Consider the following 115,343-nt stretch of genomic DNA (forward strand, 5'->3'; position numbering starts at 1 on the left):
GTGCACGCGTGAGGATTTCACTGACCTCTTGTCCCCCAATGAGTGGTTGGGGGGAAGGCGCAGGAGGAGGAGTTGTACAGCCCACGGGGAGGGACAACACTGCAGCGAGTCCTGCAAAGGCAATCGATATGTAGGGTAGCTGCCACTGAACCATGTGTGTCGATGAGAACGAAGATCATCCCTGTTGAAAGGACATCCTACTCAGCAGCGGGGAGTGAGTTCAAGAACTATGTCGCGGCAGAGACCGGTACGGCCAGAAACAAACCGTAATGGACCAACCTGCTCAGAACGTGCCGGCCCAACCACAGGCAAAGAGGAGAGCTTGTGAGGCGAGTGGAGGGATGGAACCTGTCAAGAATTAGGAGGGCTCATCCTCAAGTGGCGGCTCTTCGACCTTCGGCTTCCAGTTCCGTGCGAGAAATTGGGCATTGGCAATTTGAGTCGGCGTCATAGCACGAGCAAGACGATCGCGCCACTTGGCTCCATCTTCATGCCCATTCGCCGCTGCCAGGTTGTACCACTGATAGGCTTGAACCAGGTCCTTTGGAACGCCGCGGGCTTTCTCATAATAGGTTGCAATAAGAAACATTGCCGCCCCGTGCCTTTGGTCGGCGGCCAAGCGACACCATCGGAGGGCTTCTTGATAGTCTTGAGGTAGGCCACGGCCAAGATCCGACAAAACACAGAGTCGGTAGAAAGCTTCAGCGTGTCGTTGCATCGCGGCCATACGATACCACCGAACAGCTTCTCTATGGTCCTGTGGTGAAGCCCGTTCGTACTGCAGACCAAGGTTGTATTGTTCCTCAGCACTCCCTTGCTCTGCCGCGTGGCGTAACTCGTCGATCCTTGTCACGGTGTCTCGTACATCCACATAAGGAGAGGTGGGTGGATCAATGCATCCTGGCAAAGTCCAAAGGATTGTCATGAAAAGTGCAACTAGGGCTCGCCCATAAGCCATCATGAGGATGTCTCCTTTTCCAACTCCACGAGCCGAGAGGCTATCGTGGTGTGAAGCCCACCGACCACGGGGCATACTCTAGCATAGTTCATGTGTCAGATGGTCAACCTGAAGTGATGATCGACACACTATCTTTCTGATAGATGAGGGCCTATTGCTTTTGAGGGAGAGAAGCGATATCAGTGGCAACACGAAGGAGGTGAAAACCTGCCTGTTGTGGCGAGGAAGCGATGGTCAAGCGAGATGCTTCTGGTAGGGCTGTGGGCTCTCCTATTTGCCGAGCCAGCTCTCGCTCAGTATGAATTGTCACCATCATCACTTGAAGCGGGCGTGCTTTTAGTTGCGAGCCCGTCATTGGATGACCCCAACTTCCATCACAGTGTTTTACTCATCATTGAACATGGGAGAGGCGGCACGGTCGGGCTCATTCTGAATCGACCTACGGATGTCCTTCTCTCTGACGTGCTCCAGGATCTCCCCATCCTGAAGAGGACACCCCATCGCTTGTTTGCTGGAGGGCCGGTCGGGCGAACGCAAATGGTGTTGCTCTTCCGGCTTGATGGACCCTATCCTGACACGCGGTTGATCGTTGGTGAGATGTATGTGGGCACTTCCAGCGTTCTGGAACGCATCATCACTCAGCCCAAGACCACCGAAACGTTCCGAGCCTTTGCCGGCTTCGCAGGATGGGCTCCTGGGCAACTTGAACAGGAGATGCGAGAAGGAGCATGGGGTGTCCTGCCGAAGCAGTCGTTTGATATCTTCGACCAAGATCCAGCCACGCTTTGGCCGGATAGCATCGCTCGTCTCGAGGTGCCTCGGACCATTTCCAATTGGCGATAGGCGATCGGCTCTTCTCTCAAAGCCTCATCATCCGGACAGGATCGAGTCATACGTGAGGTGGTCTGCGGAATCAGGGAGCGCACGAGCCATCGCAATCCGCTCTGAACTGATCTGACAGTATCTTGTATTGCGAAAGGCGTGGCCTAGGCGAGATGCGCGTGCGGCGCGTAGAAGGGCCCTCGCATCTTGAAACCCCAACAAATAGCGTTCGAATAATTCGGATGAACGAAGCCGATACTTATTGACGTGATCCCGATGGAGGACCGCATCTCGGAGGCCATCTTCCTCGGCGAGCCAGGCTTCTAGTTCAGCGGTGGTACGCGCGTTTGCCCGTTGCCGTCGGCACCAGACAATACGGGATGTGACAGCGTGAGCCGTGGTGTCCACAGCGTCCTCCATGACAGATTGAGCGAGTGGCACAATCAACGTTCGCAAGCTGAGTGCCAGAACGTGGTCCTATCGACTCCCACATACATGATGATTCAAAGTATGTGTATTTGCGAGTGGTTCGAGGTGCGATGGGATCCGTCACCCTATTGTTCCACGCCATCGGCGAGTCCCACTTTCGAACATATCTGGTGATGTCTGTATGGTTTCGAATGCAGCGGAAGCGATGCGGTCTCACGGAGGATCGTGAACGCCTATGGAGGCAAGCGCGTTGGCTGCGGCGAGCGTGCTGTGAGGAAACTAAACGAATGAGTTCTTGGTGGGTGATGATGCTAGTGAGATACCACACCCTCACGTCAGCGAGCCTACGAGTTTCTTTTAGCTACTCTGCATTGACAGTGGCGGCAGTGAACAGTAGCCTCACTGTATGGACGATTCAGGGATAAAGCGGTTCTTAAAGATGATCGACTGCTTGGGCCTTGTTTCGAAAGGTCGCTTTTGGTTCAAGAATGGTCTGTTGACCTTGTCGCTCGTGGGTGTCCTGTCTGGTTTCGCTGTTGGTGCGCATGCAGCGGAAGCGGACCATAGCGGAGAACCTGGACGAGTGCTTCATCAGCCTTCAGAATCCGGTCATCCGATTCCCGGTCTTTTGTTCCGAGTGTTCGTCGACCGTGGAGCAGAAGGGGCTGCTGGCGGAGTTCTTGGTGAGGCTGAGGCAAACGAGGCTCTTCAGACAGTGCGCAATACCTTTTCCTACTTGAATCGACAGCGGCAGCACCATCCGCGGTTCGACGAGGCGGTGAGCAAAGACATGCTGGAACGGGTCATCGTGCAACCAGTCGTGCGCAATCATGAAGGAAAGATCTTTCTTTTCCTTGTTGTGCGGACGGTGGACGCTGGGAGGGTTCGGCTCCTGATCAGTGCCTCGGTGATGAAAGAGAACGGGTATCTTGGACAGGTTGACCGGTTTGCACCGATTCTGGCGCGAGAGTTTCAATGGGTAGTCAGCAAGGCAGAGACGGGCTACAAATCCAAGTTGGTCTCGGTACAACGAGATCTCCAACATGCCGAAATCACAGCCGACAAGGACATTCGATCTCTCTCCGGCAAGGAGCGGGTCAGGTTGCTTCAACAACTGTTCAGGACCTACCTTCGGACGGTCGACGATTTTCGAAGTTTGGAGGGGCAGTCCTACTACGAGGTCGGCAGTACCAATGTAGTTGCCCCGAGCCAGCCGGATTCCACCACAAAGTTGTACGATATGCGGGTTCGAGAAGCGTTGCAGAAAATCGTCAGAGAACCGATCTTTCTGGAACGCACCCCACGTGCCGTGACAAGTCTCCTGAATGGAGCCATCTGGAATGTCACGTTTGTGAATATCGAGCAGCGCGACTGGGCGACCAGAACCAGAGTATTACCGGAAGAGAAGGCGGTGACGGTCGGACAGCCTGGAACGTTGATCCAGCCATCGGCGATTCTGATCAATCTCCATCGTATCTCGAGTTCGGATGATCCTTTTTACGCTGAGACAAGGCAACTGCCGATGGGTGCGTTATCTCCCGACCAGCTGGCACTGGTCATTGCGAAAGAAATCCAGCACAACATTGTCGAGAAGTCACAGACCGGTCACGTCGCACAAGATGCCCTCTCGGCCTCGCAATAGATTGGTGCGTTCTCTGCTACGTCCTCTTAAATGGAAATCCAGTGCACTGAGCCTGTCATGCTGCCACGGCCTAACCACATGACTCGAAGAATTTCGTAATATCGTCAGTGACAGGCACGCGTCGTGGATTGAGCCACGACAGTGCTCCGATAAGGTCTGTGTGATCGACACGGGAGTAAATGCGTGACCGTACGCAACCTCCCCGTTGCTTGATGCGTTGCTCCAGCTTCTCGATATTGGTGTATTTCACCACAGTATCCCTGTCACCGTAGAGCAGCAGCATGGACGGCTGTGTGCCGTCGATGAACGTCGTGACCTGCATGTTCGGATAATTCTGTGGCGGGCCGAACATGTCCTCCAGATCCGCCTCGTCTGGAGTAAAGGCATAGGGGCCGGCGAGTCCGGCGAAGTCATGAATGACGATCGACCGGTCTTTCCCCTCTTCAGCCAGATAGTGAGGATCGGCGGTCACCAATGCGCCGATATGCGCTCCGGCTGAATGGCCCACCACATGGATGCGCGCGGGATTACCGTGTGACTCGGCAATGTGATCATGGACCCAGGTGAGCGCTTTGGCGGCGTCTTTCACGAACTCCGGGAACCGCACTCGGGGATACTTTCTGTAGTCGGGAATAACAACCAGAAAACCTCGGTCCGCGAAGGTTGATCCAATAAACCGATAGTCTTCCCTGGCGCCATGTGTCCAACGCCCACCGTAAAAAAAGACCACCACCTCAAACGGTTTCTTCGTATGATCAGCTGGAATGTATAGATCGAGTTTCTGTGCAGGATCGAACCCATACACCTGAGCCTTCACGACGACCGTTGTGTCGAAGTGCGTGGGAAGATTGGCGGCTACGAAGGCCGCTTGTGTGCAGGCAGACGAAGCCAGAAATAGGCCGGGGAGCAAGATCTGGAAACGCGAGGTTCTCGGGCTATTCATTGGAAATGTCGTCTTGCCGTGGGTCTCACCATCAGCAGCAAACCATCTATAGCATAGGGCCCATGGGAAACGTATTCCGGACCTCCTCTGTTATTACGTGTATGCGCCATGTCCTGACCGGCTTCTATTTAAGACTCGATGCGCTTGACAGGGGTAGAGTGGCTCAGTAAGATAGCGAAACCTTTAATGCTCATCCAGTGAGGTGGGCAAGGAGCCAACGATGGATGATAGTCCGGCTTTGACCGGTTTCAGCGTAACCTTCTCACTGCAGCTTGGTGAGGAGGTTTTTTTATGCCTAGAAGCTGAGCGGAATCGTGTATCGCGGTCGTTATTGATATGACTTCTCCAACGAACCAACCGCCCGAGCGGAAAGATGAAAAGGTGATCATGGATGCGGGAGATATCTCCCGTGCCATGGTGCGCATCGCGCACGAAATATTGGAGCGAAACAAGGGTGTGAAGGATCTGACGTTGGTCGGCATACGGACGGGAGGCGTGCATCTGGCGCATCGGCTCGTCAAACGGATCCAAAGTATCGAGGGTGTGCAAGTGCCGATCGGTGAACTGGATATCACACTCTATCGGGATGATCTGGCATTACGGAAAGATCAACCGATCCTGAGGAAAACCTCCGTCCCGTTCGATATGACGAATAAAGTGGTCGTGCTCGTAGACGATGTGTTGTTCACCGGCAGAACGATTCGAGCAGCTCTGGACGGCCTCATGGACCTGGGACGACCAGAAGAAATTCAACTCGCGGTGCTGGTCGATCGCGGACATCGTCAGCTGCCGATCAAGGCCAATTATATTGGCAAAAATCTACCGACCTCTCGGGACGAGCAGATTCGGGTGCTCTTGGAAGAGAGTGGGGAGGATGATCGGGTGGTCATCTTAAAGGGGTGAGGCGGAGGGTCGTATGAGCCTCAAGCGCAAAGATCTGTTGAGTCTTGCTTCTTTGTCTGCGGATGAAATCACGCTCATCCTGGAAACAGCCGATTCGTTCAAGGAGGTGACAGGGCGAGAAATTAAGAAGGTTCCGGCGCTGCGAGGCAAGACGGTCGTGAATCTGTTCTTTGAGCCGAGCACGAGAACCCGCACCTCCTTTGAGTTGGCGGCCAAGCGACTGAGTGCAGACGTGATCAACTTTGCACCCTCCTCCAGCAGCGTCGTGAAGGGGGAGACGCTGCTTGATACGGCTCGGAACATCGAAGCCATGCAAGCCGATATCATTGTGTTGCGGCACTCATCCGCCGGTGCGGCTGAAACACTCGCTCAGGGGGTCAAGTCATCTGTCATCAATGCCGGCGATGGATGGCACGAGCATCCGACCCAGGCCCTGCTCGACCTGTATACCATTCGGCAACGAGGGATGAATTTCCAGGGACTGCGCGTGGCGATCATCGGCGATGTGTCGCATAGCCGCGTCGCTCGTTCGAATATTTACGCGCTCATCAAGCTTGGTGCTGAGGTGCGCTTGGTCGGGCCACCGACGATGATGCCGTGCGGTGTGGAGAAGCTCGGACCAAAGGTGTATCACCACATGGACGAAGGCCTGCGCGATGTGAACGTCATCATGATGCTTCGGCTGCAACTGGAACGTCAAGGACGTGCGCTGTTCCCGACCATTCGTGAATATTCACGGCTGTATGGATTGACGGCGGAGCGGGTGCGGCTTGCGGATGCCGGTGTGATCGTGATGCATCCAGGGCCGATCAATCGAGGAGTCGAAATCGCGCCGGATGTGGCCGATAGCCTATCCTCAGTGATTCTCGACCAAGTTGCGAATGGGGTCGCCGTGCGGATGGGTGTGCTATATCTGATGTCCGGAGCCAACTCGTAGATCATGGACGTGTGTCAGAGAGGAGTGTTCGGTGTCAATTCTCATTAAAGATGGATATGTCATTGACCCAGGCCGATTCATCGGAACGGCTGATGTGCTGATCGAGGACGGGAAGATCTCGGCGGTAGGCCCAAATCTTTCCGCGCCTGGTGGGGGTCGCGTGATCTCCGCACATGGGAAGCTGGTGATGCCAGGGTTTGTTGATGTGCATGTCCACTTTCGTGAACCAGGATTTGAGTATAAAGAAACAATTCAGAGTGGCAGCGCCGCAGCGGTCGCTGGAGGCTTTGCGACGGTCTGTTGCATGCCGAACACGAGTCCGATCAATGACAATCAAGCGGTCACCGAGTTCATCCTCGAGCGGTCTCGATTGGCTGGTCTGGCGAACGTGTTGCCGATCGGCGCCATTACCAAAGGATCGGAAGGTAAGGAGTTGGCGGAGATTGGTGACTTGCGACGGTCCGGTTGTGTGGCGATTTCAGACGACGGGAAACCGGTGATGAACAGTTTGGTCATGCGGCGGGCGATGGAGTATGCGTTGGCGTTTGACCTCACGGTCGTCGATCATTGCGAGGATCTGCATCTGGCCGAAGGCGGCTGCATGAATGAAGGATTGATTTCGACCGAGCTGGGGTTGCCCGGCATTCCGGCCGCTGCCGAGGATGTCATGGTTGCGCGCAATCTGTCGCTCTCGGAGCTCACCGGAGCCCGGCTCCATCTGGCCCATATCAGTACGGCAGGGTCGGTTCGGATGGTCCGTGAGGCGAAAAGCCGAGGGATTCTTGTCACGGCCGAAGCTTGTCCGCATCACTTCACGCTCACGGAAGAGTTGGTGCGTGGATACAATACGCACGCCAAGATGAACCCTCCGTTGCGCACGTGGGACGATGTTCACGCGATCAAGGAAGGATTGCGAGACGGGACGATCGATGTGATCGCCACCGACCACGCGCCTCATGCGACGCAGGAGAAGCAACAAGACTTTACTGAAGCTCCGTTTGGAATCGTGGGCCTCGAAACGGCGCTCCCGTTGACATTGGGATTGGTGGAAGAAGGCGTGCTGTCACTGGAGCAAGCCGTGCACAAACTGACGTCTGCACCGGCAGCGGCGTTTGGACTCACCAAAGGGACCCTGGCCGTCGGTGCAGATGCCGATGTGGTGGTCGTGGATCAACATGAACAATGGGAAGTGGATCCGGCGAAGTTTCGGTCCAAGAGCCGGAATACTCCGTTTGCCGGTTGGAAGGTCAAAGGACGCGTGAACGTCACCATCGTCGGCGGCCGGGTCGTGTTTGAGACCGCTGTCACGGAGCAGTAGTACCGTGCGACCGGTGCCCCGTTGGGGGAAGATCGGTTGTGTGACGCTTGAGTGGGTGGCTCTTGCGGTATGGGTCGGAGGAATGATCGTACTCAGCGGGGCGGTCATTCCGGCCGTGTTCAACACATTCGGTGGGCAAGATTCCGGAGGAATGTTCTTGACCAAGGCGTTCGAGGGGTACCAACGGTTTGTCATGGGTGCCGGTGCGATTCTTGGTGCCGCCGCGTGGTTTCGCTGGTGGAGCAGGGATCCGGGGATAGCAGTCGGACGTACCGAAATGGTTGTGCTTCTTGTCATGGTCATGATCGCGGGGCTCATTATCATGCTCTTGCATCCCTATGCTGCGGAGCTTCAGGCACTGGCATTCGCAACGAGGGATGAAGCGGCGAAAAAGGCGGCATTGGAACGTTTCTTTCGTGTCCTGATGCCCATCAGGTCGCTGTATATGGTCAATCTCATCTTGGGTTTGATTCTGATTGGGATCAAGGCGAAACAGTCGATTGTTCAGGGTGGACGAGAACAGTGAAAAAGGCGTTGTTAGCACTGGCGGATGGGACGGTATTTGAAGGCCGTGCCCTAGGCTACGAAGGGGAAACAGTCGGCGAAGTGGTCTTCAATACGGCGATGACCGGCTATCAGGAGGTTTTGACTGATCCGTCATACAAGGGGCAGATCATCACGATGACGTGTCCCCATATCGGCAATTACGGTGCGACGCCGGAAGATATGGAATCGTGCAGGTTGTGGGCTGAGGGGTTCGTGGTGTTGGAGGCCAGTCGCCTCGTCAGCAACTGGCGAAGCACGTACACGATTCAGGAGATGCTAGTGGAGGCCAAGCTCGTGGCGATCGAAGGAATCGACACGAGAGCCTTGACGAGACATGTGCGTGAGCATGGGTCGCAACAGGGCATCATTACACATGTCGATTTGGATCACGCGAGAGCTGTTGGTCGAGCCAAGCAGGCGCCCGGCATTATCGGTCGAGACTTGGTGAGGGAGGTGACCTGCGCTCGTTCCTATGAATGGACGACAGGCTCAGGCGAGTGGCGTCCAGCAACGGCAACCGAGGGCGCGGTTGATGAAAGGCGTACTCGTTGGCACGTGGTGGCCTATGATTTTGGGATCAAACACAATATATTGAGACGATTGGTGGATGTCGGTTGCCACGTGACGGTTGTGCCTGCTGCGACGTCTGCCGCAGAGGTCGCGGCGCTACGGCCGGACGGAGTGTTTCTTTCCAACGGCCCCGGTGATCCGGAAGGCGTGCCCTATGCCGTGAAGGCAGTAGAGGGCCTGATCGGGCGTTTCCCCATATTCGGCATTTGTCTCGGTCATCAGATTCTCTGCTTAGCCTTCGGTCTCAAGACCTACAAGTTGAAATTCGGCCATCATGGCGCCAACCATCCCGTGATGGATCTCCGAACGAGAAAAGTGGACATCACATCGCAGAATCATAATTTCGCCGTGCAGGGGACGGGGTCCCTTACGGACGTGCCGAAGGCTCCTTCGGTGGTTGAGACGCGCTATGGGAAGCTCGCGCTCACGCATCTCAGCTTGAATGATTATTCGATCGAGGGCATGGTGTGTATGGACCATCCGGTCTTTTCGGTGCAGTACCATCCGGAGGCAGCACCGGGGCCTCACGACGCCTCCTACTTATTCGAAGAATTCATCCGACTTATGGAGAAACAACATGCGTAATTGTCTCGTCATGGCTGTGATCGGACTCTTCGTGTCTGGCTGCACCTTCAACTTTCCGCTCTTTCCAGGCCCAGGACCGCTGCAAGAGGCGCAGGTCGATGGGAAGGGAAAAGCCAAGGTGTTGCTGATCGAGATCTCCGGAGTCATCAGCTCTCAGGAGAAAGAGGGATTCCGTCCGGCGCCCAGTATGATTGCCAGCATAAAGGAGCAGCTGTCTCGGGCCGCAAAGGATGAGCACGTCAAGGCCATCGTCCTCCGTATCAATACACCTGGTGGAACGGTCACGGCCTCGGACATTATTCATCATGAACTCAAGACCTTCAAGGCGACGCGGAAGATCCCTATCATCGCCTCCATCATGGATATCGGGACATCAGGGGGATACTATATTGCCGCGGCTGCCGACACCGTCCTGGCCCATCCCTCATCCGTTACCGGCAGCATCGGCGTCATCATGCTTACGGTGAATGCCACAGGGTTATTGGAAAAGATCGGAGTGGAGGCGACCGCGGTGACCTCAGGACCCCGCAAGGATATGGGCTCACCGTTTCGAACCATGACAGCGGAGGAACGAGCCATCTTCCAAGGACTCATCGATTCGTTCTATCACCGGTTCTTGACCATCGTGCAGGAAGGCCGGTCCAACCTGCAGATGGAGCAGATCAAACGATTGGCCGACGGGCGAATCTACACAGGCGAACAGGCCAAAGCAGCAGGATTGGTCGATGAGATCGGGTATCTTGAGGACGCGGTTGAATTGGCTAAGCAGAAGGCGGGGATCACCGAAGCCCGTGTTGTGACCTACCAGCGCCCCGGAGAATATTCCAACAATGTCTATTCCAGGCTCCTGGCCCCTGGTGCCCTGGCAGGCTTGGCGGAGCTTGATCTGAGTTCGTTTGTGAGAGGGGGGACGCCACAGTTCATGTATCTGTGGGTGCCGTAGCTGAGGAGCGGCGTCGATCGTCACGAATGGTAATATAATGATACTGATCAGGTATGATCGAGCAGATCAACATGGCGCAGGGGAAAGACCAAGAGATCAGCACAGTATTCTCGACACCCATCGGCCGGCGAACCCTGTTGCAGCGAGCGGTTCGTGGGGGGATGGGGTTATACGGTCTCGCTGGTATGGCGGCCGTCGGAGGGCTGCTGTCCACGCTGACGGGGTGCGTGCGTGCACCCGGTACGGCTCGGGAGCAATTTATCTATATCTCCGAGGAGAAAGAAATGGCGATGGGCATCGCCGATTTTCGGTCTTTGCTGCGTAAGGCGCCCATCAGCGACGACCTTGCGTTGAATGAAATGGTCAATCGCGTCGGGCGGCGCATTGCGGCGGTCGCGAACAAACCTGAATATCAATGGGAATTTGCCATCATCAAAGACGACCGCACCATCAATGCGTTTGCGTTGCCTGGAGGGAAGGTGGGGATTTTTACCGGAATCTTGAAGATGACAAAGAATGAGGACGGCTTGGCGACTGTCATCGGACATGAGGTGGCGCATGCGCTTCAGCGCCACGGAGCCGAGCGGTATAGTCGGAGCATTCTCGAAATGATCGGACAAGTCGGTGCGCTGGCGGCCGGTGCTGCTGTCGGGCGTCCGGATGCCGCGATGGCGGCGATGAGCGCGTACGGAGTAGGAGTGTCCTTGCCGTTCGGCCGAAAACAAGAGTCCGAAGCGGACTACATCGGGCTCAAGCTGATGGCGCAGGCCGGCTATGATCCGCGAGAGGCAGTCCCGTTTTGGGAGCGCATGAGTGGCTGCCCTCGACAAATGATCGACAAAGTCTGTTTTCGGTCGCAGCATAATATCCCAGAGTTTCTTTCAACTCATCCTTCCGATATCGCGCGCATCAACCAAATCGAAGCGTGGATCCCTGAAGCCTTGCAGTATTACCATGCCGCACAGGGAGGTGAAGGGCCTGCGCCAACTCCCTATCAACCGCTGATTGGGCCACTGCTTCCAACCAGTTAAGCCGACTATCACGACACGATGCCAAAACGCACAGACATTCAGTCAATTCTCATGATCGGGTCTGGTCCCATCGTCATCGGGCAAGCCTGTGAGTTCGATTATTCCGGAACTCAAGCCTGCAAGGCACTCAAGGCGGAAGGCTATCGGGTGATCCTCATCAACAGCAATCCCGCGACGATCATGACGGATCCGGAGATGGCGGATCGGACCTATGTGGAGCCCATCACCGTCGAAGTGGTTGAACGCGTGATTGCTCGTGAACGCCCTGATGTCTTGCTTCCGACCATGGGCGGGCAGACCGCGCTGAACACCACGATGGGGCTTGTGAAGCACGGCGTCCTTGAGAAATACGGCGTGACGCTGATCGGCGCATCGGCGGAAGCCATTCATAAAGCAGAAGATCGCGAAGCGTTCAAACAGGCGATGGAACGAATCGGTCTCCGTGTACCGAAGAGCGGCACGGCACACAGTCGGCAGGAAGCCGTGGCCGTTCTGGAAATAGTCGGATTTCCCGCGATCATTCGACCGTCGTTTACGATGGGGGGGACGGGGGGGAACATTGCGTATAACCGAGAGGAATTTGAGAAACTGACCGATTGGGCACTGGCGATGAGCCCGGTCAGCCAAGTGTTGATCGAGGAATCAGTCATCGGATGGAAAGAGTACGAGCTCGAGGTGATGCGGGATCGGAACGATAATGTCGTCATCGTGTGCCCCATCGAAAATTTTGACCCGATGGGCGTGCACACCGGTGACAGTATCACCGTTGCACCGGCCATGACGTTGACCGACAAGGAGTATCAGCGAATGCGGGATGCGGCGCTTCGCGTCATCCGCGAGATCGGCGTCGATACGGGTGGATCGAATATTCAATTCGGCGTCAACCCGACAAACGGTGAGATGGTCGTCATCGAGATGAACCCTCGGGTGTCCCGAAGTTCGGCGCTCGCCTCAAAGGCGACCGGATTTCCGATCGCAAAAATCGCTGCCAAGCTCGCCGTCGGATACACATTGGATGAAATCACCAATGACATTACCGGTGTGACAAAGGCTTCGTTCGAACCGACGATCGACTATGTGGTGGTGAAAATTCCTCGGTTCGCGTTCCAGAAGTTCAAAGGATCTGATCCGACCTTGACCACGCAAATGAAGTCGGTCGGCGAAGTGATGGCGATCGGACGCACGTTCAAAGAATCGCTGCAGAAGGCCATCCGCTCCTTGGAGTTGGAACTGAACGGTTTGGTATCTAGGTTTGGGCTTGACCGAGGCGTACCGGCCGACTTCGATCGACAGCAGGCTGCCGACAAACTTGATCGTATGCTGCGCAACCCGCTTCCGGAACGGCTGTGGTACCTGGCTGATGCCATGCGACTGGGATTGACGGACAAGGAGTTGTGTGAGACGACCATGGTCGATCCGTGGTTCCTGGCGCAGGTGAGGCAGTTGATCGATTGTGAACGTACTCTTGTCGGCCATGCTGCCGATCCGGGGGCGGTGTTGAACGGTGAACTGCTCTGGGATGCGAAAGAACTTGGATTCTCGGATGATCGGATTGCGTCCTTGCTTGGGTGTGATGCGGCCGTCGTCGCGGGAGCGCGCAGGCAACATCCGACCCGAGGGGTCACCTATAAGCGAGTGGATACCTGCGCCGCAGAGTTTGAGGCGCAGACTCCGTACCTCTACTCCACCTATGGACGAGAGTGCGAAGCCAGGCCGTCTGACCGGAAGAAAGTTGTGATTCTCGGCGGAGGTCCGAATCGCATCGGGCAGGGGATCGAGTTCGACTACTGTTGTGTCCATGCCGCCATGGCGCTACGAGAAGACGGGATCGATACGATCATGGTGAATTGCAACCCTGAAACCGTGAGCACCGATTACGACACGTCGGATCGACTCTATTTTGAACCACTCACGCAAGAAGATGTCCTCAACCTGATTGATCGCGAGCAACCGATCGGGGTGGTCCTACAATTCGGTGGTCAGACGCCATTGAAACTTGCGCTTCCGTTATCGAAGGCCGGTGTGAAGATTCTTGGGACAAGTCCGGATGCGATTGATTTGGCGGAAGATCGTGAACGGTTCCGTGAACTGCTGACGAAATTAGGATTACGGCAGGCGGAAAGCGGAATGGCTCGATCAATCGAAGAATCCGTACAGATTGCTGGGAAGATCAGCTATCCGGTGATGGTCCGGCCGTCCTACGTGTTGGGTGGGCGTTCGATGCAGATCGTCTATGACGAAGCCGGCCTATTGGAGTATATGCAGTCGGCGGTGAAAGCCTCGCCGAATCATCCGGTATTGATCGACAAGTATCTGGCCGACGCGATTGAAGTCGATGCGGATGCGATTTCAGACGGAGAAACCGTCGTGGTTGCCGGCATTATGGAGCATATCGAGGAGGCGGGTGTGCATTCAGGAGACTCTGCCTGCTCGCTTCCTCCCTACACATTGGACGTGGATATTATCAATGAGATCGAGCGTCAAATGCGCATATTGGCGTTAGAACTCGGAGTGATCGGTCTGATGAATGCACAGTTTGCCGTGAAAGGCCGGACGATTTATGTGCTTGAGGTGAATCCTCGAGGGTCTCGCACTGTGCCGTTCGTCAGCAAGGCGATCGGCATGCCGCTCGCAAAGTTGGCCATGAAAGTCATGATGGGAAAGACCCTCAAGGAACTCGACTGCACCAGCGCTCCCGTTCCTGGACACTTCTCGGTGAAGGAAGCCGTCTTTCCCTTCAATAAATTCCCCGGCGTTGATGTGCTATTGGGGCCGGAGATGAAGTCGACCGGCGAAGTCATGGGGATTGACGGGGATTTTGGATGGGCGTTCGCCAAATCGCAAGCGGGGGCAGGCGCAGGGCTTCCGACAGGCGGGACCGCGTTTATCAGCGTGAAAGAATCCGATCGCCCCGCGGCGCTTGCGGTCGGTCAGGTGTTGAGCAGGTTAGGGATGCGCATTCAGGGAACGAGCGGAACGGCCGGATTCTTGCGCGAGCACGGGCTGTCCGCGGAGGTCGTCAACAAGGTGACCGAAGGGAGACCTCACATCGTGGACCACATTAAGAATGGCTCGGTGGCGCTCGTGGTCAATACCGTGCGAACGGCCTCGGCTCATGCTGATTCATTGTCGATCAGGCGGGAGGCCTTGCATCGGGGGATTCCCTATTTCACCACCATGCGAGGCGCCCATGCGGCGGCCATGGGAATCGAGGCCATCCTGAAAAAACCCCTATCGATTCGGTCTTTGCAGGAGTATCATCCGTCCTAACCTATCCAGGAGTCTGGAATATGCCCACACCGATTACCAAGAAAGGGTATGAGGCCCTCAAAGCGGAGTTGAGTCGGCTACGGAAAACCGAGCGGCCGAAAGTGATTGAGGCAATCGCGGAGGCCAGGGCCCATGGCGACCTCAGTGAGAATGCCGAGTATGATGCGGCCAAAGAGCGACAAGGATTCATCGAGTCGCGGATCTCGGAGCTTGAGACGAAACTGGCGGAAGCCCGTGTGGTCGAGATCACGGGACGCACGAGCGATACCGTCGTGTTTGGTGCGACGGTGTCGGTCGTTGAGCAAGAGACGCAGGCTCAGAAACAATATATGCTGGTCGGTCAGGATGAAGCCGATATGAAGTTCAACAAGATTTCGGTGCAGTCTCCTGTCGGGCGGGCCCTCATCGGGAAGCGTGTCGGAGACTTTGTCGAAGTCAAGACTCCCGTGAAAATGGTCGAATACGAGGTCGTGGAGATCAAGTTCGAGGAATGCTGACGTGCCGGCGTCACGCCCGCTCATTGCCCTTCTAACAGATTTTGGCGAGCGTGACTGGTTCGTCGCGAGCATGAAGGGTGTGATCCTCACACTCAGCCCCAGCGCCAGAATCGTCGATATCTCCCACCAAATTCCTTCTCATCACATCGATGAAGCGAGTTACGTGCTCGGCGCGTGTTATCGCCATTTTCCACAAGGGACCATCTATGTCTGTGTGGTCGATCCCGGAGTCGGCAGCGCCAGGCGCGCGATTCTTGCCACCACATCGCGCTATTGGTTTTTAGCGCCGGATAACGGTCTGCTCAGTCATGTGCTCGAACAGGAACAGGACGTGAAGATCCGGCAGATTGAAGAGGAACGCTATCGGCTGCCGTCCGAAGGGACGACATTTGACGGACGCGATCTATTCGCCCCAGTCGCCGCCTTGCTGGCCAATGGAGAACCGCCGTCATTTTTTGGACCAGTGATCAACGATCCCATGAAGAGCTTGGTCTGGGCCCCGCAGCAACAAGGGCAAATTGTGGTCGGACGAATTGAATATATCGACCGATTCGGAAACCTGATCTCGAATGTCACGGCAAAGCAGGTTCGGGAATTTCAAGCGACCATCGGACTGGCCAAGATCGAGATTCAAATCGGAACACATATCGTGACTAAGGTGGTGGGGAGCTACAGCCAAGGTGATAGGCAGATTCCTGCGGCCCTGATCAATAGTAGCGGGTTCTTGGAAATCTTCCTTCAGGAAGAGAACGCGGCTTGCTGCCTCCAAGTCGATGTGGGAACGGAGTTGCGACTCTGTTGAAGGCATTACTTCATCGCCTTGTCGATGTGATCGCAGACATGACTGGAAAATGGAATTGAACAGGTAAACGCCGGCGACACGGCGTTCAAGACATGCATGGAGCGATCGTTGCCCTCCAAGACGAAATCCATTTCAAGCTTCCTCTTTGTGATGTCGAGAAGCTGAGCCCTGATTCCTGGCCTTCCCCATGTTTGGTAGTTCCGCTCGTCCACTCCTTCCGCGAGGACCGATGCCAGTGAGACCATTCTGCTCCGAGAGTATTTGGCGATTTCCTCTATCGCCAAACGTCTGAAGTCGAATCCTGCTCCTGTGAGGAGGCCGAGCCCACGACTTGCGACTTCAACCAACTCACCGACATTGAAATTGCTCATTCCCTCATAGTTTTCCCGCCAGAGAGCCGGAATGGCCGTCGGGCCGATCTTCGCCTTCCCGTCTGCTGTGATCGTGAAGTGAACGCCAAGAAACGGATTCCTGAGATCCGGAACGGGATAGATGTTGGTGCGAATTGCGCCGGGTGGCTCATCGGAGTAAAGGTAGAGGCCTTTGAACGGCAGAATCCGATATTTTTCCGAGAATCCAAAGTCCATGGCAATCTTATCCGCGTAGAGGCCTGCGGCGTTCACAACATAGCCTGCTTCAATGGTGTCATGGTTTGTGCGGACTGCGCTGTTCAGGCGCCCTCGATAGGCGGTACCGCACTGAATGGTGACGCCTTCTCGGGTTGCATCCTGTTGCATGGCCTCGATGACGTGAAGGGGTTTCACCGTTGAGGTGCGAGGTGAGAACAATGCCCGTTGGTACGTTTTGACCCGAGGTTCAATGGACTTGGCCTCTCGGTCTGTCATGGCCTGCAGTTCGATACCATTGATCTGACCTCGTCGCAGTAGTTCATCGAGCGCCGGTAAATCGGTGGCATCCTTGGCCACGACGAGTTTGCCGCATTTATTCAGGGGAATGCGTTTCTCCTCGCAGTAGGCTGTGAGCCGTTCGCTGCCGAGCCGCGTAAACTTCGCCTTCAGGCTGTCCGGCGAATAATAGAAGCCCGCGTGGAGCACTCCGCTGTTTCGGCCACTCGCATGGGCGCCGCAGGAGGGCTCCTTTTCGATCAACAACACGCGTGCGTCGCTACGGCGTCGGCGCAGCTCTCGAGCGATGCTCAAGCCGATGACTCCACCGCCGATGACGAGGAAATCGCAGGTTTGCATAGAATAGGTCTGTCCGTAAGGAATGCGATTGAGAGTTAGTCGATCTGCAGAGTCTCTATGGATTCCTTGAGGATTTCCATCATTTTCTTCAGCTCGTCGACGGTTGTCGAGAGCGGTGGCATAAGCACAAGCACGTTCCCGATCGGTCTGAGAATCAGCCCCTTGGACCGGGCGATCGTTGCCACGCGATGACCAGCTTTGACCCGAAACGGATAAGGTTCTTTCGTCGTCCGGTCGCAGACCAATTCGATACCAGCCATGAATCCGGCTTGACGGATATCTCCGACATGCGGCAGGTCTTGGAAAGGCCGGAGCAGTCGCGCCAATAGCTTGATCTTGGGTTGTAACCGTACCAACGTCTTCTCATTTTGGAAGACCTCGAGATTGGCGAGCGCCAAGGCGCAGCCGAGCGGATTGCCGGTGAAGCTGTGGCCGTGGAAGAAGGTCTTGAACTCGTCGTATCTCCCTAGAAAGCCCTGGTAGATTTCATCAGTCGCCAAGGTAGCTGCCAGCGGCATATAGCCACCCGTGAGTCCTTTGCTGATGGCCATGAGGTCCGGCGTAACCTGTTCGTGCTGGCAGGCAAACATTTTGCCTGTTCTTCCGAACCCGGTTGCGACTTCATCGGCAATCAAGAGCACGTCGAATTGTGTGCAGAGGTCTCGGATTCGCTTGAGATATCCTGCTGGGTGACGAATCGTACCCGCGGCTGCTTGCATCATTGGCTCGATGATGAAACCGGCGAGGTCACGATGACGCGCTTTTAGAATCTGTTCGATCGGGTCGATGCAGGCCATCTTGCACGTCGGGTAGGTGAGGTGGAGCGGACAGCGGTAACAATGTGGCGGTTCCGCTTCAAGGGTGGGAAAGAGCAGCGGTTTGAAGCGAGAATGGAAGAGGTCGATGTTGCCGACGCTGACGGCCCCGATCGTATCTCCATGATAGGCGAGTTTCAGGTGGAGAAATGTGTTCTTTGGCCCCGCTTCAGGATGTCGCTGCTGCCAGTACTGGACAGCCATCTTCAATGCGATTTCGACCGCCGTCGAGCCGTTGTCGGAATAGAAGACACGGGTGAGTCCCTTCGGAGCAATTCGAATCAGCTCTCGCGCCAGTTCGATGGCTGGTGGGTTGGAAAGACCTAGGAAGGTTGAGTGGGCGATTTTGTCGAGTTGCGTCTTGAGTGCACGATCAAGAACCGGATGTCGATGCCCGTGCAGATTCACCCAGATGGACGAGGTGCCGTCGAGATACTTCTTCCCTTCCGTATCAATCAGGTAGGAACCCTTTCCACGCTCAATAATGAGTGGCTCATCCTGCTCCCACTCCTGCATCTGGGTAAACGGATGCCAGAGGTATCGATGGTCCCAGTTGATCAGCTGACGCGTTGAGGGTGGTCGTGCCATGATGCTTCAATCTTGATCATGCAGCACCATACCATGCGGTTCTCCATCGCGAATCGAGGCAGCGCTCCTACACGTCGGCAGAGTGAAGATCGCGTGACGAGACAATCAGTCTGGTGCGGGGCGTGATTATAAGGGTGGGTGATGTCTTTGACAACCTCCAAAGCAGTTACTATAATGAACCGATTTTTTACTCATGGACTAGGATTTGCAAAGCCTTATACGCAACTTTTCCATAATCGCTCATATCGATCACGGCAAATCAACCCTCGCTGACCGGTTCCTAGAAGCTACTGGCGCAGTCACTGCACGAGAGGCGAAAGAGCAGATCCTCGATGCCATGGACCTCGAGCGGGAACGTGGCATTACGATCAAAGCCCACGCAGTGGCCATCAAGTACCGGGCAGAGGATGGAAAGACGTATGCCTTGCATTTGATCGATACGCCGGGGCATGTCGATTTCACGTATGAAGTCTCACGGAGCCTCGCGGCTTGCGAGGGGGCACTGTTGCTCGTTGATGCGACGCAGGGCGTGCAGGCGCAGACCATTGCCAATGTGAATTTGGCGATGGCCAATAACCTCACGATTATTCCCGTGATCAATAAGATTGATTTGGCCAGTGCGGATGTCGAAAGCACCAAACATTCGATCTCCGAGGTGCTCCAACTCGAAGCCGACGAGGCGCTCCCCATCAGTGCGAAGGAAGGGAAAGGGGTGCCGGCAGTCTTGGAAGCGATCATCGCCCGGGTTCCTCCTCCTTCCGGTGATCCGCAAGCTCCGCTCAAAGCGCTTATTTTCGATTCTTGGTTTGATAATTATCAAGGTGTGATTGTCCTCGCGCGGCTGGTAGATGGATCGATCAGGCCCGGCATGAAGATCAAAGTCATGTCCAACAACCGGACGTTTGAAGTTATGGAAGTCGGCCAGTTCACCCCCAAACGGACCAAGAAGGCCGAATTGCTGACCGGTGAAGTCGGCTACCTGTGCGCCAATATGCGGGAAGTGGCCGATGTCAAGATCGGTGATACCCTGACGGATACCGTCACACCGACCGCTGCGCCGTTTCCGGGGTACAAAGACGTCAAACCGTTGGTCTTTTGCGGTCTGTATTCCACGGACACCGCGAAGTACGAGGACCTTCGGGATGCCTTGGTCAAACTTCGATTGAACGATTCGTCGTTTGCATACGAGCCTGAAACCTCCCTTGCCCTGGGATTTGGGTTCCGCTGTGGGTTCCTGGGCTTGTTGCATATGGAGATCATTCAGGAGCGGTTGGAGCGAGAGTATGGGTTGACTCTGATTACCACCGCTCCGACCGTGGTGTACCATGTCACCACTACCAAGGGTGAGGTGTTGCAGATCGACAACCCGGCGGAATTGCCCCCTCCTAACAATATCACCACGTTCGAAGAGCCGTTCATTTTGGCGACGGTCATTACGCCCGAGCGATACATGGGGGCCATCCTGCAGCTGTGCCAGGAACGGAGAGGCATTCAGCGAAGCCTCCAGTTTCTTGATCCCACCCGAGTGATGATCAGTTACGAACTGCCGTTAAACGAAGTGATTCTTGATTTTTACGACAAGCTGAAATCCAGAACGCAGGGCTATGCCTCGCTCGATTATGAATTGCTCGGATACCGCGAATCCGATTTAGTGAAGATCGATATCTTGCTCAACGGCGAGGCGGTGGATGCGCTGTCGTTCATCACGCATCATGAGCGTGCGTACCATCGCGGTCGTCAAATGGCGGAAAAGATGAAAGAGCTGATTCCGCGGCAAATGTTCGAAATCGCGATTCAGGCGGCCATCGGTAACAAGATCATTGCGCGCGAGACCATCGGCGCGATGAAGAAGAACGTCACGGCCAAATGCTACGGCGGTGATATCACGCGGAAACGCAAATTGCTGGAAAAGCAAAAAGAAGGGAAGAAACGGATGAAAGCGGTCGGCAGCGTGGAAGTTCCCCAAGAAGCGTTCTTAGCGATTTTAAAGGTCGGAGACGAATGAGCCTTGATCAGAACCCTAGAAATGCAGATAAATTGTCAGGTTCTCCACGTGTCGGGGATCCCGCCTCAATTTCCGGGGCTAAGGTGACGGAGAACGCGGACCAATCAGGACGGAAGTCCATCGTTCGGGAGTATGCCGAAGCGATCATCGTAGCCATGTTGCTCGCCTTCGCCATCCGCGTCTTTGTGGTGCAAGCGTTCAAGATTCCGTCGGGTTCGATGATTCCCACGCTGCAGATCGGAGATCACATATTGGTCAGCAAACTGTCCTACGGTCTCCAGTGGCCGACGGATTGCAAAATGCTCATGAGCTTTCCCCCGGTGAATTGCTACACCTCCACCACCGTGGTCACATTCGGCAAGCCGCAGCGTGGCGACATCGTCGTATTTCGTTTTCCGGAAGACGAAGAAAAGGACTTCATCAAGCGGATCGTGGGACTGCCTGGAGACACGATCCAGCTTCGGAACAAGGTCGTGCTCGTGAACGGCCAACCGCTCGACGATAAAGCCTTTACCCAACGAATCGACCCAGGAATTATCGAGAGTACCATCAACCCGCGTGATAATTTTGGACCAGTGATGGTCCCTGAAGGATCGTATTTTGTCATGGGAGACAATCGCGACCAGAGTCTGGACAGCCGGTTCTGGGGCTATGTGCGAGAAGAAAAGATCCGCGGCAAGGCATTTCGGATCTATTGGTCCTGGAATGGTCAAGGGAATTGGACGGAGTGGGTTCGATGGGAACGATTCGGCAAAGCCATCCAGTAAAAAACGACACCGGCGCTTCGCGTCCGCATGGAGGTTCGAGTGAGGGGAGCGAGGCTCCCTCACCGAAGGCACTCCGCCTGCATCTGCAACGATTTCCCAAGGCGTCGGTCCTGGTTATCGGCGACCTGATCCTCGATCATTACGTCATGGGGAGGGTGAGCCGGATTTCTCCGGAAGCACCGGTCCCTGTGGTCCACGTCGAATCCGAATCACTCCGACTCGGCGGGGCCGCCAACGTCTACAGCAATATCCTGGCGTTGGGTGGGAAGGCTCATCTGTGTGGTGTGATCGGGGCCGACCCAAGTGGAAAGCAATTGGTCGCGGAATTGGGGCACACCCGGGGATTGCTTGGTGGAATTGTGGTCGATCGGGAGCGACCGACCACGAGAAAAAGTCGAGTCATCGCGCATAACCAGCAGATCGTCCGGTATGACATCGAAGGTCGTAGCGAGTTGAAGGCGGTCCTGAGACAGAAGATTCTTCGGTATGTGGAATCGAGGATGCGGGAATTGTCCTGCATCGTCGTATCTGACTATGCCAAAGGCGTCGTCTCCTCGGTCTTAATGTCAGAAATCACGAGGCTTGCCGCGCTACGAAGGGTTCCGGTCATCGTGGATCCCAAGGTTGAGCATTTCAACTTCTATAAAGGTGTCACCGTCATCACGCCGAACCATCTGGAGGCCACGCAGGCATCGGGGATGCATGGAGACGACAACCAAACGATCAACGAAGCGGGAGCCATGATCCGTCAGCGATTGGGGTGTCAGTCGGTTCTGATCACGCGCGGTGAAAAAGGCATGAGTCTGTACGGCGGTGATGGCGCGTCCTGGCATCTGCCGACCAAGGCCAGGCAGGTCTACGACGTCACTGGTGCCGGAGATACCGTCATCGGAACGCTTGCGTTGGCCCTTGGGGCTGGTGCCGATATCAAAACCGGGGCGATCATGGCCAACTATGCGGCCGGCATCGTGGTGGGGATGGTCGGTACGGCGACCGTTTTGCCGAAACAATTATCCGAGGCCTTTGGGGATGAATAAGTCTTCACGATCGGTCACGGTTGTGATTCCTGCGCGGTATGGTTCCTCACGATTTCCAGGGAAGCCGCTTGTCGAACTGAACGGCAAACCGATGATTCAGCATGTCTATGAACGGGCGGTGGCTTGCCGTGCGGCGTCAGACGTGTTGGTGGCGACCGATGATGAGCGGATCAAACAGGCGGTCGAACGGTTTGGCGGTCGAGCGATGCTCGTCACGGGCGAGTACCGGACCGGGACAGACCGGGTCGCTGCGGTGGCTCGCATGTTTACCGGCGACTGCTTTGTCGATTTACAGGGCGACGAAATTCCGCTGAATCCAGAGTTGCTGACCGATCTTATCGAGCCGTTTTGTGAAAGCGGCGCGAGTATGGGGACGCTCAAACGGGTGATGGATCCGACGGAAGATCTGCTCCATCCTGCTGTGGTCAAAGTAGTGACCGATACCAAAGGCGATGCCCTGTATTTTTCACGAGCTCCAATCCCATTCGTCCGAGATGATCCGAGCAGGCAGGTAGTCGGAGGACTTCATTATATTCATCTGGGGCTGTACATCTATACGAAAGAGACCCTGCTTCGATTGGCAGCGTTGCCGACGAGCCGCTTGGAGGATGCTGAAAAGCTGGAACAGCTCCGTGCGTTGGACCATGGGATTCGCATCCGCGTATGGGAAACGAAGCATGCCTCGTTGCGGGTCGATCAACCTGAAGATGTCCCCGGCGTCGAGGAGCAACTGCGGGAGTTTGAGGCAGTCAAGCGTGAATTGCAGAACAGCAAGGTGTTTTTTAAGTAAGTCGCACAGATCCAGTTCGGATCGGATCGAGCTGATGGCCATCAACGAGGGCAATCATGAGTAAATTCATTTTTGTGACCGGGGGTGTGGTCTCGTCACTCGGGAAAGGCCTGGCCTCGGCCTCCATCGGAAACCTGCTGGAGAGCCGGGGGTTGAAGATCACCTTCCTGAAACTGGATCCGTACATTAACGTCGATCCCGGGACGATGAATCCCTATCAACATGGGGAAGTCTATGTCACGGACGATGGCGCTGAGACGGATCTGGACCTCGGGCATTACGAACGGTTCACGAGCTTGTCGTTGACCAAGGAGAGCAATTACACGACCGGTCGGATTTATCACTCCGTGATCACGAAGGAGCGGCGCGGTGATTATCTTGGGGGAACGGTGCAAGTCGTGCCGCATGTGACGGATGAGATCAAGCAGACGATCATGCGTATCTCGAAGGGGATCGACGTCACGATCGTCGAAATCGGCGGCACGGTCGGTGATATTGAAAGCTTACCGTTTCTCGAAGCCATCCGGCAGATGCCGTACGATGTGGGCCGCGACAACGTGTTGTATGTCCATCTGACCTTAGTGCCATACATCGGAACGGCAGGTGAGCTAAAAACGAAGCCGACACAACATTCGGTCAATAAGTTGCGTGAGATTGGGATTCAACCCAATATTCTGCTGTGTCGAACCGACCGCTACATTCCACCGGAACTCAAGGGCAAAATCGCCATGTTCTGTAACGTGGACAAGGATGCCGTCATTACTGCGAAAGACGTCGAGACCATCTACGAGGTGCCGATCGTGTTTCGAAAGGAGGGATTGGACGAATTGATCGTCCGTCAGCTCCATATGGAAACCGGCCAGCCTAATCTTCGCGAGTGGGATGCGATGGTTCAGAAGATCAAGCGGCCCAAGCATGAAATCTCCGTAGCCTTGGTGGGGAAATATGTGGGGCTGAAGGAATGCTACAAGAGCTTGGGAGAAGCCCTGGTCCATGGCGGAATCGACCATGAAACGAAGGTTCATATCAGTTGGATCGAATCAGAAGACATCGAACGCCAAGGGACCGAACGTATCTTGCGCGAGGCGGACGGCATCCTGATTCCGGGCGGGTTCGGGAACAGAGGAATCGAGGGAAAGGTCACCACGATCACGTATGCGCGGGAACGTCAGGTGCCGTTTCTCGGTCTGTGTTTGGGCATGCAATGCGCCGCAATCGAGTTTGCGCGGAATGTGGCCGGGTTGGCCGACGCCAACAGCGCCGAGTTCGACGAGCGATCGCCACATCCCGTCATTCATCTCATGCCCGATCAACATGCCGTGAGTGATAAAGGCGGGACCATGCGCCTCGGTTCGTATCTCTGTAAACTGGGGGAGGGGACGCTGGCGCAGAAGATGTACGGAGTGGGTGAAGTCCGTGAGCGCCATCGTCATCGGTATGAGTTCAACAACGCCTATCGTGAACAACTGACCGCCAAGGGACTGGTCCTGAGCGGGCTGTCTCCGGATGGTCGCCTTGTCGAGATCATCGAGTTGAAGAATCATCCCTGGTTTTTGGGCACCCAGTTCCATCCGGAGTATCGTTCCCGTCCGCACCACCCACATCCGCTCTTCAGCGGGTTTGTGGGAGCGGCGTTGCGACGAAAGCTTGGGCATTAGGGCGAGATGCTGAAACCGACCTCCAACTGCGTTCTCGGCTTATCAAAATCCTCAACGTACCCCAGAGGGTACGCCTCCGGTTTTGATTCGCCTGCGGCCTTGTTGGAATGCCGGTGTGATCATCCCGCGTGAAGAACGGCGAAACGTTATGGCGCACGAAGTTCAAATCGGTTCTTTCCGAGTCGGCCAAGGGCAACCTCCGTTTCTCATTGCCGGACCGTGCGTGATTGAGAGCGAACAGATCGTCATGGAGACGGCCGGCCGGATCTCCGAGATTGCCAAGGCCTTGGGAATGCCGTACATTTTTAAATCGTCCTTCGATAAGGCCAATCGAACCTCCATCACATCATTTCGCGGCCCTGGTCTTGAGAAGGGGCTTGCGGTCCTCACGAAAGTCAAAGACCAGTTGCGCGTGCCCATCCTGACGGATGTGCATACGGAAGAACAGGCGACGGAAGCCGGGAAGATAGTGGACGTGTTGCAAATTCCGGCATTCCTCTGCCGGCAGACGGATCTGCTGATCGCGGCCGCCAAGACGGGCGCCGTCGTGAACGTCAAGAAAGGCCAATTTCTCTCGCCTCGTGAAATGGGCAATGCCGTGAAGAAGATCGAGGAGTGCGGAAGTCGTCGAATTGTCCTCACTGAACGCGGCTCGTCATTCGGCTACAACAACCTCGTCGTCGACATGCGGTCCTTCCCTATCATGCGGGGGTTCGGCTATCCTGTGGTCTTTGATGCGACCCATAGCGTGCAGTTGCCGGGTGGGGGAGGCACCACCTCAAGCGGCCAACGTGAATTTGTGGAGCCGTTGGCCTGTGCTGCGGCCGGAGCCGGTGTCGACGGATTTTTCATGGAAGTCCATCCGAGTCCTGACGAAGCCTTGTCAGATGGACCCAATATGGTTCCGTTGCATCAATTAAAACCGTTATTAGAGCGGGTTCTGCGAGTATGGAACGCGACAAACCAGCGAAGCTGACACAGACTGTTCGACCCTCGAAGGCAGAGAAAGGCCAAGGCAGTCTTGCCGAGGGACGGCGCGTGCTCGAAATCGAAGCGCGTGCGGTCGAAGCCTTAATCGAGCGACTGGACGATCGGTTCGTCAAGGCGGTGGATGTGCTGGTTCGCTGTAAAGGGAAGGTAGTCGTGTCAGGAATGGGCAAGTCCGGTCTTATCGGGCAAAAGATCGCCGCGACGCTGGCGAGCACCGGGACCTCCTCATTCTTTCTGCATCCGGCCGAGGGTGTGCACGGAGATCTCGGCATGTTGGCGCGTCGAGATGTGTTGGTGACGATCTCCAACAGCGGGGAGACCCAAGAGTTGCTGCAGTTGCTTCCGTTCGTGAAGCGATTGGGCATTCCCGTGATTTCGTTTACGGGACGGACGACCTCTACCCTAGCCAAAAACTCCGATGTCGTCCTCGATGTCTCGATTGCGGAAGAAGCCTGTCCGATGGGATTGGCTCCGACCGCCAGTACGACCGCCACCCTGGCGTTAGGCGATGCCCTCGCTGTCGCGTTATTACAGAAGCGGGAATTCAAAGAAGAAGATTTTGCCAGATTCCATCCCGGCGGTACGTTAGGGCGCCGGTTGCTTGTCAAAGTGAAAGACGTCATGCATGCCGAACCAGACATCCCCAAGGTCCAGGCCTCAGTCGGCGGGATGGCGGCCATGCTGGAAATGACGGCCAAAAAGCTCGGCATGACGACCGTCGTGGATCAGGATGAGTTGTTGGTCGGGGTCATTACCGATGGAGACTTGCGGCGGTTTCTCCAACGTGGGACGGATTTGGTCAACACGACGGCCGGAGAGTTGGCCACGACTACCCCCAAGACCGTCGGGCCTGATGAACTGGCCGCAAAAGCAGTCGAAATGATGGAACGGTTTTCAATTACGACGTTGGTGGTGACGGAGAATGGGCGGACCATCCGTGGCGTGATTCATCTGCATGACCTCTTGAAAAATGGGATTGTTTAGGGGAAGAATCGAACGATGAACCGTGTATTGGAAGCATGGCGAGACATCGGGGCGGACTCGATCAATGTCCCCAATGTGTTGACGCTTGCCCGGATTCTTTTGATTCCGGTCTTCATCATTCTCTTCGTCAACCCCACACCAGACCAATCGCTGGCGGCCGCGGCCATCTTTGCCGTGGCGGCGGTCACGGATATGTTGGACGGCTATATTGCCCGGCGAACAGGCCAGGTGACGAAACTTGGTAAGTTGCTCGATCCTCTCGCGGATAAACTCCTGGTCCTGTCCGCATTGATCCTCCTCATGAACGTGGAGCGAGTCAGCGCGCTGGTGGTGTTGCTGATCGTCGGGCGAGAACTGGCGGTCACGGGCATGCGCGCCATTGCGGCAGGGGAGGGTATGATTATTCCTGCGGAGACGACCGGCAAGTACAAGATGGCGTTGCAAGTGGTCGCGATCATCCTGCTCATCCTGGAAGGGACTGGGTTGGCCGCTCTCGGCAACATGCATTTGGCGGGGAGCTTCACCCTATACCTCTCGCTGGTGTTTGGCTATGTTTCCGGTGGGCAATATGTGTGGAGCTTTTGGAAGCAGGTCGTCGCGAAGGGGCTGTAGCCAGGATGTTGAAACGAGACCTCAGCTTCGTTCTCGCATCGTTCAGACCCTCAACATACCCCGGCGGCAGAGAGCTGCTGTGGCTGCTCGGGGTGGGGTGGGTGAGAAAGCCTATGCCTCGGCCCTTCACTCGCTGCGGCCTCGCCGGATGTCTCGTGTGAACATCCTGTAGCCCATTGGATTGGATTGCTTCATCAACTCGAGAAGCCGGATCTGACATGGGTGTGCAATGGCAGGCTCTCCTGCGAGCACCATTCTTCGTTATCGGTGCCAGTTTCTTCTTCCTCGTCACAGCCTGTACGGAAAACACAACGCCGCCGCCACTCGAAGCGTTTGCTTACCCAACTGAGGGGAGACAGTGTCTGGCAGGATCTCGGACTGGAGCAGCCGGTGCGACCGATGGAACAGTTTCAACCGGCGGTATGAAGTATATGGTTCGCACACCGTCCAACTATGACGCGACCTTTGCCCATCCCTTGCTGATGGTCTACCCTCCGGCTGGACACAGTCGGTGGGAGTCCGAGCGCTTCGTCGGACTCACAACTGCAGCAACTGGTATGGGGTTTCTCGTGGTCTACCCTGACCACAAGCAGCTGAACATTCCCGCTATTGAACAGCTTGGAACCATTCCTTCGGAGGTAGCGAAGGAGTGGTGCATCGATGAACAACGTGTGTTTGTCACTGGTCACTCGGATGGCGGCACGGCCTCAATGGCGATGGCCGTGCTTGAGAAGACGAAGAAGATTCCGACAGCCATCGCCCCGAGTGCAGCCGGATGGACCGGCAAGGATCTCGAGGAATTTCAATGCCGAGATCCCCTGCCGGTCATGATCATGCACAGTAAGAACGACAAACTCTTTCCTGGTTGGGGTGCCGAAACAGCAGCCTGGTGGGCGGGCTGTAATCAGTGTGATGTGACGAAGACGACACCACTGGAGGGCGACTGTCGCGCGTATCAAGGCTGTGCTTCAGGCGGGGCGACGCTCTATTGTGAAGGAACCGGCAGCCATCATGACTGGCCAAATCTGAATCGTATGATGCTCGACTTCTTTGTGCATCCGGAAAAGTTCCAATGACGTTCAGGCTCAAGCTTGTGGTAGGTAATGCGGCAATACACGGCAGTGAGACCTGCAAATAAACTATGGAGCATCTCGGACTGATCATTGGCCTTGTGGTGGGTGGATATCTGTTAGGCGCGGTCCCCTTCGGGGTGGTCATCTCAAGGGCGATGGGCCTGCCGGATCCCCGCACGGTCGGGAGCAAGAACGTCGGGTTTACGAACGTGCTGCGTGTCTCGGGCAAGACGCCCGGCATTCTCACCTTGATCGGGGATATGGGCAAGGGATGGGTGATGGGCTTCGCGGCGACGCAGCTGCTGCAAGACGAATGGGCGATTCTGGCCGTTACGCTCGCTCCATTTCTGGGCCACCTCTTTTCGCCGTTTCTTGGATTCAAAGGAGGCAAGGGGGTCGCAACCGCGCTCGGTTCTGTCCTTGGAGTGGCACCGCTGATAGGCCTATTGCTCCTGCTGGCCTGGATCGGAGCGGTGGCACTCTGGCGCTACTCGTCGGGGGGAGCACTGACCGCGTTCGGATTGTTTCCCGTTATCGCTGCGCTGCTTCACCCAAGCGCGGCTTTCGTCTCGTTTGCTGTAATGGTGACAGGTCTTATTGTGATCAAGCATAAGGGAAATATTGAGAGGCTGTGGGAAGGGACGGAGAGTAAGATGGGACAAGGTCGGCCCGGTTGATCCAAGTGCTCGCGGAACCCCCACGTCTGCCCATCGTATTCCACTGGAGGAGAACGACGTGGTCGTTCCATGCGCGCAATTTTGGATTCAACCAGACCGCCCTTGGGAGAGGGTTAGAGAGAAATTCGAGGATAAGCTTATGTGGTAACTGGCAGCCAGGCCGTCCTTCTTGCTCGCCGAACGCGTGCCCTCAGAAGGGCCTCGTTCGATGCGCGCAGTGAACGACAACCTGACTGCTCCCCGTTCTTTGTTGTGAGGGGGCGGACACCAAGAAAATGCACGCGCGCAGGTTTGGCTTCAACCAGACCAAAGTCCACATCGCTATCCTAAGGCCTTTCTAAAATCACAGTCCATGAATGGAATATTCCTGTATGACCATAGCGTCCTTCTGAGTGAGATCAGCGGTTGCACGAAGTGCAAGGAATCCACTGATATTAGGATAGCCTGGCAACTTGCTCGGAACCTATAGGAGTAGTGTATGGGACGAACGACGACAACTCGCTTTGATGTCGCCGAACATCTTCGAACACCGGAAGAAATGGCCGCCTACCTAGAGGCGTGTTTCGAGGAGGCTCAGGGCGACGCGGCGTTTATCGCCAAGGCATTAGGCGATATCGCACGGGCCAAAGGGATGGCTCAGGTTGCACGAGATGCCGGTCTTTCTCGTGAAAGTTTGTATAAGACGCTGTCGGGCGAGCGGAGTCCTGGGTTCGATACCATTCTTAAAGTGGTAGGTGCGCTGGGCCTGACGCTTCATGCCCAAGTCCCCCAGAAACAAGCTTCACGCCGATCGGGTGCTCGTTCCCGCGTACGCGCGCCCAAGCGCCGCGCTGCGTGAACCATCCAGGGTGTAACAGCAGGAAACAATTCGAGTCAGCGTGCAATTTTCGAAAAGCCAGATCACGTGGTATGGGCGCCCGCGAACACAATGACACTCTGACCCTAATTTCTTTTTTCACCCGTTGCACTTGGAACTTGAAACCACCCTGTAAAACAATTTCACGGGCTCTTGTTTATGGCGACGCTTGATATCTGCCACTTGCCACCTGTAGCAAGCGGGCCAGAGGCCTTTAGAACGCGACTGCCGTTCCAGTTTTCGCCAGCAAATTCAATGGCGACTGTAACTACGCGGTAGTCCGCCGAACGTCCGTATCTCGAGACAAACTGCTGAGAAGCAAATATGTTGACCGTACTCGCCGCCGGGATCTGTCTTCGGGAGATGAGTCTGTTCGACCCGTCAAGCTGCTCATACTTCCCGTCAGCCTTGCCATCCAACGCTATCCTCTTGTCGCCAAACATCGCGGGCACATCGTACTGAAGGTCAATGTTGATTAGTTCAATCTTGAATTTCGACCAGAGGTTGAACTCAACCTTTACGAAGAAGTTCTCGGTCTCCAAGCCGCTAACATCATCTGCGCGCTTGTAGATATTCTTGCCTTGAGCCTCAACCGGAGTAATTGTAAACGCATCGCCAACATCCGGTTCACCAGTCTTACCATGCGCAAACACCGAAATGATTAACTGCAGTACTATCAGAGTAATCACCGTAACCTTGGCCCACATTGGATATGCGGTCATAAATTCCATCATGATGTCCTTCAAACTAGGCATCGGTTTGGAGGTAGATCCCAGCCGTTTAACTATTGAGTATACTGACCGTCAAAGTACACGGAGCTACTGAAGACTGGCGTGTGATTCTTGCGCGCGTTCAATTACTTGTCAACGCTTTCTATGGGGCCGCATCGAAGTATCTTACGGGAAAATATCGGGCGACGATGCTGATTTGTGCGGGGTAGCCAAACTGGGCGAGGAGCCGTTCGCAGTCTTTCCAGCTGTGGCCGAATGCGCGTTCATTGTCGACTCCGACCCAGCCACAACATCTCGAATGGTCTGTGATGGTGGGATCGAATTCGCTGCCATCGTGTGATGACCGTCATCATCGCTATGTCATCTGGTAGCAAAGGTTAGACGGCAATGGGAGTCAGAGCGAACACACGACCGTACCGCGCAGCTGTCGCGGTGTCTCCATTTTTTAACGCTTCACGCACATCATCGAGCTTGTAGGCGTCTTCGACCGATAGGTAGGGGGACCACTCGTCATCGGTTACTAACAGTTCAACGTCGACTTCGGCCAGATAGCGTCCCTGGTGAATAAGTTTCGTTCGCCGGTGTTTCTTCATGTATGCCTGCTCATGAATCCGTCCTGCCATCGGTCGGGGACTGGCCGATAACCGGTGATGAGAGGAGTGTGAGAAAAACAGGTCCAAAATATAATTTTGAGAAGCACTCATCCGAATAGGGCGTTCGCGAATATAGTAGCACTCTGGTCCTCTTTTCTTCGAACGGAAAATTTATAGACTCGCGTCAATGGTCTCGTCGGTTGAGTACGATTGAAGTATTCCTGCGGTCATGTCCGCATGGAAGTCGTGCAGGCGAAGCAGGGTGTCAACGGTATCTCTCACGATATTGAAGGCCCATCGAAACAACCGGTGTGACTGTAGCTGGCTGAGCCAAATGTAATCGACATCATTCCCTGTGCTTTGGAGTAAGCCAGCTTCTCTTAACGAGACAAGATATTCCGGTGTATTATTCTTTTCCTCAGGTCCTGGCCTGTGCGCGGGATGAAGGATTTCGTGCCTGACTTGGATCAACAGGTCAAGCTTTTGTCTGAGCTTGTCAGGGAATGTTGGATAACACTTAGCAATTACGGAAACGTCATTCCCGGATTTAGCCAGTTCCACCAGCGTAGTTTTGTCGAAGTGGGAATTAGCCCACATTCCAGCATTGAGTTCAATTAGTAGACAGTGCAAGGCGCTGAATAGAATTGGAATACCTGCCAGTGTGTAAATAGAGCAGTTGCCGTCAGCATTCTTGGCGTATTCAGCAGATGTCTGGAATAGTAGTTTAGCAAGATGACTGAAATCCTGAGACGAAGTACCACTCACACCAGGGTAATGGTTAGCGACCCTAGACTGCCTGCTGTCGCGACCAGGATTGAGAGTTGCCATGGATCGAGATCGGCCAAGATGATTAACTGCTGAATATGCTTACCAGTATGGTAAGTCCAGGTGAATTGAAATCTGACGAGAGATTCTTGCGCGGAATCAATATCTTGTCAACGATCTTCGTGGTGGTTTGTTCACGTTGAGTAAGTGAAGAGGTAGATGTTGGTGCTCGGCGTAGAATCGTTTGTCAGATTTCGGTGATTGGAACCTGGCGGTAAACCTTGGCAAGTTCAGCCGAAGAATGCTTGATGACCTTTGTGAGCAACGAATGCCAACGCTGTAATTCATCTGGTGTGACAAAGCGGAGGTCGCCAACAGAAAGCCCCTGCCTTGTGCGTTTTGCGCAAATAAATCTCATCACACTCCCACCGATTATGTAGACCGATATTTCGTACCAGGGTCATTTCAGACAGCTCAGCCGTGTCGGACTCTGAAAGAAGAAGCTCTATGCCTGTTGAATCTTGGATAATGCACAGTTGATCTGCCATTGGGAGAAAGTCGGCGCGTGCTAGATTAGACTCTTTGTCCTTGCTTAGTGGAGGTAGGTTCAGATGGCTTCTAGAAAATCGGATAAAGGCTGCAAGCCGACGAACGTACCAGTCCCAATGAGAGTTCATAGCGATGAGGGCGGCTTGGTACACTGATCCCTCAAACACTATCTTGTACTTCTGAAGGATATTCCAACCTTGATTAAGCGTTGTTGATTCCAGACCACTACCCCTCATCATGTTTTCGACTTCATTCAACCCCCCAGAGCGTCGGACTTGCTGACCTGCGGCCATGTCTGCAAAGGCTGCGTAGAAGAGCGTCCCCTGCAGGAACTCAAGTGTCTGATAGCTGATCTGGAATGGAAATGGGTGAGCATTACACGGTTCCATACTTGTTATCGATGGTAGTGGGATGCGAGTCATGGCCCTTTAGAAGTCGGTAGGAAATCATGGTCAGAGTGCCATTTCGAGAGAGCCGCTCACGTCATTTTGGCGTTCACGAACACCATTCTGACCTCAATTTTCCGAGCATCCTGTGGTGGCCCATTCCACCGAGAGAAGTCACACGACGGCTCATTGGCTCGGTGATCAAGCCGGTTCGGTTGAGTTGCCTGCGGATTGGGTTGCATACTCATGTTCACTATTCTCACCGAGCGCCATCGGTTCATTGGCCCAGTCTTGGCGGATCTTTTCAGCTGCCCTTTTGATTCTATCAACTAAGGGCTCAACGCGATTGGACTCGTGGGGTTCGCCTTTCCCCATTGGCTCAATGCCAAGCTGATTGAATTTCGAAAGTACCGGTGCCATGGCAGTCTCGGGGGCGCGGAAGAAGACGCTGCCGCGGATGCGGACGAAGACCCAGCCAAGCCGTTCAAGAATCGCCTGCCGTTCGAGGTCACGCTGAAGCTGCTCCGGTGTGTGCCACTTCTCGCCGTCGCATTCCACTGCAAGGCGTCGTCTTGTTCCTTCCACAACGAGTGCAATTCGGAACGCACCGACCGGCCACTGTGGCTGCACTTGGTACCCGGCTGCGAGCAGTCGTTGGAGTACCTCGGTTTCAAACACTGAATCAGTCTGCTTGCCGTAATCCTCCTTCGCTCGAAGAATGGCTTGCGGATCGCGTGCATGCTGGATGAGTCGGCGGCGGAGATCGCCGTCTTTAAGATGAGTGTCCGGGTCGAGTGAATGCACGACCCAAAGTTGATTGCGCGCACGACTCACCGCGACGTTGTAGCGTTTCTTGTAGAGGTCCTTCGGTCCGGCGTCACGACAAGACAGTTGGCCGTGGTCCGGCGGTCCATCGACCATTGAGAGGAAGACGACATCTCGTTCGTCGCCCTGAAACTGTGCGGCATTTCCGCAGAGTAAGCGATGCTTTTCAAGCACATCCGGTGGCAACCGCTGCCGAAGCACATTCTCAATCAGTAGCGCCTGCTCATCACCGACCAGCGAAATGATGCCGAAGCTCGTCGGACGCCTGGATTCGTTCCGGGCATAGGCCGGATCATTCAGGCATGCGCAAACTAACGACGCAATCTCCTCGGCCTCGACCCGGTTGATCTTGCCTTGGCCGTCACGGAAACCTTGCACGTGATGCGCCACGAGAGCGGGGCGGAGGCTCGCCGACAGCGGCTCACGCAGCGGACGAATCGCGTGACTGTAGGAAAGCTGATTGCAGAACTCGATGATCTCAGGCACGCAGCGGAAATGCTCGCGTAGGGCGATCACGCTGCCGAAGGCAGTTTCTGCGAGGTCATAAATAGATGTCTGTCCGTCGTACAGGTGACTATTCGGGATACCTTGGAGGTCGGTGGCAATGAGCCGTTGCACCTCATCCAGCCGCTGACCCACGGCATCGGGCGTGACCTGCTCTTTGTCGCCCACCACGACGTGCTCGTGTCCGAGATAGAGTGCCGCGAGCGCGGTCACATCGCTCTGGCTGGCTTCATCGATGATCACCACGTCGAACTTCGTAGTGCGCGGATCAAAGCTCTCATACACGCGATTCAACGGCATGATCCACACCGGGACTGCGCGGCGTGCTGAAACGAGAAGTTCTCGTACCCGGCGCATTAATTCCGGCACGCGCTTTCCGGTTCCCTTGCCGACTTTATGAATCGTCTGCACAAAGCCCATCAAGGCCTGCTGCGTGTGTAATGCGGTGCGATCACGCTGTGCCGCCCATGTCTCGTACTCGATAATCCTTCCGGCGACGTGCCGTAACTCCTCTTCCATTCGGTCGAGCCGTCCTTGAAGATCCGTCATCGAAACGGCCGCGCGCCGTTCCAACTCTTGAAGCCACTGCCGCCATCGCCAGGCTGCCTCCGCATTGCCCGCCGGTTGCGAATGGTCGTGTGGCATGTGGCGTTTGGCGACGGCCTGTGCCCATGCAGGCGCGGTTGGTTCCAACTTTGCCAGGAGAGTCAGACGGTTGTCGTAAACGTTGCGGAGACCTTCGAGCCGGGCGATCTCCATCGAGAGGCCCTCGTAGTTGTCGACGTCCCAGGCGTCCTGGGCTTGGAGCAGTCGTGATGCAACAGCACTCTCTGGGAACCCTGTGAGATAGGTCCGTTGCGCCTGTAAGGCTGCCGATAACTCTGCTTGCCGGAGCAGCGCGGCCTGCGCCTCGACAATCTCCGCCAACCCATGGGACCCAGCACGTTGTACGCGCGCCAACTCACCATGATCGCCTGGTACAGGGGGATGGGCAGCCAGCCACGTGTCCCAATGAAAGCCCGCCGTGCGCAGTTCTTCAATCAGTGGCTCCCAGACCGCTCCACGCCATTCAAGACGCCTGCGTATTTCTGCCGCGTATCCTTGAGCCGCGCGTTCCGGTGAACGTCCGAGGCTTTCAACCGCCGGCCCCTCGAGGCTTTCCACGGCCCGGCGCCAGCGGGCGGCAAAACGGTTCCGGCTCTTCTCCAACTGCGCCCTCGCATGCAAGGCACGAAACTCATCCAGAGTGCGTGGCTCACGACCTTCTACGCGGCAGGATTCGATGAGCAGATGCCAGGCCCGACGAGTGAGTTTCGTCTTCAAACCGAATGATCCGCCTCCTTCCAGGAAGGCCACCATGTCGCCGAGCATCGATGCTGCTTCATCCAGCGAGCGATCTGGTGGGAGCTCGGGTCCATGCGCCATCATGAGGCGGTGAGCCGTTCCAGATTCATGTGCCAACGTCTCCACAACTGCCAGGAGGTCTTGCCAGGCTTCTTGTAATTCCCCACCAGTCCAACCGGCGAACAGGACTTCGCGTAGCCAGGTCTGTTCTTCGGCCAGTATCGCCGCCGCCTGCCGCACGCGCTGATGAAGGTCCTGAAGCTGGGTCGTAGTGTAATTGGCTACAGCGTGACCGTTCCACAGGTCGGGCCGGTGCGCTTGCGCGCGGACATCTGCGCTCGCTCGCTCCGTCGCGAGGAGGCGGAAATCAGCCGGTCTCACGAGCTCCGCCAGCGCCGGTTGAGGCACCGAAAGTTGTGCCTCGTCTTCCGGCGCAAGGGTGTCTTGTGAAGCGTACAGGCGCCGAACCTCGGCGTCCGTGAGCGGACACACCATCCCAGGTTGAAGCGGTCCTGGAATCCACCCATCTCGTTCGGTATCTGCCTTCACCCGCCGCGCGACATCGATAGGGTTGAACCCTTCGCCACCGTGCACAATCTCTTCGATTTCACTGAACCGGGCATCCCGGAGTTGCCGACGCAACGTATCTTTATCGTGGAGCAACGTTCGCCGTTTGTCGCGGAGCAACCCGGCTTCGCGTCGCAAGCTTGCCGCATCGGAACGTGAGAGCCGGTCGGCAATATCCTGTGCCGCTGTCGAAAGCTGTGCCTGACTTTCCGCGTCGCTTTCAAGAACACTGAGGGCCAATGGTTGGAGCGCCTCGTCGACCTGCCGCCGCAACACCCGCAACGCCTTCGTCGTGTGGGCGGTCACCAACACGGATTTTCCCTGCGAGAGGAGGTAGCCCAGCAGATTCGCAATGGTGTGCGTTTTACCCGTGCCTGGTGGGCCTTGCACGAGTACGGACTTCGCCGTCGTCAATCTCGCTGCAATGTCGTACTGTTCTGCGTTTGCCGGTTTGCTAAACAGGATATCCGGCTCCGGTTCATCCGGGACCTCTGGCCCCTCGCCATCACCGTGTATGGGAATTTCGGATGTGGCCGTGGTCTCCACGCCCACGATACGCGAGAGTCCCTCGGGGGGTTCCGTGTCCTTGTTGTCCAAATCCTCCAGGATGTAGTCGAGGGTGGTGCTCAGCCCAGCCGTCCGTGGACGGAGGTACAAGAGTGGTTCGCGCCACATGCTCGGCTGTGTGGGTACCGAGCCACGCATCTTGCTGTCGAGGAACTCACCGTCATGGAACAGCCCCTGCACAAGTCGACGGTAGAAGCTTTCTGTGCTCGCGCCGCCGAGCGGTTCCACCGGCTGCTCTTCCAACTCTTTGTCGAAATGAGCAATCAGCCGGCCTTCAATGCTCGGTACGAGTCGAAGCAGGGCGCGGTGCAACTCTACTTTTTCCGTCCCGGTGTTGAAGCGAAATTCTGGTAACAGCGGGTCGAATTCCAGATGGATTCGCTGCATGAGCACCGGATGGTGGATACTGTGTTCCGCAACGCTGAGCATCCCATCCGCAAGGACAAGGTCTACCTGGTCGCCTTCGCGCTGTATCATGGTCCACAGTGCATGAATGCGGTCGAATAGATGACGTGCCGCAATCGCCGGCCGCTCTGCCTCAGCCCACTTCGTCCGTACGAGACGCCACGCGTTCAAGGCTTCGAGGCGTTCCGGGTCATCGGTCAGGGCAACGGTGCTGGGCTGTTTGTCCTTGGGTCGAACATGACGGAACTCCACGACCTGGACCTCTCCCTCTACTGACTGCCATCCAGGCTTGAGCCAGCCCTCTAAAGGTGAAGGTGGCCCTGGGCAGGGCGTCAATCGAGCTCGTTGGATCCGAATGAGTGCTTCCAATTCGACGTCTGCCGTGTCATTGGTCTCATCTTCTGTGCGGTCGCCGCGTCGGACCCACACACAGGGATGCAGGGGCCAGCTATCGATACGCATGACATCCGACCCGGACAAATCGCGGACCACGGGATTGCGAAGTTCGTTCAGACCCTTCAGGAACTTGAACGTCTGAATCAATCGTTCTTTGGCGGTCCTGGCAGCAGTCATCTACGTCGTCTCAATTTCAAGATCTGGGTGATACGTGTCGCCACGGAGTACTCTGATTCGTAGAGTTCTCATCCTTGGCTGGGTAGTGATTCTTACGTGTGCGGCAGCACTTGTCAACGCTCTCTAAAGCACCGCGTCGGCTTGTTACACCGACGGTTATAACTGTGCGGGGTAGGTGAGGAGCTTTTTGCAGTCTCTTAAGGTGAGGGTGTGTGGGGCGAAGTAGGCGACTGGACACGACCTGATTAAGAATTGCAATAGGCTGGTTGAAGCTCTATCCCTCACAGGTCCGATGGTCGCCTCAACGTGATGCGAGGTTAAAAGTGCACATTCAGACCAAAGGTCACCATATGCCCATTGTCCTCAAATCGCTTATCGCGCAGGGATGCATCCTTCGACTCGATTTTCTCAAGCCAGATATGTCGATAGGTTCCATCGAGCGAGACATATTCGGTGAGAAAGAGCTGGAGTCCTCCTCCCGCGTGTGCGCCGAACCGATGTTGTGTCTTGTCGAAGTCGCCGGGACCCTCGACGTTCGTGAAGTACCACCCGGCCCCGCCTAGAATAAAGGGAGAAAGTCGTTTCATGCCAAATGGATAGAGCAATACTGAGCCTTGCACCGGAAAGGTTCGGACCTTGGTAGAGTTGATTTCTGTTCTACGATAGTCGACCGAACCTTCAACGGCAAGAAAGTGGAATGGATGAATGCGGACCTGACCGCCGCCAAACCAGTTCTCGTCTCCGTTTTTCGGATCGAAATAGGTCGCACGACCACCAATAGAGAAGAGCCCAATATTCATGTCATCGAAGAGCCCTTCCGCTGCAGCTGGTTTGGCACTTCCTTCATAGAGCATTCCCCCCAGAGCGACGGTTAGAGCCACCAAGACGACCGGTCGTTTCAGCACGCGCATGATCACGTCTCACCTCCCTGTAAGATTCCAGAACTCTGTACAGCTCTAGTCTTTAGACGTGGGTGGCTGGTCTGTGTAAACGCGGAGTGAGAAAAATATTTCGGAAGGTGGGGAGGCTGCTTAGCCCGGTGTTTCAGGTGATCAGGAAGAACATTACGTAGCGACGATGCTGACGTGTGCTGAGTAACCGAGTTGTGCGAGGAGTTGCTCTCAGTTGTCCTAAGAGAGGCCAAACGTTCTGCCGTGAGGACTAGGCCAAGTTGTTCTCATGAAGAGGGCTAGTCCTATGGAATGAATTAACGCACGGCAGGGCTAAGCAGTACGCGAAGTTTTTCTCCGTGTCCGGGTTGAGCGTCGCGTTATGCGTGCTGTCTTTTCAGTTAACACGAGTAACCCAGCCAATGCTTCATTGACTGCCTTTGAGTTGGGAAACGCCTTGGCAATGGCCGGCTCTAACAGGACGACCGAAGACCCTGCAGCTACTGCCGAGTAAAATTTCCCTCTTTCAAGTTTTGTAAAGTCCGAGCGCTTGTACTCCGAACGTGTGTCGTCTTTATCCTTCTTCATATAATTTCCTTTCATTGCGTGTCATGCGGCGGGCGTTGATGATTCGAATGGCGTCTGGTCGATAGGTGTGTGAGACAACGAGTAGCCGACTTAATCGGGACATTCCAAAGGTAATATACCGCAGCTCGCCGATGGAGTGATCCGGGTCAGGGCCTGAAAGAGCCAGTCGGTCCAGAAATACCGAAGCCGCTTCGTCGAACGAGATTCCGTGCTTACGAAGATTGATTTCGGCTTTGCGCGGATCCCACTCAAACTTCATGGCCAAATATAGCCCCTTGTGCCATGCAGAACGACCTGTTGCTCAGCCGAGAGTCCGCAGCGGAAAATCAACTAGTACAGCAGAATTGCTCATGAAGAAGGCGACTAGGTCCCGATCCATGCTTTGCGTCTCTCAGACAAGATGCGGCGGTAGTAGGGCATGACGTCCGCTTCTTCATAGACCATACGCAGAATGAGTTCGGCGTAGCGTGTTCGATCGTGACACAGTACTTTGCGTCCCCTAGTCAGGATCTGCCGGAGCAATGGGTTGTGAGCCCGATCAAGATCTATGAGATCCACCGGGCGACCGACGGCTAAGGCAAGGTCTTCAATGACGGCGATATGCGTCTGAGGAGTAAGTGGGGTCGTAGTTGCAACCGCGATATCCAGATCACTATCGTTGCGAGCGCGATCCTTAGCTGTCGATCCGAACAAAATAGCCAATACTACCGACGGATGACGAGTCATCACTTCCGTGATCGTCCGATCAAGTTCACGAGGTGTGTGGAGAGATTCCCGCTGTTGCATGCTTTTGAGTATCATGAATGCCTGGAAGCTGCAAGGCGATGTGGGAACAACGGTCATAGGGTCGACCATCGAATTGACTCTCTTGTACCCCCTTCATATAATGCGACCCGTTCGTCGTTTTCCTTATCCGACCTGCACGTATGCGATCGTTCTTCAAGGGACATGCAGTCGAAAAACTCGCCGGTTTGCGAGCTGGACTGCGCCATGCGTTTGCCGTTCAACCGGCGTTTCAATCTCTGACCATTGAAGATGTCCAACTACTCGAACGAATTGCCGAGACGATCGTCAAGCGTGGGATGGCGACTCCGGCCACGATGTTTTTGGAATCGATGGGGCCGATGAATTTTCTGGGCAGTCAGGCTCTCCATTTCTTGACGCCGATCATCGATTGCGCGTGTAACGTCAAAGAAGTCGAACAGGTGGCGCGGTTACTTGAACGCCGGGACACCATCACTCGGCTGATCACCCTCATTGATGCCAAGTCTGCTCCAAAGGGAGCAACGGCTCAATGACTCGACGCTGTAAAGCGTATCTCGTAAAGTGTGGTTCGTTCTATCCATCTTGCGCGTCACGCTTCACGAACGACAAGCGACGCGGTCCTAGTTCGGTTGGTTGCCGATGATTTCTCAGGAGCCGGCTAAGACCGATCGTCCGCTCAATGTCATCGTCGCCACCGACTGCGGCAGCACGACCACCAAAGCCATCCTCATTGAAAAAATCGGAGATACCTACCGGCAAACGTACCGAGGCGAGGCGCCGACGACGGTCGAAGCGCCGTTCGAGGACGTGACACGTGGTGTGTTGAACGCCATCGCGGAGATCGAGGAACTTTCAGGGCGCAAGATTTTGGAGGGTGACCAGATCATCACTCCCTGTCGTGACGACAAGACGGGGGTGGACATCTACGTCTCTACCAGCAGTGCCGGGGGGGGGTTGCAGATGATGGTGACCGGTGTGGTGCAGAACATGACGGGTGAAAGCGCGCAGCGCGCGGCGCTGGGGGCTGGGGCGATCGTCATCGATGTGTTGGCGGCCAACGATGGCCGCTTGCCGCACGAAAAGATCGAGCGCATCCGCTCCATGAGGCCGGACATGATCCTGATGTCGGGAGGAACCGATGGGGGGGCGGTGACGCATGTCGTGGAGATGGCCGAATATGTGGCGGCGGCTGAGCCTCGGCCACGGTTCGGTGTGACGTACAAGTTGCCCTTGATCTATGCAGGGAATAAGGACGTGCAACCACAGGTCAAGAAAATCCTCGAAGACAAGTCGGCGCTGGTGGTGACGGACAATATCCGGCCGGTCTTGGAACGAGAGAACCTGGCTCCGGCACGCAACAAGATTCATGACCTGTTCCTCGAACACGTCATGCAACAAGCTCCCGGCTACAAAAAGCTGATCGAGATGGCCGGGGCCCCGATCATGCCGACGCCCGCTGCCGTCGGTCTCATTATGGAGACGATTGCCAAACGAGAGCATCTGAATCTGATCGGTGTGGATATCGGTGGGGCGACGACGGACGTGTTTTCCGTCTTTGATGGCGTATTCCACCGCACGGTCAGCGCCAATCTCGGCATGTCCTACAGCGTGTCGAATGTGCTGGCGGAGGCAGGGCTCGCCAATATCATGCGCTGGGTGCCCTTTACGATCGATGAGCAGACGCTGCGTAACCGCATTAAAAACAAGATGATCCGTCCGACCACGATTCCGCAAACACTCGACGAACTGCAGATCGAACAGGCGATTGCAAGGGAAGCCTTGCGGCTGGCTCTGATTCACCATAAGTCGCTGGCGACAGGGCTGAAGGGTGTGCAGCAGGAGCGGACGATTTCAGATGTCTTCGAGCAACAGACGTCCGGCCAATCGCTGATCGAGATGTTGAAGCTGGATTTGATCGTCGGGAGCGGGGGCATCCTTTCGCATGCGCCACGCCGTACCCAATCGATGCTGATGATGGTCGATGCCTATGAACCGACCGGTTGCACCAGATTGTCCGTGGATAGCATCTTTATGATGCCGCACCTCGGCGTCTTGTCCACCATCAATGAGAAGGCGGCAACCGACGTATTCGTCAGCGACTGCATGGTCTATCTTGGGACCTGTGTCGCGCCGATCGGACAGGGGAAGGACGGAACGGTCTGTGCGGACTACGAAATAGTCTGGCCGGACGGCCAGGCCACGAAGGAACAACTGACGTTCGGAGAGCTGCGGCTCTATCCATTCGATTCCGAGCAACCCGCCACGATCAAAGTCCAGCCTGCCAAGGGATTCAATATGGGGGCAGGAGTCGGCGTGGCCGTGACGAAAGAGGTTTACGGAGGGGTCGTCGGGTTGTTACTCGATGGCCGTGGGCGACCGCTCAAACTTCCCGCTGAGCAACAGGCTCGCGTCGCGGCTCTGACGAAATGGTTCACAGCAGTTGATCTCTATCCAAATGGAAGCTAATGGCGGATTGGGCTATCAGCTATAGGCCCTCAGCTATGTGCTCTTAGGAAATGGCGCATTCCTACACTCCAGGCTTGACCGTTACCGACCATACGGTCATCCATCGCCGCCGCATGTTGCCGCTACCGGGAAACGTACTGGTGAAGGTAGGCGATGCGGTCCGTTCTGATCATGTCGTGGCGAGGGCAGCATTGCCGGGAAAAGTCTTTCCAGTCAATCTGGCTAATCAGCTCAGCGTCGCACCGGGAGAAATCAAGGAGTACCTGACGAAGAAGGAAGGCGAGCAGGTCGAAAAGGACGAGATCCTGGCCGAGAATAAGCCGCTGATCACATGGTTCAAGACGGAGATTCCTTCGCCGGTTGCGGGGACGATCGAATCGGTCTCGACCGTGACGGGACAGGTCCTGTTGCGCGAGCCTCCTCGTGTGCTCGATCTGCTGGCCTACGTAGATGGTGTCATCGTGGACACCATTCCACAGCAGGGGGTCGTGGTCGAAACGACCTGCAGTTTGGTGCAAGGCATCTTCGGGATCGGTGGAGAAACGTCGGGTGAGATTGTGATGGCGGTGAAGGCGCCTGATGAGCCGTTGATACCGAGCCACCTCACTGCTGCCATGAAGGGCAAGGTGGTCGTTGGCGGTTCATTTCTTTCCGCCGACGCGATGCAGCAGGCCAAGACGGTCGGAGTAGCCGGCTTGGTGGTCGGAGGGATTCACGATGAAGATCTGCGCGCGTTGCTGGGGTATGACCTGGGTGTTGCCATCACGGGAACGGAGCAGGTGGGCTTCACGTTGATCTTGACGGAGGGGTTCGGGACGATTCCGATGGCGACGAAGACATTCAATCTCCTCGCGACGTACGCCGGTCGGCAGGCCTCGATCTCTGGGGCAACGCAGATTAGGGCCGGTGTGATTCGTCCTGAAATCATCGTTCCCCAGGCAAGCACAGGGGCCAAGGGCGCGGCGCGATCCCAACATGAAGGCATCAGGCTTGGTGATCCGGTTCGGATCATCCGCGATCCCATGTTCGGACGTATCGGCGAGGTGTCGGCCCTTCCGCCGGAACTGGTCAAGATTCCCACCGAGAGTGAGGTGCGAGTGTTGGAAGTAACACTGTCGGACGGAAACCGAGTCGTTGTTCCCAGGACGAATATCGAGGTGATCGAAGGGGCGTGAAGCGTGAAGCGTGAAACGTATCTCGTGGAAAGTGATGCCGGCCGTTTCCTCTGGCCCCTGGTGGCCGTGGTCTTCTGTGCGTCCGGTGCGCTACCGTCTTACGCCGCGGTTGAGACCGAGATCGGTCCTCCTCAAGAGGTCAGAGTCTTCGATACGCCGAATGACGGAGGGGGGAGCCTGACTGTACAGTGGACTCCCGCGTCGTGGGATCGTGCGGATGTCCGGTATCGGGTCTTAGTCGGTGATGCCTCCTCGACAGATCCCTCGACCTTCACGGTCATGGCGGAGTTTCCAGCTCACACTAAATATGTCAAAGACACGGAAACGGCCTGGTGGACAAGGGAGGTCGACAAGTCCTGGCATCATGTCCTGGTCAGGAGCACAAAAGACGTTGAGCTCAAAGATGGGAGGTCGTATGCCGTAGTTGTGGCGACGGTCTCCAACGACCAGCAGATCATTAGCCCGGTCATCGTTGCCGTTCCATCGCCGAATTGGTTCAACTGGAACCAACTGAATAACCTATTCATCGCGGTCTCGTTCGGGGGGCTGATCTTCTACACAATCAGTCATGCAAAGCGGAACGAAATCTTTTTGCGCCGCATCCCCGGACTTGACGCGGTGGATGAAGCGATCGGCCGTGCCACCGAATTGGGGAAACCAATCCTGTATTTGACCGGCGCGCATGACTTACATGATCCCTCGACGATAGCCGCCGCGGTTATTTTGGGAAAAGTCGCGAAACGGGCGGCGCTCTATGAAACGGAATTGATGGTACCTCATCGCGAACCGATCACGATGGCAGTCTGTCAGGAAATTACGAAGCAAGCGTATTTGGAAGCGGGGAAGCCTGATCTCTTTAAGGAAGACGCAAACTTTTTTATCACGTCGGATCAGTTCAGTTATGCTGCGGCGGTAGACGGTCTGATGCTGAGGAAAAAGCCGGCCGCAAACTTCTTCATGGGCCATTACTTTGCCGAGTCGCTCTTGCTCACCGAAACAGGCGCGAGCACCGGGGCGATTCAAATCGCCGGCACGGATGCGGACCACCAACTGCCGTTCTTCGTGACGACCTGCGATTACACGTTGATCGGCGAGGAGCTCTATGCGGCCAGCGCATACCTTTCGAGGGAGCCGGTTCAGATCGGGACGCTCCGCGGGCAGGATATCGGGAAGGCCGTGATCCTCACGGCCATTGCTGTAGGAACGGGATTGGCCACGTTCGGGGCCGTGACGGGTGCAGAATGGCCGCAGATTATTTTAGACTTTCTCAGTGACGTGAAATGATTGTTCTTCGACGACAACTCCCCCTGTTGATCACGCTGGTCGCGGGTCTTCTCTTTGCCGCCCAGTACTATGTGCCGCATCCGGCATCCGAACAGATGCTGACCTCGGCGACCAAGTGGCTGCAGATCATCGGCGGGTTTGCACTGGTCCTGGGGGTGACCAGTTTGTTCCACCAACATGCCGTCAAGATTCGGCGCCAAGAAGCCGGGTGGGGCTATAGCCTCGTACTCTATGCCGGGATGCTTGGCACGATTGCCGTCGGGCTGTGGGCCAATGGGAAGGAAAGCATCGAAGGGGCCATGACATCGTTCGGCTGGGTCTACAACTACATGATGGTCCCCTTGCAAGGGACGATGTTTGCCATCCTGGCGTTCTTCATCGCGTCCGCTGCCTATCGTTCCTTCAGGGCGAGAAGTCGTGAAGCCGCAGTCCTGTTGGTGGCGGCCGTCATCGTCATGATGGGGCGAGTACCGCTCGGTGAGTATCTGGTTCCTCTGAGCGGCGATGTGGCTTCCTGGATTTTGAATGTGCTCAACGCGTCGGTACGCCGCGCTATTTTGATCGGCGTGAGTCTCGGCGCAATCGCCCTGTCGTTCAAGATCATTTTCGGTGTGGAGCGCTCGTATCTGGGTGGGGGAAAGGAATAACGTGAAGCGTCGTTCGTCTCCCATGAGTTCCACGTTTCACGTTCAAAGTTTCACGTTGTGCAAAACCTCAAACCTCAAACCTGAAACCTTTGGTCGATACGCTTCACGCTTCACGAGGAACGGTTCATGACTCTATCGGAGCGCATGCTCAAGATCGACAGGCGGATCATTTTCCTCGTGATCGGTCTCTGTACGCTTCTGCCGTTACTCTATCCGGTCGGCTTGCCGATCAAGATTTCGTCGGAGGTCCGTGGTGTGTACGATCATATCGAGTCGTTGCCGGAGCGGTCGGTCTTTCTCTTGTCGATCGATTTCGATCCGGCGTCCAAGCCTGAACTGTATCCGCAAGCGATTGCGCTCCTGCGCCATGCGTTCCGGAAGAATCTTCGTGTGGTCACCATGACACTGTGGGTGTCAGGTACGGGTATGGCGGATCAGATTGTGACGCAAGTTGCGAAGGAAATGGGGAAGGAATACGGCACTGACTATGCCTTTCTTGGATGGAGCCCGGGCGGCCAAGCCGTGATCATCAACATGGGGCAGGATCTCTACTCGGCGTTTCCGAGTGACTACGGAGGAAGGCCGACGAAGGAGTTGCCGGTGCTCGATGGAGTCCGCAACCTGAAAGATGTTGGGTACATGGTTGACTTAGGCGCCGGACGTCCGGGAGTGGAGGAGTGGTACGTCTTTGGGAAGGACAAGTATAAATTCGAGCTGGGCGGCGGCTGCACGGGCGTTATGGCGCCGGGATTGTATCCGCTCCTGCGAAGCGGGCAGATCAATGGCTTGATCGGCGGGCTCCGGGGCGCGGCAGAATACGAGAGCCTGATCGGTCAGAACGGCCAGGCGGTGGCCGGCATGGATGCACAGTCGGCGACGCATCTCGCGATCATCGTGCTGGTGATCATCTGTAACGTGTTTTATCTCTCACTCAGGCGGGCTGCTCGAGCACAGGGCCAGGTTGGGTGAGGTGTAAGGAACGGCATGGACGCGACGGTATTCGGGGCTTGGGTGGCGACGGGGCTGACCCTGTTGATCTTCTCATTCCTGTACAAAGACAATCCGTTATTCAAGCTGGCGGAACATCTCTATGTCGGTGTCTCGGTCGGCTACACGATCGTCAAAGCCTACGATACCGTCCTCGTCCACCTGGTCGTTAAGCCGATCGTGGAACAGGGGGAGATCAGCCTCCTCATTCCTGTGGCTATTGGAATGCTCATGCTGACCAGGTATGTGCCGAAGGCGGCCTGGATGTCGCGCTATGCCTTCGCCTTGATCGTCGGAATGGGGGCGGGGTTGGCGATTCCTCGAACCATTTCCTCCTTCATCCTGAAGCAGGTCGAGGATACCATTCGACCACTCCTGTCGCTCGCAGGGTCGGACGGCGTCACCTTTTCGATGAATCTCCTCAATCCCGCCAGCAATCTGAACGCGATCATCATCCTGCTTGGGGTGAGTTCTGTCCTCTTTTACTTTTTCTTTTCAATCGAGCATACCGGGGCGGGCAAGGCGGTGGCCAGAACCGGCATCATGTTCCTGATGATTTCGTTCGGCGCGGCCTTCGGCTACACGGTCATGGCTCGCATGTCGCTCTTAATTGGACGGTTAACTGACTTGATTGACTACTCGGATGCTTCCTACGGTCGTCCGACGATCTGGTTGCTGATGGTTGTCGTGGGCGCGCTCTTCCTGCTGTCACGAAAAAGCCAAGAACATCCGCCTGACCGTCATTAGCCGGTTGCAGCTGCTGTCGTCCGTCTCATAAAATAGCCTCCGCTATGACGTCCGAAATCGTGAAAGATTCTACTCAGTATCCGGTCCTGCGAAATCTGCAATTTTCTCCTATTAAGCAGGGGGAAGATCAACTGGTCGTGCTCTGGGACCCCAGCCGCTTGAGCAAAGAGAAGTTGGTCCTCCCGCTCAACTTTTCTTCATCGTGCAACATTTCGATGGAGACCATTCCATCCAGGACATCGGTGCACTGTATCTGAAACGGTTCGGTGAATTTCTGATGCCGAGCAAAGTGGAGCAGCTGGTGGCCGATTTGGACGAGAAGCTGTTTCTGGAAGGCGCTCGAACCGAACGGGCGCGGCAACAGGCACGACTCGCGTATCGACAGCAAGCGATCCGGCCGGCGGCATGTGCCGGGCGGAGCTACGAGGCAGATGGCCCGAAGTTAAAGAAGCAAGTCGATGGATTCTTTTCGTCGGGTGAAGGGCCTGACTTTAAGCCGTCTGAGAATCGTGGAAAGGTGATCAAAGGACTCGTTACGCCGACCTATGAGCCGAAGCAAGCAGGGCCGGTCTACGCCTGGGCCTATAAGGAACTGCAAGAATGTGAACAGCCGGATGTCTATGTGATCATCGGGACCGCTCATGCGGGGCTGGAGCATCTCTTTGCGGTGACCGACAAGGATTTTGAGACGCCGTTGGGAGTCGTCAAGGCCGACCGAACGATCGTGGATCATGTGAAGGGAAGTGTGCCGGAATATTTTGAAGAAGATATCGCCCACCAATCAGAACATGCCATCGAGTTTCAGCTCCCATTTCTGCAAACCACCGTCGGCAAACCATTCACGCTTGTTCCGGTCTTGTCGTCTTTCTCCGCGATGAGCCTGAATGATCCAACCGTTCGAGCTTCTGTGGATCGATTTCTCACAGCCCTTCGAGACGCCATGAGTGTTTCCACCCAACGTGTGGGCATCATTGCGGCCGGGGAGTTGGCGCACCTCGGCATGCGGTACGGCGACAGTGCGCCACCGACCGATTTTTCGTTTCACCGCTCCATGCAGCGAGATCTCGAGATGCTCAAGCACGTGGAAGAACTGCAGCCGGAAGCGTTCGCTCAATATATTCAAAAGGAACAGGACCAGCGTCGCATCTCCGGCTTCTCGCCTATCTATAGCCTGCTGCGACTCATCCAAGCGGAAAAAGGGCAAGTGCTCCGCTACGACCGCGGCATCACCGACCAATATAACTCTACCGTCACCTACGCCGGCATGGCGTTTTTTTAATCCTGCGGGAGATATAGCTCGTCAAGGCGGGAGAAATTTGAGGCGCAGTTGTGTGCCCCATGAACCTACGACAGCGTTTCCAGTAGCTCGATGTCTTTCTTAAGTAGATGGTTGACAAGTTCAGCCACTGGTTTGCCAGTCCGCTTGGCTAGACGCTCAAGTCGTTTTCGCGTCGTGCCATCGACGTAGATAGGCAAATTTAACTCGCCCCCCTTCTTGAAAAATTTTCCTCGAACAGCTTTGGAGAAATCGTACTCGGGTTTCATGTTATCCTTTCCGATATTGCTTCATCTCAGTCTTCGTTGCCTTGCGAGCAGAGATGAGCCTGATCGTGGCGCTGTCGTCGGCTGTTTCCTGAAACGTATGGCAAGCGACCAATAAAACTTCTGTGGCATCCATTCCCATCGTGATCCAGCGCTCTTCATATTCACTGTGGCCTTCGTCAAAGTGCGAAAGGGCGGCTGCATCCTTGAAGATCATGGCTGCTTGTTCGAAGGGGATACCGTGCTTGCGAAGATTCTGTGTGGCTTTTGCAGGGTCCCATTCGAAGTGATACTGAAACGGCCTAGCCACACGCGCATTATTTCATATCGAATGCGCGAGGCCAAGTAAAGAATACCTACAGCGAAGTGCTTCGGACCAGAGGCTCGGGGAGGCGGCTGTGCTTCAGAGCTCTGGCTCACGGGTAGACCGGCTCGCTCACACATCCTTCGGTCACGGGATGAGTTGGCGTCGGGAACGACATGAATGGAGGTTTCTCCCTGTGTCCATGACAACAGGGAAAATCCAAACCCTCCTGTATCCAAAACGGTTCAGCACAGAATCGTTTAGGATACAGAATCGTTTTAGATACAGGTCTCATTCAAACCTCCTACGGATGTATCGCTTTGATACAGTCCGATTGAGACCAAAAACAAACCCTGTGCGAGCGACAAGAAGAAAGTTCAATGAAGTAGTAGGCTTAGAACGATAACCAGAAAATGTTTTGATCGCTGAGGGATCATCATCGATGTGACAAGCATTCCACCGTAGCGGAATGCTTCTTGCGTGACACTGATGAGCATTGACGAAGCCGACCGACAAGGGTAGGTTTGCAATCCATTAGGAACGCATTAGAGAAGAATCTCGAGCATGTCTCCAGTGGATAATCACGGGTCGTAATGCAGGACCAGAGAATCCGCATAGCAATCCTCCATAGCTATCAGCTGCTTCGAGAGAGCTTACATGGCTGCCTCGAGCACGTGCCGTCATTCGCGATCGCACAGACGGCGTCCAGGCTGGAAGAACTTGAAGAAGTCCTCGGTTCGGACCGATCGGATCTGCTCATCGTGGAGTTTGGTCTTTTGCGTCAAGGGGGAGTATATCGCGAGCAGATTTGCGCTCTGTCGTCAGAAGTGAAGAGACTGGTTATTGACGTACCGGACAATGAGGACGACATCCTCTCTTGCATTGAGACGGGCGGGGCTTCCGGGTATCTGGTGACCAACGCATCGGTCGAGGGCTTGGTGAACAATATCAAAGCGATTGTGCGCGGAGAAACGCTGTGCTCGGCAAGAATCGCGCACCTTTCCTTTGGACGCATGTCACAGCTCGCGTGCCGGAGAGACGAGGATCCGAGGAACAATGGAACGCGCCTCACCCGCCGTGAAGCGGAGATCGTACGGTTGATAGAAGATCGTTTGAGTAATAAGGAAATTGCCACTCGGCTCAAGATTGAAGTCTCGACGGTCAAAAACCACGTCCACAACATCCTCGACAAACTGCACTTGCCCAGTCGCCATGCAGCGGTGAACCAGCTCAAAGAGCAGGGTTTCACAGCGCCTCGATCCTGACCCTCCCTTCCGTCGCACGACTGCACCAACGTTCACCTCAACTGTGCGGAATGTTCTGCTTCAGGTCACGTCGTCACGGCTTGTCCGGGCCAACAAAGATCTAGTTTTTATAGATCCATTGTGTTGGTGTCTCTAGATCCACAGATCTATGGGCAACTCATCACGGTTCGTCTAGGGTGTGCCCGGTACGATAGGTCACAGCGGTGCTGTGAGGTACGCTGGTGAACACGATTCGAGTGCTCTTCGCGAATTATCCCCTAATGATCCCTAACACCATTCGACAGCTGGTAGCGGAACAGGAGGATATGGAGCTGGTCGGTGAGTGCCGAGGGGCGATGAAGATTCTTCAAGAGACCAGTCGTGCGACATCCGACCACCACTCGGCTCATGTCGTCGATCGGAATCTTCGCGCAAATCGCCTAGCGCAGGGCGCACTCCGAGATCGAGTCGCCCAGGATCGGCTGCCCAGGTTCTTCAGCAGCTCCACCGCGCGCATCTTCGAAGGGAAAGACGTGGGGTAGGCAGCTGTGACATGGCCATGTGCCTGCTCGGGGTTTTCGGTTGCATGTGCGTAATACCTCTTTTCGCGCAATTCGGTATCAAAACATTTTGACGGGTACTACCGGAAAAGTCCTAAGAAGGAGCAAGCATGAAATCCAACACCCCAACCTACAAACCGGTGAGTCCCTTCCTGGAGTCGCAGACTTATGCCCCCTTGGAAGAGGGGGAGGAGGCGATTGACACCGAATCCGCAGCACCCTCCGATTACGGATTGCAGACCCCCTTCGTCTCCGACTACCAAGTTCTCGAAGGGACGGAGGAGCCAGTCGATTCCCGCCAAGCCCAACTGACGGCCTTAATGTCGGAGCTGTACAACGAAGAGTTCGACGAAGAGATGTACCAACTCGCTGCAGAAGCTGCGGATCACTATCGGGGCCGAGTTCCAACCAGTGATAACGGGAACAGCGGGTTTGCGGAGAAGCAAGTCCTGCAGGAATTGGAGAGTCATTTCGCGCCCGTCCAAGAAGACCTGGAAATTATCCTGGAAAACATGATCGCCGAGATCGACGAGGTCGACCTGGAAAATATGCCTGACGAACAGAAGGATCTGTGGGTGGAATCCTTCTTTTCCGAGGAAGGGGAGATCGAGGGAGAAGGACCGGAAATAGAGGAAGGTTTCAGAAGTCGGGCGAAACGACGACGGAAACGCCGCAAGGAAAAGAGGAAGAGGCGCTGGAAGGGTATTAAGAACAAGATCAAGAAGGTCGTGCGAAAGGTCGGGAAACGGATCCTCAAGCCGGCGCTCAAGTTTGCTTTGAGGAAGCTGGCCAAGCTTGCCAAGCCCCTGCTGACGAAGGTCCTGCAAATTAAGTCCATCAAAAAGCATATCCCGACCCGGTATCTCCCTCTCATTGACATGCTGCGCAAGAGACTGATTAAGAAAGAGCATGCGGACGACGAGCCTTTACGGGAATGGCTTTCGGCCGGCATGGCACCCTTACAAAACGAACTGGATTTCCACCTGGCCTCCGCCTTGCTAGGGGAGCATTCTGCTTCCGCCATTGAAGAAGAAGTGCCGGAGGTCGACTCAATGCCCGAAGCGGAGGCGCCATCATGGGCCTTGGATGAGGCGCGCGAGGAGTTCGTCGAACAGCTGCTTTCTCTGAAGGAGCACGAGGATCCGACCCCCCACATCGAGCAGTTCGTCGTCGCGGTTTTGCAAACGATCCGCTTCATTGCCAAGCCGATTATCGAGGCTGTCGGCCGGGACAAGGTGATCAAGTATCTAGCCAAGTATGTCGCCAAGCTTACCGGGAGATTCATCAAGAAGAAAGATCTCAATGGCCTCGTTGCTACGGCACTTGTGGACGTCGGATTGCGGCTCATGAAACTGGAGGTTGAGCCCGAAGACGAGAGGGAGGCGGCAGCCGAAGCTGTGGCGGGCATGGTCGAAGATACGGTGCGGAACAGCCTGGAATTGCCTGCTTCGGTCTTTGAGCATGAAGAATTGCTGGAGGTCGAGGTGGTGGCCGCCTTCGAGAAGGCGGCCGCCGATAACCTGCCTCCTCTCCTATCTGAAGAAGCCTACCGGCGAAGGCCCCATCTGCGGCCGTCAGGGAACACGAAGAACGCCTGGCTACGCCTGCCTCTGCGCAAGCGACGGCACCGGCGTCGTGCCCGGCGTCGCTACAAGAAGGCCATTCGATCCATACGGCGCAGAATCAGCGCCCAGGCGGCCAGGGAAGTCATGTCCTTCGGCGAGGTCTCCCTGGAGTCCTTCCTAAATGAGCAAATGGGTATCGAAATCGGCAGCGGGGTGGAAGCGGAGATCCATCTCTACGAAGCCCTTCCGGGCACGGAGCTGTTCGACATCGCCAACCAAGAGAATTACGTACCCGGGCTGCGTGGCGGATATGGCTTCAACTATGCCCTACTGCACCCCTTAACCACCCAGGCGGCCGGACTTCTTCTGGGGGAGCCGGCCCTGGGCAGAAACGTCCCGGCCCCGTACCTGAGCGATCGCCATCGCATCTTGCCCGGCCAGCGTTTCTACTACCTGGAACTCCCTGGCACCCAGCCCCAAACCGTTCTGGAAGAAGGGTTCCTAGGGCTCCGACGGCCTTCAGGGACCAACTTGACCCTCGATTTCGTCACAGGGAAAATCGAAATCGATCTTTTTCTAGGCGAAAAGGCGGCTCAGGACATTGCCGTGAGACTCAAAGCGGCGCGAACGAGTCCCGGCGCCTGGGCCATGGCCGGCAGCCTCTTGTCCGAAGGCCTCAGGCGGAACTTCTCGCCGGTGGGGCAACACGGAATCCGCATCGCGCATCCAGCGGTCATGCCGGGGGCCGGCTCCGGCTCTGCGTGGAGACGGGTTCCCCCGTACCTTACCGAACTGCTGGCATCCCGCCTGAAGGACTGGGTCCTGGGCGTCTTGTCTCAGGGGTTGAGGAACCAGGAGGAGCGGTTCGTTTCGGCGACGGAACATCTGGAAGACGGTGTGACGATCCATATCACGCTGCTTGGGGTTCCGGGCCTGGCAGAAGTCCGGCAGATCCTGGGGAATACTCCCGGTCGCATACCGGCTGATATCTTCGAGGGAACACCCGATTCCACACGCTTGCAGATTCAACCGGGATACCGCCATGGTTAACCTGGAAATGGAGGTCCGCACCCAGTTGGGCCGACAGATCGAGCACTGGGCGGCCGCCAGTGGCAGGCTCGGAGAGCTGAATCTATTCGCCGCCACTGACGCCTTGGCTGGCTTGGAGAACTATTTAAATCTGAGGTTATGTGAATCCTTGCAGGGCTCCGTTTCAAATTTACAGGGTGAAATCGGGCAATTGCGCCATCTGTGGCGGCTGGCGGACACGAAACAAGCCTTGGAAAAGTTACAACAGCTAATCGTGCGAATGCGTTTTCAATACCAGCGGGTGGAGACGCTGCTCGATTTCTACCTCGACGCCATCAACACGCGGGCCAACCCCCAGATAGTCGCCCTCCTGAGGGCCTGCGACCGGATGGCTTTCCACAGTATGCGGGCCCTCTTGAGCCCCTTGAATAGACCAACGCCCGCAGTTTTGACCTATATCGACAAGGGCCTCGGCGCCTCCATCTTGAAGGCGGGCCTTCGCCTCTGGGATAGACGTACGATAAATCCCGCCGCAGCCATCAAGCTGGCCCGCCACAATCTCTACCGGCCTACGGCTCTCGTTCACGAGGCGGGACACCAGGTTGCCCATATCCTGGGATGGAACGGGGAACTCGCCGAGACTCTGTCCCGTGAACTGCCGGAGCCGATCGCGCCGACCTGGGCCAGCTGGGCTTCGGAGATCACTGCCGATACGTTTGCCTTCGCCCATACGGGCTACGCGGCGGTGGCCGGCCTGCACGACGTGGTGGCGGAAAGCCCGCGCTCGGTCTTCCGATTCCTAGATGGCGATCCCCATCCCATCAGCTATATCCGGGTCCTCCTCGGAGTCGAGATGTGTCGGCAGTGGTACGGCCGGGGTCCCTGGGATGGAATGGAGAAAGCCTGGCGGTTTCGCTACCCCTTGTCGGAGGCCGCTTCCGGGGTCAGGTCCTTGATGCGCGAGTCCCTTCAGGCCCTGCCCAAGGTGGCGACGCTCTGCCTGCGCAAACCGCTGCGGGCTTTCGGATCCCGGTCGCTTGTCCATTTCATCGACCCCGGCAGGGTGTCCCCACAATCGCTTCTGGATATGGAGGAAAAGCTAGGGAAGAGCCTTTATCTCTCCTCCCATTGGCGGGAGACCGAGTCCCTGCGGATTCTGGCCTTGACCGGTTACCGCATTGCCGTGGAGCCCACGCGGGCCGTCGCCCTGGTCCGGCAGCAAGCGGACTGGATGCGGTGGGCTGGGACAGGAATCGAAACTGAAACTGAAACCGAAACCGTCAGCGTTTAACTGCCATCCTTACACGAAAGGGGCGCAGATATGAGCATGGAGTCAACGTCAGAATCTGAAGGAAGACGGAGAACCGCTTCGGGACGCGAGCGGAGAAGCTCAGAGGATGCGAGTGCCACAACTGCGGAGGAGGCTGCCTCAGGGACGAATCAAGAGAACCGGCAATCCAAGATCGAGAAACGGCTGCGGACCTTGGTGGAAGGACCCCAGCCGTTGTGGCCGCTTCCTGCTCCGGACAGCAAGCAGGTTACGACTCTTCCGACTGAATGAAACAGTACCGTGGCATCAGAGACTAGAGGAGTGATCTATCATGTTCAATAGAATCGTTGTTGATGAAACAGGACAAATCAATTCCGAACGTGTGCGCGCCTTGTTCCAGGCCCATCCCGTCCAGATAAACATCCTCTTGGAATTGGGCTGGAGCGTCCGGCAGCATGCTAACGGCAACGTGGTACTGGGCCAACCCGACCGCCGGAGCGACCTGCGCGCCTTGCCTGACTGCCTGTTAGATGGGCTGCTGTGCTCCTTCACGCAGCAAGGAAGCGGTGGCACGCCGGAACCCTTCATCCGCGCGACCTGGCCCAATGTCCAGCTCTGGCCGCACTGGATCTATGCCTTCCTGATCGAAAACACGAGGATCTACGAAATCTTCCGCAAGGTCATCCAGGGGTTTTCCTATGGCGAGACACTTGGCGCGCCTCAGCCCGAGACCCAGCATTGGTTGCGCATCACGGAGGAGCTGTTCTATCGCATGCCGGCTCCCTTCCTCATATCCACGGTGGACAGTAATATCCGTCCGGACCAGGGCGCCACGCGCAGAAACGGGTATTGGCGCATGTTCGGCATGGAGCTCAACCACCCAACGGAGAAAGACCAGGTCTATCCGCTCCACAAGCCAGACGCTGCCAATACAGAGTTCGTCAATGTTTTTGAAAATCTGCTCCACCATATCTACATTGGGATCATCAATGTCAGCACCACCAGTGGTCCCAATCCCACCGATGACTCCAGCATCTTCAACTTCGCCAACCAGCTCCGCGACATGCTGCTCATGCGGAGACAGTATGGCCGCCTCTCGCGTGAGGAGTACTGGTTTGTCTGCATGATGTCCTGGTTTCATCTGACGCTGGAGCAAGACAACCCGGTCGTCCGAGATCTGCGCGCGGAGGGCCCCAGCCCAGAACAGCGCCTGTTCAACATTGCCAAGCGGGTCGGATGCCCGGCGCACAGCAAGTCGGAGCAGTTCTTCCGCATGGCCCCCCTGCTGTCTCAACTGCTCAACGTCATTGAATCGGACGGTGTTGGTCGGGCCTCCGACGCCCGGATACTGTACGACGCCGCCGCGCCTGGCAGCCTGCGCAATCTCAATTTCCAAATCATCGCCGATTGGGAGCAGTCTTCAGGCCACAACATCCGTAAACGCGATTACAGCAACGTGAAGTGAGAGGGACTTTGGCGCATGATTCCATATCCATACGCGTTCCGGAGCGAGAGTGGAATAGATTCCCATTTTCTCGAATGTGAGCAAGGGGAGCGGAGCGACCTCGACGGGAGGAGTGTTCCCATTTCCCAGTCTGCAGACCTTCTTCTCTCGTCGCGGAAAGGGGCGGCGCACTTTGGTACAAAGAGGACGGACGAGTCACGGCGTTCGAACGCAGCCTATCGGCCTCAGTACGGGTAGTGCCTATGCCGGCACACAGCGTGTGATCTTCGCCCGACACATCTTTTAAAAAATATATCGGATGATGGACTTGATGGTTCTCAATCACAGGACTACTTGATTAGGGGAGTGCTATGAAAAACCCTCGAAACTATCCAGATGCAATAGAATCAGAAGAGTCAGAAACGCCATTTTTGGATGACGAGTTCGAGAGGGAGCTGGAACCTGTCCGTGTTTCTGAACAACGGATCGAAAGTCCATTCTTGCAAGCAGAGTTGATGGCAGAATCACGGAATGATGAAGATGAAGCTGTAGTTGCGTGGGAAGACCCAAATGAGGAAGACAAAGAACAATTCTATGAGGGGGAATTTGCCGAAGAAGCTGAAGAAGATATTAGAGAGGAGATGATTGTAGCGCCAGAAAACGAGGAATTAGGCGTGATCTCCTGGGAGCAGAAACTTGAGGGCGAGTTGATCAACGAAACTCCGAGTATCGTCGGACCGGAAAAATTTAGTGAATTTGTGGCTCCTCCACCAGTGTCATCGGCGAAATCTATTAAATTATCCCCAGCAGCAAATCACCTTTATCGCATCCAAAAAGGCGATAGTCTGCTAGGAATTGCTGGGACCGCCTATAAGAAGAAAGCGGGGTCTGTGCGTATACAACGTGCACAGCTCATCAATCGCCACCCGTTCAATTGGCGTTACCACACACCAGCAACAAAGAGTTTCACTAAAGAATATTTTCCAGAAGGTGTTATCTCTTTTTCTCCACGAGTGAGTTGTGTTGATACGGACTTCAATATCCCTTGGTGGGAATTCCCCCCCAAAGGAAAGTGCTATTCGCTGGTGGGTATTCCTCCAGAAACGGATGTTTGGTTAATGCCACCCCCCGAAGTGGTCCAACCTATTGGACTCAAGTGTTGGGCGGCCGCTATTCTATCCTGGTCAAAAGTGACGCCGGGTGCAAAGAAATATACGTCGCTGAATGATGTCATAGATACGTTTCGCAAACTGGAAGTAAAATTCATTTATAGTGGTGGACGCACCGAACTACGATCGCTTGTAAACAAGAGCGATGCACTTGCGCGATGGCCGAAAGAAAGCATGGTCCTTGAATTGTCTTCAGGGAAGCGCGTGACCGTTCCGGCTGCGCAGCTAACATTTGAGTCACTCGCAACTGAGCTTGGCGCAAAATTGATTGTGAAAGATGTCAAGTTGACCTTGGCCGATTTGCGCGACGTCCTTCAGGAGAGCAGGGGGCCTGTCATTGTCTTAAAATTTAACGAGGGATTGGGCCATGGAACTGTGATATTCGGTGTGTCAATTTCCGATGGTTTTATCGGGGAAATGGATCCTTTTACGAGACTAGAGAAACCAACTGGTCCTGCTTTCGGATCCTTGAAGACCCGTTGGTTGCCGACTCTTGATGGCTTCAAGACTGATAGCCGTGGTCGGGCTTGGACTGAATTTGCATTTTTATTCAAGAAAAAGATCAAGGGCACCCGACTCTCGCGTGAAATTGATCCCGAAGTTGAAAACTCTCGGGGTGAAACAGAGATTTGGAACGATGAAGATGAAGTCAAGCCTGAGGTTGCAACGGAAGTCCTGACCGCCTTTGATGACAAGGGTGGAGTTGCTGAAGATGCTGAAGATGCTGAGGAAGGATTAGCAGAACCCGGGACCGAGGAGGCCCTGGAGTCGGAAGTATTAGATAAAGTAAGTGAAGAAGCCGAAGAACTAATAACTTCTGGGAAGCTTTTGGATAGACTAGATGAGAAAAGCTTGAAGGAAGAATATGATGACGAAGCTGTACAGCATGAGATACAAATTTCGAGTCAACCCAAAGCTGGAATGTTCTATCGGATCAAGAAAGGAGAAAATCTCCTAGAAGTTGCTGGAAAAGCTTACCAAGTTGGCGCAGGGCAAAAAAGGCTTTCATTTGCAAAATATATCAATGGACATCCGTTCAACCATCGATATTACGTACAAGGTGGGAAGAGTTTTACAAAAGAACATTTTCCTGAAGGGGTCATCTCCTTTCGTCCAACATTTAACTGTGACGCCGCCAACTTATTCGCAACTAAAGCTACCCTCACGGGAAAATGTTTTGCCGTAATCTGGATACCCAATTATAGCGATAACTATCATTCTTTTTGGGTAAAAGTCTAAAGAACAAAGTACTGGAGCCCGAAGTCGAGCAGGAAGATTTTGTAAGAAATAAAAGAAGATTAATAGACAAACGTCAAAATGTTCTGGAAATTCCTTGGCGGTGGAACTGTGCCCTGCTCATGGATTTTAAAGATCCAGATACTCAGGAGGTGATGCCTTTCCAAGGATCCGGGTTCCTTATAAGTCCTAATCATATTTTAACGGCGGCACACAATCTCTTTGCTATTGTATCTACAAAAGAAAGAGGCCCCACACCGTTGCAAGTATCTTCCATATCTGTATTTCCTGGCGTCAATAGAAAGGAGTTTTCTTTGGCAAACATGAGATAGCAGATGCTTCTAGAAATGTTGCGTTCACTATGAGCTGGAAGGCAGGAGTTAAAGCCTATCTAAGGCAACCCCTACCGCCTGCACGGAGAGCACACGTTACTGATATCGGGGTAGATAAGGAGACAGCCAGATCCGATTATGGACTCATTAAACTTAATCAGAACATTGGTGATTTAAAATTTAAAGAACTCGACAATAGTCCTTTGGGTTATTGGGGCAGTAATGAAAAATCTCAGATACAAACATTCAATCCAAAAATCAATCCAAAAAGCCCAAGAAAACAGCCTATAAATATCGCTGGATATGATACTTATGATTTTCATGGGCCTGACAAAGTGGATGACATCGGATTTCTCCAGCATCTAGCCCAAACAACAATCGATACGATCGATACCGATGATAAAACAGAGAGGTCGTTAATCATGTATTCACACCACCTGGCAGAAAAAGGAATGAGTGGTGGTCCTATCTGGATTCATGATTGGCCACCAACGCAGAGGAGCCCAGGACCGCTACAACTAGTAGGAATTAGTGGACACCATGGCTTCGGTTTATTACTTACATCGAACGTTCTCAAAGATATCGAGCAGTTTAAACTTCGATTGGGTTAGCTTTACAAGAACAATGATTTTGCCAGAATTATGTTTGCGAAAGAGACGTGAGCTAGCCTGGGTTTGACGGTCCCCTCAACAGGTGTAGTCTTAATCAGCAATCCGTACAACGCTGAAAATAAAAAGATTAAGGCGTGTAAGCTCCCCTGTCAACGAGACACTGGCAATGGAGAACTTTCAGCGTTCAGCTGAGCCCGATACGTGGCCGGCGGTAAGCCTGCCAAGGCATCATGGGGCCGCACTTCGTTATAGGTCAGTAACCAGTCCGCACTGATCTCCCGCACTTGATCCAGCGACTCAAACACATAGGCATTCAACACTTCGGTACGATACGTCCGATTGAACCGTTCGATGAAACCGTTCTGCGCGGGTTTGCCTGGCTGGATGTAACGCAACTCGATGCCTCGGTCCGCACACCAGGCGACGAACCGATCGGCGACCAGTTCGGGGCCATAGTATAAGCGGAATCTGTAGTGCTCCCCTGAAATCAAGCCACCTGGGTTACTTGTCGCGCCCGATATTGGACGGGGCTTCGATAGCCCAAGGCCTGATGCGGGCGCTCCTGGTTGTACCACTGCATCCAATCTCGAATGACGCGTGAGCGGAAATTGGGGGTCAGATCTTGTTCTGTGCATCGATAGGTTCCGGAGGAGTGTAGGGCGGAGTGAATGCTTTGCTCGGCAATCGGTTTCGAACACCAAGTGGCGGGAACACTTCCTGAACGGGTGATGATCGCGCCAGACGGCAGCCCGCTATGAGCGAGTAGTCGCCGCCATGCATGAACGTACCGCGCTCTTGCGCCGTGACCTCCCACCAATTGGAAGCAGCCGTCCTGGGCGAATTCGCGCAAGAGGGACGCCTTGCCTGAAGCAGTTGATTGCGAATAAAACTCTGGGAGCAGATCCTGTTTTGTGCATCGCGGAATGGTGAATGGGGCACAAGGTTGAAAAGTATTCGTTGGAGCCCGGATGCAAGGTAAGAGGCTGCGCGCCTGCGCCATGGTGAATTGAGTGCGCGCGCCATCTGCTCCCCGCGCCTTACTTTCATCGCCCCGGTCTCCCCCCCAGCAGGGGCTGCTGGGACCGAAGGGGAAGGAGGAGCAGGAGAAGGTGGTAGCGTTCAGCTGTGTGCGTGCATCCGTTAGAGCAATGCGCTAAATGCTTCAACCGTTAGACCGGCTTGGCGAATGATGCTGCGTAACGTACCTCTTGCCAGCTCAGTGTGATGAGGAACAGTGAGTCGTCGGTGCGGAGGATTGGATTGTCGTAAGATAATGTGACTTCCGGTTTGGTGATCTACTCGATAGCCAATCTTCTTCAGTGCACGAACCGCGGCTTGGCCTGATAGGACAGGCAATTTGCTCACAGGGCGATGTCCACGGTTTCTTCCCAAATGGATGGGGGGATTGGCTCATTGTGAATTCGTAAGCTTTCGAGGTAGCCCGCCATGGCATCCTTGATATTGGTCAACGCCTCGTCTCGTGTGCTTCCTTGACTCATACACCCGGGAAGGGATGGACATTCGGCTATATAGACCCCATCTTCATCTTGTTCAAAAACGACGCGGTATCGCATTGGCAAGTCCTCCAGGCAATATGCGTGATTGTAATACAAAGCAGAAGAAACTGACAGCGCAGAAGATAAAGGGGTCCGCAGTCTTTAGTTGGTGGTCAAGAAGAAAGTGAAGCGGTCATGAGCGCGCTGTGCTCTCCTGGGAAATTGGTGATTCGGGTGAACAACATGATTCCCTCCGAACCAGGTAACGCGCGGAGCCTTACACAGTAGGCCATGCGTTTTCATGGCTAGACGGCTATCTCTAATTGAAGGCGCTGATAGGGCACTGACAGGCTCACGGCATCTCGTAACCGAGGTCCTGCCTTTGCCTCAACGAGTCCAAGATCGTGTAGGACTGTGACATCGGCACGCACGTTCTTAAAATCCCTGTACACGAGTTTGGCGAGTTCGGCCAACGGCCGTGGCCGGCGCGTCCGAATCACATGAAGAAGGGATACTCGAGGCTCCGTGAGGACCTGCCGCATGGCCTCAACACTGATGAAATACACGCCGGTTCGTTTGATGATCTTTCGGCCTGGTTCGACTCGGCTGAGTGTGCCCGTACTGTTCGAGTGGAGGTGTGACATCGAATCAGGGTGCAAGCAAAGGGGTCGCCCATTTCGAAGGCCCGGTCAAGAGGGCAGCACACATCGCGCCCCCTCTCGTTTCTGCAGTGGGGCTATGCGAGACCGTCACATCGCCCATCGCCTCCAGACACAGGACCCCGTCGCATCCCGGTTGTCCTCGTCAATCGTGTCGGCTCGTACCTGAGCCGCACCAGTCACCCATCAGGATCAAGGCGGAGGAGCGAGCCCCATGGGGATCCGCTCCGGCCCCTGGCACCTCGTGCCCCAGACAACCGTCGGTGCCCGGCCGTGTCCACCGTCGATACGCACAGGACGTCTGGCTACCAGCGGGCTGGTGCCAACCCCATCATGGCTCACCGCCGAGGCGTCTCAGTCCCCACGCCCGTGGCGATGGGGAGAACGGGGTGAAGACTGCGGCTAATCGGGAGTGCGGGGTCATGCCCCAACCCCTTTGCGAGCTCCCAGCCTCACCCCAAATCATCTGCGTCTACCCGAAGGCGCGGTGCAGGTCGAACGGCACCTGCTCGCGCAACATGTGATAACAGGCGCGTGCGAGTTTATGCGCCACGGCTTTCAGCGCCACCAGGGGATGCGTCCGTGCCTGCTTGGGTTGATAGTAGGTCCGAATCACCGTCTCATAGCGAATGGCGAAGTGGGCCGCTTTAATGAAAGCCCAGCTCAAATACTTGTTCCCGTTTTTCGTGTTCCCAGCCCCTTTGCGTTTGCCGTTGCTCAGATGTTCGCTGCCGACACACCGGCAATAGGAGGCGAAGTACCCGACGGTCGCAAACCGCTGCATGTCGCCGGCTTCCAAAAGAATGGTGCCCGCTAAGATGGGCCCGATGCCAGGGATGGTCTGCAGCAGCGCATACCCGGCCTGGCTCCGCCCCGTCTCCCGGACCTGGTCTTCGATCGTGCGAACTTCGTGTTCTAAACACCGCAGCACCGTCAGCGAACTCTCAACCGTCTGGACCTGTTCGGGAAATGGCACGAGGGTCTGAATGTGTTCCGAGGTGAGGGCCCGGAGTCGCGGCAAAGAGAGGCGGTTCCCGGTGAGTCGCGTGAGCAGACTTTGCAGACTCAGGACGACCATCGTCTTGTGTTGTACCAACTGACTGCGCTTGCGCAACAAGTCCCGAACGGCGCGTTCCGCTTTCGGATAAATGTAGCCCGTGGGAAGTAACCTCAGGCGGAGCAGATGCGCCAACCACCGCGCATCATGCTGATCGTCGGCATGCTTGAGGCCACTGTACTGGGGGAGTGCCGGCGTATGAGCGAGGTGCACGCGGTAGCCCGCGTCCATGAGTCCATCGACGAGCCAATACCAATTATAGGTGGATTCAACAACCACGCCCTGCACCGTGGCCTGATACGGTGTCAAGGCCGTGAGGATCACGGCAAGGTCATTGCGGAGGCGTTTCTGATACAGTATCCGATCCGCGTCATCAATGATTACCACCACACTGTTGGTGGCATGAAGATCGATCCCGACATAACACATCATCGCAACCTCCTCGGTTAAGGTGGATGAGAGCCGCCGCGTCACACGCGACGACTCTATACTCCACAAGAGGAGACTTCGAGATGGTTATCGGGAGTCTTTGTTTGATCGTCAAGACGAACACGAAGAGGTCGGTGGGAGCGCCGGAGAGCCTGTCCTCCGGGGGGCATCAGCAGTACGAGCGTTTCTCAATAGGTATGGCCACGTCCTATTTCCGGAGTGCTGTGTGATGACGGTTGGCTCAACAGCGTGAGGATAATTTCCCGTATCAGGAGTGATGCGGGATGCTGGGGAGCCAGATGACGCAGTTTGTGAGATCTGTCGTTGCGTAGTGGGTAATGAATCGGTGAAGCCGACGGATGAGTTCAGGAATGGCGAGTTCTTTGGAAAGAATAATGCCAGCGTGGGAGCGCCCGGTTTCATGCCATTGTGTGGCGAGCTGGAGGAAGTCTTTATGGTTGAACGTGAGGATTGCCCGTCCGTGGCGTGCGGCAAAGACCAATTGGGCTTCATCAGAACAGCCCAAGTTCCCAGTGTCCCGTGTCGTGACGCAGTCAATCCCACGTGCGTGAAGCAACGAAGCCATGGTCAGGTGGATGTGTTTGACCTCGGTTGTCAATAGTGGACGCCATGAATGACAGCCTCACACCGCCGGTTGTTGACGGGCCCACTGCTGGGCAAACGCCACTGGCGAGCGATTCCCGAGGCGTGAGTGCCGCCGCTGTCGGTTATAGAAGATCTCGATGTACTCCGCGATCTCGCGCCGTGCTTGCTCACGGGTCTCGTAGCGCCGGTGATGCACCAGTTCGTTCTTCAGCGTGCCCCAAAACTTTCCATCGGAGCATTATCGTAGCAGTTGCCTCGCCGACTCATGGACGCGGTCATCCCACATTGGCGGACCTGATCTTGATAGGCCTGGGCACAATACGGTGAGCCACGATCGGAGTGGTGGATCAGTCCCGGGTGTGGGCGCTTTGCCCATACCGCCGCGCCCAGCGCCTGGCTCACCAACGCCGTCGTCATCCGAGCCCCATCGCATGTCCGACGACCTCGCAGGTGAACAAATCCTTGATGCCCGCGAGATACAGCCAGCCTTCCGCGGTCGGCACGTACGTGATGTCGGTCACCCAGGTCTCGTTCGGTCGTGTGGCGGCAACGGTCTGCGCCAATACGTTGTCCGCGACCGGCCGCGCATGCGTCGAATCCGTGGTCGTCGTGAACCGGCGGACCTGGGTACAGCGCAGGCCCAGTTTCTTCCGCAGTCGCTTGATGCGGCCGATCCCAGCGGGGAACCCGTCGGCATGCAATTCGGCTTGAAGCCGTTCCGGGCCGTACGTCTGACGGGTGCGCACATGGGCGGCTTGGATCGCCACTTCCAGCCGCGCATTCTCCTGATCGCGTTTCGACGGCCGCCGATACTGCCAGGCATAGTAGCCGCTTCGAGACACTCCAGCACCCGGCACAACAGACTCAGCGGATAGTGGGCACGCAGCGTCCTCATCAGCGCGTACCGGGCAGCTGCGCTTTCGCAAAGTACGCGGTGGCTTTTTTAAGATGTCGCGCTCCATCCGTGCTTCCGCAAGATCACGTTTGAGCCGGGACAGCTCGTGCCTAGCCCGTCACGGGCCGTCGGCTCGCGCCCACTGTCGCAAGCTGGCCGTGCCGAGCTCGCCCGACCCAGTTCTTGAGCGTTTTGCCCGACATGCTCAGGCGCCTGGCTGCCTCCGGAATCGTCACCTGCTGTTCCAGGACTAGCCGCACGGCCTGCTCTCGGAACTCCTTCGTATACTGCTGCCGCGGTATCTGTTCCATCTCACACCTCCAGACCTCTGATTGTAGGTTGAAGGCGTCCACTTTTTCGAGCCTAGCTCATTTCATCCAGATAGATTTTCATGCAACAAGGCTCATGAGGAAAGACGGGGAGTGGGATTATGACCGCAAATCAGCTTCCGGGGCTGACAGATGCTCGACAATGTCCTGATCGAGGACGGCACGATTGTCGTAGTAATAGGACAGGGCATCATAAATCGATGCGAGACTGAGGTGAGGATAGTGCGTGAGTAGCTCTTCCGGAGTCTGCCCGTGATGCAACGCGTAGATCGCAATGGTTCGCACGGTGATGCGCGTTCCTTCAATACACGGACTGCCACCACAGATGTTTGGGTCGCTTGTGATATGAGGGTGGGCCACTGTAGGCATGTGCTCAGTGTACTCCATGCGAATTTACCTCCGCAAGCTTGAGTTGCAATTCTACGAGCACCACGCCACGTCCAGCTGAATATGTGCAGATCAAAGAGGTTGGGAATACTCACATGAGCCGGGAATCTCTGTGTGATCGTCAAGAGGAAATCGAAGAGGACGATGGGAACCCGTCTTCCGGGGGCTCGTCAACATGGTTCATCGCTTCATGTGATAGTTACATCTGTACGAGGAGCATGTCTGAACACCTGTTTTTAAAGCCGCGCCACCTGCCACGACGCTTCACGCTTCACCATCGCATTGAGAATCGCGAGCAGCTTCCGCATGCACGTGCGCCAACGCCAGCACCTTCGCCTTCCCCGCCTACACAAGCGCCGAGAGAAACAGGGAGGAGGTAGACTTGCAGTCTCGACAATTTGTGGAAGACCTGCTCGAACGAATAGAGACATGTTTGAGCAACATGAACGGTGGAGCCGTGCCCTTCTTTCGGAGGCGTTATGTGAGCCAGTCTTCCAAAGAAAGGTCGGAGATGTGCTGAAAATGACGGGTATTATGTGTCACGAGCGTCGCCCCATGGTGTTTCGCAATGGCGGCAATCAAGGCGTCTTTTTCTCCGGTCGGTCGGCCCATGCGCAGTAACTCTGCGCAGAGGGTTCCGTAGACTCTGGCGGCCTCCCTGTCAAACGGTATGATGTCGATGCCTGCTGCGAATTCGGCCAATACTTCCAGATTGTGCGTGACGCGTTGAGAACGGAACGCCCCACAGTAGAGTTCTCCCAGCACGACGGTGCTCATTGCCAAATCGTCGGCAAGGGCTCGTATCCGATCTTGAACAGTCACGACACCTTTCAGCGCCGCCACACACACGTTGGTATCGAGATGATAGCGCACAGGTTAGGAAAGGGAGATGCGGGTTTCGTGCCGATCACGATCGATCTGATCGAAGGCTTGATCCAGTTGTGGGTCATCGCGCCATCCGCCAAAGGCGTGTTCCAGGTGCTTCAGCCGATCGACGCGGATCTGGATCTCGATCTCTGTCCCGTCTGGAAGAAGAACGGGCTCCTCAAGTTCGATCGTGGTACCGTGAATTTTTCCTTTTATGGTCTTTATCATCGCACCAGCCTCTTGTCGAGTATCATACCCTATTTTTAGTGGCTTGGCAAAGACCGAGAGCCCAAGAGCGAGAGCCAGGACGAAAACAGCTGCAGGGACCATTGTGTGAGGGAAGGTGACCTGGTTCTGACGTGTGCTTCTTCGGAGAGGGTAAGGTCAGAATATGCCAATAATTCAAGCTCTGAAATGACGGAGAGACAGTAGGTGTCATCTGGGAGAGGTTGGGCTCGGCGTCCGCCGAGGAGATAGAGGACCGCATTGGTATCAAGGACGAAGCGGGCCGGAGTTACGTCCATTCGTCTCGCAACTGCCGTTGATGCGCAACGGGATCTTTGCTCACGTGTATGGCGCCTGCGCGTGCGCAGTCTGCTGCCCTCAGTCCCGTGCGGCTGGTTCTGCAGCGCACGTTCGATCTCAAGCCATTCGTGATAGGGGATGACGACGCTCACGGGTCGACCATGGTCATCGGTCATCACCTGTTAATGCATTGAAGACATCGGCAACTCCTGAGGCATGCCACTATTGGCTAAGTGTAAGTGAGGAAAGTCGTATCGGGCAAGGAAACACTGATGGCAGAACGCTGGGGAGGTCTAAAGGACAGGCTACGTAAATTTGGCTGGGCGTCCACGGGGGTGAGGGGTGGACTGGACCACGCGAGAAATTCGGGGTCAAATACCCGCTGCGTTAAGAATTGAGGTGATTGTCACCCGACTCTTCCGGAGCGCCTTGCGAATGATGTCAGTGCCTATGCGGTCAACCTTGAGATGGCGAAGGTCTGGTTGTTTCATGATAGAGCCTCCGAAACTTTCTCCATCCGGTGGAACCTCCCAGCCTCTCACGACTAACTCGTCTATGTTCGGTCGTCGATGCCATCGCTAGGGTGGGGTTTAGCCGTGGCGATAGCCGTCTAGTGGCATCAGTATCAGGCTGCGAACACCATGCGGTTTCGAAAAGATCTAGAGGTGCACCCTCCATTGGTACGCGCGGGACAGTAGAACTCCCAGCCGGTTTGCTTTTTCCCAATCGCCTTTCCTAAGATCTCACGAGATTGTCCGCTTGTTTGAGGTTCGACCGAGGAGAACTCAATGCTGTGTCATACTATGCCTTCCAGTAAGCCTCGCATCAACCAGCGCACTCTTTTACGTGTGCTGACTCTGGTTGCGCTTGTGAGTGTGCTGTTCCTTAGCGTTGAGCTTGAGGCGGCACCAGCCGGCAAGACCGAGGTGTTACCCGTCCAGAAAGCCGCACCCGCAGCGGTGGTCATCGAAACGACGGGGAGTGAAGCGGAGCTGCGGCGGCAGATGCGTGAGAAGACCGGGGTCACGGAACTCCATGCTGGGACGATGCGGTTCTCAGAGGCACCAACCGGGAGCTTTGGGTTCATCGCACCGCCGGCTCTTGGGTTGGTATTGGTGACCCAGAGCCCGGATCTCGCGTTGGAGCGCGTCGCGAGCGTACCGAATGCCTATGAGATCCATAAACTTGCCGATGGGAGTGGATTGTTGGTAGGGTTTATTGAAAAGAATATGGCTTCGCAGATTGCTCCCAAAGATCGGCCCAAGACGCTCCGTCTTTTCCTCCATTCCAGTTCTTCGGACGAGGCGCCGCTCATTGTAGCGGTTCCCTTGGAGAAGCTCATGGCGGATCAGATGCCGCGACGGCGTGATTCAGGTAAACGTGACGGTCCGGTCGTGCTCGAAATGGATCTCCAGAGCACCATGGCCCGTAAGGGCCCAATCAGCCAATGAGCTCGAACCTGAGAAGCGGAGAGGTGATGACATCAAAACAGAAGTGCTGAACAGCCATGGGCTGTGTCGAACGGGCTCTGGCTGACGTGATCATGATGCAGGAAAATGCTGGGCCGATATTGACAACGCAGATCGACTGCAGTACCGTGGCAGCGCTTCAATCAATTGAATACAAATGTAATCGGTTTTTGACAGTCACTGAGATCAGCTAATCCGTGAGAATGACCATCGGCAGCACATTGTAAGTGTCGGTTTTCAATACAAGACAAGGAGGCCGGTCCATGTTTTCACATTCCTACCCTGTGTGCGCCCGTCTACTTGGGCTCACCGCCTGTGTGACTCTCTTTGGGAGTTCACTCATATTCGCAGAAACCCCATCAACGTCTGTGGCAATGAACCATCAGTTGCCGGCTTGGGCGGAGCAGCTCAAGGGGCAGACGATCGTCGAGGACGCTATGTCCGGAAAGGCCGATCGTTCCGCGATGGTCGAGCAGCAACACCAGCGCATCATGGACCAGATGTCCAAGGATCCGCAGGTACAGGCGGTGAATACCGGGATGTACAACACCTCGGCCATGATGCACCAGTATGGAGCTGGAGGACAGGATCTGTTGCTCATGTCCGATCCTCGCGTGGAACCGGTGGCTGCGACGGGGGGAGGCCGTTGTCCCGCAACTGCGCCGGTGAAACAGTACAATGTCTCCGCGATCAACGTCGAGATCACGCTCAACCAGTGGCTCGATTTCTATCCCGGTTATATGTACGCGTTGGATGAGGATATCGATAAGGTCAGAGCTGAAGAAACCAAGAACCGTGAGGCGCGGGATAAAGAGGGGTTTGATCCAGGAGCCGTTATCCCTGGTGTGCAAGCGCAGTGGATTCAGCCGCTCACGATTCGCGCGAATCAGGGCGATTGTCTCAAGGTGAAGCTGACCAACAAGTTGGAGGGTGACGAAGACGTCAGCCTGCATATCCATGGTTCATCGATGGTGGTGAGCAAGACCGGCGCAGCGGCCACCACAACCAATTCCGATGCCATTGCGTCGAAGGATAAGTCTGTAGAATTGGAATGGTATATCCATCCGAATACGCAGGAGGGGGTGCGGCAATTCCATACGTACAGCAACGATCGTGAGCTGACCGTGATGGGGATGTTCGGGTCCTTCGTCGTGGAACCTCGTGGGTCCACGTACTGGGAAGCGCTCGGCAGTGGGGACGCCACTCCGGCGACCAGCGGCTGGCAGGTCATGATCAAGAATGGCACCGGACCTGACTTCCGTGAGTTCGTGTTGTATTACCATGAGGTCGGCGATGAAGCGTTCCGTCCGCTCAACAAGAAGGGCGATTTCTTGCCCCAACGCGACCCCTTGACGGATACCTACCGTCCAGGCGGCCGCGCGATCAATTACCGAAGCGAGCCGTTCGGCATCAACAACATGCATTTGCAGCACGAATACTTCGGGTTTGAAGATGAGTCGATGGGCTATAGCTCCTATACCTTCGGCGATGCGGCTCCGACCATCCCTCGTTCCTATATTGGGGACCCGGCAAAATTCCGTCTCGTCCATGGCGGGTCGGAAGTGTTCCACAGCCACCACCCGCATGGAGGGTCGATTCGCTGGCCGCGGAGTCCCCGGGCCATCGATGACATGAACCTCTGGGCTGCAGCGGTCAATGGTCCGGTGAAGTATCCTGTGATTCGTCACAAGACGGATCGTGTCGACGTCGAAGTCATCGGCCCGTCAGAGGCCTTGGACCTGGAAACCGAGTGCGGTTCCGGTCTCTGCCAACAGCTGGCCGGCGATTTCCTCTTCCATTGCCACGTGGCGCATCATTATGTGTCCGGCATGTGGGGTTACTGGCGCGTGTACAACACGATCCAGCAGGGTGAGATGCGCAATGACGTGATGCCGGATCTGCGAGAACTTCCGGATCGGAAAGGTCGCATTAAGGCGCCGATCTCATCAGACAAGCTGGTCGGCCAAACGGTGGATTGGTTCGGAACGCAGTTTAAGATCATTGAGAAGGGCAAGAGCAATTGGAAAGGGAACCCTGCCACGATTACGATTAAGGACTGGGTTGCGATGCAGCTTCCCCCGCCCGGAAAGCCTGGGCATAAGGATGATGAGAAGGGCCAGATTCTTTCTTATGACGCGACCGTGTTGGATTGGGTGTGGGACGGGAGTCGCGCCATGAGTGAGAAGGAAAGTGATGTCAAGAATCCTAAGTACACGTCCACCCATCCTGGGAAGCGGCATCCGATCATGTTCGAGCCGCTGACGGGCAAGGTGGCTTGGCCGCATCTCACCCCGCACTTTGGGAAGCGTGTCATGTTCTCGCCGAATCACGTCGGAGCGCCTTGGTTGGAGATGGTCCGGCGCGACGACAATGGAGAGGAGAGCCTCGATCAAGCCAAGCCTGGAGAACAGGGCAATTGGAGTCTCTGTCCTGAGAATGCCGGGCGGAAGAACTTCAACGTCCATTTCATCAGGGTGCCGATTAAGATTGCCAAGGCTCAAGGGAAGGAGCCTGCGGTGGTCGATCCGAACGGCTTGATTTACGTGTTGCACGAAGAGGAAGCAGCCATTCGCGCCAACGATGACCTCAAGTATCCGTTGGTCGTGCGGGGCAACATTTACGACTGTGTGGATTGGACCTTAACCAGTGAGTGGGACGACGACGACTACACCAATTTCCAGGCGTCGAAGATCAACACGCACTGGCATTTCCTGCAGTTCGATAACCAGGCATCGGATGGGGTGATCACCGGGTTCTCCTATGAACAGTCGGTTCGTCCCTTCACCATGCTGGAGAAGAAGAATCAAAAGGGACTTCCCGTCCCGATGAACACGGTCTTGACCTCTGCGGTGAAGAAGGGGTCCAAGACCATTTCAGTGAAGAACGCCAAGCAGTATCACGTTGGAACCTTGATCATGGTTGGTGCCGATAACGTGAAAGGGAACGAGATTTCACGTATTCAGGCGATCAAGGGCAATCAAATCACGTTATCAAAGGGCCTAAAGCACGATCACCCGGCGAAGGACATTGTGACGGTCGAGTTTGTCCGTCAACGGTTCTGGGTGGATGCGGACGTGGGGACGGTGTTTTGGCACGATCACGCGTTCGGTGCGACGACTTGGCCACATGGTGGGTTCGGGACGTTTATCGCCGAACCAGTGGGGTCGACGTATCATGATCCGACGACCGGGAAGCAGATTCGAAGCGGTCCCATCGCGGATATTCACACCAACGAACCGGTGGGCCATGGTGTCAACAACAGCTTCCGTGAGCTGATGGTTCAAGTGCATGATACGGTGCCACACGGTCAATATCGTGACGGCCGGGAATCCGCCTGGACAACCGATCGAAGTGGCCTTGGAGGCAGGGAAGACCGTCTCATTCGTCATGCCTGAAAAAATTTACATGACTCCGATGCCGTTCTTGAACGGTGGAACACATACGACCGGAAGCGGGCTGAACTTCCGGGCCGGACCGATCGCACAACGGTTGGCGACAAATCCGGATGTGTCTCAGATTTTCAACAGTCAAATCCATGGTGATCCCTATACGCCGCTGTTGAGAGCGTATACGGGCGATACGATGGTGTTCAGACTGTTGCATACGCTGATGAACGAAACGATGACGTGGACCTTGTCCGGCCATTCGTTCTGGACAGAGCGGTATGCACCCGATGCGAACCGCAAGAACTCAATTCACGTCGGGATTGCAGAACGGTATGACTTGGTTGTACCGGAGGCCGGTGGCCCACGCCATCAAGCGGGCGATTTCATCCACTTTAACGGCCGCTCCTCGAAGTTGTCTGAAGGTGGATGGGGCATCGTTCGGGTCTATGACAAGGAGCAAAAGGATCTCAAGAAACTCCCGGCTGGATTCTCAAACAAAGGTGAGATTCCAGAGGCCTTGCCGGTATGTCCTACCGATGCTCCGGTGAAGAGCTTCAACGTCGTTGCGATGGACTACCCGTCGATGACCTTCAATCCAAAGGCACCGGAAGCCATCGAGGTCGATTTTGAACGGAAGATACAGCTTGCCAACCCGGACGCAAAAATTTATGCGCTTGAGGACGATGTGGCGAAGGTATCTGGAAACACTCAACCAATGCCACTGACGCTTCGGGTGAACATCGGAGACTGCGTCAAGGTGAATCTGAAGAATAAGATGAAGGACAGTAAGGCTTCCTTCTCCGCGATCGGACTCGCATTCGATCCAAAAGATTCTATGGGGGCCAATATCGGGAAAAACCCAGGCGATCAAACGATCGCTCCAGGCGGTGAACGGGTCTACACGTACTACGCAGATCCATTCAACGGTGAGACGACCTCGCTCGTCTGGGATTGGGGCAATGTGATGACGAACCCACGGAACGGCTTGTTCGGCGCGATCGTGGTCGGTCCGAAGGGATCCAAGTACCGAGATCCCAAGACCGGTGTTGATCTGTCGAATAAGAATGCCTGGGCGGCCGACGTCATCGTGGACCGATCCATTCCTGGAAATGAGATGCGTCCGAACTATCGCGATGTGGCCTTATTCTTCCAGGATGAAGACAACATTATCGGCACGAGCTTCATGCCCTATGTGCAGAATGTCGCGGGCTTAACCGGGATCAATTACCGGTCCGAGCCGTACTTGTACCGTGAAGAATCAGGTTGTTCGCTGGGGAAAATGTTCCAGCCTGTAAGGCGGACAAGCCGGAAGATCCGATGACACCGATCATCGAATCACATGCCGGTGATCCGGTGCGCATCCATGTGATCGGCGTCAACAACGAACAGAACGGTATGTTCGGCGTTGAAAAACATGAATGGCCGATCGAGCCATTTATGCGGGGCGCGGATCAGATCAGTGTCGTGGAATTCTCCGGCTCCGAAACGCTTGATGCCTTCATCCCTTCAGCTGGAGGTCCATACCGGTTGCCTGGCGACTATGTGTATAGCAACCAGCGGTTGCCGTACTCCCAGTCTGGGCAGTGGGGATACCTGAGGGTCTTGCCGGCTGGGGATAAGAGACTTCAGCCTTTGGGCGCTGGTGGAGTAGGTTCGAAGCATGCGGATGCAGATGAACAAGCTCAAGCAGTTCCAACGGCGATGAAGTAAACGCCTCGGGCTTCTGAGGGAAGAGGATAGGGGAGCCATGCTGAGTGCATGGCTCCCCTTTTTTGTCTGTAGGGGAAACCTGCAATCGGAAGTGGAACTCGATATAATTAAAGACAGGGTGATCGAATAAACTGCATGAGGGATGAGACGAAGAAGGAAATTGAGCTGATAGTCTATCGGACGGTCTGTGGCGAAGATGCATCAGAGGAGAGGGGCATGAACGGTAAGGGCTAGGGAGTGATTTTGGTTGCGGAGTTCTGGCACTATCCCTGGGGATCCGACAGGCGCATTCGTATGACGTCATGGAGGTTGCGCATGGGGGGACGATAGAAGGTACGGTTACACTCGACGGAGCGGTGCCGGAACCGAAAGCGTTCAATCTCATTACCTTTCCTGATCCCGCGTACTGTGGGCGTATCTCGAACGGACGGGGCTGGCGTCTGCTGCATGACTTTGTCGTCGGCCATCAAGGCGGATTGAAGGATGCCGTTGTGCTCTTGGAAGGGGTTGAAGCAGGAAAGCCGTTTGAGGTGTCGGTTCCGTTGATCGAGGCTCGCGACTGCATGTTCCAGCCGTTTATGACGGTTGTCCGGAACGGGCATGCGGTGGAAGTGATCAACATGGATCCCGTCATGCACGATATTCAAGGCTATGAGGCCTCGCTGGAAGCGGGAGCTCGGGTGTTGTTCAACACTCCTCTGGTCATGAACCATCAGCATCGGCGTGGGGATCTCCATGCGTTGCACAACCATGCCCCAGGGAAATCGTTGGTTGGGCCCATTTATCTGAATAAAGGTCGGCGCACCTTCTACATGCAGTGCGGGTTTCACGCGTACATGGAAAGTTGGGCCATGGCCGTGAACAATCCGTACTATGCGTTGACTGATGCTGAGGGAAAATTCAAGATCGACCAGATTCCCCGGTACCTATCAATTGGTCGTATGGCATCCTCAGACCGGACCCGGGAAAACTAAGTCGATTGTGGTGCAGTCGGATGGAACACTTGTCGAGCAACTGACATTGCCGGCTCCACGAGGGAATCGAACCGCCTATACAATCCTCGATAATCCTCGATTTGGTCTCGAATCGTTAGGGTATTCGGTCGATATTCAGCCATTGCTCGAACATCAGCGTTGATGACCGATGCATCTATCTCTTGCGAGGATGAGCGACAGGTCGAGTATGATTGCGGTGCTGGGGGTCGTCGCGCTGAGTACGACCATCTCCATCGCCGAAGGTAACGATACGGTCCCGGCCGAGGCTGAATTTTCAGGGACACTCGTCAAGCGGGTTGACGGCAAGCAATATCAGGCGCAAGTCTTCGGAAAGGGTGATCGGCTGAGATTGGAGTATAAGTACGCCATTCGAACCGAGCTAGGCTTCACGGCGATTGAAATCATCAGGCCTGATGTCGGTGAGCGGTGGTTCGTCCTTCCCCAACAGAAGCAGCTCCTGGTTCTGCCGATCACGGATGAGACGCTGTCGATGCGTGCGGAACTAGCTGGAGAGACAAGCAGGCTGCCGTTGGTGATGCAGCAGCGGCGGGTCGGGCTGCGCTGTTGTTCGATGTACAGGTGGAACGGGAAGGTTCTCGCGAACGATTTTATGAATGGGTCGATGTAGAGACCGGGGTGGTCCTCAAGCTGGTCAGTCAGAACCGCGAGTGGTCCTTCGAGTATGAGCGAATTCGCATGTCACCTCAATCCAATCGATATTTTGAAGAGCCTCGGGATATAGAAAACGCCGTGGCGGGACCACTCAAAGGCGTGAGGAGTAGAGAAGTGATGAACCGATTTCTTCGACGGGCTGCATGCCTGTGCTGTGGGCTGGTCTGGTTTATCTCTCCCATGCCTGACCCGGCATGGAGCGGGATGAAGCCGATCTTCAGTCGATTCACACCTTTGTATGACAACATGGAATTCCAAAAAGCACTTGAAGAGCTGAACACACTCACGAATGAGGAGGCCGATACAGCCGATGTGCGTCGGCTGAAGGTTCGCACATTGCTGAGGCTTGGCAAACCCAAGGATGCGTTGACTGAATACGACCGGCTCATTCAGCTGTCGAAACAAGATGAAACGCCTGCGCTGCGGAGGTCGCACTTGGATTCGTCGTCGTTCTCACCTGAGATATGCGAGAGCAGATGCGAGGGGCTGCCTTTACGGCCCTGAAGGAATGGCAGAGTCCCGACGCCGTTCCATTCTTCGAGGATGGGCTCAGTGACGGGTCCGGTCTTGTCCGAGCCCTGGCCGCCGAGGGGCTTGCCAAACTCGATGCTGGGCGAAGGTCTCCAAAATTTAGGCAGGCCTTGGAGGACCAAGCCGTGTTGGTAAAGGAAGCGGTGCTCAAGGATTTACAAAATCCAGCGATACCTCGGTCGTGTCGCTGGTTGAGCCGGTGCTCAAGGACCCTGAGGTGCGTGTGCGGGTGGCGGCCGCCGAGGTCCTTTGCCATCTGAAACGTTCGAACGGCTGTGACTTGCTCTTGCGCTATGCCCGAGCGCCCAATCCTGATGAACGAACTTCTGCTATTCGTGCACTGGTGGAACGTCAGCCGAAGCAGGTGGTCTCGATTCTCAAAGAGGCAAGCGAGCACAAACAACCATCGGTACGTGGTGCCGCCGCAACCGGATTTGGACGTGTTCCATCGGCAGAAGCACTCACCGCGTTGACGCGTCTATTGAGAGATCCCTCTCCCCGGTGCGAATTGCCGCTGCCGTCAGTTTGGGACAATTGAAGGTTTGAATGCCGGTCCTCCGTTGACCCAGGCGCTCGGCGATCGTGACCACGCTGTGAGAGCTTTTGTGATCGGAGCTCTGTTGGAACAGGATGAACGGTATGAGGTGGTAGCCGATGCTGTTTCTGGGCTTGATCAATATGAAGAGCTGGCGCTTCATGCCGCGGTCGCAAGAGCGTTGGGCCATGCCGGAGGATAATCGGGCACCGGCGCGATCGGCCTTGATGCTGCTGATTCAAGACACGGTATCTCGCGTGAGAATTGCTGCGGTCAAGTCGATGACGAAGGTTGAGGGCTCGCGTGCGATTCAATACCCAGCGGGGTCTCCGCGATGAAGATGATGCGGTTCGGGCCACGGCGGGTGGCGCACTTCTCAGTGTGCTTGCCCGTGAATAACTAGATGCACACGAGTGTTTGGCTGCTGTGTTGTATACAGAGCGAGTAGACCCAGCGTTCCGTTCCATGACGATGGGACGGTGCAGTCATGGGCAATCTCGGGGAAGGAGTATGCGTCGATGCTGGTACGATCGTTGATTGTGTCATATGTCGTGTTCGGGGTCTCGGTGGCGTTCGCAGACGGAGGTGGGGCTCAGGGGGCAGGTCAGTTGCCGGTCGGTAAAGACGGCGCACCAATGATTGTCGTACCGGCCGGTTCGTTCCCAATGGGAGTTCCCTCCGGTGATCGAGACGGGGGACGGGATGAATACCCGCGCCACGAAGTGTTTATCGATACCTTTGCCATCGATAAATTTGGTGACGAACGGTCGGTATCTGGACTTCGTGAAGACGACCGGGCAGCGCGTGCCGCAGAATCCTACGAATCCCACGCGAAATTTGTGGCAAGGTGACAGCATCACGGAGTCGCTTGCCGATCGGCCTGTGATTAACGTCGATTGGTTCGATGCAGATGCGTACTGCGCCTGGGCGGGTAAGCGATTACCGACGGAGGCGGAATGGGAAAAGGCAGCCAAGGGAACATCCGACAAACGGTTCCCTTGGGGGAATGTCGAACCCACGGCGAAACATCTCAACTACAATCAACGGTGGATCGGTGAAAAGACCCTCATGCCCGTCGGGAGTTATGAAGCAGGGAAGAGTCCCTATGGCGTCTATGACATGGCAGGGAAACGTCTGCAGAATGATGAACGACTGGTAAGGATCCTCGATACTATGAGAAGAGCCCGACGAAGAACCCGAAAGGGGCCGTGGGTCCGGCACGAAAAAGTCATTCGAGGTGCTGGGTGGCAAAACGAGACGCCCAGCGTTCGCACTTTACCCGCGTGAGAGTGATCCGACCATTCGTAACGAGTCGACGGGATTTCGCTGCGCGACAGACTTTCCGATGCCACCGGCATCGGAAAGCCCGGTTACGCCGCAATCCTGTTCTGAAGTTCCGTCGTGGGCTTCACATCTCGGCTGTGGAACCCTAACCAATTCATTTTCGTGCTCGGGTCGGTCCGGTTTGCTGCGCGACTCGCACGCTGTGTGCTGTCGATCCAGCTACTTTCCACGAAACCCTCGCTGCGTTCCTTCTCGGGACCCATAGGATCCGTGTCGGGTGCGGTCGCATAGCACTGGCGGTCAAACCGATAATCGGCCACCCACTCAGCCACATTCCCGGACATCTGAAACACGCCGTATGGGCTTACGGCATTGTCGTACTTATCGACGGAAACAATCGGTGGGTAGAGCAACAGGCGTTCGAGGGCGATCCCACGGGGCCCGACAAACCCGTGCGGGCCGCTGGTTCGCTCTCGATAATCCGGCCATCTGATTGCCCCAGGGATAGATACGTCCGTCTCCACGTGCGGCCTTTTCCCAGGCGGATTCAGGTCGGCAAGCGTTTGCCGGCCCAACGACAATAGGCATCCGCCTCGTCCCACGAATATTGTGCATGACGGGATGGTTGGACATCGTTTCTTGGAAGTTGCCGCCGTCATATTGCCAGTCGATCAACGGTGGCTGATCGTGCGCGAGGACATATTTCAAAAATTGGACGGTCGTGACTTCAAATTTGTCGATTTCGTACGCCTTCAAATGCACCGTTCGCTGCGGAAACTCGGCTTGATAGGCGTTGCGATCCATCTTCTTATCGCTTCCCCATGATGAATTCGCCGGCCGGAATCACGATCATCTCGTCGTGAGCCGGCAGCTTGGCCTGCTCCTCCGCCAGTTGTTTCCCTTCAGAGTCCATTGCCGGACGACATCGCAACGTCCAACGCATACGTTGCCGTCACAGCCATCATGCCCATGATCGCAGTACTCACCACGATTCCAGAAACTCGCACGGCCCATCCTCCGTGGTTAGTGTAGGTCCGACTCGGTTCGTTCGGGTGGTAGGGTGTTGAAGCCTTCCAGTGGTTGATCGACCGGAAGATTGAAGAGGTAGTCCGAGACCGGTCGCATTTTCCCGTGGTGATACTCCACAACCAACTGCCGTCTTTCTTGGCCAAGTTTCATGGAGAAAACGAATATCCGTGGCCAACCACTGGTAGTACTCTTCGAGATGTTCACCATGTTTGGTTGTCACTTCATAGAGGATCGTCGGATGCCCGTCTCATTTCTGCTCCCGATTTCTTGCAGGGAAATTTCTCCGTCCAACTGTTCAGTGACTCTCAGGTCTTGATCGGGGCTATAAGGGACGGTCTTGAAAATGCTTCGTCCCGACAGCAGCAGCCACACGAGCTCTTATCCTTGCGTACGATGCTCCGTTGACAGGGCCCATGGTGTGGTGCTCAATCCGCCACATGGTGTCACGATAATAAATGTTCGCCTTCTGTAATTTGCCCTGAATTTTCGTCACCTGATCGGCGGAAAATTCTAAGGCCCAGGCTCTCGGACCGAGGAGCAATAGGCTACAGGTCAGGCTCAAGACCAACAAGATCCGACGCATGGGAAAATCCTCCAAAGTCGTTCACATTTTCTTCTGGCTGATCTGGACCTTGCCACCGACTGCTGATGCCTGTTTTCTGATGAGTCGAGACGTCTGGCTAAGGGGTGTGGATGGAGATGATCGTGCGCACCCGAATCCGATCGTCGCTGAACGTTGATCTGGAGCCGATCCACCTCTTGTCGCCGTGCGGAGCATGACTCGTCTGCTTTTCAGGATCCCCGGATTCCTTTATAACGTCCTGTCGGCGGACCCTGTGGATTGCGGGCCGGCATATAGGCATAGTAGTCAAAGCCGAACCAGTCCTGTACCCATTCCGCGACGTTTCCTGCCATATGGTGAGAGCCTAGGGGCTTTTCCCTGCATCATGGGACTCGACGGGCCGCCAAAATGGGGATTTCATGCATGATGTTGTCCGAACATGGCCAGCGTGGAACTGGGAGCGGTTTCGCCCCATGGATGGGGTTACCCTCTGGACCGCGCGCCGCCTTTTCCCATTCGGCTTCGGTTGGGAGCCTCGCGTGCTTGGCCGCGCCCAAGGCCTGTGCCTCAGACCATGTGACATAGAGTGCTGGCCAGCGAGTCACCGTCTGGTCGGACACGAAATGGACGGTAATGACGTGCCAAATGAGCTTCTGTAGCTCAGAGAAGGATCGAGTGTCTTCAGCTGGAGGTAGGACAGATATTCCCGAGACTGACCTCATCTCGGTCACGATCTCGAGCATCAACCAGACTGGTTGTTGAGGGAGTTCCGTATCGTCGAACTGCTCCAGTTCGTAGGGATCACCATCGATACGCTTGCTGCCGAGCAAGAACCGGCCGCAGGAATCGTGACCCGTCGGTGACAGCCGGAGCCAGATCCGCGATCCTCACCAGGTGTTGGCCAAGTCCGGGGTCGGCCGATCCGGATTCTGCATCGCTGGGCCAGTCATCATAAAGAGAAAAAACGCAAGGAGTGTAGAGACCGGCCTAAACGATTCGACATCAGTCCTTTAGCAGAACGTTGCGGTGCACGCGAGCCGCGAGAAACTAGGCCCCAGTTTGTCCCTTGCAAGAGTTCTTGCATCAATTGATGCTGCTCTTTCCATTGATGTACGCGACGAGGTCTGGTCATTCTGGCACCCTTTCGGAACGAACGACACCCGAATTATAGTATGTGGTGGACATGTACGACCTGTCGTTGAAAGGAGCGATGAATGAGCAAGCTTCAATGGGTCCTGGCTCGCTGGTTGTGCCGAGGTGCCGTGAGCGTTGGGGTTGTCACGACGATGCTCGCCTTTTCCGTCAAGGCGGAACACCGATACTCGGTCAAGACGTGTTCTTCAAGCCAGACAGGTGACCGTGGGAATTCTGGCTGATACACAAGATCAGCGAGTGCCGGAGAAGTATGGGAAGGTCGCCATCCGAGGAACCGGATTCCACCTGCGAGACGGCTATGTGATTACCGCCAGGCATGCGGCGGAAAAGCACGACCTACCATGGGAACGACCATTCAAAAACAGATTCGTCTGCTGACCAACGATCTCCACGAGCTTTCGGCGGATCTTGTCGGCGACAGTGCCTTTATGGATGTCGTGGTCTACCGAGTCAGCGAAGCTCATCGTGGGGATTCTCACGACGGAGACAGCATTTTCAACCGGAGAGACTGTACCGGGTATGGCGGTGTTCACGGTCGGCTATCCGCTCGGCTGGGGCCGACGATGGCCTTTGGGCGCCTTGGAAATACCAACACATTTCTGCAAACGGTCGATACCCGTCTCATTCAGGCTGATCTTTCTGTCTGTAGTGGGAACTCAGGAGGATTGTTCATGCCCAGGGAGAAATTGTGGGGATTCTGCACGCCGTGATTCAGACCGACAAGGAGGAAAACCAGGCGTATTGCAGCCGGATGGCCTTTGCTATTCCGGGGGAGTCTTGCAGAACGCATCGTCAACGCGGCACTCTCAGGCACACCGCTGGCGTTTTCCGAAACTGGGCGTCCATCTGACTTCGGTGAAGGATGGAACCAAGTTGCGCGTAGCTGTAAAGATGTGGCTGAACCGCCAAGGCGGCAGGGGTCCAAAACACGATATTCTGCTGGCCATCGATGGGACGGAGATTCTCGACGGCGCTCACCTGAAGAACTACCTGATCGAGCGCACGACTCCAGGCCAGGAAGTTTCAATTAAGGTGCGCCGAGTCGATGTGGATTTGACCTTCCACGTGGTGTTGGGGGAGGGTAGCCGCGCAGCGGAGGCGATCCATGATGGCCATTCAACCCCAGTTCCTTGCAAGGCTCGGCGTAGATTCGATCAAGCTGAAGCGCATCCAGACGCCGAAGCGCGGCGAAGAGGTTGCGTGCCGCCTCACATGTCGTGCGTGGAGGACAATATCTCAACGGCGGCGAACGGGTTTTGGTTTTTTCCGGATGGTGAAATGAGCAGTAATCCTGCTCGTTCCCCAGGCTCAGGACTGTCTGAGTGGCAGGAGAGTCCAGAATGGTGAGGGCGTGCGTGTCGCTAATGGCGGGTCAACTGACCTGGGGCAATCGGCTGGTCCTGGTCTGAGGCCCCATGACGCACTGGGCCAATGATGGCAACGAGTTGTTCCAGTGTGATGCTGCCCGGCCGCAAGAGTTCAGGTTGTGCATCGATTATCGAGACGACGGTCGATTCGACTCCGACCGAACAGGGGCCTCCATCCAGAATCAGATCCACCTTCTTCCCAAGACCATCGGAGACATGTTGTGCCGTCGTGGGGCTGACGTAGCCGAATGGATTGGCGCTGGGCGCAGCAATGGGTGTGCCGGCCTCACGAATCAGCGCTTGTGCAAGCGGATGATTCGGCATCCTGACGGCCACTGTCGATAAGCCGGCGGTGACGAGATCAGGAATGACCGAGTGCTTGGGCAGGACTATCGTCAGTGGACCAGCCAGATCATCCATGAGTTTCTGGGCGAGTGGGGGCTGCGAAGTGACAACTGCGTCCAGGTGTGACCGATCGGCAATATGCACGATGAGGGGATCGAACTGTGCCGTTCCTTGGCTTCAAAGATCTTGGCTGCAGCGACCGGGATTCACCGCATCACAGCCGAGTCCGTAGACCGTTCCAGTCGGAAAAACGACCAGCCCGCCTGTTCTGATAATGCTGCTTGCCAGACGAATAGACATCGAGTCGGAGGACGAGAGGACTGTGCCTTTCGGTGGGTAATTGTCTTCGCCCATAGGTATGTGATGCCAACCCTGAGGTCCTACTCCTTGACCGTCATGGTAATTCCGACCGGTTCTAACGGATTATCATGTTTATCGCGCGGGACCGCGACAATGTGGTCGACAACCTCCATTCCTCGAAAGACCTCTCCAAACACGGTATAGCAACGGTCCAGACCGCTATTGTCATCCACGCAAATAAAAAATTGGGAGCCGTTGTCGTTGAAGTCACGTGTGCTGTTACTTTCACGCGGCATTTTGGCCATGGACAACGCGCCACGCTTGTGTGGGTAGTCGTTCGGTTCTGGCGGGAGAAAGTATCCCGGCCCTCCGGTTCCGTGGAGGCGGCGATCAGGATGTTTGCTGAGCGGATCCCCACCTTGAATAATAAACCCAGGGACCACACGGTGGAAGGTCGTGCCGTTATAAAACCCCATCTTCACAAGATTGATGAGGTTGTCCACATGACGCGGCGCAGCGTCGGAATAAAGGCGAACCTTGATCTCACCGAATCTCGTCGTGATGGTGATGCGCGGGTCTTTCTTTTGAAACTGCAATGCCATGCCACGACTGTATCAAGCCGGTCTCCATGATGACAAGGAGCTGGGACAAGACCGAGGCCTACCGATCACAGCCCGGTCCTATCTTCTGTGAGGCCGTCACCAGGTGGATGCCGAGCCACATGATCCCACCGATCAGCGCCATGGCAGCCGCCACGCTCAGGAAGCAGTCCAGCCCCACTGTTGCGCGATCCATGGTGTGAAGGTCGGAGAAAGCGCTCCCCGATATTAGCCCCATATTCGCGAACCTGACAGGCTGCCGGCGTGAGTCGGTGAGAGATCGCTTGTGGAAGACCACTAGGCGCCGATCGTGAAGTACAGCCAACCGGCGCAGTGAGAGACTGGCAATCGCCAGATATGGAAATTCCATATTTGCACCGAGCGCGATCGACCCTGCGGCGAGGCCCATTCCCAGCATCCCGACGATTTGTCGACCTTTCGTGATGCCATGACGGATGGCCAGCCGGTCTGTGACCCATCCACCTGCCGGACAGGATACAGGATCATCAGAAAGGGCGGCGGCAAACAAGCCGCCGCTGAGGACGGTAAACCCTCTTACGTTGACGAGGTACAGATAGAACCAGGACAGATACACATAGGCCACATAGCCCAGACACCCATAACTCACCACAAGCCACCAGACGCTTGGCGTGCGTCGGAACACCGACCACGGAATCGATAGCTGCGTTGTAGGAACAGAGAGGCTGGAGGCTCGGTCTTGTGCGACTTGTGCCATCGGTGGCTTGTCGGACGATCAGCGGCCAAGTACCACCAGATGGCCGCGAGGCCTAACCCTAATCCACTCGAAAGATAAAACGCGGTCTGCCACCCATAATTGACCATGACCCATGCGGTGATGGGCGGTGTGATCGCCGCGCCGATTCCAATTCCTCCGATAGCGATGCCGATGCCGAGTCCCCGTTCATGGTTGGGAAGCCGGTCGGTCACCGCTCGATTAAACGTCGGCAGGGCTGCCGCTTCTCCGACACCTAAGAAAAACCGCACACAGGCCAGAGCCCCTACAACACCGAATGGTACGGCGAGGAACGATGTCGCCGCGACAGCCGTCCAGGCGGTAAAACAGGACCACCAGATCAAGGCAATCATAAGGACGAGACGAATGCCCCAGCGGTCGCTGAGCCATCCACCAGGAATCTGAAAGAGGGCATACCCACGACAAAGGCTGAAGACCCATCCCATCTCCTGCTCGGTGATTCCAAGTGCGGGCATCATTTGCCGTGCGGTGACGGAGATATTGACCCGATCGATATAGGTCACGACGCTGATAGCGAAGAGCAGCCCGAGAATCAACCAACGGAGAGGCGAAGGAGGTAACGATTCTGGATGGTTTGAGGTATGATCTCATTCACGAATTGGTCGTCGGAAACATTGGAAGGTGTAACCCTCGGCGACCAGGGCCAAGCGAGACTGCTGGAGCAATTGGATCTTTGGCCCAAATGTTTGGAGATCGACCTTTTGAGGGCGTTTGAGTACACCATCGGTCAGGCCGTTCTTGACCATATCGAGTTCGGTGTCGCTCAGGGAAAAGGTTCCGAGCGACTGGCTGATCGCCAATCCGAGTGCATACAGGGTCTTTTGATCATCGCTAACTGGATCCGACGAGGCCGCGAGCACTGGAGCCGTTAGGAGACAAAGCCCGGTGGCGAGGCCTAGGATGTGAATTCGCATGGATGACATGGATGATTGGTCCTTTCTTGTGAGGGGACTCATGTAGACCGTAAGGATACGATACGCGTTTCAAACTCACAATAGAAATCTTCCGAGCCATTTCAATAGCCTAGCAACATCAAGGCGAACACCACAACTTCGTCTGTTCACCCGCGACAGTGCGTACAATAGGCATTCTTTGTTCGTTAGTCTTGCGGGTTTCCTGGTATAATCAATACATGACTACCAAAAAACACTCCAAGCCTCGTCAGACGGTCAAGCGTAGGGGCAAGGGCCTTCGAAACCTAGGAGGCCCCAAGCGAAGCGACAAGAATCTCGCCAAAAGCCTTCCCGACACCAGCCGCATCCCGTGGTTTCCTTCCATGCCCAAGACGGGAACGGACGCCTGAGTCCTGCTTGACAAGAGCCTTGCTGCGTCGTTCAATGAATACAGGTGGAGTGGAAATCCGCTGCGGGACATTCCCTAATCGAAGGGAGGTCGATATGGTCAGCAAACTGTCAAGACGACTTGAGGACTTTGAACTACGACTGAGACAGCTCAAGTACCAATCAGGACCTCTCCTATAAAGCGGTCCTTGAGCTCACTCGCATGGTTCATGAACTGTCGCAGAAAATCGACCATCAACAGGAAGCCGCCGCCTTGAAAGGCTAGGCGGACAACGTTGATGCGGTAGTGAAGTTGTACCCAGGCGCGGTAGCTCACAGCATTGCTTCGAGTCGTGCGTCAACCCCATTGGTACAGCTTCAACTGGTTCCGGGTTTCTTCTCCTCTCGGCACTCGCCCAAGCGGATTGGAAAACCTCGGTAACCGTTTTGCCTTCCTCTTAGGTTTGCGCTGAGACCTCGAGTCCCTCAATAGGTCCTGCACCTGCTCCCAAGTCTCAAGCCATTCGAAATCTTCAAGGTCTTTATCGCGGAGGTTGAGGCTCCATTCTGAGACTGGTTTGTTTCGTGTGCCTGTGGGGCGGTTCAGCCAGCGAAGTTGGAAGTACCAGTTGCCTGACCAATCGGTGCCGGTGGTGTGAACGGTTCCAATCAGACCGGTAGGATAGCCAAAACGGGAGGCAGTCAGACGAAGGTAGATGTCTTTGGTGATGTCTTGACGGGTCAACATGGAAGTTACCAATGGTTACACTATAGGCGATGGAAGGTCAAGGTGGAAACGAGGAAAGAATGGCTTTCAACTCGTTGCGGAACCGCCCTAGTCCAGTGACTGGGTTGAAACCATTCGGTATGAAGCCTTGGCGAGAGGCCCAAGGAAAAATGCTCGATACGATGCCTATCTCACAACGGAAGTCATCTAGCATGGGAGGAAAGGGATGCCGTGGGGAGACTATTTCAAGAGATGGGGATCAGACGGAATGGAGGGCACCATCTAAGGCTGGCAGATACCTAATTCAGACTATTTCAATTACCCGCCGTCATCAGGGCAAACACCACGATGGCGATCATCGCCAAGGCGATTGCGACCAGCAGGAGCGGAGGGTTCTTGCCGAACATTCCAGGCATGGCTCACTCCTCAGGTTAGGGTGTGGAGATACTGAGATCAGCCTATGCTTTTGGCGGCCATGTGTCCAGGTGCCCAACGTATTGAATCCAGTAACAGCTATGACGTATTGTTTGGAAACAATGACCTGAAACAGTTAGAAGACAGCGCGTGTCTATGATGCGAATGATTATAGCAACTCTGTTCCTCGTGCTCTCTTTGGCTGGGTGTGACGGGAACTCAAGCTCTGAACAGAAAGGGCAGCAGCCTCCTGCAGAGGCATCGCTTGCTATAGCCTCACCAGATGCGGTTTGTTTCCTACTAGACAGCCATGGTCTTGCAACAGGAGGTTGGAAACAGGTTCACGGCGACAAATTTGGCTGCAGCAGCAATTACAAAGAAATCGGTTCAGGCTCTCCCTTGGTCAATGATCTTGCCTACTACGTCGATGGCGACAGGAATTCTGTTACTCAAGCGATGCTAGTTCTAAACGTAAACGATAAATCTCAGGCGACATCTGGTCATTCTGCCTTGCTTGCTTCGGCAGGGGAGTTAAGTATAAAGCTCGCTACTGTGAAGTTGCCTCAAACCATAAAGGATGCAATTACAGGAGGCAAACCAATGACAGCGAAAGAGGGGCAGACGACCATTGAGGTTGAACGAGACGATTGGCCGACTGGCAAAGGATACGAACTTCATGTGATTTTCAAGTGAGGTCCTATCCTGGTATTTTCTCCTTCTCCCTCTCCTCTTGAGGCGTGGCTCACTGTTCGGCAGGCTTTGACGATCCGATCCCGATACCTCTGCAACTTGGAATACCACATCCCGAAACCAAAGACCATTATTACTAGCCCAAAGAGTTGGGCCGCTCGTGAGACACGGTGAACCATTCCAAGGCGAGATGCTAGGTAGTCTTCTTTCTCGCGTGAGTTAGCTATTTTCGCGCTCAGAGTTTCGTTGGCGTCCATTCTGCTTTTCGTCTCCGCTATTTTTTTAGTTGCCGCATTGAAGTCTGTGATTGTTTGGAACGCTTTGGCACGTGACTCGTCTTTAGGCTGCTCCCCCCTCGTACGCTCTTCCTCTTGGAAATCTTTGAACGCCATGATGGATGATCCAAGGGCGTCCACTGCCTCCCCTAGTCCCCTAATTATGCGTCTATTTTCGATGTTATGGTTTGCCACTTCGCGATTTGTGTTCAGCACTGACATCGTCAGCTCTGATTCCATCTGCCAAGGAATGTAGATAGATAGGACAACCACAATAACCGGTTGAGTATCTCACCGGGCGAGGATATCTATCGAAGCCAGAGCAACCAGGCGATGAAAAGTGCAAAAACAAGTGATGGTTTCAACGCGATGATCACATTCACTCATCGTGTTAGGATTGGCCGTGTCTTAGAAGAGGAGTATAGCCATGCAGGTCTGTTGTGACAATATCTTAATGCAAGTATTGGGATCTAAGGCATTTGCTCAGAGGCATTTGCCCGTCTCCGGTTCCCTTAGTTTCTTCAGCCTCCAGCCTATCTCTAAGGAGATGCCCATGTCCCAACGCTTCTGGTAGAGTGCCAGACACAAGTCTCCTCAGCCGCGCGAGCAGTCTCTAGCGAAGCCATAGCAACAGGGCTATGAACATCGCTAGAGCCAATGAAGGTTTCAACGTGATAATCACGTTTGACCTCCTCATAGATGTTTTCGGCATCCTCGAAGGTTATAGGTACCCAAGGTATGAGAAGTTGTCAATGAAGATGGAGACGCAACTATGCCCGTAGTCGGTAGACTTGCTAATTAGACTTGTGGCAGACTGATCCTGTGTGAGATTCGCTACGAGATGAGGGTTCTGGTATGGCGAATGGGGTGGCCGTAAAGCAGGAAGAAGGCGGTGGAACCCAGACCACTGCGCGTTCCGGTTCTGGCATGACACCTGGTCAAGGTCAATTCATCATTGGCATATTAGTTACTATTATTCTGGGGTTGGTAGCGTACATGTGGAATGAAACTAGATCGGACATAAGAGACCTTCAAGGAGAGTTTAGAGTCCTATCTAAAGAGGTAACAAGACTCCAAGAAATGGTTAAAACTGATCTTCCCCTGATTTCGTGGACACGTGGTTACGCGACTGCGGCCCTCGCTTCATACTCAGCTGGAGACTTATACCCGAGGGTTGAGTGCCGTCGTTGCCGATTATAGAAGACCTCAATGTACTCAAAGATCTCCTGCATGGCTTCGTCTCGGGTTATATAGTGCCGATGATAGACCAGCTCGCGCTTGAGCGTCCCGAAAACTCTCGACGCACGCGTTGTCCCAACAATTGCCTTTGCGGCTCATACAGAATGAGGCCGTACTCAGCCAGTCGGCGCTGGTAGTTCGTCGCGGCATACTGACTGCCGCGGTCCGGATGGTGCAGAGCCCCGCCCCGGGAGTGCGGTTCATTACGGCCATCGTCGGGGCTTGCTCCAGCCAGCTCACCGGTTAATCGCTGGCCCTTGGCCCAGCCCCGACCCGACGTGGATACAGATCGAGCAGGACGGCCCAGATGAGAGCCAGCCTTCTCCCGTCAGATGTAGGTCAGATCTCCCGCCCACACTCGATTGGGCGCCTCAGCAAGTGAAGACCCGAGCCAGGGTGTTCGCGGCCACGAGGAACGCATGCTGGGACTGCGTGGTAGCACGCCACTTCGTCACCGTCTTGGCTCGGATGCCAGCGTGGCATCAGCCGGGCGATGCGATGCTCTCAACCCGGTGGCCCTGTGCACGGAGTGCTCGCCAGATTCGTGGACTCCCGTAGGTCTGGCGACTGTCGTGGTGAAGCGCCCGAATTGCAGTCAACAGGCCTCGATTGGCTACTGCCCGGGTGCTCTCGGGACGTGCCCGCCAGGCATAATATCCTGCAGGAAGATAGAGCGAAGGCTCGGCACGCCAGGCGGATGGGATAGCGACGGTCGTGTTCCTGGATCACCGATATCTCATCAGGACTCCTTCGCGAAAGAACGCCGCCGCGTTTTAAAAATTCGCTCCTGCTTTAGGACAGCATTCTCGCGCCGCAGTCGGACCAGTTCGGCCTCTTCAGCTCGGAGGTCCTGCCGCGTCTTTCCACGCTCCTCCGCCGCCTGCTGCTCACCGCCAGCGGTAGGGCAGATGGTCAGCAATGCCCAGGTCTCTGGCTACTTGCGCAACCGGTCGTGCCGGAGTCTCGGACCAACCGCACTGCTTCTGTCTTAAACTCTTTCCGTATACTGCCGTCTCGTCTTGGTGCTCATGCTGCCCTCCAATTTCATCAAACTCCTCCTTATACAGGTGTCTGTGAAATCGGGGTAAGGTCAATGTGCTTGGAATGAAGCCGTAAAGACCAGGCCACTCTTTTCTACGTTTGTTTACAGGATATCGATATAGAATACTTGGCTCAGGAAGTGTTCTTAGAAATTTCCTATATTCAGCTTCGTCAAGGTTAGGCTCTGACTGTTTCCGTTGCTTGATCAGCTCTGATTCAGAGACAGGTGAAGCAAAGGGGATTTCACATTCAAATGCAAACGGTGGATCGGGAAACGTTGCACGATATTTCTCAGCTAGGGTGTTAAGGTCATGGCCAACCTCTTCGAACTTTACTCCTCTTTTCAGTAAGGCACCCTTTAAAAACAGTTCCACCGCATGGGCAGCTAGCATCAGCACCACCGCGCTGTGCGACCAAGTGTTGAAGGTGGCATCACTTTCAGCTTTCTGACACAGGAGAGCTGACGCAGATCTGTACGCCTCCGCATAGTGAAAATAGCGGTCCGGTGGGTTTTTAAGTGAATGATGTCCGATGCCGTCGCAGCCGCCGTATCGTCCGTACATTTCAGCGATGAATCCTTCAGCATTGTCAGTCAAGCCGCCTCATCCCTCTGGCCCTTGATCTTCAAAGCCTGAGTGGCGCCCAGGAGCGTCTGAAGGACCTCAGGATACTGTAACTGCTCCAATCCATCTCGCAACATCGGCAACGGTGCCCCATGATTGTAGATCCGAGCATGGACATCCTGCCCAGCATGGCCAACTAAGACCCTTCGGATCTTGTCATTGACTCCGACATTCGCTAACCGAGTCACCCCGGTATGCCTAAGGCCATACAGCACCAGCGCCTTGTCTTTGATGTCAACTCTCTTCAGAAGACGTGCATACCACTTGCCCGCTGCATCGGCAAATGGAGTCTTACCTTTTTTGAGAGTAGGGAACAATCGTATCTCACCCGCCTGTCTCAAGGACTGTACATAGTCGAGAAACCCGAGCTGAACAAGAGCAGAATGAACCGGTACCTTCCGGCGACTGCCGCGATTCTTTAGCTGATGGTTCTCGCCTTCTGACTGGGTTGAAACCACCCGGTGTGAAGCCTTGGCGAGAGGACTAACGAAAAATGCTCCACGCCAGGTCTATCTGACAACAGAAATCGCAGGGCAGTCAACAGAAGGGATGCCGCCGTGCAACTCTCCGGAGAGAGAGAACGTAGAGGGAATGGCGGAGAGGGAGGGATTTGAACCCTCGGTAGAGATTTTGTCCCTACGGCGGTTTAGCAAACCGCTGCCTTCAACCACTCGGCCACCTCTCCAGGAGTCACTATTCCTCGGGGTCGCGTCAAAGGTCGCCCCGCATCCACAGCGGAACCGTTGATCAGGCGGGAAATCACCGACGCGGGGGCATCTTACATCAGCCGATGTGAACGGTACAAGAGAAGAGTCAGGGGCGGTGACCCTCACCGAAACCGGTGAGGGTCAGAAACATCGGCTCATGAAGTTTACGGAAGTTCTGTTACGCGAGAGGTAGGAGATGTCGCCTGAAGAAAAGCTAAAATGGGTTAGGCGGCGGTCCTCTCCGACTGACGATGCATGGCCTTCACGAAGGTGTTCGACTGTGTCATCGCCCCATCTTTGAATGTTACGTGGGAGGACACCAGGGGTAAGAGTTCCGGTGCATGCAGCCTCTTCCAGGACTTTTCAGCGACCTGGAGCATTTTCCACATGATCGCCTTGGCTCCCTCGATGCGTTTATAGTGCCGGGAGGCGGTTGTGCGGAGCTGCGCTGAGTCGAACGGCGAGACCACGACGTTCGTCGTGCGGATATGCCGCCAATGTTCCTGCGGAAACGCATAGAAAGTCACCATTCGTTCCCAGTCCCGCAGCAGGGTCTTGACCGCTTTGTCCTCCGTCTTCCGGTATGTCTGTACAAATTTGTCTCGCCGTTCCTCACATTCGGCTTGGGTCTCTGCATACGCCATTGCTTTCAGCTGCTCTCTCGCCTTCGCCCGAGCGTCCTTCGGGAGTGTCTTGACGACACTGGCGATCTTGCGGTTCCAGCATCCTTGCCGCTCACCTGAGGGATGGATGTCGTCCAAGGCTGCCCACAAGCCAAGGCGCCTATCAGCCACCGTGAGGCGCGGGAACGTGAGCCCACGATGTTTGAGGTCGTGCAGGATCGTGAGCCAGCTTTCTTTGCTCTCCCGCTTTCCGCTGTCACAGGCCAGGACAATCCGCTCGCCGGTCATGAGTGTGCCCACGATCGTGAGAGAAGTGCGCTCTTCTGATCGTCAATGCCTGCTTTGACATAGACGCCGTCGGCCCACCAGTAGGCGACTGCCAGATGCGACAGATCCCGTTTCCTCCACGCGTCATATTCCAGCTGGAAGAACATCTTGAGCCGTTGGATTGAACCCACCGGTAGCGGCCCCCCTTCTCCCAAAAGATTTTGCAACGCTCCATCGAAGTTCTCGGCGGCGAGCCCCTGTGCATCCTGCCCCAAGGGTATACGACCGACCTCCCGAGGCCGCCGAGTGAGCAGTGGGAGGACTTTGCGCTCAAATCGTTTGGCGAGGTCCACGATCTTGGGGCGAAGGACCGTGACGGTCCCACCGGTCATTGGGGACTGATCAGCTTTCCCACAACCGTGCCGGCTCCCCGATGGCAGATCAACCGGTGCCACGTCACATCGGTCCTCCGTCTGGATGCCACGGAGATATGTGGTGCCTTTACCTTCCAAGATCTGGTGCAACTGGCCCTGGCTCCTCCCACGTACCCACTGCTTCGGCGCGTCATGTCCTACCGAGTGTGATGGGACTATCCCGTGGCAGACTCGCTCCAGCATGGCGGTGTATGCATTGCCCCGGTGACAACCAAGGCAGTGGTTGACGGCTCTCCTGAACGGCTGCGTTGACCGGAGGCTAATCCTACACCTAACGACGAGATCGCTCGGGATAGATACGGGCGGAGTGAGCGCATGCGTACGATGAGCGGTTGTATGGACTCAATGAATCCGGTCAGCAGACTTGAGTGACTTGTCAGGGGAATCGTGTTGTCTAGGAAGAAGTCGGTTTGTTCTTCTGCCTTCAGGAGAGGGGTGGTGTATCGAACTTCGATATGACTTGGTCGTATGACACCACTGTTGGACAGCATTTGGAGCGTCTGCCGTCTATGCCGTTGACGAGTGAAGTAGGTCCGGACGTAGTGAAGCGCCATCTCGTAGCCTCCGTGATGGTTCCTGTGATGATTCAGATGTGAGAAGCGTGGAATTAGACCCATAAGATGCTCATGAATTCGCCTTCTACGTTCTTTGGGCGACTGCATCGATGGCAATGAACGAGTAGACTCGAGTCTCCGGATGTCGTCGCGTGTTCGAGAACGAGCTGATAGGTGTTCCCGCCACAGAATGGGCATGCCTTCCCATGAATCGCTTTGGGGTTTGGCTTTGCTGGTCTCCCCTGTTTTCTCATCTTGTCTCCCGTAGGTGCTTAGTGCCTTCGCGATGCCGTACTGTGAATGGCGTGAGATAAGACGAGGAGGGGTGAGTCGCAAATACCATGGAGGTACAGTGACCAGAGCCAAAGGGGGGCCGTTCATATTGGGGCCCGATCTGGGCTGGTCAACAAGGTTCTTGTGTATCTTCCAGACCTGTTTCATATGTGTTGGTGTCCCTGACATGAATAAGGGTGAAGGTAGGTTTCTCCGGGAGGAAGAAACCTTTGCTACCAGTGGGTGGGCTCCACGGCAGCGCCCTTCACCCAGGTGTGCGGTCGTCAATGGCTCAGATGGCTTATGTAGAGGCGACGGTGTCGTTATGCGTGAATCAAGATCCGTTCACTTTTCCTGCGCGAACTTGGCGAGCACTGATCTTCAATAGACGTGAACTTCCTCAGCCGCGCCTGGTCCCCAGGCGACGCGCTGAGCACCTCAACGTTGATCCAATGATTCTTAACCCACTGGACCTCAGCCAATTCGACGAAGACGCAGACGTGTTCCTCAGGCAGCCACAGGCGGAGTTTGACATAGTCGCCAGGGTGCAAGTGTTCTGGCTGTGAAATGGCAGGGGAGGAGGATGAGAGGTCGTAAATGCACCCCTCTCCCGTTAACCTTTCTTTGTCTTTTGAGAGGATGCACTCGATCATGGTTTGTGAGAGCAGTGCTGAAGGCATCTTCCCTCCTGTTCTGAGCCAGAGCTCAACAATAGTCCTTGCAGTAATACAGAGATACGAGGTCGGACTACTCCCCTGGTAGGTGGCAGGGCCCAACTAAGGTACTGCTAGTAGATTGCTGGTGAGACCAAGAGGGAAGTGATTACTGGACTGACAGCACACTAAAGTGTGCTGGATCGACCCGAGACGTTGAGCCAAAACGTGGGGCAGGATGATGGTTGATGAAAGATATGGCGGAGGGGGCGAGATTTGAACTCGCGGATGAGTTACCCCATCTCCGGTTTTCAAGACCGGCACGTTCGGCCGCTCCGTCACCCCTCCATACCAACCTTTGGTTGACCCGTCGACTATTTATCGCATTCGTGTTATGAAGTCGTCGGATAAACTATTGTGATGCCGAGGGTCTCCCTCAAAGCGTTGCGAGTATACATCCAACGCGATGTCGATGCTACTGTGAGTTACGTGGTGTCGTGAAGAAACAGTCATAACAAGTGGAGCTACCCTTGCGTGATACCAGCAGCGGTCCCGCCAGTCTGGCTCAATGTGTTGCTGCCTTCACTGATAGACCATCCAATAGGACTGTACCCCGTCACGCTCCGCCAACGTCTGGCACTGTGCTTCAGTCTGGCACGGACGCTCGCGCGAACCCTCCGCAGTCGAATCATTTCCATGGGTATAGTCCACGACATATTCCGTGTGTGACGAGGAACAACCACTCAGTGGTAGGACCAGCACCAGCCATGCGCCGAGTGTGAGCAAGCCTTTGTACCCACTGTGAAATACCTGATCTTCCCGGAGTTGCATGAATGTGAACATCATCGCCTCCTTTCCGCGCGAGTGACTAGAACAGGGTGTTGACCACGATGCCTGTGCAGCACGCGTCTATCCTGCCTTCAACCTGCGCGCGAACCAATCCCACATCTGTAGTGGGTTCCATCCGAGAAGTTGTTTGGGGGGAATACCGTCCGGGATGAGATGACTACAGAGTCAGCGAACTTCGGCAAACGTCTTGTTGTTCTGGTAATGCAAACTGGGAAGTCGTGGGCTTATGAAAGCTGTTTCGCTCACACGTCCATGGGCCGCCTGTCGGCAAGCGTCACCCATCCGCGAATGATGCGATAGACAAACCAGAGCCCCACCAACGTGATCGGCAGCCACACAAAGAGGAGGCCGATCCCAAGGGTTGCGACGATGAAGGCTCCGCAGAGGGTCATCCAGAGCAGGCCAAACCAGAAGGTTCGAATCTGCCAGCGAAAATGTGAATCAAGCCAGGTCCCGCGAGCTTCGCTCCGCTTGACGTAGTTCAGAACGACTGCGATGATCGAAGGCCAGCCGGTAAGGAATGCGCCGACCACCGTGGCAGTCCCGATGATGCCGGTCAGCAGGCTGAAGGCATGGAGGGCGTATACGACCTTCGTCCAGGTGACAAGTGAATCCACGGCTTTCCTCCATTCTCCCATTCAGAGTGATGGGTGGGTAGATCAGGACCAGCGCTTTAGCATATTCACTATCTTCGGTCTAATGCAATAAGCACAGGGTTCCTGGCGTGTACGATGCAGCTCGTGCTGGGCGCAACGAACTTGTTGGAGGCAAGCTGAGACAGGCCACTTTTGAAATAACGCCGCAAAGTGGAAATGGTACCTAAGCGTATGCCGGTGGGAGGTTGTGCCGATTCTGAGGGAGGCGGGCACCGATGTCTCCTGGTTTCCGAACACCTACAACATCTCCTTGTAGCTGTTACCTGATCCATCGCTGGTTACTTTCAAGCTTTCTGCTTGCTGCGTCTGGCAGCGTATCGGGGATTCTCATATACCAACTCGGCACGTTCATGCTCCGCCCATAATCGCACGCCATAGACTTCTTGTAATTCCTGCTTGGCTTTCTCGTCACCTTTTCTCGCCTTTCGAAAGAGATTCTGGCGATGCAGGTCTTCTTCTTCTTGACTCAGGGACCACTGTGCTCCCATTTCGACTCCTTTGTTACAATTTGCTATCTTTGTGAGGGCCTCTTAGCGGAGGCGGGGTTGTACACGAGTTGGATTGCCAATACAAGATATAAAAATCAGTGGTGGGGTGATGAAAATTGTCGAGGGCATTAATTTCAGACTCAGGGGTAAGAGTGAAACGAGGCGCGATGAACAAAACTGCCTGAAGAGACGAGTGGGAGGCGTCATGTAACGACGATAAAAATATCGTCTTGGGAAAGACTATCACATCGAAAAGGCAGGGTGAAACACGTATGGAATTGATCCGTAGAACGACGGGGAGGAGACCGCAGGACTTTATTCCCTTTTTACCCTTTCTAAACCTCCCATGTATGGTCGCAGTACTGGTGGAATTTCAACCGACCCATCAGGCTGTTGGAAGTTTTCCAAGATCGCCACCAACGTTCTTCCAACGGCAAGACCGGAACCGTTCAGTGTGTGGACAAAGTCGCTCCTGGAGTCTTTCTTTCCTCCAGGCGAGGATCGGTATTTGATGCTTGCTCGTCTAGCTTGGAACGCTTCAAAGTTACTACAAGAGGAAATCTCTCGGTACTGTTGCTGAGACGGTAGCCACACCTCAAGATCATAGGTCTTGGCGGCTGAGAATCCCATGTCGCCGGTGCACAGTGCGACTACGCGATAGGGAAGTTCCAGGCTCTGTAAGATCGACTCCGCATGACCCGTCAACCGTTCCAGTTCTTCGTATGATCGATCAGGCGTCGTAAAGGATACGAGTTCGACTTTGTTGAACTGATGGAGCCGGATCAGACCTCGCGTGTCTTTTCCGTATGATCCGGCTTCTCGTCTGAAGCATGGCGTATACGCCGTGTAGCGAAGCGGCAAACTGTCCCCGCTCAGGATCTCTTCACGATGCAGATTGGTCACCGGCACTTCGGCGGTAGGAATCAGGAAATAATCTTCATCTTTCAGCCGGAAGAGATCCTCTTCAAATTTGGGCAACTGGCCTGTTCCGGTCATGGATGCGCGATTGACCATGAGGGGAGGCACTACCTCTCTATACCCGTGTTGCGTCGTGTGTGTGTCGAGCATGAAATTGATCAGGGCCCGTTCCAGCCTCGCGCCGGCTCCCGTCATGACTGAAAACCGAGCCCCGGCAATTTTCGCGGCTCGATCGAAATCCAAAATTCCGAGCCCCTCTCCGATATCCCAATGGGGCTTGGGTGGAGTTGCAAACGACGGGGTGGTACCCCATCGTCGGACTTCCACGTTTTGAGATGCATCGCTTCCGACAGGGACCGAAGCATGGGGGAGGTTGGGGATGCGAAGCGCAACGTCGGTGAGCGCCTCCTCCACTTTTCTGAGGGCTCCTTCGGCATCCTTGATGCGATCCCCAAACGTTTCATGGCTGCCATGGCCTCGTCGGCCGGCTCTTTGGCGCGGCGCAGCCGCGCCACTTCTTCAGAGCCTTTGTTGAGCTCCTGTCTCAGCTGTTCGACCTGCATGGTGTGTGTGCGGCGTTCTTCGCTCCATTTGCGCAGGTCATCCCATGGGACATCGTTCCCTCGTCGTCCAAGGACGGTACGGATCGGATCGAGATTTTCGCGGAGAGCCTTAAGATCGTACACGGATCGTTCCTCCAAAAGCGGTTGGAATCTAGCACCTGATTTCCAGGGAGTCAATGAACTGTCGATGCAGCCGACATGAGCTCATGACGTCCTCCTGGAATTGACATCGACGAGGTATGAAGAACAGGATGTCGATCATGCGGCAGATTGCCAATCCACCGAATCCATTTGAATCCCGTCGACGTGAACTCCTGGAACCGGCTGGTTCGCCGCACCTGATGGTGTACACGGACGAGACGCGAGAGATTCTGAGTCGCAACGACAGCCCGGATCTTCCCTTTCGGTGGAGTCTCAATCCCTATCGAGGCTGTTTTCATGCCTGCGCGTACTGTTACGCGCGCCCGACCCACGAGTATTGGGGATTCGGCGCAGGGACTGATTTCGAGAACAAGATTGTGGTGAAGGAAGATGCCCCACGATTGCTTCGGCAGCACTTTGAGAAACCTGGTTGGCGTGGAGAGCTGATCCTCTTTTCAGGGAACACCCACTGTTATCAACCGATTGAAGCAGCGTATGAGTTGACCCGCGCCTGCCTGCAGGTCTGTGCGGAATACCGTAACCCGGTCGCGATTATTACAAAAGGTGCCTTGGTTCTCCGTGATCTTGATGTCCTATTGCAATTGCAACGTGAAGCCTGGTTGATGGTCTATTTCAGTATTCCCTTTGCCTCGGATGAGACGGCCAGGAAAGTTGAGCCTCAGGCCCCGTCAACCACGAAACGGTTTTCAACCATGAAGGTGCTGGCCGATGCCGGGATTCGCACCGGCATTTCAATCGCGCCGATTATTCCCGGTTTGAACGAGGACATGATCGCCGAATTACTCAACAGAGCCCGTGAAGCGGGAGCCTGCACCGCAACCTCCAGCCTCTTACGACTGTCGGGTAGCGTGGAGCCGGTGTTTCTGGATAGGATGGAGCGGGCCTTTCCGGAACGGATCGGGAAAATTACGAGCCGCCTGCGCGAGATGCGGTCGGGAGCCATCACGGAGGGCCGATTGTTTCGTCGGCAAGTCGGCCAAGGTAGCTATTGGGAGATGATCGATCAGTTAGTCGCCCTATCGAAACGAAAAACCGGCTTTTCAGAGAACCAGGCAATGGACATTCCTCGGACGTTTCGCCGCCCTGGGGGTGAGCAGGCATCGCTATTCTAAGGAGGTAAGGTGAAACACAATCCGGCCTTTTTGAAATTAGTCGAGCAGGCGAAGAACCGGATCACCGAGTGTCGTGTTGAGGAGGTTAAGGCAAGCCTGGACCGGGGAGAGCGGTTTCATTTGCTTGATATCAGAGAGGATCACGAATTCGCTGTCGATCATGCTCGAGGTGCATGTCATCTCGGCAAGGGCATTCTCGAACGAGATATCGAGACGGTGGTCCCTGACAAGGACGCTGTGATCGTGCTCTATTGCGGAGGCGGGTTTCGCTCAGCACTTGCGGCCGACGCGTTGCAGCAGATGGGGTATCATCACGTACGGTCTATGACGGGAGGAATCCGTGCATGGCGGGAGGCTGGGTACCCGCTGGAGTAGTGGGGTGGCCCCGCCTGTCCTACTTGTTCGTACGATCAAACTCCTTCACAACTTGGTCCGTTAAATCGATCGTATCCTTGTTGTAGATCACGATCTTCACGGTCTGTTCACTTCCCTTGTCGACCACGAGCGCGACGCCTCCTTTTTCGGCGACCGTCTGCGTCGCAACGGAGATTTTCTTCATGTATTCGTCGACCAACTCCTTCTGTTTTTTCTGGAGTTCTTGGTTGAAGTCTTGCGCGCGTTTTTGAAAGTCCTGAACCTTCGTCCTGAACTGGGTTTCTTTCTCTTTCTTTTCTGCGTCGCTCCATTTGGACGCCTGTTCTTTCAATTGCCGTTCTTGATTGCGCAGATCTTCTTCATCCTTGGCAAGCAGCTTCTGCCTGATCGAGACGTATTCTTTCAACCCATCCAGCGCACGCTTGCCAGCTTTGGATTTCTCCAGTACGGATTGCGGATCTACCACCGCCATCTTGAAGTCGGCTGCTTGAACGTGTGAGCCCAGCAGCAAAACGGGGGCGAATGCGATGAGAAACAACAGCTTTGGCAATGCAGAATTACGCATCTTGTCTCTTATGCCTCCAGACGGAATTAACGAGCGGTGGAAGAATAACCGTGCCTCATATATCTGTCAAGCGACTCTTCGGCTACCATGAGTCAAAACTGATCGGTTCTTCCGCAAGCCAGACCTCGACGCCGTAGTGCCACTTCAGGCGCCGAGCGACCGCCCTCAAGGCGTGTTCGTCCGCATGGTTTGGGTCGAAGGGATCTTCGACTTTCTTGAGCTTCTCTTTTTTCAGAGGAAGTGGGTGACCAAGCTCTTTCATGGCGATCGCCAAGACATTCAACTGGAAGATCCGAGGCGTTTGGTTCAGTTCCAGCAGAATGGCTTCTGGTGTCCGATCTGGGGATCGGTGGGTCTGGATCAGTTCAACAGCGCGGTTCTTTAACTGAGTGCGTTGTGTGTCCGTGAGTTCAGGGATGGCCAACTCCATCAGGAGAGCGTTGGTGGCGCCCTTGAATGACGGTATGTTGAGTAGTCTGCTCAGAAATCCCATGAGAATCCTAATAGCGAATCGTGTAAAGGGAGGGAACGCCCTCGCTCCGACAAGGCAGCGTTATCCTTCGAAGAGTGTACTGAAACTACGGTGTGTTTTTCTACCCGTTTCGGGATGAGAGGGGAGTGTGGCTCACTACATCAAGAGACGCTTCACGTTTTCGCTTGGAGTCTCTACCCCTTGGATCAGCACACCAGTTATATGGGAAGGCCGGTCATCTGCCGAATGGGTAAACTCACGGGGATGCCATTCGACTTCTTGACAATGTCTTGTAGGTGAAGGTCGCGCAATGGCTGGTCGCGATGTCACCCTTCAGGATGAACAGGAACCATACTTAAGATGGGGTAGCCAGCGCCGATCCGATAGTTGCGCGACCCGGTCGGCTGTGGCAAGGTGCCTGCTCAGGAGCATGTCTGCGAGGCACCGTGGCTGTACACAGGTGTTGGAGGGTATGCAGGATCATAGTTTTCTTGGTCGTCCCCGACATCCGCGCGCGTGAATAATACGTCCCAGCCCGAGAGTCCTGCTCCTTCATGGAAGCAGCGAGGAACCTTGCGCATTACATATTTGGGGGAGGAGTCGAATTATGCTCGGTCTTGTTAAAAAAGCGATGCGAAAGTTGTCTGCCCAGAGGGAGCGGCACCGGGAAAGGGAGCTGCTCGCTCCACTCTACTCCCCAGGGGAGAGCAATCTCGACCATGAACAGCATCTCAAAGAAGCCATTGCATGGTTAAAGCGTGCTCAGGATAGCGGGACTGACCGAGGTGTTTCCTATGGCGTACGTTTCGGAGGAGACTTTGAGGCGAGCTATCCGGAGACCACCGGCTACATCTGCCAGACTTTTATTGAACAGGGGGAACTGAGGGGTGATACGGATTTGCTGACACGGGCGATCGAGATGGGGGATTGGGAGATCGCTATTCAGCTTCCTGATGGTGCCGTGATGGGGGGCAAATCCAACTCCCAGCCGACTCCAGCCGTCTTTAATACCGGTATGGTTCTTCTCGGCTGGAGCACATTGATCCGCCGTACAGGCGAAGAACGTTTCAAGACGGCCGCACGACGCGCGTCCGATTGGCTTGTGTCTATCCAGGAGCCCGATGGCGCGTGGGTACGAGGGCACTCTCAGTTTGCCGCTTTTGGGACGACTCTGTACAACGTGAAGGCCGCTTGGGGCCTATGTGAGGCAGGTCATGCCTTGGGTGAGGAGCACTACATTTCAGCAGCCGTACGTAACGCAGAGAACTGTCTTTCTCGACAACGATCGAATGGCTGGTTACCTGATTGTTGTTTGTCGGATGCACAGGCGCCTCTTCTGCATACTCTCGCGTATGCTATGCAAGGTCTCCTGGGGATCGGTTTGCGAACCGACCGGAAGGACCTCATTGCGGGGGCACGACTTCTCGCAGACGCACAGATTGATATCATGAACGGAGACGGCTTCATCCCTGGACGACAGCGTGAGGATTTCTCAGCTGGGGCAGAGTACTGTTGCCTGACTGGCTCCGCACAGACGTCGATCGTCTGGAGTGATCTCTACGCTCTGACCAGTGAGGAGAAGTATCGCGAGGCGGTCCAGCGCGTGAATCGGTACTTGATGAGGCACCACGACATTCGGAATCCAGATTCTCGGCTGCGTGGTGGACTACCAGGCTCCTGGCCGGTCTGGGGTGACTACGGTCGCTTGCGCATCCTGAACTGGGCGACCAAGTTCCTTGTTGATGCGCTCAGCCGCGAGCAGAGGCTGTCAGGGTTGTAGAGGATCCGGTTCATTGCATATCCTGCTGAGGCTGGGGGTCTTGTTAAAAATGTTCATCTGAAAAGACGGTGACGCTATCCCGGCTTAGGAAGTGGGTTTCTTTAATATGCCGGACTTTCCCACGTGGCGGTAATCGTTAAAACGCCTCGCCTTAAGATCAAAGCGTGGCAGCGTCCCATGCGGGACGATATTGACCGCGACACGCAAGGTGAGCGCATTTCGTATTTCATGGGCGACGGCCGCAGCAATAGCTTCAGGATCTCCGGCGGTGATTTCCACTCGAAGTTCCATCTCATCTAATTCCCGGTTGCGATACACGTCGACGGTGAATTCCCCGACTTCTGGGAATTGTCGCACAATAGTTTCGATTGCACTGGGGAATACATTGATGCCACGAATCACAATCACCCCATCGACTCTGCCGATAATTCCGCCCTCTAGGCGATGAAAGGTTCTCCCACATTCACAGAGCTCACTATTCAACTTGACTCGATCGCCAGTCCGGTATCGGATGACCGGCATGCCGACTCGCCCGAGGTTCGTGATAACCAATTCCCCTTCTTGAGCAAGATCGCCAGTAGTTGGATCAATCACTTCACAGATGAATTCGCCCTCATTAATATGAGGACCTTGTTGCGCCAAACACTCAAAGCCCCAGGCGCCCACCTCCGTTGCCCCAGCGTGATCGTAACATTTGGCATTCCAGATGGATTCAATGCGCTTCCGTGTTCCAGGTATGCTTGCCCCAGGTTCTCCCGCGTGGATGTTAATTCTGACGCTTGAATTGGCAAGATCCATTCCTTCATCCTTTGCCGTTTCTCCCAAATGTAATGCATATGTGGGTGTGCAGACCAAAACCGTCACCTCATTGCTAAAAATAGCCTTCACGCGCTGCTGGGAAGACATTCCCCCACCTGGAATGGACATGGCCCCGATCACTCGTGCGCCTTCATGGGCACTCCAAAATCCAATGAACGGGCCAAACGAAAAGGCAAAAAAAATCCGATCGTGAGCGGAGACTCCGGCCGCACGGTACACCGTTGCCCAGCAGCGGGCCCACCAGCTCCAACTCTCCTCCGTATCCAAACATCGCAACGGCTGCCCTGTGGTGCCCGAAGTTTGGTGGATTCTGGTATAGGCCTCCCGCGTAAACGTCATGTTTGTTCCGTAGGGTGAATGAAGGGATTGATCGGTAGACAGCTCCTCCTTCGTTGTAAAAGGAATCTTGCGGTAATCGGCAAAGGTTTGGATTTCATGTGCGTGCCTAATCCCTGCCTGTTCAAACTTGGCACGATAGAAGGTATTGTCCTTCAGCACAGGATCCAACATGAGTTGCAGTTTTTTTAGTTGGATTTGCTGTAATGCGTCGCGCCCAAGCGTCTCAATAAACGGATCGAGGTATTGGAAATTCATAGGATGTCCTTTCTCGCGAAGCAGATGTCCTTTTTGTGCGTGACGCCTATTCGAGCAGGGTGCTATTAGCCGTGTTCCTCTAACCCATACGCATGCGGGACATCGACTAGTGATGCGCCGGCATTGCATCTCCTTGAGCAGGGAATTTCTCGTTGATCAACATGATGGGCTTTCCTCCTGCGATAATTCTGTATGTTCTGCTTAACGCTTCAACTCCAGCTAAGTCACCAATGGCGGCCGGAACATTCTTCAGAGTTTCTTTCCCCCACCAGAGCAACTCTCGGTGAGTCTCCCACCGATTACCGTACAGAATACGGCCAATTCCTCCACCTTCTAATTCGAGGCCTTCCTTGATAAATTGAGGCAGTCGGTCGAGAATGATCAGCGAGGGAGCGTAGGCATAGCACGTATAACTCCATTTCCCACGTAACAACACTTGACGCATGAGCGCCTTCGTTCCTTTTTCTGCTTCCAACCATTTATTATCCACCGCCAACGGCCTAATTTCCTGGCCCAACCGTATCACGTCAATCTGTTCCATCGTATACGCTTCAATAAATTTAGTTACGGTGCCGTCGGTTACCATAAGGGCTCGCTGAAAGGGAGTTAATGTTCGAAGGTTAAGCTCCCGTAAATCTGCTGGCATGGCAAATTGAGCCATGAGCAAATCTTCCATCGGATTAAAATCATTACTCTTTTGCATACGCATTCTCTAATGGCAGAAAAAGCTGTCGGCAGGTGGTGACGAGCCGTCCTGCGGAGCTGTTATGAAAGGCGGTTGAATTCACTGTGCGAATTGGGAGCAACGTACTTATAAGTATGGAAGATCTAATCCTTGAATCCTCTCAAGATCGTAAGATGTTCGAAAACGAGTTAACAACGATTCCATTTCCGGACGAAGTTCATGTAAGAAAGAAGCGGCTTGGAGAAGCCCCACGCGAGCTGCACCGAGGTCTGCAGTTCGGAATATGTGTTTGGCCTCCAGGCGTTTTCGTCTCTCCCAAATCTCTCGGTGATTATGGAGTCGAAAGCCTGCTTTCCGGAGAGCAGGCTCACGACGTTCAGGGAAAATCAGTGCATAGTCATGCAAAATTGCATAATCCTCTGGGAAGCCATCTGTGCCTGGCAGGATAAGATAGTAGGGTACTCGTACGCGCATCACCTGGGTCTCAAGTGTCGACTCAACTCCTTTGTCATCAATGACTCGAACGTTCCGAGTTCCATCCAAATACAAATTTGGAAAATCGACAAGATCCTGCACATGATGCAGAAAGCTGTGGATATGCGTATTAATCATGAGGATTTTCCCGCCGAATGGAGCGAGGCGGCCGAACGGAGTTTCCAATCCAAAGGGCTTGGCCGAATGCTGATGCCCGGCCAACAGGTCATGAGCCAAGGGGCCCTTGGCAGCAACCGAGTTGGTAGGATGGAGGCTACGCATGACTCCGGGCCACTTCCGAAAGGTCTCAGTAACAGCTCCAACTTTTGATGGAGTCTTCGAAACATCAAATATCTCTCCAGACTCAAGATAGGACAACATGCTGCTACCCATGGAAAAGGTCGGCATCATGATCGTCCCAGAAGTTCCAACCACCTCTTCCAACGCTTCGATGAGCGTTCCCGGTCCGCCCTCCACATAGCCTAACGAACTAAAACTACTATGGACGCAGACAAGATCCCCTGTTGAAAGATCCAGATCCCGAAGTGTCTTCACGATTCGCTCTCGAGTCAGGGGACCTGTAACCTGATAGGTATAATACCGGCTGCGCTTCATGAAATATTTCTTGAGTGTATGAGAAGCTCTTCCATTCTTGAGAAGGTTTAACGCCTTTGAAAAAACCCGATTCATTCTGACAATCCTCTCCACCTGGCCGTTTCTTAAGTTATTGACAGTCTATTGTAGGGCCAGGATGAAATGTCTCGAGGTATTCAAAAATATTCTGTCTAGGCTTCGACCGCCTGGTGCTCATGAGGACGAGCACGTTCCCGTTTTGCGATGCCAAGAAGCTTTTAACCGGGATAGTATAGCAGTAGTTAGCTCAGTGCGATACGTTCCTGATCATACCTGCAGTGGTCAGGCGCTGTTGATAGGTGGTGCTGGCATACCGAATGCTTGGATTGGTAAGGGATGAAAAGGCCTGGTTCGGTGAAGCTGATGTGGCACTCTCTTGGAGGGCCGTGCTGTGTCTGCTCGCCATTGTGGCAGGTCGCCAAATGTCCAGCTTATCTCGGTGAGGGATAAATGAAGAATGTTGACAGGAAGTTCACTCGTTACATGCTTCAGCATCGCCTGGATCACAGTAGCCCTACTTGTCTTGAGAGCGTGCTCAAGGTGAACAGATGAGGCGCTAGCCAGGACCCTTTCTTGACCTTCCTCTCAAGCGGCACCTATAATCCGCTATTGATCTACCATCAATGGTCCACAACATACTGATTCAATAGAGAAATGGCTGACTTTACCCACTTTAATGACTCGGGTCGGGCTCGGATGGTCGATATCGGTGCCAAAGAATCGACTGAGCGATTGGCTACAGCCCAAGCCAGGGTTTTTTTGTTTCCTGAAACACTTGAAAAGATTCAATGTGGGAAGATTGCGAAGGGTGATGTGCTGGCGGTTGCTCAGGTAGCAGGAGTAATGGGTGCGAAAAGGGCGCCTGATCTAGTTCCGATGTGCCATCCCATCCTTCTCACGAGTGTCGATATCGCATTTAAGGAAGAGCCTCAGCCGGACTCTCACGGTCGCTGTTCGATCACCATTCTGGCTACGGCTAAGACAACTGGGCCGACCGGAGTTGAGATGGAAGCCATGACCGCAGCCGCTGTTGCGGCACTCACCATTTATGACATGTGTAAATCGGTCGACCGTGGCATGAGTTTCAGCGATGTGTGTTTACTGTCGAAGTCAGGTGGGAAATCTGGGACCTACACCCGGGAGGGTTCGGTTGAGGTAGAAAGTAGGAAACGGTGATCACAGTTAAATTATTCGGACTGACGAAATCACTCGCGGGAAATCAGGGGTCTCTTTTGCTGGTGCTTGAGAACGGACGACGGGTGAAAGACTTAATTGACCAGATCAATATCACCCATCCTCAAATCGCCGAGCTCATTCATAAGAAAAAAGTCCTTGTCTCGGTAAACCAAGAAATCGCTCATGCAGAAACCACTGTTCAGGATACCGACGAGATTGCCTTGTTGCCTCCCTTTGCGGGAGGTAGTTCCGTCAGTGATGTGGTGGATGAAAGCCAATTCGTCCGGGTCCAGCGAGAGAATTTTTCCATAGATCAGGAGCTTGAACGAGTACGCAGCCGATCTAAGCGCATAGGAGGAATTGCCACGTTCTTAGGCATCGCCCGCGATCGTTCACGAGGCCGCGATGTGGACAGGATGACGTTCGAGCATTATGAAGGAATGGCGCAGAGGAAGCTGCGCGACATTCGAGAACGGGCGCTGAAAGACTTCGATATTCTTGAGTTGCTGATTATCCATCGGTACGGAGACATCACGATTGGTGAGAATATTGTGCTCATCATCGCCGGAGCGGAACATCGGGCCGATGCATTCCGTGCGTGCAAATGGGCGATCGATGAACTCAAGCAGATTACCCCGATCTGGAAGTTGGAGCATACGCCGGATGGGGAGGTGTGGGTAGAAGAACACCCCTAATCCCTCGGACTCAACCTCGATGGCAAACCTGATTAATAATCCAATAGCCGGGCGTTCTGAGGTGTCTGATACATTTGGTCGCCCGCTTGGCAGCTTACGTCTGTCGGTCACGGATCGCTGTAATCTCCGCTGCAACTACTGTATGCCGGAACCAGAATATGTCTGGCTACCACGCGAGGACATCCTCAGTTTTGAGGAAATGGCGACACTCGCCCGATATTTTGCTGATCTGGGCGTGGAGAAAGTCCGACTGACCGGCGGCGAGCCGCTCTTACGGCGGGATCTTGCACGGCTGGTGCGGTTACTTCGCCAGGATCGGCGAATTACTGAAGTGGCGTTGACCACGAACGGAATCCTCCTTGCTGATCATGCACAAGAACTGTACGAGGCAGGACTTGATCGTGTGACGGTCAGTCTTGATACGCTGAGACCTGATCGGTTTCGTCAATTGACCGGGCGGGATGAGTTTTCACGAGTTCTCGAGGGAATAGAGTCTGTGGGGAAAACAGGTTTCAGCAATCTGAAACTCGACACGGTTGCGATTCGAGGATTCAACGAGGATGAGCTCTATGCGCTCGTCGAGTTCGCCAAACTGTATCGGGCCGAGGTCCGCTTTATCGAGTATATGGATGTGGGTGGAGCGAACGAGTGGAGTATGGAGAAGGTGCTGTCGCAGGACATGATCCTCGATATGTTCGGTCGTCGCTATGGCCACGTGATTCCTATGCCAGAACGAGGAACGGCTCCGGCACAGCGATTTCGCTTGCCGGATGGCGCTATCTTTGGGATCATTCCGTCAACGACGATGCCGTTCTGTGCTCACTGCGACCGCAGCCGTGTGACTGCGGATGGTCTGTGGTATTTGTGCCTGTACGCGTCGGTGGGTGTGGATCTGCGCAAGCCGCTTCGTCTCGGCGCGAGCTCAATGGAGATGCAGGAGCTGATTCGATCGGTGTGGGCCGCTCGTCGTGATCGTGGGGCTGAGGATCGGAAGTCTCTTGAGCGAATCGGGCTTCGGTCCGGAGGCCTTGTTCACATCGATCGTCTGCGAGAAGACCCTCACTTAGAAATGCATGCCCGTGGAGGATGAGACTCTGTTTTTCATATCTGCTACAATGGCCTCCTATTCCTCAGTAGTTGCATCGCTGACGGTCACTTGAGCGCAGGTTGTTTATGTGGGTTTCCTAGAACATGGTGCCGGAGATGGAATTGATGGCTCTCCTTGGAGTCGGGTTTGTCCTTGGCCTTCGGTGTGCGCCGGATGGTGATCACGTTGCCGCCGCCTCGACCACTTTGGCCTTAGGAATTCGCATTCCTGAGGAGTTCGAATTGATCACAGAATCCGCTGATATTTTAGTTGCCAAAGGAAGCAAGCGGCGAGGGATGTCGCTATCATAGGAACCCCCGACAGTCAGTGGCTGTTGGGGCGCATAAACCCTCGTAAGAGAACAATATAATGGCATGGTTTAAGAAAGATAAATCAAGTGAGTCAGGTCCGCCTCCGAGGTCCAAAAGCAGTGAAGGCATGTGGCTGAAGTGCAACCATTGTCGGGAAATTGTCTATCGGAAGGAAGTTGATCGAAACAACAAAGTCTGTCCCAAGTGCGACTATCACTTCCCTATCTCGGTGACCGAGCGGATTGGATTACTCATCGACCTTGGCACGTTCAAAGAATGGGATGTTGGGTTAGAGGCTCAAGATCCCTTGAATTTTCATGACACGAAGTCCTATCGAGAACGGGTCAAGGCCCATCAAGAAAAAACAGGCCGTAAAGATGCGCTCGTCATTGGCGAGGGTTTGGTGAATGGGAGTCGTGTGGTGCTCTGTGTCTTCGACTTCAGCTTTATGGGTGGAAGTATGGGGTCGGTCGTCGGTGAAAAGCTCTGTCGGGCGATCGATCGTGCGCTTGAACAGAAGGTGCCCGTTATCTTAGTCACCGCGTCGGGGGGAGCTCGGATGCAGGAAGGTATCCTTTCTCTGATGCAAATGGCCAAGACTTCTTCAGCGGTGGCCAAATTAGGTGAGGCCAAACTGCCGTTCATCTCGATCCTTTCCGATCCCACGTTTGGCGGTGTCACAGCAAGTGTAGCCATGCTCGGAGATGTCATTATCGCCGAACCAAAGGCATTGATCGGTTTTGCCGGGCCACGCGTGATTGAACAAACGATCAAGCAGCAATTGCCGGACCAGTTTCAGCGAGCCGAATTTCTACTCGAACACGGCATGATCGACATGATCGTTGAGCGGAAGCGCCTCAAAGAGACGATCGGCACACTCGTGAATCACTTTTAATCCCCTGCGCCTTCCGGTTTCTGGATGAGCTATTCCCCGGTTATCGAGTATCTCTACGGGCTTCAAAAACACGGCATCAAGCTGGGGTTAGAGACCATGCGCCTCCTGTTGAAGCGGGTAGGCCATCCCGAGCGCTCACTCCGTGTGTTGCACATAGGTGGAACCAACGGCAAGGGATCAACTGCAGCGATGGTCGCCGCGATCTTACAGCATTCGGGCAAACGTGTTGGACTGTATACATCACCGCACCTCGTCGAATTTCGAGAACGAATTCGTGTGAACGGTTGCATGATCACAGAGGAACAAGTTTCGGCTTTGGTGAACCGCCTGCGAGCCATCCTTGCCCCTGATCTCACTCCGACATTTTTTGAGATGACGACGGCTATGGCCTTCCTCCATTTTGAAGAGTCGAAGGTCGATGTCGCAGTACTCGAGGTTGGGTTGGGTGGACGATTCGATGCGACCAATGTCGTGTCTCAGCCACTTGCTTGTGCAATTACGACAATTGGGTTAGATCATCAAGAGTATCTCGGGAGGACGGAAGAGGCGATCGCGTTCGAAAAAGGCGGAATCATTAAATCAGGGGTGCCACTTGTCCTCGGAAGAATTGGTCGTCTGGCGGGAAAAGTGTTAGGTCGAATCGCGAAGGACCTGTCGGCTCCGGTATCGCAGCTGGGGGAGCATTTTGACATCGAGCCCAATGAGGCAGGGCGATTCGTCTATCGAGGAACAACGCACACGATAGATGATCTGTCCTGTGGGCTCGCTGGACGACACCAGTGGGACAACGCGGCTTGTGCACTGGCGCTCATCGAGGCGGCAGATCATGCGGGAATCCAGACAAGCGAAGCAGCTGCGCGCGAGGGATTGAGGACTGTGTCCTGGGAAGGTCGCCTGGAACCGATTGAGGAGTGCCCCAAGGTCATCCTTGATGGCGCACATAATCTCCCTGCTGCAAGAGTGCTGGCACAGTACCTTGCTGATTATGCTTCAGGTCATCCCACTTCTCGTATCATTCTGGTGTGGGCCATGATGCGGGATAAAGATCATCGAGGGTTTATCGCCACTCTGCAGCCGGTCGTCTCGGAGATCGTATTGACTCAGACAGGTCTTGCGCGATCAGCCACGGTTGGTGAACTCCGTCCCGCCTTGGATACCTGGCTCGGACCTGTGTGGGAAGCCGTCCATCCGATGAATGCGCTTGTCATAGCCAAAGCCAGAGCCGCCTCGCACGATCTGATCTGCATTGCTGGATCGCTCATGCTCGTAGGGGAGGTCAAAGCAGCGGTCCGTGGCTGCGGCCTATCACCCATTCATGGCTAGTATGGCGGATCCTTTCGCGTGGATCTTCCGGTGGCGTCTTCTCGTCGTTCCCCTCCTGATCATGCCGTTCTTTGGATCCGCCGCACATGCTCAGACGGGAGTCGTCGGTTCAGCTTTCGGATCCGATCCTCTCGATGTGACGGCAGAGCGCATCGACTATCGTCAGGACCAGGAAGTTTACGATGCCACCGGATCCGTCGTGATCCGACAAGGAAAGATGAAGTTGACGGCCGACCACGTCACTATTCAGACGCTCCCAGGGATTCTGACGGCTGTTGGCCATGTGCATTTGATGGATCCACAGGCTGATGTGACCGCTGAACGGATGGAGATCAATGTCAATACCGAGGCCGGCGTGGCGACGCACGGGGAGCTCTACATTCCGTCTACCAACACCTTCGTCTCAGGACGGTTGATGCAGCGGTTTTCGGAATACCATTACCGGGCTAAGGACGGTAGTTTTACGAACTGCGACGTACAAGATGGAGAAGTCCCCGCGTGGCGATTTCGTTTTAAAGACCTTGACATGGGGGTCGGAGACACGCTGGCGTTTAAAGGTGGCTGGTTCTGCCTGTTTGATGTACCGACAGTTCCGCTACCCACGTTTTCCTATCCCCTTGCCAGACGACAGACCGGATTTCTTATTCCGACGGTCACCTATGACAATCGGTTCGGATTTCATATGCAAGGAAGCTTTTTCTGGGCCATCAATCCAAGCCAAGACTTGACGATTTCACCGAAGTATTACAGTAATCTGGGATATGGGTCGGATTTCGAATATCGGTATGTCTTGGACCGGCGATCTCGCGGGAAATGGTTTCTGAGCTTTCTGCAACAGACGCAATTGCCTAATGTCTCTGGGATAACCCAAACAGATGGAGACATCGAGCGGGCGCGAGCGACGCTTACGGGAAGCCATACGCAATACATCACAGATACGCTCTTGCTCCGTGCCAATGCGAATCTCGTCACGGACCCCAATTTCTTCCAGCAACTCAGCAATTCAGGCGTGTTACGAGCCTTACCGAGTAGTGAGTCAAACTTACTGGCGACTCAGCGGTTGCCATATGGCAATCTCTATCTCTTAGGTCTCTATCTCCAACCCCTTCAAGCCGGAGGGACAGATACGTTCCAACGTCTGCCGGAAACCGGCTATCAACTTCCATACACATCGCTGTTTCATTCTCCGATCTTGTTCGGCGTAGAGGGGAATCACGTCAATTTTTACCGGGAAGAGGGTTTTACCCTTAATCGGATTAATGTGGTTCCAGGTATTGAGACGGAGGTGATTCACCTCGGACACATCATGGGGATTCGGCCTCAAGCAAAGTTTCGAGAAGTCTACTACACGAAGGGCGCACAGTCTGACGAAGGACAACATCGAGAGACGTTTTGGGTGGGGGTGGAGGCCATGTCAAAATTGACGCGCCGCTTTTCGCTCGCTGACGGCGGAAATGTTCTTCACAGTCTCGAACCCTCGGTGATGTATGAGTATGTACCATCGACAAATCAATCAAAACTGGCTCAGATCGACCAAGTCGATGATCTGCCGAAGAAAAATCTTGTGACGTACATGCTCCGCAGTCGCGTCTTGGAGCAAGGTAAACACACGGCCTTTAATTGGGTTGATCTGACGGTGGCGCAGAGTTATCACGTGGGGGAGGTGCAAGCGAGGGCTCGAGATTTTACCCCAGGGATGCTTCCTTTCTTAGGGTCAGTGACCCAACCGATCCAGCCCGCCACGGTACCGATCCAAGGAAGAAAGTTTTCTGATATCTGGATGCGAGCCGTGATCGGAAATAATCTTCCACCACAACTTGGCATGTCACAGTTGGATGCCCCGATATTTGGGCGGGCAGCGCAGGCCTGGGCATTGCGTCCACCTATCAATCGCTATGTGACCATTGATGCTTTCTTTGACCCCTATCAGCCCGGACTGAGTCAGATCAACACCGATCTTCGATTTCAGGAGGGAACGAATTGGTATTTCGAAATAGGCCAACGGTTCACGAGAAACGGCAATCGAGTCCGTCGAGGAGATATTTGGAATCCGATTTCATTCAATGAGGTATTTGCCCCGACCAGTGAGATCCAGTTTGTGACGATGGGGGGTGCCTTACGGACTCCATGGGGCTGGACCGTTGGAGCCAAAGCCTACTATGACGTCAAGAATGGCCGAAGTCCTGAGGTTGACGCAGTGGCACTGTATCAGAATCCATGCAAGTGTTGGTCGGTCGGATTCTATTATTTAAAATTTCCCGATCGGGAGCAGTACAGCGCGATGCTGAGTCTCACGGGAATTGGTTGGACGGACAGCGCTGGAACGGCCCTGATGCGAACATTGTTGAGCCCGCTGCTCTGGGGTGAGCGTGGCCTCCCCTGGGCTGTCCCAGGAGGCCCCTATGGCCTTCCTCCTCAAGCTTCGGAGACTGGAGAGGAATCGGTTGGAAATCCCGGTCGACGATGATCGGTAATTGACACTAAAAACAGCGCTAGGGTACGATGTCAGAGCTATAAAGTAGATACGATATCAATTCTGAAGGAGGGTACGACGTGGCTGGTGATGCCTTGAAGGTTGAAGACTCGACATGGGATGCGGAAGTCATGAAGGCTTCCGAGCTTGTCATGGTAGATTTTTGGGCCGTATGGTGTGGTCCGTGTCAGATGGTTGCACCCATCGTCGACGAATTGGCAAACGAGTATGCAGGCAAACTCAAAGTTCGCAAGCTGAATACGGATGAAAACCCGGAAGTCGCTGGTCGGTATCAGGTGATGAGCATACCCACCATCTTGTTTTTTAAGAATGGCCAACCGGTTGAGAAGCTGGTGGGGGCCAGACCGAAACGTCAATTCAAAGAAATGATCGATGCACTCCTGGCCCAACATGCGGGGACTGCCTAGTACTACTTGCCGCAGCCATGCTCACTGAGCTGCGAATCACCAACTTTGCCGTCATCGAAACCCTGAGTCTGACTCTCGACTCAGGGTTCACGGTGCTGACCGGAGAGACCGGGGCAGGTAAGTCGCTGTTAATCGATGCCGTTATGCTCCTGGTTGGGGGTCGGGCCTCGAGTGATCAAATCCGATTTGGAGAAGATGAAGCGCAGCTCGAAGCGTCGTTTGACATACCCTCCTCTCATCCCCTCCGTGCGCAACTAAGAAATCAGGATATTCTTGGCCCACACGACTCCACGCTGGTGATCCGGCGCGTCATTGCCCGATCCGGAAGGAACAGGGTCTATTTGAATGGCATGTTGACGCCGGTCCATGTGTTGGAGGAGTTTGCCGGAACTCTGATTGATATTCATGGTCAGCATGACCAACAGTCTCTCTTGTCCAGCGCGGCTCAGCTTGAGGTGCTGGATGCCTTCGGACAAGTACGTGAGTTGCGCGAGCAGTATCGAGCCATTCATCAAGGATGGATCCGTTCCCGTCAAGCGCGTACCGAACTTGCGACGATCATTCAGCAGCGTGCGCAGCAGGAAGACCTCCTGAAATTCCAACGTCAGGAGCTGGAGGAGGCGGCTTGTCGTATCGGGGAAGAGGAGGCGTTGCAAGCCGAGCGACAGCGCTTGGGATCCTCCGGCCGTCTCGCAGAACTGACGTCCGAAGCACAGGAGCGCATTCAGGATGATGGCCACGGCGTATTACCAAATCTGGCTCTGGCGGAGCGTCTATTGGGTGAGCTGGCGAAGATCGACCCAGAAATGGCATCAACAGCACGACTCGCATCTGAGGCAAAAGTTCTCTTAAAGGAAGTTGCCGACTCGCTTCGCAGTTATGAGGAGCGGGTGGACGCCAATCCTGGACGGTTGAGTACCGTCGAGGATCGTCTGGCTGTCCTTCAAAAAGTGAAGAAGAAATATGGAGGAACCATCGAGACCGCTTTGAGGACTTACGAGCACGTAAAAGATGAGTTGGAACGGCTTTCACGCGGTGACGACCAACTGGTCGATTATGATCGCCTTATTCAGGAACAGTATGCGCAGGTTGCTGCCTTGGCAGAGAAGCTTTCTCACCAGCGGAAAGAAGCCGCCAAGCGGTTCACGAAGATGGTTGGTAAGGAGCTGGAAGCGCTGAAAATGGCCTCAGTGCGATTCGTCGTTCAAGTCCTGCAGAACGAGTCGGATGATGTGTATGGCCCAGACGGGTGTGATCGTGTCGAGTTTCTTTTGGCTGCGAATGCCGGCGAACCGTTGAAGGGGATGTCCCGCACTGCATCTGGTGGAGAACTTTCTCGGTTGATGCTGGCACTTAAATCGGTTTTGGCCAATGTTGATCATGTTCCCGTCCTCATTTTTGATGAGATCGATACGGGCGTTGGAGGAGCCGTTGCCGCGACCATCGGGAAGCGGTTACGGACATTGGGACGGTACCACCAAGTGTTGTGTATCACCCATCTCCCGCAGGTGGCATCTCAAGCACAGCATCATGTGTGCGTCGAAAAGTGTGAAGTAAAGGGACGGACCGTGACGACGGTGCGTTCTTTAAGCGGTGTCCATCGCGAGGGGGAAATTGCGCGGATGCTTGGGGGGGAGCGAGTAACGACAAAGACCAGGGCGACTGCCGCGGAGTTGATTGCCGGAGCTCAGGACTAGATTAGGCGGCAGGAGAGGCAGCCATCATGGGGAGCGATGCGGTCGATTGCTTCGCGACCTCGAGAAAAGTATCGAGGAGTTGCGGGTCGAAATGGGAACCGGAGCTGAGAGAAATCCGTTGAATGGCGGCTTCAGCAGAAATACATGTCCGGTCAGGAACATCCGCCGTGAGATGATCAAAAGCCTGAGCAATGCCGACAATCTGAGCAAGAATCGGAATATCTGTCCCTGCGAGACCATAAGGATAACCATCCCCATCCCACCGCTCATGATGGTAGGCGATGATGTCATGGACTTCCTTTGGCAACCCCAAGGTAGTCGTCAAGCAGGCACCTCGTTCGCAATGGTCTCTACATGCAACGGGCTCAGCAGACGGCAGGATCTGATCCTCTGAAAATCTGTAAGCCGGAAGGCTTGTCTTCCCTATGTCGT

115 protein-coding genes, 2 tRNA genes and 6 pseudogenes (2 of these 123 running past the window's edge) are annotated in these 115,343 nt (G+C 55.0%); 67 read left to right on the forward strand and 56 right to left on the reverse strand.

Annotation, left to right across the window (positions count from 1 at the left end; all coding sequences use genetic code 11):
• Together IPM58_02595 and IPM58_02600 are read right to left on the reverse strand one after the other, a co-directional pair.
• Nucleotides 1-154 carry the beginning of a sel1 repeat family protein gene (locus tag IPM58_02595; GenBank protein MBK9305985.1) on the reverse strand. The gene continues 458 nt to the left of window position 1, outside the view, so the window shows 154 of its 612 coding nt (coding positions 1-154); it begins with the start codon at nucleotides 152-154; its stop codon lies beyond the left edge, outside the window.
• Nucleotides 155-358: 204 nt separating this feature from the next.
• On the reverse strand, nucleotides 359-853 hold the full coding sequence (locus tag IPM58_02600; protein MBK9305986.1) for a sel1 repeat family protein: 495 nt from the start codon (nucleotides 851-853) through the stop codon (nucleotides 359-361).
• A 348-nt stretch (nucleotides 854-1,201) separates the two neighbouring features.
• On the opposite strand from IPM58_02600, the gene IPM58_02605 reads away from it, so the two are divergent.
• Nucleotides 1,202-1,801: a YqgE/AlgH family protein gene (locus IPM58_02605; protein MBK9305987.1), complete on the forward strand. Its 600-nt coding sequence runs from the start codon at nucleotides 1,202-1,204 to the stop codon at nucleotides 1,799-1,801.
• A 27-nt stretch (nucleotides 1,802-1,828) separates the two neighbouring features.
• Here the strand turns inward: IPM58_02605 and IPM58_02610 are convergent, their stop codons facing one another.
• Nucleotides 1,829-2,188, reverse strand: a complete 360-nt coding sequence (locus tag IPM58_02610; GenBank protein MBK9305988.1) for a hypothetical protein — start codon at nucleotides 2,186-2,188, stop codon at nucleotides 1,829-1,831.
• A 427-nt stretch (nucleotides 2,189-2,615) separates the two neighbouring features.
• On the opposite strand from IPM58_02610, the gene IPM58_02615 reads away from it, so the two are divergent.
• On the forward strand, nucleotides 2,616-3,851 hold the full coding sequence (locus IPM58_02615; GenBank protein ID MBK9305989.1) for a hypothetical protein: 1,236 nt from the start codon (nucleotides 2,616-2,618) through the stop codon (nucleotides 3,849-3,851).
• 70 nt (nucleotides 3,852-3,921) lie between these two features.
• Here IPM58_02615 and IPM58_02620 read toward each other — a convergent pair whose 3' ends face one another.
• Entirely contained in the window at nucleotides 3,922-4,794 is an 873-nt protein-coding gene (locus tag IPM58_02620) for an alpha/beta hydrolase (GenBank protein ID MBK9305990.1), read from the reverse strand.
• A gap of 336 nt (nucleotides 4,795-5,130) precedes the next feature.
• On the opposite strand from IPM58_02620, the gene pyrR reads away from it, so the two are divergent.
• The 10 genes from pyrR to IPM58_02670 all read left to right on the forward strand — a co-directional run bounded on the left by pyrR (nucleotide 5,131) and on the right by IPM58_02670 (nucleotide 16,196).
• Nucleotides 5,131-5,697: a bifunctional pyr operon transcriptional regulator/uracil phosphoribosyltransferase PyrR gene (gene pyrR, locus IPM58_02625; protein MBK9305991.1), complete on the forward strand. Its 567-nt coding sequence runs from the start codon at nucleotides 5,131-5,133 to the stop codon at nucleotides 5,695-5,697.
• 13 nt (nucleotides 5,698-5,710) lie between these two features.
• Nucleotides 5,711-6,634, forward strand: a complete 924-nt coding sequence (locus IPM58_02630) for an aspartate carbamoyltransferase catalytic subunit (protein ID MBK9305992.1) — start codon at nucleotides 5,711-5,713, stop codon at nucleotides 6,632-6,634.
• Nucleotides 6,635-6,665: 31 nt separating this feature from the next.
• Complete coding sequence (locus IPM58_02635) at nucleotides 6,666-7,952, forward strand: dihydroorotase (protein MBK9305993.1); 1,287 nt, start codon at nucleotides 6,666-6,668, stop codon at nucleotides 7,950-7,952.
• Nucleotides 7,953-7,956: 4 nt separating this feature from the next.
• Nucleotides 7,957-8,478: a hypothetical protein gene (locus IPM58_02640; GenBank protein ID MBK9305994.1), complete on the forward strand. Its 522-nt coding sequence runs from the start codon at nucleotides 7,957-7,959 to the stop codon at nucleotides 8,476-8,478.
• A complete protein-coding gene (gene carA / locus IPM58_02645) occupies nucleotides 8,475-9,653 on the forward strand; it encodes a glutamine-hydrolyzing carbamoyl-phosphate synthase small subunit (protein MBK9305995.1) in 1,179 nt (392 codons plus the stop codon). The genes IPM58_02640 and carA overlap by 4 nt, the downstream gene beginning before the upstream one ends.
• The gene (gene sppA / locus IPM58_02650) at nucleotides 9,646-10,596 is read left to right on the forward strand and encodes a signal peptide peptidase SppA (protein ID MBK9305996.1); all 951 of its coding nucleotides are present in this window, start codon (nucleotides 9,646-9,648) and stop codon (nucleotides 10,594-10,596) included. The genes carA and sppA overlap by 8 nt, the downstream gene beginning before the upstream one ends.
• A 161-nt stretch (nucleotides 10,597-10,757) precedes the next feature.
• Entirely contained in the window at nucleotides 10,758-11,627 is an 870-nt protein-coding gene (locus IPM58_02655; protein ID MBK9305997.1) for a M48 family metallopeptidase, read from the forward strand.
• An 18-nt stretch (nucleotides 11,628-11,645) separates the two neighbouring features.
• Entirely contained in the window at nucleotides 11,646-14,897 is a 3,252-nt protein-coding gene (gene carB / locus IPM58_02660; GenBank protein ID MBK9305998.1) for a carbamoyl-phosphate synthase large subunit, read from the forward strand.
• 20 nt (nucleotides 14,898-14,917) lie between these two features.
• Nucleotides 14,918-15,394, forward strand: a complete 477-nt coding sequence (greA, locus tag IPM58_02665) for a transcription elongation factor GreA (protein MBK9305999.1) — start codon at nucleotides 14,918-14,920, stop codon at nucleotides 15,392-15,394.
• Between the two features lies 1 nt (nucleotide 15,395).
• A complete protein-coding gene (locus IPM58_02670) occupies nucleotides 15,396-16,196 on the forward strand; it encodes an SAM-dependent chlorinase/fluorinase (GenBank protein ID MBK9306000.1) in 801 nt (266 codons plus the stop codon).
• A 5-nt stretch (nucleotides 16,197-16,201) separates the two neighbouring features.
• Here the strand turns inward: IPM58_02670 and lhgO are convergent, their stop codons facing one another.
• Both lhgO and bioA read right to left on the reverse strand, forming a co-directional pair.
• Entirely contained in the window at nucleotides 16,202-17,401 is a 1,200-nt protein-coding gene (gene lhgO / locus IPM58_02675) for an L-2-hydroxyglutarate oxidase (protein MBK9306001.1), read from the reverse strand.
• 35 nt (nucleotides 17,402-17,436) lie between these two features.
• On the reverse strand, nucleotides 17,437-18,804 hold the full coding sequence (gene bioA, locus IPM58_02680; GenBank protein ID MBK9306002.1) for an adenosylmethionine--8-amino-7-oxononanoate transaminase: 1,368 nt from the start codon (nucleotides 18,802-18,804) through the stop codon (nucleotides 17,437-17,439).
• A gap of 205 nt (nucleotides 18,805-19,009) precedes the next feature.
• On the opposite strand from bioA, the gene lepA reads away from it, so the two are divergent.
• The 11 genes from lepA (at nucleotide 19,010) to IPM58_02735 (ending at nucleotide 30,235) form a co-directional block, all read left to right on the forward strand.
• Entirely contained in the window at nucleotides 19,010-20,809 is a 1,800-nt protein-coding gene (gene lepA / locus IPM58_02685) for an elongation factor 4 (GenBank protein ID MBK9306003.1), read from the forward strand.
• Nucleotides 20,806-21,576, forward strand: coding sequence for a signal peptidase I (lepB, locus tag IPM58_02690; protein MBK9306004.1), 771 nt, complete (start codon nucleotides 20,806-20,808; stop codon nucleotides 21,574-21,576). Before lepA ends, lepB begins: the two co-directional genes overlap by 4 nt.
• Nucleotides 21,546-22,613, forward strand: a complete 1,068-nt coding sequence (gene rfaE1, locus IPM58_02695; protein ID MBK9306005.1) for a D-glycero-beta-D-manno-heptose-7-phosphate kinase — start codon at nucleotides 21,546-21,548, stop codon at nucleotides 22,611-22,613. Before lepB ends, rfaE1 begins: the two co-directional genes overlap by 31 nt.
• A complete protein-coding gene (gene kdsB / locus IPM58_02700; protein MBK9306006.1) occupies nucleotides 22,606-23,403 on the forward strand; it encodes a 3-deoxy-manno-octulosonate cytidylyltransferase in 798 nt (265 codons plus the stop codon). The genes rfaE1 and kdsB overlap by 8 nt, the downstream gene beginning before the upstream one ends.
• Nucleotides 23,404-23,459: 56 nt before the next feature.
• The gene (locus tag IPM58_02705) at nucleotides 23,460-25,061 is read left to right on the forward strand and encodes a CTP synthase (GenBank protein ID MBK9306007.1); all 1,602 of its coding nucleotides are present in this window, start codon (nucleotides 23,460-23,462) and stop codon (nucleotides 25,059-25,061) included.
• Nucleotides 25,062-25,209: 148 nt separating this feature from the next.
• Complete coding sequence (gene kdsA, locus IPM58_02710; protein MBK9306008.1) at nucleotides 25,210-26,037, forward strand: 3-deoxy-8-phosphooctulonate synthase; 828 nt, start codon at nucleotides 25,210-25,212, stop codon at nucleotides 26,035-26,037.
• Nucleotides 26,010-27,035, forward strand: a complete 1,026-nt coding sequence (locus IPM58_02715) for a KpsF/GutQ family sugar-phosphate isomerase (GenBank protein MBK9306009.1) — start codon at nucleotides 26,010-26,012, stop codon at nucleotides 27,033-27,035. The genes kdsA and IPM58_02715 overlap by 28 nt, the downstream gene beginning before the upstream one ends.
• Nucleotides 27,036-27,050: 15 nt before the next feature.
• Nucleotides 27,051-27,647, forward strand: a complete 597-nt coding sequence (gene pgsA / locus IPM58_02720) for a CDP-diacylglycerol--glycerol-3-phosphate 3-phosphatidyltransferase (GenBank protein MBK9306010.1) — start codon at nucleotides 27,051-27,053, stop codon at nucleotides 27,645-27,647.
• A gap of 218 nt (nucleotides 27,648-27,865) precedes the next feature.
• Nucleotides 27,866-28,723, forward strand: coding sequence for a poly(3-hydroxybutyrate) depolymerase (locus IPM58_02725; GenBank protein ID MBK9306011.1), 858 nt, complete (start codon nucleotides 27,866-27,868; stop codon nucleotides 28,721-28,723).
• A gap of 65 nt (nucleotides 28,724-28,788) precedes the next feature.
• A complete protein-coding gene (gene plsY, locus IPM58_02730) occupies nucleotides 28,789-29,397 on the forward strand; it encodes a glycerol-3-phosphate 1-O-acyltransferase PlsY (GenBank protein MBK9306012.1) in 609 nt (202 codons plus the stop codon).
• A gap of 478 nt (nucleotides 29,398-29,875) precedes the next feature.
• The gene (locus IPM58_02735; protein MBK9306013.1) at nucleotides 29,876-30,235 is read left to right on the forward strand and encodes a putative addiction module antidote protein; all 360 of its coding nucleotides are present in this window, start codon (nucleotides 29,876-29,878) and stop codon (nucleotides 30,233-30,235) included.
• Between the two features lie 161 nt (nucleotides 30,236-30,396).
• Here the strand turns inward: IPM58_02735 and IPM58_02740 are convergent, their stop codons facing one another.
• From IPM58_02740 to IPM58_02770, 7 genes are all read right to left on the reverse strand, one after another.
• Nucleotides 30,397-30,987: a hypothetical protein gene (locus IPM58_02740; protein MBK9306014.1), complete on the reverse strand. Its 591-nt coding sequence runs from the start codon at nucleotides 30,985-30,987 to the stop codon at nucleotides 30,397-30,399.
• Between the two features lie 374 nt (nucleotides 30,988-31,361).
• Nucleotides 31,362-31,577, reverse strand: a complete 216-nt coding sequence (locus IPM58_02745) for a hypothetical protein (GenBank protein MBK9306015.1) — start codon at nucleotides 31,575-31,577, stop codon at nucleotides 31,362-31,364.
• A 171-nt stretch (nucleotides 31,578-31,748) separates the two neighbouring features.
• Nucleotides 31,749-32,405, reverse strand: coding sequence for a hypothetical protein (locus IPM58_02750; GenBank protein ID MBK9306016.1), 657 nt, complete (start codon nucleotides 32,403-32,405; stop codon nucleotides 31,749-31,751).
• Between the two features lie 1,073 nt (nucleotides 32,406-33,478).
• The gene (locus IPM58_02755) at nucleotides 33,479-38,062 is read right to left on the reverse strand and encodes an AAA family ATPase (protein ID MBK9306017.1); all 4,584 of its coding nucleotides are present in this window, start codon (nucleotides 38,060-38,062) and stop codon (nucleotides 33,479-33,481) included.
• Nucleotides 38,063-38,379: 317 nt separating this feature from the next.
• Complete coding sequence (locus tag IPM58_02760) at nucleotides 38,380-38,979, reverse strand: porin family protein (protein MBK9306018.1); 600 nt, start codon at nucleotides 38,977-38,979, stop codon at nucleotides 38,380-38,382.
• A 547-nt stretch (nucleotides 38,980-39,526) separates the two neighbouring features.
• Complete coding sequence (locus IPM58_02765) at nucleotides 39,527-39,799, reverse strand: BrnT family toxin (GenBank protein MBK9306019.1); 273 nt, start codon at nucleotides 39,797-39,799, stop codon at nucleotides 39,527-39,529.
• 104 nt (nucleotides 39,800-39,903) lie between these two features.
• Complete coding sequence (locus IPM58_02770) at nucleotides 39,904-40,326, reverse strand: nucleotidyltransferase domain-containing protein (GenBank protein MBK9306020.1); 423 nt, start codon at nucleotides 40,324-40,326, stop codon at nucleotides 39,904-39,906.
• 140 nt (nucleotides 40,327-40,466) lie between these two features.
• Here IPM58_02770 and IPM58_02775 point away from each other — a divergent pair, with 140 nt between their 5' ends.
• From IPM58_02775 to amrB, 9 genes are all read left to right on the forward strand, one after another.
• A complete protein-coding gene (locus IPM58_02775; GenBank protein MBK9306021.1) occupies nucleotides 40,467-40,838 on the forward strand; it encodes a hypothetical protein in 372 nt (123 codons plus the stop codon).
• Between the two features lie 106 nt (nucleotides 40,839-40,944).
• Nucleotides 40,945-42,771, forward strand: coding sequence for a glutamate mutase L (locus IPM58_02780; GenBank protein ID MBK9306022.1), 1,827 nt, complete (start codon nucleotides 40,945-40,947; stop codon nucleotides 42,769-42,771).
• A gap of 50 nt (nucleotides 42,772-42,821) precedes the next feature.
• The gene (locus IPM58_02785; protein MBK9306023.1) at nucleotides 42,822-43,946 is read left to right on the forward strand and encodes a hypothetical protein; all 1,125 of its coding nucleotides are present in this window, start codon (nucleotides 42,822-42,824) and stop codon (nucleotides 43,944-43,946) included.
• 24 nt (nucleotides 43,947-43,970) lie between these two features.
• Nucleotides 43,971-45,230, forward strand: a complete 1,260-nt coding sequence (locus tag IPM58_02790; GenBank protein MBK9306024.1) for a hypothetical protein — start codon at nucleotides 43,971-43,973, stop codon at nucleotides 45,228-45,230.
• Entirely contained in the window at nucleotides 45,227-45,877 is a 651-nt protein-coding gene (locus tag IPM58_02795) for a hypothetical protein (protein ID MBK9306025.1), read from the forward strand. Before IPM58_02790 ends, IPM58_02795 begins: the two co-directional genes overlap by 4 nt.
• A gap of 126 nt (nucleotides 45,878-46,003) precedes the next feature.
• Nucleotides 46,004-46,846, forward strand: a complete 843-nt coding sequence (locus tag IPM58_02800) for a hypothetical protein (protein ID MBK9306026.1) — start codon at nucleotides 46,004-46,006, stop codon at nucleotides 46,844-46,846.
• 15 nt (nucleotides 46,847-46,861) lie between these two features.
• A complete protein-coding gene (locus tag IPM58_02805) occupies nucleotides 46,862-47,611 on the forward strand; it encodes a hypothetical protein (protein ID MBK9306027.1) in 750 nt (249 codons plus the stop codon).
• A gap of 59 nt (nucleotides 47,612-47,670) precedes the next feature.
• Nucleotides 47,671-47,868 carry a hypothetical protein gene (locus IPM58_02810; GenBank protein MBK9306028.1) on the forward strand — a complete coding sequence of 66 codons (198 nt, stop codon included), beginning with the start codon at nucleotides 47,671-47,673 and terminating at the stop codon, nucleotides 47,866-47,868.
• A 20-nt stretch (nucleotides 47,869-47,888) separates the two neighbouring features.
• Nucleotides 47,889-48,890, forward strand: a complete 1,002-nt coding sequence (gene amrB / locus IPM58_02815; GenBank protein ID MBK9306029.1) for an AmmeMemoRadiSam system protein B — start codon at nucleotides 47,889-47,891, stop codon at nucleotides 48,888-48,890.
• Nucleotides 48,891-48,955: 65 nt separating this feature from the next.
• On the opposite strand, the gene IPM58_02820 is transcribed toward amrB, so the two are convergent.
• Together IPM58_02820 and IPM58_02825 are read right to left on the reverse strand one after the other, a co-directional pair.
• Complete coding sequence (locus IPM58_02820) at nucleotides 48,956-49,156, reverse strand: hypothetical protein (GenBank protein MBK9306030.1); 201 nt, start codon at nucleotides 49,154-49,156, stop codon at nucleotides 48,956-48,958.
• Nucleotide 49,157: 1 nt separating this feature from the next.
• On the reverse strand, nucleotides 49,158-49,463 hold the full coding sequence (locus tag IPM58_02825; protein ID MBK9306031.1) for a BrnT family toxin: 306 nt from the start codon (nucleotides 49,461-49,463) through the stop codon (nucleotides 49,158-49,160).
• 587 nt (nucleotides 49,464-50,050) lie between these two features.
• On the opposite strand from IPM58_02825, the gene IPM58_02830 reads away from it, so the two are divergent.
• The 7 genes from IPM58_02830 to IPM58_02860 all read left to right on the forward strand — a co-directional run bounded on the left by IPM58_02830 (nucleotide 50,051) and on the right by IPM58_02860 (nucleotide 59,917).
• Nucleotides 50,051-50,722 carry a response regulator transcription factor gene (locus tag IPM58_02830; GenBank protein MBK9306032.1) on the forward strand — a complete coding sequence of 224 codons (672 nt, stop codon included), beginning with the start codon at nucleotides 50,051-50,053 and terminating at the stop codon, nucleotides 50,720-50,722.
• A gap of 221 nt (nucleotides 50,723-50,943) precedes the next feature.
• A complete protein-coding gene (locus IPM58_02835; protein MBK9306033.1) occupies nucleotides 50,944-51,243 on the forward strand; it encodes a hypothetical protein in 300 nt (99 codons plus the stop codon).
• Nucleotides 51,244-51,371: 128 nt separating this feature from the next.
• A complete protein-coding gene (locus IPM58_02840) occupies nucleotides 51,372-53,876 on the forward strand; it encodes a hypothetical protein (GenBank protein ID MBK9306034.1) in 2,505 nt (834 codons plus the stop codon).
• Nucleotides 53,877-53,952: 76 nt separating this feature from the next.
• Complete coding sequence (locus IPM58_02845) at nucleotides 53,953-55,146, forward strand: hypothetical protein (GenBank protein ID MBK9306035.1); 1,194 nt, start codon at nucleotides 53,953-53,955, stop codon at nucleotides 55,144-55,146.
• 310 nt (nucleotides 55,147-55,456) lie between these two features.
• The gene (locus IPM58_02850; GenBank protein MBK9306036.1) at nucleotides 55,457-56,590 is read left to right on the forward strand and encodes a hypothetical protein; all 1,134 of its coding nucleotides are present in this window, start codon (nucleotides 55,457-55,459) and stop codon (nucleotides 56,588-56,590) included.
• Between the two features lie 350 nt (nucleotides 56,591-56,940).
• A complete protein-coding gene (locus IPM58_02855) occupies nucleotides 56,941-58,977 on the forward strand; it encodes a hypothetical protein (GenBank protein MBK9306037.1) in 2,037 nt (678 codons plus the stop codon).
• Nucleotides 58,978-59,335: 358 nt separating this feature from the next.
• Entirely contained in the window at nucleotides 59,336-59,917 is a 582-nt protein-coding gene (locus IPM58_02860; protein MBK9306038.1) for a hypothetical protein, read from the forward strand.
• Nucleotides 59,918-60,066: 149 nt separating this feature from the next.
• Here IPM58_02860 and IPM58_02865 read toward each other — a convergent pair whose 3' ends face one another.
• The 10 genes and pseudogenes from IPM58_02865 to IPM58_02910 form a co-directional block, all read right to left on the reverse strand.
• On the reverse strand, nucleotides 60,067-60,408 hold the full coding sequence (locus tag IPM58_02865; GenBank protein ID MBK9306039.1) for a transposase: 342 nt from the start codon (nucleotides 60,406-60,408) through the stop codon (nucleotides 60,067-60,069).
• The gene (locus tag IPM58_02870) at nucleotides 60,405-60,767 is read right to left on the reverse strand and encodes a transposase (protein MBK9306040.1); all 363 of its coding nucleotides are present in this window, start codon (nucleotides 60,765-60,767) and stop codon (nucleotides 60,405-60,407) included. The genes IPM58_02865 and IPM58_02870 overlap by 4 nt, the downstream gene beginning before the upstream one ends.
• 290 nt (nucleotides 60,768-61,057) lie before the next feature.
• On the reverse strand, nucleotides 61,058-61,282 hold the full coding sequence (locus tag IPM58_02875) for a type II toxin-antitoxin system HicA family toxin (GenBank protein ID MBK9306041.1): 225 nt from the start codon (nucleotides 61,280-61,282) through the stop codon (nucleotides 61,058-61,060).
• Nucleotides 61,279-61,491 (reverse strand): type II toxin-antitoxin system HicB family antitoxin, encoded by a 213-nt coding sequence (locus IPM58_02880; protein MBK9306042.1) that lies wholly within the window; start codon nucleotides 61,489-61,491, stop codon nucleotides 61,279-61,281. Before IPM58_02880 ends, IPM58_02875 begins: the two co-directional genes overlap by 4 nt.
• A 227-nt stretch (nucleotides 61,492-61,718) precedes the next feature.
• Nucleotides 61,719-62,057 carry a hypothetical protein gene (locus tag IPM58_02885; protein ID MBK9306043.1) on the reverse strand — a complete coding sequence of 113 codons (339 nt, stop codon included), beginning with the start codon at nucleotides 62,055-62,057 and terminating at the stop codon, nucleotides 61,719-61,721.
• Between the two features lie 487 nt (nucleotides 62,058-62,544).
• Nucleotides 62,545-63,561: an IS110 family transposase gene (locus IPM58_02890; GenBank protein MBK9306044.1), complete on the reverse strand. Its 1,017-nt coding sequence runs from the start codon at nucleotides 63,559-63,561 to the stop codon at nucleotides 62,545-62,547.
• A 265-nt stretch (nucleotides 63,562-63,826) separates the two neighbouring features.
• Nucleotides 63,827-64,177, reverse strand: a complete 351-nt coding sequence (locus IPM58_02895) for a DUF5615 family PIN-like protein (protein MBK9306045.1) — start codon at nucleotides 64,175-64,177, stop codon at nucleotides 63,827-63,829.
• Nucleotides 64,178-64,201: 24 nt separating this feature from the next.
• Nucleotides 64,202-65,370, reverse strand: a pseudogene (locus IPM58_02900) (IS3 family transposase).
• Nucleotides 65,371-65,487: 117 nt separating this feature from the next.
• Complete coding sequence (locus tag IPM58_02905) at nucleotides 65,488-65,775, reverse strand: DUF433 domain-containing protein (protein MBK9306046.1); 288 nt, start codon at nucleotides 65,773-65,775, stop codon at nucleotides 65,488-65,490.
• Nucleotides 65,776-66,252: 477 nt separating this feature from the next.
• Nucleotides 66,253-66,618, reverse strand: coding sequence for a PIN domain-containing protein (locus IPM58_02910; GenBank protein ID MBK9306047.1), 366 nt, complete (start codon nucleotides 66,616-66,618; stop codon nucleotides 66,253-66,255).
• A gap of 57 nt (nucleotides 66,619-66,675) precedes the next feature.
• Between IPM58_02910 and IPM58_02915 the strand changes: the two genes are divergently transcribed.
• The 13 genes and pseudogenes from IPM58_02915 to IPM58_02975 all read left to right on the forward strand — a co-directional run bounded on the left by IPM58_02915 (nucleotide 66,676) and on the right by IPM58_02975 (nucleotide 77,752).
• Complete coding sequence (locus IPM58_02915; protein MBK9306048.1) at nucleotides 66,676-66,909, forward strand: hypothetical protein; 234 nt, start codon at nucleotides 66,676-66,678, stop codon at nucleotides 66,907-66,909.
• Between the two features lie 1,046 nt (nucleotides 66,910-67,955).
• Complete coding sequence (locus tag IPM58_02920) at nucleotides 67,956-68,618, forward strand: hypothetical protein (protein ID MBK9306049.1); 663 nt, start codon at nucleotides 67,956-67,958, stop codon at nucleotides 68,616-68,618.
• 281 nt (nucleotides 68,619-68,899) lie between these two features.
• Nucleotides 68,900-73,732 (forward strand): annotated as a pseudogene (locus tag IPM58_02925) (multicopper oxidase domain-containing protein).
• 302 nt (nucleotides 73,733-74,034) lie between these two features.
• Nucleotides 74,035-74,706 carry a hypothetical protein gene (locus IPM58_02930; GenBank protein MBK9306050.1) on the forward strand — a complete coding sequence of 224 codons (672 nt, stop codon included), beginning with the start codon at nucleotides 74,035-74,037 and terminating at the stop codon, nucleotides 74,704-74,706.
• Nucleotides 74,707-74,713: 7 nt separating this feature from the next.
• A complete protein-coding gene (locus tag IPM58_02935; GenBank protein MBK9306051.1) occupies nucleotides 74,714-74,869 on the forward strand; it encodes a hypothetical protein in 156 nt (51 codons plus the stop codon).
• Nucleotides 74,870-74,914: 45 nt separating this feature from the next.
• The gene (locus IPM58_02940; protein MBK9306052.1) at nucleotides 74,915-75,355 is read left to right on the forward strand and encodes a hypothetical protein; all 441 of its coding nucleotides are present in this window, start codon (nucleotides 74,915-74,917) and stop codon (nucleotides 75,353-75,355) included.
• Nucleotides 75,307-75,903 carry a hypothetical protein gene (locus IPM58_02945; GenBank protein ID MBK9306053.1) on the forward strand — a complete coding sequence of 199 codons (597 nt, stop codon included), beginning with the start codon at nucleotides 75,307-75,309 and terminating at the stop codon, nucleotides 75,901-75,903. Before IPM58_02940 ends, IPM58_02945 begins: the two co-directional genes overlap by 49 nt.
• On the forward strand, nucleotides 75,876-76,190 hold the full coding sequence (locus tag IPM58_02950) for a HEAT repeat domain-containing protein (protein ID MBK9306054.1): 315 nt from the start codon (nucleotides 75,876-75,878) through the stop codon (nucleotides 76,188-76,190). Before IPM58_02945 ends, IPM58_02950 begins: the two co-directional genes overlap by 28 nt.
• Entirely contained in the window at nucleotides 76,148-76,468 is a 321-nt protein-coding gene (locus IPM58_02955) for a HEAT repeat domain-containing protein (protein ID MBK9306055.1), read from the forward strand. The genes IPM58_02950 and IPM58_02955 overlap by 43 nt, the downstream gene beginning before the upstream one ends.
• 4 nt (nucleotides 76,469-76,472) lie before the next feature.
• Nucleotides 76,473-76,667: a hypothetical protein gene (locus tag IPM58_02960; GenBank protein MBK9306056.1), complete on the forward strand. Its 195-nt coding sequence runs from the start codon at nucleotides 76,473-76,475 to the stop codon at nucleotides 76,665-76,667.
• Nucleotides 76,654-76,803, forward strand: a complete 150-nt coding sequence (locus IPM58_02965) for a hypothetical protein (GenBank protein MBK9306057.1) — start codon at nucleotides 76,654-76,656, stop codon at nucleotides 76,801-76,803. Before IPM58_02960 ends, IPM58_02965 begins: the two co-directional genes overlap by 14 nt.
• Before the next feature lie 141 nt (nucleotides 76,804-76,944).
• Nucleotides 76,945-77,316, forward strand: a complete 372-nt coding sequence (locus tag IPM58_02970; protein MBK9306058.1) for a hypothetical protein — start codon at nucleotides 76,945-76,947, stop codon at nucleotides 77,314-77,316.
• Nucleotides 77,249-77,752, forward strand: coding sequence for an SUMF1/EgtB/PvdO family nonheme iron enzyme (locus tag IPM58_02975; protein ID MBK9306059.1), 504 nt, complete (start codon nucleotides 77,249-77,251; stop codon nucleotides 77,750-77,752). Before IPM58_02970 ends, IPM58_02975 begins: the two co-directional genes overlap by 68 nt.
• Nucleotides 77,753-77,835: 83 nt before the next feature.
• Here the strand turns inward: IPM58_02975 and IPM58_02980 are convergent, their stop codons facing one another.
• The 4 genes and pseudogenes from IPM58_02980 to IPM58_02995 all read right to left on the reverse strand — a co-directional run bounded on the left by IPM58_02980 (nucleotide 77,836) and on the right by IPM58_02995 (nucleotide 79,361).
• Entirely contained in the window at nucleotides 77,836-78,162 is a 327-nt protein-coding gene (locus tag IPM58_02980; GenBank protein MBK9306060.1) for an SUMF1/EgtB/PvdO family nonheme iron enzyme, read from the reverse strand.
• Nucleotides 78,131-78,308 (reverse strand): annotated as a pseudogene (locus IPM58_02985) (hypothetical protein). The gene IPM58_02980 and the pseudogene IPM58_02985 overlap by 32 nt, the downstream one beginning before the upstream one ends.
• Nucleotides 78,309-78,772: 464 nt before the next feature.
• On the reverse strand, nucleotides 78,773-78,928 hold the full coding sequence (locus tag IPM58_02990) for a hypothetical protein (GenBank protein ID MBK9306061.1): 156 nt from the start codon (nucleotides 78,926-78,928) through the stop codon (nucleotides 78,773-78,775).
• Nucleotides 78,929-79,100: 172 nt separating this feature from the next.
• Nucleotides 79,101-79,361 carry a hypothetical protein gene (locus IPM58_02995; GenBank protein ID MBK9306062.1) on the reverse strand — a complete coding sequence of 87 codons (261 nt, stop codon included), beginning with the start codon at nucleotides 79,359-79,361 and terminating at the stop codon, nucleotides 79,101-79,103.
• Between IPM58_02995 and IPM58_03000 the strand changes: the two genes are divergently transcribed.
• Nucleotides 79,360-79,518 (forward strand): hypothetical protein, encoded by a 159-nt coding sequence (locus IPM58_03000; protein MBK9306063.1) that lies wholly within the window; start codon nucleotides 79,360-79,362, stop codon nucleotides 79,516-79,518. The two genes, IPM58_02995 and IPM58_03000, sit on opposite strands and share 2 nt — an antisense overlap.
• 52 nt (nucleotides 79,519-79,570) lie before the next feature.
• Here the strand turns inward: IPM58_03000 and IPM58_03005 are convergent, their stop codons facing one another.
• Together IPM58_03005 and IPM58_03010 are read right to left on the reverse strand one after the other, a co-directional pair.
• Nucleotides 79,571-79,693 carry a hypothetical protein gene (locus IPM58_03005; GenBank protein MBK9306064.1) on the reverse strand — a complete coding sequence of 41 codons (123 nt, stop codon included), beginning with the start codon at nucleotides 79,691-79,693 and terminating at the stop codon, nucleotides 79,571-79,573.
• Between the two features lie 30 nt (nucleotides 79,694-79,723).
• Nucleotides 79,724-80,170: an SUMF1/EgtB/PvdO family nonheme iron enzyme gene (locus IPM58_03010; GenBank protein MBK9306065.1), complete on the reverse strand. Its 447-nt coding sequence runs from the start codon at nucleotides 80,168-80,170 to the stop codon at nucleotides 79,724-79,726.
• 757 nt (nucleotides 80,171-80,927) lie between these two features.
• Here IPM58_03010 and IPM58_03015 point away from each other — a divergent pair.
• Nucleotides 80,928-81,566: pseudogene (locus IPM58_03015) on the forward strand (PDZ domain-containing protein).
• On the opposite strand, the pseudogene IPM58_03020 reads toward IPM58_03015, so the two are convergent.
• The 5 genes and pseudogenes from IPM58_03020 to IPM58_03040 all read right to left on the reverse strand — a co-directional run bounded on the left by IPM58_03020 (nucleotide 81,523) and on the right by IPM58_03040 (nucleotide 84,804).
• Nucleotides 81,523-82,561, reverse strand: a pseudogene (locus tag IPM58_03020) (threonylcarbamoyl-AMP synthase). The pseudogenes IPM58_03015 and IPM58_03020 overlap by 44 nt on opposite strands.
• Nucleotides 82,562-82,587: 26 nt before the next feature.
• A complete protein-coding gene (locus IPM58_03025) occupies nucleotides 82,588-83,109 on the reverse strand; it encodes a peptidylprolyl isomerase (protein MBK9306066.1) in 522 nt (173 codons plus the stop codon).
• 58 nt (nucleotides 83,110-83,167) lie between these two features.
• On the reverse strand, nucleotides 83,168-83,734 hold the full coding sequence (locus IPM58_03030; protein MBK9306067.1) for a hypothetical protein: 567 nt from the start codon (nucleotides 83,732-83,734) through the stop codon (nucleotides 83,168-83,170).
• On the reverse strand, nucleotides 83,731-84,384 hold the full coding sequence (locus IPM58_03035; GenBank protein ID MBK9306068.1) for an MFS transporter: 654 nt from the start codon (nucleotides 84,382-84,384) through the stop codon (nucleotides 83,731-83,733). The genes IPM58_03030 and IPM58_03035 overlap by 4 nt, the downstream gene beginning before the upstream one ends.
• A gap of 84 nt (nucleotides 84,385-84,468) precedes the next feature.
• The gene (locus IPM58_03040) at nucleotides 84,469-84,804 is read right to left on the reverse strand and encodes a hypothetical protein (protein ID MBK9306069.1); all 336 of its coding nucleotides are present in this window, start codon (nucleotides 84,802-84,804) and stop codon (nucleotides 84,469-84,471) included.
• A 1,654-nt stretch (nucleotides 84,805-86,458) separates the two neighbouring features.
• Here IPM58_03040 and IPM58_03045 point away from each other — a divergent pair.
• Nucleotides 86,459-86,995, forward strand: a complete 537-nt coding sequence (locus tag IPM58_03045) for a hypothetical protein (protein MBK9306070.1) — start codon at nucleotides 86,459-86,461, stop codon at nucleotides 86,993-86,995.
• Here IPM58_03045 and IPM58_03050 read toward each other — a convergent pair.
• The 14 genes and pseudogenes from IPM58_03050 to serS form a co-directional block, all read right to left on the reverse strand.
• Nucleotides 86,977-87,489, reverse strand: a complete 513-nt coding sequence (locus IPM58_03050) for a hypothetical protein (GenBank protein MBK9306071.1) — start codon at nucleotides 87,487-87,489, stop codon at nucleotides 86,977-86,979. The genes IPM58_03045 and IPM58_03050 overlap by 19 nt on opposite strands.
• Before the next feature lie 899 nt (nucleotides 87,490-88,388).
• A complete protein-coding gene (locus tag IPM58_03055) occupies nucleotides 88,389-88,589 on the reverse strand; it encodes an IS3 family transposase (GenBank protein ID MBK9306072.1) in 201 nt (66 codons plus the stop codon).
• Nucleotides 88,590-88,988: 399 nt separating this feature from the next.
• Nucleotides 88,989-89,105, reverse strand: coding sequence for a transposase (locus tag IPM58_03060; GenBank protein ID MBK9306073.1), 117 nt, complete (start codon nucleotides 89,103-89,105; stop codon nucleotides 88,989-88,991).
• A gap of 288 nt (nucleotides 89,106-89,393) precedes the next feature.
• A complete protein-coding gene (locus tag IPM58_03065; protein ID MBK9306074.1) occupies nucleotides 89,394-90,143 on the reverse strand; it encodes a hypothetical protein in 750 nt (249 codons plus the stop codon).
• Nucleotides 90,140-90,628 (reverse strand): hypothetical protein, encoded by a 489-nt coding sequence (locus IPM58_03070; protein MBK9306075.1) that lies wholly within the window; start codon nucleotides 90,626-90,628, stop codon nucleotides 90,140-90,142. The genes IPM58_03065 and IPM58_03070 overlap by 4 nt, the downstream gene beginning before the upstream one ends.
• A 134-nt stretch (nucleotides 90,629-90,762) precedes the next feature.
• A tRNA-Ser gene (locus IPM58_03075) sits at nucleotides 90,763-90,855 on the reverse strand.
• Between the two features lie 246 nt (nucleotides 90,856-91,101).
• Nucleotides 91,102-91,800: a transposase gene (locus IPM58_03080; GenBank protein MBK9306076.1), complete on the reverse strand. Its 699-nt coding sequence runs from the start codon at nucleotides 91,798-91,800 to the stop codon at nucleotides 91,102-91,104.
• Nucleotides 91,785-92,291, reverse strand: a complete 507-nt coding sequence (locus tag IPM58_03085) for a hypothetical protein (protein MBK9306077.1) — start codon at nucleotides 92,289-92,291, stop codon at nucleotides 91,785-91,787. Before IPM58_03085 ends, IPM58_03080 begins: the two co-directional genes overlap by 16 nt.
• A gap of 1,060 nt (nucleotides 92,292-93,351) precedes the next feature.
• The gene (locus IPM58_03090; GenBank protein MBK9306078.1) at nucleotides 93,352-93,708 is read right to left on the reverse strand and encodes a hypothetical protein; all 357 of its coding nucleotides are present in this window, start codon (nucleotides 93,706-93,708) and stop codon (nucleotides 93,352-93,354) included.
• A 231-nt stretch (nucleotides 93,709-93,939) separates the two neighbouring features.
• Nucleotides 93,940-94,029 (reverse strand) — tRNA-Ser (locus tag IPM58_03095).
• 234 nt (nucleotides 94,030-94,263) lie between these two features.
• A complete protein-coding gene (locus IPM58_03100; GenBank protein ID MBK9306079.1) occupies nucleotides 94,264-94,527 on the reverse strand; it encodes a hypothetical protein in 264 nt (87 codons plus the stop codon).
• Nucleotides 94,528-94,772: 245 nt separating this feature from the next.
• Nucleotides 94,773-95,168 (reverse strand): hypothetical protein, encoded by a 396-nt coding sequence (locus tag IPM58_03105; GenBank protein MBK9306080.1) that lies wholly within the window; start codon nucleotides 95,166-95,168, stop codon nucleotides 94,773-94,775.
• 302 nt (nucleotides 95,169-95,470) lie between these two features.
• Nucleotides 95,471-95,674: a hypothetical protein gene (locus IPM58_03110; GenBank protein ID MBK9306081.1), complete on the reverse strand. Its 204-nt coding sequence runs from the start codon at nucleotides 95,672-95,674 to the stop codon at nucleotides 95,471-95,473.
• Between the two features lie 315 nt (nucleotides 95,675-95,989).
• Nucleotides 95,990-97,278, reverse strand: a pseudogene (gene serS, locus IPM58_03115) (serine--tRNA ligase).
• Nucleotides 97,279-97,394: 116 nt separating this feature from the next.
• Here serS and IPM58_03120 point away from each other — a divergent pair.
• Together IPM58_03120 and IPM58_03125 are read left to right on the forward strand one after the other, a co-directional pair.
• Complete coding sequence (locus IPM58_03120) at nucleotides 97,395-98,429, forward strand: radical SAM protein (GenBank protein MBK9306082.1); 1,035 nt, start codon at nucleotides 97,395-97,397, stop codon at nucleotides 98,427-98,429.
• Nucleotides 98,430-98,438: 9 nt separating this feature from the next.
• Nucleotides 98,439-98,804: a sulfurtransferase gene (locus tag IPM58_03125; GenBank protein MBK9306083.1), complete on the forward strand. Its 366-nt coding sequence runs from the start codon at nucleotides 98,439-98,441 to the stop codon at nucleotides 98,802-98,804.
• 19 nt (nucleotides 98,805-98,823) lie between these two features.
• On the opposite strand, the gene IPM58_03130 is transcribed toward IPM58_03125, so the two are convergent.
• Both IPM58_03130 and IPM58_03135 read right to left on the reverse strand, forming a co-directional pair.
• On the reverse strand, nucleotides 98,824-99,369 hold the full coding sequence (locus IPM58_03130; protein MBK9306084.1) for an OmpH family outer membrane protein: 546 nt from the start codon (nucleotides 99,367-99,369) through the stop codon (nucleotides 98,824-98,826).
• 82 nt (nucleotides 99,370-99,451) lie between these two features.
• Complete coding sequence (locus tag IPM58_03135; protein ID MBK9306085.1) at nucleotides 99,452-99,862, reverse strand: hypothetical protein; 411 nt, start codon at nucleotides 99,860-99,862, stop codon at nucleotides 99,452-99,454.
• A 586-nt stretch (nucleotides 99,863-100,448) separates the two neighbouring features.
• On the opposite strand from IPM58_03135, the gene IPM58_03140 reads away from it, so the two are divergent.
• Nucleotides 100,449-101,621 carry a hypothetical protein gene (locus IPM58_03140; protein MBK9306086.1) on the forward strand — a complete coding sequence of 391 codons (1,173 nt, stop codon included), beginning with the start codon at nucleotides 100,449-100,451 and terminating at the stop codon, nucleotides 101,619-101,621.
• A gap of 84 nt (nucleotides 101,622-101,705) precedes the next feature.
• On the opposite strand, the gene IPM58_03145 is transcribed toward IPM58_03140, so the two are convergent.
• From IPM58_03145 to IPM58_03155, 3 genes are all read right to left on the reverse strand, one after another.
• Nucleotides 101,706-103,034, reverse strand: a complete 1,329-nt coding sequence (locus IPM58_03145) for a phenylacetate--CoA ligase family protein (GenBank protein ID MBK9306087.1) — start codon at nucleotides 103,032-103,034, stop codon at nucleotides 101,706-101,708.
• 106 nt (nucleotides 103,035-103,140) lie between these two features.
• The gene (locus IPM58_03150) at nucleotides 103,141-103,737 is read right to left on the reverse strand and encodes a DUF98 domain-containing protein (GenBank protein MBK9306088.1); all 597 of its coding nucleotides are present in this window, start codon (nucleotides 103,735-103,737) and stop codon (nucleotides 103,141-103,143) included.
• Between the two features lie 108 nt (nucleotides 103,738-103,845).
• Nucleotides 103,846-104,883, reverse strand: a complete 1,038-nt coding sequence (locus tag IPM58_03155; GenBank protein ID MBK9306089.1) for an AAC(3) family N-acetyltransferase — start codon at nucleotides 104,881-104,883, stop codon at nucleotides 103,846-103,848.
• 597 nt (nucleotides 104,884-105,480) lie between these two features.
• Here IPM58_03155 and moaC point away from each other — a divergent pair.
• The 9 genes from moaC (at nucleotide 105,481) to recN (ending at nucleotide 114,911) form a co-directional block, all read left to right on the forward strand.
• A complete protein-coding gene (gene moaC / locus IPM58_03160) occupies nucleotides 105,481-106,002 on the forward strand; it encodes a cyclic pyranopterin monophosphate synthase MoaC (GenBank protein ID MBK9306090.1) in 522 nt (173 codons plus the stop codon).
• Nucleotides 105,999-106,697 (forward strand): molybdenum cofactor biosynthesis protein MoaE, encoded by a 699-nt coding sequence (locus IPM58_03165; protein ID MBK9306091.1) that lies wholly within the window; start codon nucleotides 105,999-106,001, stop codon nucleotides 106,695-106,697. The genes moaC and IPM58_03165 overlap by 4 nt, the downstream gene beginning before the upstream one ends.
• A gap of 19 nt (nucleotides 106,698-106,716) precedes the next feature.
• A complete protein-coding gene (gene moaA / locus IPM58_03170; protein MBK9306092.1) occupies nucleotides 106,717-107,787 on the forward strand; it encodes a GTP 3',8-cyclase MoaA in 1,071 nt (356 codons plus the stop codon).
• Nucleotides 107,788-107,909: 122 nt separating this feature from the next.
• Nucleotides 107,910-108,095, forward strand: coding sequence for a hypothetical protein (locus IPM58_03175; GenBank protein MBK9306093.1), 186 nt, complete (start codon nucleotides 107,910-107,912; stop codon nucleotides 108,093-108,095).
• Nucleotides 108,096-108,153: 58 nt separating this feature from the next.
• Nucleotides 108,154-108,990 (forward strand): acetyl-CoA carboxylase carboxyltransferase subunit beta, encoded by an 837-nt coding sequence (locus IPM58_03180; protein MBK9306094.1) that lies wholly within the window; start codon nucleotides 108,154-108,156, stop codon nucleotides 108,988-108,990.
• Between the two features lie 24 nt (nucleotides 108,991-109,014).
• On the forward strand, nucleotides 109,015-110,313 hold the full coding sequence (locus IPM58_03185; protein ID MBK9306095.1) for a bifunctional folylpolyglutamate synthase/dihydrofolate synthase: 1,299 nt from the start codon (nucleotides 109,015-109,017) through the stop codon (nucleotides 110,311-110,313).
• A 1-nt stretch (nucleotide 110,314) separates the two neighbouring features.
• Nucleotides 110,315-112,780 (forward strand): LPS-assembly protein LptD, encoded by a 2,466-nt coding sequence (locus IPM58_03190; GenBank protein MBK9306096.1) that lies wholly within the window; start codon nucleotides 110,315-110,317, stop codon nucleotides 112,778-112,780.
• Between the two features lie 86 nt (nucleotides 112,781-112,866).
• The gene (trxA, locus tag IPM58_03195; protein MBK9306097.1) at nucleotides 112,867-113,214 is read left to right on the forward strand and encodes a thioredoxin; all 348 of its coding nucleotides are present in this window, start codon (nucleotides 112,867-112,869) and stop codon (nucleotides 113,212-113,214) included.
• 17 nt (nucleotides 113,215-113,231) lie between these two features.
• Complete coding sequence (gene recN, locus IPM58_03200; protein ID MBK9306098.1) at nucleotides 113,232-114,911, forward strand: DNA repair protein RecN; 1,680 nt, start codon at nucleotides 113,232-113,234, stop codon at nucleotides 114,909-114,911.
• A 1-nt stretch (nucleotide 114,912) separates the two neighbouring features.
• Here recN and IPM58_03205 read toward each other — a convergent pair whose 3' ends face one another.
• Nucleotides 114,913-115,343 carry the final stretch of a response regulator gene (locus IPM58_03205; GenBank protein ID MBK9306099.1) on the reverse strand. It continues 682 nt past the right edge of the window, so only the last 431 of its 1,113 coding nucleotides appear in the window; its start codon lies beyond the right edge, outside the window; the stop codon is at nucleotides 114,913-114,915.

This window comes from Nitrospira sp. (genome assembly GCA_016715825.1).
GTDB lineage: Bacteria > Nitrospirota > Nitrospiria > Nitrospirales > Nitrospiraceae > Nitrospira_D.

Coding starts and splice junctions, on each gene's coding strand:
- IPM58_02605 (MBK9305987.1), top strand. CDS start 1,202: ATGCTTCTGGTAGGGCTGTGGGCTCTCCTATTTGCCGAGCCAGCTCTC.
- IPM58_02615 (MBK9305989.1), top strand. CDS start 2,616: ATGGACGATTCAGGGATAAAGCGGTTCTTAAAGATGATCGACTGCTTG.
- IPM58_02620 (MBK9305990.1), bottom strand. CDS start 4,794: ATGAATAGCCCGAGAACCTCGCGTTTCCAGATCTTGCTCCCCGGCCTA.
- pyrR (MBK9305991.1), top strand. CDS start 5,131: ATGACTTCTCCAACGAACCAACCGCCCGAGCGGAAAGATGAAAAGGTG.
- IPM58_02630 (MBK9305992.1), top strand. CDS start 5,711: ATGAGCCTCAAGCGCAAAGATCTGTTGAGTCTTGCTTCTTTGTCTGCG.
- sppA (MBK9305996.1), top strand. CDS start 9,646: ATGCGTAATTGTCTCGTCATGGCTGTGATCGGACTCTTCGTGTCTGGC.
- IPM58_02655 (MBK9305997.1), top strand. CDS start 10,758: ATGGGGTTATACGGTCTCGCTGGTATGGCGGCCGTCGGAGGGCTGCTG.
- carB (MBK9305998.1), top strand. CDS start 11,646: ATGCCAAAACGCACAGACATTCAGTCAATTCTCATGATCGGGTCTGGT.
- greA (MBK9305999.1), top strand. CDS start 14,918: ATGCCCACACCGATTACCAAGAAAGGGTATGAGGCCCTCAAAGCGGAG.
- lhgO (MBK9306001.1), bottom strand. CDS start 17,401: ATGCAAACCTGCGATTTCCTCGTCATCGGCGGTGGAGTCATCGGCTTG.
- bioA (MBK9306002.1), bottom strand. CDS start 18,804: ATGGCACGACCACCCTCAACGCGTCAGCTGATCAACTGGGACCATCGA.
- lepB (MBK9306004.1), top strand. CDS start 20,806: ATGAGCCTTGATCAGAACCCTAGAAATGCAGATAAATTGTCAGGTTCT.
- rfaE1 (MBK9306005.1), top strand. CDS start 21,546: ATGGGAACGATTCGGCAAAGCCATCCAGTAAAAAACGACACCGGCGCT.
- kdsB (MBK9306006.1), top strand. CDS start 22,606: ATGAATAAGTCTTCACGATCGGTCACGGTTGTGATTCCTGCGCGGTAT.
- IPM58_02705 (MBK9306007.1), top strand. CDS start 23,460: ATGAGTAAATTCATTTTTGTGACCGGGGGTGTGGTCTCGTCACTCGGG.
- kdsA (MBK9306008.1), top strand. CDS start 25,210: ATGGCGCACGAAGTTCAAATCGGTTCTTTCCGAGTCGGCCAAGGGCAA.
- IPM58_02715 (MBK9306009.1), top strand. CDS start 26,010: ATGGAACGCGACAAACCAGCGAAGCTGACACAGACTGTTCGACCCTCG.
- pgsA (MBK9306010.1), top strand. CDS start 27,051: ATGAACCGTGTATTGGAAGCATGGCGAGACATCGGGGCGGACTCGATC.
- IPM58_02725 (MBK9306011.1), top strand. CDS start 27,866: ATGGGTGTGCAATGGCAGGCTCTCCTGCGAGCACCATTCTTCGTTATC.
- plsY (MBK9306012.1), top strand. CDS start 28,789: ATGGAGCATCTCGGACTGATCATTGGCCTTGTGGTGGGTGGATATCTG.
- IPM58_02735 (MBK9306013.1), top strand. CDS start 29,876: ATGGGACGAACGACGACAACTCGCTTTGATGTCGCCGAACATCTTCGA.
- IPM58_02740 (MBK9306014.1), bottom strand. CDS start 30,987: ATGATGGAATTTATGACCGCATATCCAATGTGGGCCAAGGTTACGGTG.
- IPM58_02745 (MBK9306015.1), bottom strand. CDS start 31,577: ATGAAGAAACACCGGCGAACGAAACTTATTCACCAGGGACGCTATCTG.
- IPM58_02750 (MBK9306016.1), bottom strand. CDS start 32,405: ATGGCAACTCTCAATCCTGGTCGCGACAGCAGGCAGTCTAGGGTCGCT.
- IPM58_02755 (MBK9306017.1), bottom strand. CDS start 38,062: ATGACTGCTGCCAGGACCGCCAAAGAACGATTGATTCAGACGTTCAAG.
- IPM58_02765 (MBK9306019.1), bottom strand. CDS start 39,799: ATGAAGTTTGAGTGGGATCCGCGCAAAGCCGAAATCAATCTTCGTAAG.
- IPM58_02770 (MBK9306020.1), bottom strand. CDS start 40,326: ATGCAACAGCGGGAATCTCTCCACACACCTCGTGAACTTGATCGGACG.
- IPM58_02775 (MBK9306021.1), top strand. CDS start 40,467: ATGCGATCGTTCTTCAAGGGACATGCAGTCGAAAAACTCGCCGGTTTG.
- IPM58_02780 (MBK9306022.1), top strand. CDS start 40,945: ATGATTTCTCAGGAGCCGGCTAAGACCGATCGTCCGCTCAATGTCATC.
- IPM58_02785 (MBK9306023.1), top strand. CDS start 42,822: ATGGCGCATTCCTACACTCCAGGCTTGACCGTTACCGACCATACGGTC.
- IPM58_02795 (MBK9306025.1), top strand. CDS start 45,227: ATGATTGTTCTTCGACGACAACTCCCCCTGTTGATCACGCTGGTCGCG.
- IPM58_02800 (MBK9306026.1), top strand. CDS start 46,004: ATGACTCTATCGGAGCGCATGCTCAAGATCGACAGGCGGATCATTTTC.
- IPM58_02805 (MBK9306027.1), top strand. CDS start 46,862: ATGGACGCGACGGTATTCGGGGCTTGGGTGGCGACGGGGCTGACCCTG.
- amrB (MBK9306029.1), top strand. CDS start 47,889: ATGCCGAGCAAAGTGGAGCAGCTGGTGGCCGATTTGGACGAGAAGCTG.
- IPM58_02820 (MBK9306030.1), bottom strand. CDS start 49,156: ATGAAACCCGAGTACGATTTCTCCAAAGCTGTTCGAGGAAAATTTTTC.
- IPM58_02830 (MBK9306032.1), top strand. CDS start 50,051: ATGCAGGACCAGAGAATCCGCATAGCAATCCTCCATAGCTATCAGCTG.
- IPM58_02840 (MBK9306034.1), top strand. CDS start 51,372: ATGAAATCCAACACCCCAACCTACAAACCGGTGAGTCCCTTCCTGGAG.
- IPM58_02850 (MBK9306036.1), top strand. CDS start 55,457: ATGTTCAATAGAATCGTTGTTGATGAAACAGGACAAATCAATTCCGAA.
- IPM58_02855 (MBK9306037.1), top strand. CDS start 56,941: ATGAAAAACCCTCGAAACTATCCAGATGCAATAGAATCAGAAGAGTCA.
- IPM58_02860 (MBK9306038.1), top strand. CDS start 59,336: ATGAGCTGGAAGGCAGGAGTTAAAGCCTATCTAAGGCAACCCCTACCG.
- IPM58_02880 (MBK9306042.1), bottom strand. CDS start 61,491: ATGCGATACCGCGTCGTTTTTGAACAAGATGAAGATGGGGTCTATATA.
- IPM58_02885 (MBK9306043.1), bottom strand. CDS start 62,057: ATGTCACACCTCCACTCGAACAGTACGGGCACACTCAGCCGAGTCGAA.
- IPM58_02890 (MBK9306044.1), bottom strand. CDS start 63,561: ATGATGTGTTATGTCGGGATCGATCTTCATGCCACCAACAGTGTGGTG.
- IPM58_02905 (MBK9306046.1), bottom strand. CDS start 65,775: ATGGAGTACACTGAGCACATGCCTACAGTGGCCCACCCTCATATCACA.
- IPM58_02920 (MBK9306049.1), top strand. CDS start 67,956: ATGCTGTGTCATACTATGCCTTCCAGTAAGCCTCGCATCAACCAGCGC.
- IPM58_02930 (MBK9306050.1), top strand. CDS start 74,035: ATGGAGGTTGCGCATGGGGGGACGATAGAAGGTACGGTTACACTCGAC.
- IPM58_02940 (MBK9306052.1), top strand. CDS start 74,915: ATGATTGCGGTGCTGGGGGTCGTCGCGCTGAGTACGACCATCTCCATC.
- IPM58_02950 (MBK9306054.1), top strand. CDS start 75,876: ATGCGAGGGGCTGCCTTTACGGCCCTGAAGGAATGGCAGAGTCCCGAC.
- IPM58_02965 (MBK9306057.1), top strand. CDS start 76,654: ATGCCGGAGGATAATCGGGCACCGGCGCGATCGGCCTTGATGCTGCTG.
- IPM58_02990 (MBK9306061.1), bottom strand. CDS start 78,928: ATGAAACTTGGCCAAGAAAGACGGCAGTTGGTTGTGGAGTATCACCAC.
- IPM58_03000 (MBK9306063.1), top strand. CDS start 79,360: ATGGGAAAATCCTCCAAAGTCGTTCACATTTTCTTCTGGCTGATCTGG.
- IPM58_02995 (MBK9306062.1), bottom strand. CDS start 79,361: ATGCGTCGGATCTTGTTGGTCTTGAGCCTGACCTGTAGCCTATTGCTC.
- IPM58_03005 (MBK9306064.1), bottom strand. CDS start 79,693: ATGGCAGGAAACGTCGCGGAATGGGTACAGGACTGGTTCGGCTTTGAC.
- IPM58_03025 (MBK9306066.1), bottom strand. CDS start 83,109: ATGGCATTGCAGTTTCAAAAGAAAGACCCGCGCATCACCATCACGACG.
- IPM58_03040 (MBK9306069.1), bottom strand. CDS start 84,804: ATGTCATCCATGCGAATTCACATCCTAGGCCTCGCCACCGGGCTTTGT.
- IPM58_03045 (MBK9306070.1), top strand. CDS start 86,459: ATGATGCGAATGATTATAGCAACTCTGTTCCTCGTGCTCTCTTTGGCT.
- IPM58_03050 (MBK9306071.1), bottom strand. CDS start 87,489: ATGTCAGTGCTGAACACAAATCGCGAAGTGGCAAACCATAACATCGAA.
- IPM58_03090 (MBK9306078.1), bottom strand. CDS start 93,708: ATGCCTTCAGCACTGCTCTCACAAACCATGATCGAGTGCATCCTCTCA.
- IPM58_03100 (MBK9306079.1), bottom strand. CDS start 94,527: ATGATGTTCACATTCATGCAACTCCGGGAAGATCAGGTATTTCACAGT.
- IPM58_03105 (MBK9306080.1), bottom strand. CDS start 95,168: ATGGGAGAATGGAGGAAAGCCGTGGATTCACTTGTCACCTGGACGAAG.
- IPM58_03110 (MBK9306081.1), bottom strand. CDS start 95,674: ATGGGAGCACAGTGGTCCCTGAGTCAAGAAGAAGAAGACCTGCATCGC.
- IPM58_03120 (MBK9306082.1), top strand. CDS start 97,395: ATGAAGAACAGGATGTCGATCATGCGGCAGATTGCCAATCCACCGAAT.
- IPM58_03130 (MBK9306084.1), bottom strand. CDS start 99,369: ATGCGTAATTCTGCATTGCCAAAGCTGTTGTTTCTCATCGCATTCGCC.
- IPM58_03135 (MBK9306085.1), bottom strand. CDS start 99,862: ATGGGATTTCTGAGCAGACTACTCAACATACCGTCATTCAAGGGCGCC.
- IPM58_03140 (MBK9306086.1), top strand. CDS start 100,449: ATGCTCGGTCTTGTTAAAAAAGCGATGCGAAAGTTGTCTGCCCAGAGG.
- IPM58_03145 (MBK9306087.1), bottom strand. CDS start 103,034: ATGAATTTCCAATACCTCGATCCGTTTATTGAGACGCTTGGGCGCGAC.
- IPM58_03150 (MBK9306088.1), bottom strand. CDS start 103,737: ATGCAAAAGAGTAATGATTTTAATCCGATGGAAGATTTGCTCATGGCT.
- IPM58_03155 (MBK9306089.1), bottom strand. CDS start 104,883: ATGAATCGGGTTTTTTCAAAGGCGTTAAACCTTCTCAAGAATGGAAGA.
- moaC (MBK9306090.1), top strand. CDS start 105,481: ATGGCTGACTTTACCCACTTTAATGACTCGGGTCGGGCTCGGATGGTC.
- moaA (MBK9306092.1), top strand. CDS start 106,717: ATGGCAAACCTGATTAATAATCCAATAGCCGGGCGTTCTGAGGTGTCT.
- IPM58_03175 (MBK9306093.1), top strand. CDS start 107,910: ATGGCTCTCCTTGGAGTCGGGTTTGTCCTTGGCCTTCGGTGTGCGCCG.
- IPM58_03180 (MBK9306094.1), top strand. CDS start 108,154: ATGGCATGGTTTAAGAAAGATAAATCAAGTGAGTCAGGTCCGCCTCCG.
- IPM58_03185 (MBK9306095.1), top strand. CDS start 109,015: ATGAGCTATTCCCCGGTTATCGAGTATCTCTACGGGCTTCAAAAACAC.
- IPM58_03190 (MBK9306096.1), top strand. CDS start 110,315: ATGGCGGATCCTTTCGCGTGGATCTTCCGGTGGCGTCTTCTCGTCGTT.
- recN (MBK9306098.1), top strand. CDS start 113,232: ATGCTCACTGAGCTGCGAATCACCAACTTTGCCGTCATCGAAACCCTG.